Source organism: Pseudomonas sp. NPDC089743, assembly GCF_044748785.1.
GTDB classification, from domain to species: Bacteria; Pseudomonadota; Gammaproteobacteria; order Pseudomonadales; family Pseudomonadaceae; genus Aquipseudomonas; species Aquipseudomonas putida_X.
In genome coordinates, this window is record NZ_JBIVGS010000006.1 from 226,847 (window position 1) to 336,473 (window position 109,627).

The 109,627-nt window shown below is 61.4% G+C and carries 98 protein-coding genes and 1 other RNA gene (1 of these 99 only partly in view); 64 read left to right on the plus strand and 35 right to left on the minus strand.

Annotated elements, in window-relative coordinates; translation table 11 throughout:
* From fliE to flhB, 18 genes are all read left to right on the plus strand, one after another.
* Window positions 1–228: the 3' portion of a flagellar hook-basal body complex protein FliE gene (gene fliE, locus ACIPZC_RS13735; protein ID WP_012315525.1), read on the plus strand. The gene continues 105 nt to the left of window position 1, outside the view; the window shows 228 of its 333 coding nt (coding positions 106–333); the start codon falls outside the window, past its left edge; it ends in the stop codon at window positions 226–228.
* Between the two features lie 15 nt (window positions 229–243).
* Window positions 244–2,022 carry a flagellar basal-body MS-ring/collar protein FliF gene (gene fliF / locus ACIPZC_RS13740; protein WP_400627485.1) on the plus strand — a complete coding sequence of 593 codons (1,779 nt, stop codon included), beginning with the start codon at window positions 244–246 and terminating at the stop codon, window positions 2,020–2,022.
* Window positions 2,015–3,034, plus strand: coding sequence for a flagellar motor switch protein FliG (fliG, locus tag ACIPZC_RS13745; protein ID WP_012315523.1), 1,020 nt, complete (start codon window positions 2,015–2,017; stop codon window positions 3,032–3,034). The genes fliF and fliG overlap by 8 nt, the downstream gene beginning before the upstream one ends.
* Before the next feature lie 118 nt (window positions 3,035–3,152).
* Window positions 3,153–3,917 carry a flagellar assembly protein FliH gene (gene fliH, locus ACIPZC_RS13750; RefSeq protein WP_400627487.1) on the plus strand — a complete coding sequence of 255 codons (765 nt, stop codon included), beginning with the start codon at window positions 3,153–3,155 and terminating at the stop codon, window positions 3,915–3,917.
* Window positions 3,907–5,265 carry a flagellar protein export ATPase FliI gene (gene fliI, locus ACIPZC_RS13755; protein WP_267817709.1) on the plus strand — a complete coding sequence of 453 codons (1,359 nt, stop codon included), beginning with the start codon at window positions 3,907–3,909 and terminating at the stop codon, window positions 5,263–5,265. The genes fliH and fliI overlap by 11 nt, the downstream gene beginning before the upstream one ends.
* 6 nt (window positions 5,266–5,271) lie before the next feature.
* Entirely contained in the window at window positions 5,272–5,724 is a 453-nt protein-coding gene (fliJ, locus tag ACIPZC_RS13760) for a flagellar export protein FliJ (RefSeq protein ID WP_241804576.1), read from the plus strand.
* A gap of 140 nt (window positions 5,725–5,864) precedes the next feature.
* Window positions 5,865–6,170, plus strand: coding sequence for an STAS domain-containing protein (locus ACIPZC_RS13765; protein ID WP_012315519.1), 306 nt, complete (start codon window positions 5,865–5,867; stop codon window positions 6,168–6,170).
* A 5-nt stretch (window positions 6,171–6,175) separates the two neighbouring features.
* Window positions 6,176–7,870, plus strand: a complete 1,695-nt coding sequence (locus tag ACIPZC_RS13770) for a SpoIIE family protein phosphatase (RefSeq protein ID WP_400627490.1) — start codon at window positions 6,176–6,178, stop codon at window positions 7,868–7,870.
* Window positions 7,871–7,918: 48 nt separating this feature from the next.
* Entirely contained in the window at window positions 7,919–8,266 is a 348-nt protein-coding gene (locus ACIPZC_RS13775) for an Hpt domain-containing protein (RefSeq protein WP_241804574.1), read from the plus strand.
* Window positions 8,267–8,338: 72 nt separating this feature from the next.
* Window positions 8,339–9,646, plus strand: a complete 1,308-nt coding sequence (locus ACIPZC_RS13780) for a flagellar hook-length control protein FliK (RefSeq protein ID WP_400627492.1) — start codon at window positions 8,339–8,341, stop codon at window positions 9,644–9,646.
* Between the two features lie 130 nt (window positions 9,647–9,776).
* Window positions 9,777–10,274 carry a flagellar basal body-associated protein FliL gene (gene fliL, locus ACIPZC_RS13785; RefSeq protein ID WP_039601488.1) on the plus strand — a complete coding sequence of 166 codons (498 nt, stop codon included), beginning with the start codon at window positions 9,777–9,779 and terminating at the stop codon, window positions 10,272–10,274.
* 9 nt (window positions 10,275–10,283) lie between these two features.
* Window positions 10,284–11,252, plus strand: coding sequence for a flagellar motor switch protein FliM (fliM, locus tag ACIPZC_RS13790; RefSeq protein WP_012315514.1), 969 nt, complete (start codon window positions 10,284–10,286; stop codon window positions 11,250–11,252).
* 47 nt (window positions 11,253–11,299) lie between these two features.
* Window positions 11,300–11,764, plus strand: a complete 465-nt coding sequence (gene fliN, locus ACIPZC_RS13795; protein WP_241804571.1) for a flagellar motor switch protein FliN — start codon at window positions 11,300–11,302, stop codon at window positions 11,762–11,764.
* Complete coding sequence (gene fliO, locus ACIPZC_RS13800) at window positions 11,765–12,220, plus strand: flagellar biosynthetic protein FliO (RefSeq protein WP_241804570.1); 456 nt, start codon at window positions 11,765–11,767, stop codon at window positions 12,218–12,220.
* Window positions 12,220–12,987, plus strand: coding sequence for a flagellar type III secretion system pore protein FliP (gene fliP, locus ACIPZC_RS13805; protein WP_241804569.1), 768 nt, complete (start codon window positions 12,220–12,222; stop codon window positions 12,985–12,987). The genes fliO and fliP overlap by 1 nt, the downstream gene beginning before the upstream one ends.
* Window positions 12,988–13,008: 21 nt before the next feature.
* Entirely contained in the window at window positions 13,009–13,278 is a 270-nt protein-coding gene (fliQ, locus tag ACIPZC_RS13810) for a flagellar biosynthesis protein FliQ (RefSeq protein ID WP_012315510.1), read from the plus strand.
* Between the two features lie 7 nt (window positions 13,279–13,285).
* On the plus strand, window positions 13,286–14,062 hold the full coding sequence (gene fliR, locus ACIPZC_RS13815) for a flagellar biosynthetic protein FliR (RefSeq protein WP_241804568.1): 777 nt from the start codon (window positions 13,286–13,288) through the stop codon (window positions 14,060–14,062).
* 2 nt (window positions 14,063–14,064) lie between these two features.
* The gene (flhB, locus tag ACIPZC_RS13820; protein ID WP_267817694.1) at window positions 14,065–15,207 is read left to right on the plus strand and encodes a flagellar biosynthesis protein FlhB; all 1,143 of its coding nucleotides are present in this window, start codon (window positions 14,065–14,067) and stop codon (window positions 15,205–15,207) included.
* A gap of 157 nt (window positions 15,208–15,364) precedes the next feature.
* Here flhB and ACIPZC_RS13825 read toward each other — a convergent pair whose 3' ends face one another.
* The 5 genes from ACIPZC_RS13825 to ACIPZC_RS13845 are packed head-to-tail and all read right to left on the minus strand — an operon-like array spanning window position 15,365 to window position 21,164.
* Window positions 15,365–16,279, minus strand: coding sequence for a D-alanine--D-alanine ligase (locus ACIPZC_RS13825; protein ID WP_400627497.1), 915 nt, complete (start codon window positions 16,277–16,279; stop codon window positions 15,365–15,367).
* A gap of 1 nt (window position 16,280) precedes the next feature.
* Window positions 16,281–17,441, minus strand: coding sequence for a cysteine desulfurase family protein (locus tag ACIPZC_RS13830; RefSeq protein WP_400627499.1), 1,161 nt, complete (start codon window positions 17,439–17,441; stop codon window positions 16,281–16,283).
* A 10-nt stretch (window positions 17,442–17,451) separates the two neighbouring features.
* Window positions 17,452–18,330, minus strand: coding sequence for an LPD16 domain-containing protein (locus tag ACIPZC_RS13835; protein WP_400627501.1), 879 nt, complete (start codon window positions 18,328–18,330; stop codon window positions 17,452–17,454).
* A gap of 37 nt (window positions 18,331–18,367) precedes the next feature.
* Window positions 18,368–19,543 (minus strand): aminotransferase class I/II-fold pyridoxal phosphate-dependent enzyme, encoded by a 1,176-nt coding sequence (locus ACIPZC_RS13840; RefSeq protein WP_400627503.1) that lies wholly within the window; start codon window positions 19,541–19,543, stop codon window positions 18,368–18,370.
* The gene (locus tag ACIPZC_RS13845; protein ID WP_400627505.1) at window positions 19,536–21,164 is read right to left on the minus strand and encodes a B12-binding domain/radical SAM domain-containing protein; all 1,629 of its coding nucleotides are present in this window, start codon (window positions 21,162–21,164) and stop codon (window positions 19,536–19,538) included. Before ACIPZC_RS13845 ends, ACIPZC_RS13840 begins: the two co-directional genes overlap by 8 nt.
* A gap of 93 nt (window positions 21,165–21,257) precedes the next feature.
* Here ACIPZC_RS13845 and ACIPZC_RS13850 point away from each other — a divergent pair, with 93 nt between their 5' ends.
* Window positions 21,258–22,352, plus strand: a complete 1,095-nt coding sequence (locus tag ACIPZC_RS13850; RefSeq protein ID WP_400627507.1) for a D-alanine--D-alanine ligase family protein — start codon at window positions 21,258–21,260, stop codon at window positions 22,350–22,352.
* On the opposite strand, the gene ACIPZC_RS13855 is transcribed toward ACIPZC_RS13850, so the two are convergent.
* On the minus strand, window positions 22,312–23,007 hold the full coding sequence (locus ACIPZC_RS13855) for a GntR family transcriptional regulator (protein WP_400627593.1): 696 nt from the start codon (window positions 23,005–23,007) through the stop codon (window positions 22,312–22,314). The genes ACIPZC_RS13850 and ACIPZC_RS13855 overlap by 41 nt on opposite strands.
* 407 nt (window positions 23,008–23,414) lie before the next feature.
* Between ACIPZC_RS13855 and flhA the strand changes: the two genes are divergently transcribed.
* The 14 genes from flhA to ACIPZC_RS13925 all read left to right on the plus strand — a co-directional run bounded on the left by flhA (window position 23,415) and on the right by ACIPZC_RS13925 (window position 37,509).
* Window positions 23,415–25,544 carry a flagellar biosynthesis protein FlhA gene (gene flhA, locus ACIPZC_RS13860; protein ID WP_267817687.1) on the plus strand — a complete coding sequence of 710 codons (2,130 nt, stop codon included), beginning with the start codon at window positions 23,415–23,417 and terminating at the stop codon, window positions 25,542–25,544.
* An 11-nt stretch (window positions 25,545–25,555) separates the two neighbouring features.
* Window positions 25,556–26,863, plus strand: a complete 1,308-nt coding sequence (gene flhF / locus ACIPZC_RS13865; RefSeq protein ID WP_400627509.1) for a flagellar biosynthesis protein FlhF — start codon at window positions 25,556–25,558, stop codon at window positions 26,861–26,863.
* Window positions 26,864–26,956: 93 nt separating this feature from the next.
* Window positions 26,957–27,790: a flagellar synthesis regulator FleN gene (gene fleN / locus ACIPZC_RS13870; protein ID WP_011534890.1), complete on the plus strand. Its 834-nt coding sequence runs from the start codon at window positions 26,957–26,959 to the stop codon at window positions 27,788–27,790.
* Window positions 27,787–28,527: an RNA polymerase sigma factor FliA gene (gene fliA, locus ACIPZC_RS13875; RefSeq protein ID WP_012315498.1), complete on the plus strand. Its 741-nt coding sequence runs from the start codon at window positions 27,787–27,789 to the stop codon at window positions 28,525–28,527. The genes fleN and fliA overlap by 4 nt, the downstream gene beginning before the upstream one ends.
* Window positions 28,528–28,631: 104 nt before the next feature.
* The gene (locus tag ACIPZC_RS13880) at window positions 28,632–29,006 is read left to right on the plus strand and encodes a chemotaxis response regulator CheY (protein WP_133328372.1); all 375 of its coding nucleotides are present in this window, start codon (window positions 28,632–28,634) and stop codon (window positions 29,004–29,006) included.
* An 18-nt stretch (window positions 29,007–29,024) separates the two neighbouring features.
* Window positions 29,025–29,813 (plus strand): protein phosphatase CheZ, encoded by a 789-nt coding sequence (locus ACIPZC_RS13885; protein WP_267817681.1) that lies wholly within the window; start codon window positions 29,025–29,027, stop codon window positions 29,811–29,813.
* A gap of 12 nt (window positions 29,814–29,825) precedes the next feature.
* Window positions 29,826–32,057 (plus strand): chemotaxis protein CheA, encoded by a 2,232-nt coding sequence (locus tag ACIPZC_RS13890; RefSeq protein ID WP_400627512.1) that lies wholly within the window; start codon window positions 29,826–29,828, stop codon window positions 32,055–32,057.
* A 46-nt stretch (window positions 32,058–32,103) separates the two neighbouring features.
* Entirely contained in the window at window positions 32,104–33,234 is a 1,131-nt protein-coding gene (locus ACIPZC_RS13895) for a chemotaxis response regulator protein-glutamate methylesterase (protein WP_400627514.1), read from the plus strand.
* Window positions 33,234–33,974, plus strand: a complete 741-nt coding sequence (locus ACIPZC_RS13900) for a flagellar motor protein (RefSeq protein ID WP_241804562.1) — start codon at window positions 33,234–33,236, stop codon at window positions 33,972–33,974. The genes ACIPZC_RS13895 and ACIPZC_RS13900 overlap by 1 nt, the downstream gene beginning before the upstream one ends.
* A 3-nt stretch (window positions 33,975–33,977) precedes the next feature.
* On the plus strand, window positions 33,978–34,835 hold the full coding sequence (gene motD / locus ACIPZC_RS13905; RefSeq protein ID WP_400627516.1) for a flagellar motor protein MotD: 858 nt from the start codon (window positions 33,978–33,980) through the stop codon (window positions 34,833–34,835).
* Window positions 34,836–34,926: 91 nt separating this feature from the next.
* The gene (locus tag ACIPZC_RS13910) at window positions 34,927–35,718 is read left to right on the plus strand and encodes a ParA family protein (RefSeq protein WP_241804560.1); all 792 of its coding nucleotides are present in this window, start codon (window positions 34,927–34,929) and stop codon (window positions 35,716–35,718) included.
* Window positions 35,715–36,590: a CheW domain-containing protein gene (locus tag ACIPZC_RS13915; protein ID WP_400627518.1), complete on the plus strand. Its 876-nt coding sequence runs from the start codon at window positions 35,715–35,717 to the stop codon at window positions 36,588–36,590. The genes ACIPZC_RS13910 and ACIPZC_RS13915 overlap by 4 nt, the downstream gene beginning before the upstream one ends.
* Window positions 36,591–36,632: 42 nt before the next feature.
* Window positions 36,633–37,112, plus strand: coding sequence for a chemotaxis protein CheW (locus ACIPZC_RS13920; RefSeq protein ID WP_241804558.1), 480 nt, complete (start codon window positions 36,633–36,635; stop codon window positions 37,110–37,112).
* A 1-nt stretch (window position 37,113) separates the two neighbouring features.
* Complete coding sequence (locus ACIPZC_RS13925) at window positions 37,114–37,509, plus strand: DUF2802 domain-containing protein (protein WP_241804557.1); 396 nt, start codon at window positions 37,114–37,116, stop codon at window positions 37,507–37,509.
* A gap of 359 nt (window positions 37,510–37,868) precedes the next feature.
* Here ACIPZC_RS13925 and ACIPZC_RS13930 read toward each other — a convergent pair whose 3' ends face one another.
* The 4 genes from ACIPZC_RS13930 to ACIPZC_RS13945 form a co-directional block, all read right to left on the minus strand.
* A complete protein-coding gene (locus tag ACIPZC_RS13930) occupies window positions 37,869–40,664 on the minus strand; it encodes a dermonecrotic toxin domain-containing protein (RefSeq protein ID WP_400627521.1) in 2,796 nt (931 codons plus the stop codon).
* A 140-nt stretch (window positions 40,665–40,804) separates the two neighbouring features.
* On the minus strand, window positions 40,805–43,528 hold the full coding sequence (locus ACIPZC_RS13935) for a dermonecrotic toxin domain-containing protein (RefSeq protein ID WP_400627523.1): 2,724 nt from the start codon (window positions 43,526–43,528) through the stop codon (window positions 40,805–40,807).
* A gap of 59 nt (window positions 43,529–43,587) precedes the next feature.
* The gene (locus ACIPZC_RS13940; RefSeq protein WP_241804554.1) at window positions 43,588–43,932 is read right to left on the minus strand and encodes an EscU/YscU/HrcU family type III secretion system export apparatus switch protein; all 345 of its coding nucleotides are present in this window, start codon (window positions 43,930–43,932) and stop codon (window positions 43,588–43,590) included.
* Window positions 43,929–45,485: a flagellar hook-length control protein FliK gene (locus ACIPZC_RS13945; RefSeq protein WP_400627525.1), complete on the minus strand. Its 1,557-nt coding sequence runs from the start codon at window positions 45,483–45,485 to the stop codon at window positions 43,929–43,931. The genes ACIPZC_RS13940 and ACIPZC_RS13945 overlap by 4 nt, the downstream gene beginning before the upstream one ends.
* Window positions 45,486–45,688: 203 nt before the next feature.
* Between ACIPZC_RS13945 and ccmA the strand changes: the two genes are divergently transcribed.
* From ccmA to ACIPZC_RS14020, 15 genes are all read left to right on the plus strand, one after another.
* Window positions 45,689–46,321, plus strand: coding sequence for a cytochrome c biogenesis heme-transporting ATPase CcmA (gene ccmA, locus ACIPZC_RS13950; protein WP_400627527.1), 633 nt, complete (start codon window positions 45,689–45,691; stop codon window positions 46,319–46,321).
* Window positions 46,318–46,986, plus strand: a complete 669-nt coding sequence (ccmB, locus tag ACIPZC_RS13955) for a heme exporter protein CcmB (protein WP_241804551.1) — start codon at window positions 46,318–46,320, stop codon at window positions 46,984–46,986. The genes ccmA and ccmB overlap by 4 nt, the downstream gene beginning before the upstream one ends.
* A 46-nt stretch (window positions 46,987–47,032) precedes the next feature.
* Entirely contained in the window at window positions 47,033–47,800 is a 768-nt protein-coding gene (locus ACIPZC_RS13960) for a heme ABC transporter permease (RefSeq protein ID WP_241804550.1), read from the plus strand.
* Complete coding sequence (gene ccmD, locus ACIPZC_RS13965; RefSeq protein ID WP_012273475.1) at window positions 47,797–47,973, plus strand: heme exporter protein CcmD; 177 nt, start codon at window positions 47,797–47,799, stop codon at window positions 47,971–47,973. Before ACIPZC_RS13960 ends, ccmD begins: the two co-directional genes overlap by 4 nt.
* Window positions 47,970–48,425, plus strand: a complete 456-nt coding sequence (gene ccmE / locus ACIPZC_RS13970) for a cytochrome c maturation protein CcmE (RefSeq protein ID WP_241804549.1) — start codon at window positions 47,970–47,972, stop codon at window positions 48,423–48,425. The genes ccmD and ccmE overlap by 4 nt, the downstream gene beginning before the upstream one ends.
* 11 nt (window positions 48,426–48,436) lie before the next feature.
* Entirely contained in the window at window positions 48,437–50,410 is a 1,974-nt protein-coding gene (locus ACIPZC_RS13975) for a heme lyase CcmF/NrfE family subunit (RefSeq protein ID WP_400627595.1), read from the plus strand.
* Entirely contained in the window at window positions 50,407–50,943 is a 537-nt protein-coding gene (locus tag ACIPZC_RS13980) for a DsbE family thiol:disulfide interchange protein (RefSeq protein ID WP_267817660.1), read from the plus strand. Before ACIPZC_RS13975 ends, ACIPZC_RS13980 begins: the two co-directional genes overlap by 4 nt.
* Window positions 50,940–51,416 (plus strand): cytochrome c-type biogenesis protein CcmH, encoded by a 477-nt coding sequence (locus ACIPZC_RS13985; protein ID WP_400627531.1) that lies wholly within the window; start codon window positions 50,940–50,942, stop codon window positions 51,414–51,416. The genes ACIPZC_RS13980 and ACIPZC_RS13985 overlap by 4 nt, the downstream gene beginning before the upstream one ends.
* Window positions 51,409–52,599 (plus strand): c-type cytochrome biogenesis protein CcmI, encoded by a 1,191-nt coding sequence (gene ccmI / locus ACIPZC_RS13990; protein ID WP_400627533.1) that lies wholly within the window; start codon window positions 51,409–51,411, stop codon window positions 52,597–52,599. The genes ACIPZC_RS13985 and ccmI overlap by 8 nt, the downstream gene beginning before the upstream one ends.
* Before the next feature lie 11 nt (window positions 52,600–52,610).
* A complete protein-coding gene (locus ACIPZC_RS13995; RefSeq protein ID WP_267817654.1) occupies window positions 52,611–53,030 on the plus strand; it encodes a hypothetical protein in 420 nt (139 codons plus the stop codon).
* Window positions 53,031–53,180: 150 nt separating this feature from the next.
* A complete protein-coding gene (locus ACIPZC_RS14000; RefSeq protein ID WP_400627535.1) occupies window positions 53,181–54,119 on the plus strand; it encodes a 2-hydroxyacid dehydrogenase in 939 nt (312 codons plus the stop codon).
* Window positions 54,120–54,170: 51 nt separating this feature from the next.
* Entirely contained in the window at window positions 54,171–54,959 is a 789-nt protein-coding gene (locus ACIPZC_RS14005) for a PhzF family phenazine biosynthesis protein (protein ID WP_400627537.1), read from the plus strand.
* 76 nt (window positions 54,960–55,035) lie between these two features.
* Window positions 55,036–55,443: a GFA family protein gene (locus ACIPZC_RS14010; protein ID WP_400627539.1), complete on the plus strand. Its 408-nt coding sequence runs from the start codon at window positions 55,036–55,038 to the stop codon at window positions 55,441–55,443.
* Window positions 55,444–55,512: 69 nt separating this feature from the next.
* Window positions 55,513–55,851: an FKBP-type peptidyl-prolyl cis-trans isomerase gene (locus tag ACIPZC_RS14015; RefSeq protein WP_241804541.1), complete on the plus strand. Its 339-nt coding sequence runs from the start codon at window positions 55,513–55,515 to the stop codon at window positions 55,849–55,851.
* A gap of 210 nt (window positions 55,852–56,061) precedes the next feature.
* Window positions 56,062–56,724, plus strand: coding sequence for a histidine phosphatase family protein (locus tag ACIPZC_RS14020; protein ID WP_400627541.1), 663 nt, complete (start codon window positions 56,062–56,064; stop codon window positions 56,722–56,724).
* A gap of 502 nt (window positions 56,725–57,226) precedes the next feature.
* On the opposite strand, the gene ACIPZC_RS14025 is transcribed toward ACIPZC_RS14020, so the two are convergent.
* The 3 genes from ACIPZC_RS14025 to ACIPZC_RS14035 all read right to left on the minus strand — a co-directional run bounded on the left by ACIPZC_RS14025 (window position 57,227) and on the right by ACIPZC_RS14035 (window position 60,391).
* Window positions 57,227–57,955, minus strand: a complete 729-nt coding sequence (locus ACIPZC_RS14025) for an aspartate/glutamate racemase family protein (RefSeq protein ID WP_241804539.1) — start codon at window positions 57,953–57,955, stop codon at window positions 57,227–57,229.
* A gap of 16 nt (window positions 57,956–57,971) precedes the next feature.
* Window positions 57,972–59,504 carry an NCS1 family nucleobase:cation symporter-1 gene (locus tag ACIPZC_RS14030; protein WP_241804538.1) on the minus strand — a complete coding sequence of 511 codons (1,533 nt, stop codon included), beginning with the start codon at window positions 59,502–59,504 and terminating at the stop codon, window positions 57,972–57,974.
* 449 nt (window positions 59,505–59,953) lie between these two features.
* The gene (locus ACIPZC_RS14035; RefSeq protein WP_241804537.1) at window positions 59,954–60,391 is read right to left on the minus strand and encodes an Lrp/AsnC family transcriptional regulator; all 438 of its coding nucleotides are present in this window, start codon (window positions 60,389–60,391) and stop codon (window positions 59,954–59,956) included.
* Between the two features lie 133 nt (window positions 60,392–60,524).
* Between ACIPZC_RS14035 and ACIPZC_RS14040 the strand changes: the two genes are divergently transcribed.
* Window positions 60,525–61,424 carry a DMT family transporter gene (locus ACIPZC_RS14040; RefSeq protein WP_241804536.1) on the plus strand — a complete coding sequence of 300 codons (900 nt, stop codon included), beginning with the start codon at window positions 60,525–60,527 and terminating at the stop codon, window positions 61,422–61,424.
* A gap of 70 nt (window positions 61,425–61,494) precedes the next feature.
* A complete protein-coding gene (locus ACIPZC_RS14045) occupies window positions 61,495–62,430 on the plus strand; it encodes a class I SAM-dependent methyltransferase (protein ID WP_400627544.1) in 936 nt (311 codons plus the stop codon).
* A 59-nt stretch (window positions 62,431–62,489) separates the two neighbouring features.
* On the opposite strand, the gene ACIPZC_RS14050 is transcribed toward ACIPZC_RS14045, so the two are convergent.
* The gene (locus ACIPZC_RS14050; protein WP_400627546.1) at window positions 62,490–63,488 is read right to left on the minus strand and encodes a sulfate ABC transporter substrate-binding protein; all 999 of its coding nucleotides are present in this window, start codon (window positions 63,486–63,488) and stop codon (window positions 62,490–62,492) included.
* A 184-nt stretch (window positions 63,489–63,672) separates the two neighbouring features.
* On the opposite strand from ACIPZC_RS14050, the gene ACIPZC_RS14055 reads away from it, so the two are divergent.
* Window positions 63,673–68,160, plus strand: coding sequence for an NEL-type E3 ubiquitin ligase domain-containing protein (locus ACIPZC_RS14055; protein WP_400627548.1), 4,488 nt, complete (start codon window positions 63,673–63,675; stop codon window positions 68,158–68,160).
* Here ACIPZC_RS14055 and ACIPZC_RS14060 read toward each other — a convergent pair.
* The 7 genes from ACIPZC_RS14060 to gcl form a co-directional block, all read right to left on the minus strand.
* Window positions 68,133–68,957, minus strand: a complete 825-nt coding sequence (locus tag ACIPZC_RS14060) for an ion transporter (RefSeq protein ID WP_267817634.1) — start codon at window positions 68,955–68,957, stop codon at window positions 68,133–68,135. The genes ACIPZC_RS14055 and ACIPZC_RS14060 overlap by 28 nt on opposite strands.
* A gap of 45 nt (window positions 68,958–69,002) precedes the next feature.
* Window positions 69,003–69,872 (minus strand): urea transporter, encoded by an 870-nt coding sequence (locus tag ACIPZC_RS14065; protein ID WP_400627550.1) that lies wholly within the window; start codon window positions 69,870–69,872, stop codon window positions 69,003–69,005.
* Window positions 69,873–70,142: 270 nt separating this feature from the next.
* Complete coding sequence (pyk, locus tag ACIPZC_RS14070) at window positions 70,143–71,558, minus strand: pyruvate kinase (protein ID WP_241804530.1); 1,416 nt, start codon at window positions 71,556–71,558, stop codon at window positions 70,143–70,145.
* Window positions 71,555–72,829 carry a glycerate kinase gene (locus tag ACIPZC_RS14075; RefSeq protein WP_267817628.1) on the minus strand — a complete coding sequence of 425 codons (1,275 nt, stop codon included), beginning with the start codon at window positions 72,827–72,829 and terminating at the stop codon, window positions 71,555–71,557. The genes pyk and ACIPZC_RS14075 overlap by 4 nt, the downstream gene beginning before the upstream one ends.
* 166 nt (window positions 72,830–72,995) lie before the next feature.
* Window positions 72,996–73,889 carry a 2-hydroxy-3-oxopropionate reductase gene (locus ACIPZC_RS14080; protein WP_241804528.1) on the minus strand — a complete coding sequence of 298 codons (894 nt, stop codon included), beginning with the start codon at window positions 73,887–73,889 and terminating at the stop codon, window positions 72,996–72,998.
* Window positions 73,890–74,043: 154 nt separating this feature from the next.
* Complete coding sequence (gene hyi, locus ACIPZC_RS14085) at window positions 74,044–74,826, minus strand: hydroxypyruvate isomerase (protein WP_267817624.1); 783 nt, start codon at window positions 74,824–74,826, stop codon at window positions 74,044–74,046.
* 68 nt (window positions 74,827–74,894) lie between these two features.
* The gene (gene gcl / locus ACIPZC_RS14090) at window positions 74,895–76,670 is read right to left on the minus strand and encodes a glyoxylate carboligase (RefSeq protein ID WP_241804526.1); all 1,776 of its coding nucleotides are present in this window, start codon (window positions 76,668–76,670) and stop codon (window positions 74,895–74,897) included.
* 256 nt (window positions 76,671–76,926) lie between these two features.
* Here gcl and ACIPZC_RS14095 point away from each other — a divergent pair, with 256 nt between their 5' ends.
* Entirely contained in the window at window positions 76,927–77,367 is a 441-nt protein-coding gene (locus ACIPZC_RS14095) for a heme-binding protein (RefSeq protein WP_241804525.1), read from the plus strand.
* Window positions 77,368–77,547: 180 nt separating this feature from the next.
* Here ACIPZC_RS14095 and ACIPZC_RS14100 read toward each other — a convergent pair whose 3' ends face one another.
* A complete protein-coding gene (locus ACIPZC_RS14100) occupies window positions 77,548–78,159 on the minus strand; it encodes a TetR/AcrR family transcriptional regulator (RefSeq protein ID WP_039604598.1) in 612 nt (203 codons plus the stop codon).
* A 132-nt stretch (window positions 78,160–78,291) separates the two neighbouring features.
* Between ACIPZC_RS14100 and ACIPZC_RS14105 the strand changes: the two genes are divergently transcribed.
* Window positions 78,292–79,206, plus strand: a complete 915-nt coding sequence (locus ACIPZC_RS14105; RefSeq protein ID WP_400627554.1) for a DUF808 domain-containing protein — start codon at window positions 78,292–78,294, stop codon at window positions 79,204–79,206.
* A gap of 126 nt (window positions 79,207–79,332) precedes the next feature.
* On the opposite strand, the gene ACIPZC_RS14110 is transcribed toward ACIPZC_RS14105, so the two are convergent.
* The 7 genes from ACIPZC_RS14110 to puuE form a co-directional block, all read right to left on the minus strand.
* A complete protein-coding gene (locus ACIPZC_RS14110; RefSeq protein ID WP_012315450.1) occupies window positions 79,333–80,115 on the minus strand; it encodes an outer membrane protein OmpK in 783 nt (260 codons plus the stop codon).
* Between the two features lie 352 nt (window positions 80,116–80,467).
* Window positions 80,468–81,253, minus strand: a complete 786-nt coding sequence (locus ACIPZC_RS14115; RefSeq protein WP_267817614.1) for an outer membrane protein OmpK — start codon at window positions 81,251–81,253, stop codon at window positions 80,468–80,470.
* A 139-nt stretch (window positions 81,254–81,392) separates the two neighbouring features.
* Window positions 81,393–82,748 (minus strand): nucleobase:cation symporter-2 family protein, encoded by a 1,356-nt coding sequence (locus ACIPZC_RS14120; RefSeq protein ID WP_241804521.1) that lies wholly within the window; start codon window positions 82,746–82,748, stop codon window positions 81,393–81,395.
* Window positions 82,749–82,905: 157 nt separating this feature from the next.
* A complete protein-coding gene (locus ACIPZC_RS14125) occupies window positions 82,906–84,234 on the minus strand; it encodes a urate hydroxylase PuuD (RefSeq protein WP_349976138.1) in 1,329 nt (442 codons plus the stop codon).
* Window positions 84,235–84,277: 43 nt separating this feature from the next.
* Complete coding sequence (locus ACIPZC_RS14130; RefSeq protein WP_012315446.1) at window positions 84,278–84,781, minus strand: ureidoglycolate lyase; 504 nt, start codon at window positions 84,779–84,781, stop codon at window positions 84,278–84,280.
* 57 nt (window positions 84,782–84,838) lie between these two features.
* Window positions 84,839–85,354, minus strand: a complete 516-nt coding sequence (gene uraD / locus ACIPZC_RS14135; RefSeq protein WP_241804519.1) for a 2-oxo-4-hydroxy-4-carboxy-5-ureidoimidazoline decarboxylase — start codon at window positions 85,352–85,354, stop codon at window positions 84,839–84,841.
* Window positions 85,354–86,280, minus strand: coding sequence for an allantoinase PuuE (gene puuE, locus ACIPZC_RS14140; RefSeq protein WP_027592956.1), 927 nt, complete (start codon window positions 86,278–86,280; stop codon window positions 85,354–85,356). The genes uraD and puuE overlap by 1 nt, the downstream gene beginning before the upstream one ends.
* A gap of 377 nt (window positions 86,281–86,657) precedes the next feature.
* On the opposite strand from puuE, the gene uraH reads away from it, so the two are divergent.
* A complete protein-coding gene (gene uraH / locus ACIPZC_RS14145) occupies window positions 86,658–87,011 on the plus strand; it encodes a hydroxyisourate hydrolase (protein WP_012315443.1) in 354 nt (117 codons plus the stop codon).
* A gap of 374 nt (window positions 87,012–87,385) precedes the next feature.
* Here the strand turns inward: uraH and ACIPZC_RS14150 are convergent, their stop codons facing one another.
* Window positions 87,386–88,735 carry an NCS2 family permease gene (locus ACIPZC_RS14150; protein ID WP_372490345.1) on the minus strand — a complete coding sequence of 450 codons (1,350 nt, stop codon included), beginning with the start codon at window positions 88,733–88,735 and terminating at the stop codon, window positions 87,386–87,388.
* Window positions 88,736–89,019: 284 nt separating this feature from the next.
* On the opposite strand from ACIPZC_RS14150, the gene ACIPZC_RS14155 reads away from it, so the two are divergent.
* Together ACIPZC_RS14155 and aqpZ are read left to right on the plus strand one after the other, a co-directional pair.
* On the plus strand, window positions 89,020–89,775 hold the full coding sequence (locus ACIPZC_RS14155; RefSeq protein ID WP_400627559.1) for a GntR family transcriptional regulator: 756 nt from the start codon (window positions 89,020–89,022) through the stop codon (window positions 89,773–89,775).
* A gap of 217 nt (window positions 89,776–89,992) precedes the next feature.
* Window positions 89,993–90,691: an aquaporin Z gene (aqpZ, locus tag ACIPZC_RS14160; RefSeq protein WP_400627561.1), complete on the plus strand. Its 699-nt coding sequence runs from the start codon at window positions 89,993–89,995 to the stop codon at window positions 90,689–90,691.
* On the opposite strand, the gene guaD is transcribed toward aqpZ, so the two are convergent.
* The 4 genes from guaD to xdhA all read right to left on the minus strand — a co-directional run bounded on the left by guaD (window position 90,688) and on the right by xdhA (window position 96,811).
* On the minus strand, window positions 90,688–91,992 hold the full coding sequence (guaD, locus tag ACIPZC_RS14165) for a guanine deaminase (protein ID WP_400627563.1): 1,305 nt from the start codon (window positions 91,990–91,992) through the stop codon (window positions 90,688–90,690). The genes aqpZ and guaD overlap by 4 nt on opposite strands.
* Before the next feature lie 10 nt (window positions 91,993–92,002).
* Entirely contained in the window at window positions 92,003–92,848 is an 846-nt protein-coding gene (xdhC, locus tag ACIPZC_RS14170; protein WP_267817599.1) for a xanthine dehydrogenase accessory protein XdhC, read from the minus strand.
* Window positions 92,849–92,964: 116 nt separating this feature from the next.
* The gene (gene xdhB, locus ACIPZC_RS14175) at window positions 92,965–95,364 is read right to left on the minus strand and encodes a xanthine dehydrogenase molybdopterin binding subunit (RefSeq protein ID WP_400627566.1); all 2,400 of its coding nucleotides are present in this window, start codon (window positions 95,362–95,364) and stop codon (window positions 92,965–92,967) included.
* Window positions 95,357–96,811: a xanthine dehydrogenase small subunit gene (gene xdhA / locus ACIPZC_RS14180; RefSeq protein WP_241804513.1), complete on the minus strand. Its 1,455-nt coding sequence runs from the start codon at window positions 96,809–96,811 to the stop codon at window positions 95,357–95,359. The genes xdhB and xdhA overlap by 8 nt, the downstream gene beginning before the upstream one ends.
* 267 nt (window positions 96,812–97,078) lie before the next feature.
* On the opposite strand from xdhA, the gene ACIPZC_RS14185 reads away from it, so the two are divergent.
* The 8 genes from ACIPZC_RS14185 (at window position 97,079) to ACIPZC_RS14220 (ending at window position 108,644) form a co-directional block, all read left to right on the plus strand.
* Window positions 97,079–97,738, plus strand: a complete 660-nt coding sequence (locus ACIPZC_RS14185) for a GntR family transcriptional regulator (protein WP_267817593.1) — start codon at window positions 97,079–97,081, stop codon at window positions 97,736–97,738.
* A 3-nt stretch (window positions 97,739–97,741) separates the two neighbouring features.
* Window positions 97,742–101,230, plus strand: a complete 3,489-nt coding sequence (gene smc, locus ACIPZC_RS14190; RefSeq protein ID WP_400627569.1) for a chromosome segregation protein SMC — start codon at window positions 97,742–97,744, stop codon at window positions 101,228–101,230.
* Window positions 101,231–101,434: 204 nt separating this feature from the next.
* Window positions 101,435–102,319, plus strand: coding sequence for a cell division protein ZipA (zipA, locus tag ACIPZC_RS14195; protein WP_241804510.1), 885 nt, complete (start codon window positions 101,435–101,437; stop codon window positions 102,317–102,319).
* A 275-nt stretch (window positions 102,320–102,594) separates the two neighbouring features.
* The gene (gene ligA, locus ACIPZC_RS14200; protein WP_349976136.1) at window positions 102,595–104,925 is read left to right on the plus strand and encodes an NAD-dependent DNA ligase LigA; all 2,331 of its coding nucleotides are present in this window, start codon (window positions 102,595–102,597) and stop codon (window positions 104,923–104,925) included.
* 199 nt (window positions 104,926–105,124) lie between these two features.
* Window positions 105,125–105,221: signal recognition particle sRNA small type (ffs, locus tag ACIPZC_RS14205), an RNA gene on the plus strand.
* Between the two features lie 490 nt (window positions 105,222–105,711).
* Window positions 105,712–106,836 (plus strand): hypothetical protein, encoded by a 1,125-nt coding sequence (locus ACIPZC_RS14210; RefSeq protein ID WP_400627572.1) that lies wholly within the window; start codon window positions 105,712–105,714, stop codon window positions 106,834–106,836.
* Between the two features lie 9 nt (window positions 106,837–106,845).
* Entirely contained in the window at window positions 106,846–107,970 is a 1,125-nt protein-coding gene (locus tag ACIPZC_RS14215; RefSeq protein WP_400627574.1) for a DUF262 domain-containing protein, read from the plus strand.
* The gene (locus tag ACIPZC_RS14220; protein ID WP_400627576.1) at window positions 107,967–108,644 is read left to right on the plus strand and encodes an MAE_28990/MAE_18760 family HEPN-like nuclease; all 678 of its coding nucleotides are present in this window, start codon (window positions 107,967–107,969) and stop codon (window positions 108,642–108,644) included. The genes ACIPZC_RS14215 and ACIPZC_RS14220 overlap by 4 nt, the downstream gene beginning before the upstream one ends.
* Window positions 108,645–109,126: 482 nt before the next feature.
* On the opposite strand, the gene ACIPZC_RS14225 is transcribed toward ACIPZC_RS14220, so the two are convergent.
* Window positions 109,127–109,627: hypothetical protein (locus ACIPZC_RS14225; protein WP_400627578.1), on the minus strand; the 501-nt coding region annotated here is incomplete at its 5' end.

Genomic DNA, 109,627 nt, shown 5'->3' on the forward strand with positions numbered 1-109,627 from the left:
GGCCAGAGCAGCTTCGCCGACATGCTCGGCCAAGCCATCGGCAAAGTGCACCAGACCCAGCAGGCGTCGACCCAGCTCGCCAATGCATTCGAGATCGGCAAGAGCGGCGTCGACCTGACTGACGTGATGATCGCTTCGCAGAAAGCCAGCGTTTCCATGCAAGCGCTGACCCAGGTACGCAACAAGCTGGTCCAGGCGTACCAGGACATCATGCAGATGCCGGTTTGAGGACGGAAGTAAGTCATGGCTGAAGCAGTCGTCGATAACGTCCCCGCCAAAAGCGGCCCGTCAGCGTCCAAGCCGCCGCTGTTCGGCATGGCGTTTCTGGAAAACATCTCGCAGATGCCCATGCTGCGTCAGGTCGGCCTGCTGGTCGGGTTGGCGGCGAGCGTGGCGATCGGCTTCGCCGTGGTGCTGTGGTCGCAACAGCCCGATTACCGGCCGCTGTACGGCAGCCTTGCCGGTATGGACACCAAGCAGGTCATGGATACCCTGGCCGCTGCAGACATCCCCTACAACGTCGAGCCCAATTCCGGTGCTCTGCTGGTCAAGGCCGACGACCTCTCCCGTGCGCGCCTGAAACTGGCAGCCGCAGGCGTTGCGCCTAGCGACGGCAATGTCGGCTTCGAACTGCTCGACAAAGAGCAGGGCCTGGGTACCAGCCAGTTCATGGAAGCGACCCGTTACCGCCGCAGCCTGGAAGGCGAGTTGGCCCGTACGGTCTCCAGCCTGAACAACGTCAAGGCCGCACGCGTGCACCTGGCGATCCCGAAAAGCTCGGTGTTCGTGCGCGATGAGCGCAAGCCCAGCGCCTCGGTCCTGGTCGAACTGTACCCGGGCCGTTCCCTGGAAGCCGGCCAGGTGATGGCGATCGTCAACCTGGTCGCCACCAGCGTGCCCGAGCTGGACAAGTCGCAGGTCACCGTGGTCGACCAGAAGGGCAACCTGCTCTCCGACCAGCTGCAGGACACTGCATTGACCATGGCCGGCAAGCAGTTCGACTACAGCCGCCGTATGGAAGGCATGCTCACCCAACGTGTGCACAACATCCTGCAACCGGTACTGGGCAACGACCGCTACAAGGCCGAGGTCTCTGCCGACCTTGACTTCAGTGCAGTGGAATCCACGTCCGAGCAGTTCAACCCGGACCAGCCGGCGCTGCGCAGCGAGCAGTCGGTCAACGAGCAGCGTGCCAGCAGCTCGGGGCCGCAAGGTGTGCCTGGCGCGCTGAGCAACCAACCGCCGGCAGGTGCAGCAGCGCCTGAAAACGCCACCGCCGCAGCCCCTGCTGCCGGTGCGGTCCAGCCTGGCCAGCCGCTGGTGGATGCCAACGGCCAGCAGATCATGGACCCGGCCACCGGCCAGCCAATGCTCGCGCCATACCCGGCCGACAAGCGTCTGCAAACCACCAAGAACTTCGAGCTGGACCGCTCGATCAGCCACACCCGCCAGCAGCAGGGTCGCCTGACCCGCCTGTCGGTGGCGGTAGTGGTCGATGACCAGGTCAAGGTCGACGCCGCTGGTGAGACCACCCGCGCGCCGTGGGGCGCCGAGGACCTGGCGCGCTTCACCCGCCTGGTGCAGGACGCCGTGGGCTTCGATGCCAGCCGGGGCGACAGCGTCACGGTGATCAATGTGCCGTTCGCTGCCGACCGCGGCGAAGAAATCGCCGACATTGCGTTCTATCAACAGCCGTGGTTCTGGGACATCGTCAAGCAAGTGTTGGGCGTGGTGTTCATTCTGGTACTGGTGTTCGGCGTGCTGCGCCCGGTACTCAACAACATCACAGGCGGCGGCAAGCAGGCTGCTGCAACGGACAGCGACATGGAGCTGGGCGGCATGATCGGTCTGGATGGCGAACTGGCCAACGACCGCGTCAGCCTGGGTGGCCCGACAAGCATTCTGTTGCCAAGCCCGAGCGAGGGTTACGAGGCACAGCTCAACGCAATCAAAGGCCTGGTGGCCGAAGACCCGGGCCGTGTCGCCCAGGTCGTGAAAGAGTGGATCAACGCCGATGAGTGATAACCGAGCCGTTACCGCCAAGCTGAGCCGCACCGACAAAGCGGCAATCCTTTTGCTCTCGCTGGGTGAAACCGATGCCGCCCAGGTGCTGCGGCACATGGGCCCCAAAGAAGTCCAGCGGGTCGGTGTGGCCATGGCTCAGATGGGCAACGTGCACCGCGAGCAGGTCCAGCAGGTGATGAGCGAGTTCGTCGAGATCGTCGGCGACCAGACCAGCCTGGGCGTAGGGTCCGACGGTTATATCCGCAAGATGCTCAACCAGGCCCTGGGCGAGGACAAGGCCAACGGCCTGATCGACCGCATCCTGCTGGGCGGCAATACCAGCGGCCTGGACAGCCTCAAGTGGATGGAGCCGCGGGCGGTGGCGGATGTGATCCGCTTCGAGCACCCGCAGATCCAGGCCATCGTGGTCGCCTACCTCGACCCTGATCAGGCTGGCGAAGTGCTGAGCAACTTCGACCACAAGGTGCGCCTGGACATCATCCTGCGCGTGTCCTCGCTCAACACCGTTCAGCCAGCGGCGCTCAAGGAACTGAACCAGATTCTCGAGAAGCAGTTCTCGGGTAATTCCAATGCCGCACGCACCACCCTGGGTGGCATCAAGCGCGCCGCCGACATCATGAACTTCCTCGACAGCTCCGTGGAAGGTGCGCTGATGGACTCGATCCGCGAGGTCGACAACGACCTGTCGGAGCAGATCGAAGACCTGATGTTCGTCTTCAACAACCTGGCCGATGTCGATGATCGCGGCATCCAGGCGCTGCTGCGCGAAGTGTCCTCCGATGTGCTGGTGGTGTCGCTCAAGGGCGCCGACGAGCGGGTCAAGGACAAGATTTTCAAGAATATGTCCAAGCGTGCTTCGGAGCTGCTGCGCGACGACCTCGAGGCCAAGGGCCCGGTGCGCGTCAGCGACGTGGAAACGGCGCAGAAGGAAATCCTCACCATTGCCCGACGCATGGCCGAGGCCGGCGAGATCGTGCTCGGCGGCAAGGGCGCCGAGGAAATGATTTAAGCGGCAAGCCACACGCTGCAAGCGACAAGGGAAAGCCAGACGCTGCACAGCCTGCTTCTTCTTGCAGCTTGCAGCCCACAGCTTGCAGCTCATCCCGCTTTCAACACCAGGCATGCCAATGTCCAGCAAAGAACAGCACCCCAGCGACCTGATTCGCGCACGTGACCTGGAAGGCGTCGATGTGTGGGCACTGCCCAGCTTCGACCCTGAGCCGGAACCGGAGCCGGAACCGGAACCCGAAATCATCGAGGAAGAGGTCGAGGAAGTACCGCTGGAGGAAGTCCAGCCACTGACCCTTGAAGAGCTCGAAGCGATCCGGCAGGAGGCCTATAACGAAGGTTTCGCCACCGGCGAGCGCGAAGGTTTTCACAGTACCCAGTTGAAGGTGCGGCAGGAGGCCGAGGAGGCGCTCAATGCCCGGCTGGCCGACCTGGAACAGCTGATGACGCACCTGCTCGAGCCGATCGCCGAGCAGGACACACAGATCGAGAAGACCCTCGTTCACCTGGTGGCGCACATGGCGCAGCAGGTGATCGGTCGCGAACTGCGCAGTGACTCCAGCCAGATCACCCAGGTACTGCGCGAAGCGTTGAAGCTGCTGCCCATGGGCGCGGACACTATCCGCATTCACCTCAACCCCCAGGATTTCGAACTGGCCAAAGCCCTGCGCGAACGCCATGAGGAGAGCTGGAAGCTGTTTGAGGATGACGCCCTGTTGCCAGGGGGTTGCCGCATCGAGACCGCGCACAGCCGCATCGACGCAACCATGGAAACCCGCATCGAAAAGGCCGTGGCCCAGCTGTTCGATCAGTTGCACGACCAGGCCCTGCACCCGGCGGCGCCGGATGTATCGATCGAGTTGGGCGCCGACGATGCGCCTTGACCGCACCAGCTTCGGCAAACGCCTGGGTGGCTACGCCGAGGCGATCAAGCTGCCCGTGCAGCCGGTGGTCGAAGGCCGTCTTCTGCGCATGGTCGGCCTCACCCTGGAGGCTGAAGGCCTGCGCGCCGCAGTGGGCGCACGCTGCCTGGTGATCAATGACGACTCGTACCACCCGGTGCAGGTCGAAGCCGAAGTCATGGGGTTTGCTGGCAGCAAGGTCTTCCTCATGCCGGTCGGCAGCATCGCCGGTATCGCCCCCGGGGCGCGGGTGGTACCGCTGGACGACAGCGGTCGTTTGCCCATGGGCATGAGTATGCTTGGCCGGGTGCTCGATGGCGCCGGCCGAGCCCTGGACGGCAAGGGCGGGATGAAGGCTGAGGATTGGGTGCCGATGGACGGCCCGATCATCAACCCGCTCAACCGCGACCCGATCAGCCAGCCACTGGATGTGGGCATCCGCAGCATCAACAGCCTGCTGACCGTCGGCCGGGGCCAGCGCCTGGGCCTGTTCGCCGGTACCGGTGTCGGTAAATCGGTGTTGCTCGGCATGATGACTCGCTTCACCGAAGCCGACATCATCGTGGTCGGCCTGATTGGCGAACGGGGCCGCGAGGTGAAGGAGTTCATCGAGCATATTCTGGGTGAAGAGGGGCTCAAGCGATCGGTGGTGGTCGCGTCCCCGGCCGACGACGCGCCGTTGATGCGGTTGCGTGCGGCCATGTATTGCACACGCATCGCCGAGTACTTCCGCGACAAAGGCAAGAACGTCCTGTTGCTGATGGATTCGCTGACCCGTTTCGCCCAAGCCCAGCGTGAAATCGCCTTGGCCATCGGCGAGCCGCCGGCGACCCGTGGTTACCCGCCATCGGTGTTCGCCAAACTGCCCAAGCTGGTGGAGCGCGCCGGTAATGGTGAGCCCGGCGGTGGTTCGATCACGGCCTTCTATACCGTACTGTCCGAAGGCGACGACCAGCAGGATCCGATCGCCGACTCGGCGCGTGGCGTGCTCGATGGCCACTTCGTCTTGTCCCGCCGGCTGGCCGAGGAAGGCCATTACCCCGCGATCGATATCGAAGCCTCGATCAGCCGGGTGATGCCGCAGGTGGTCGATGCCGATCACCTGCGCCAGGCGCAGAAATTCAAGCAACTGTGGTCGCGCCTGTCGCAGAGCCGCGACCTGATCAGTGTCGGCGCCTATGTGGCAGGCGGCGACCCGGAAACCGACCTGGCCATTGCGCTGCAGCCGAAACTGGTGGACTTGCTGCGCCAAGGGCTGGATGAAAATGTCGGTATGGAGCAGAGCCGACAGCAGCTGGGGGCTATCTTCACGCCTCCGGCGAACGGTTGATAAGCCATGAGTACGCCTGGTCGTGCCGCGCGTCTGCTGCCAGTGGTGCAGATGGCCGAGGAAGCCGAGCGCAAGGCAGCCCAGCGGCTGGGGCATTTTCAGCAGTTGGTGGCCCAGGCCCAGGCCAAGCTGGCCGAACTTGAGTCGTTCCGTGAGGGCTATCAGGCGCAATGGATCGACCGCGGTGGCCAAGGCGTCAATGGCAGCTGGCTGGTCAACTACCAGCGCTTTCTAGGCCAGCTCGAAACGGCCATGACCCAGCAGCGCCAGAGCCTGACTTGGCACCAGAACAACCTGAAGAACGCCAGGGGCACCTGGCAGCAAGCCTATGCCCGGGTGGAGGGCCTGCGCAAACTGGTGCAGCGTTACCAGGAAGAGGCGCGCCGCGCCGAAGACAAGCGCGAGCAGCGCTTGCTGGATGAATTGTCCCAGCGATTGCCAAGGCAAGGTCACATCTAGCTTGCAGCTTGCAGCTTGCAGCTTGCAGCTTGCGGCTTGCGGCTTGCAGCTTGCAGCTTGCAGCTTGCAGCTTGCAGCTCTGCCCCCTGCCTGCTAAACCTTGAACTGTTGCATTCGCCATCATCGAAGGAATCGCTAGCATGGCAGTCGAGACCGATTTTTCGCAGGACGAGAAAAAGCTGACGATCAAGATCAAGGGTCGTTTCGATTTCGGTAAGCATCAGGAGTTTCGCGATGCTTACGAGCGTCAACCCAAGCGCCCGGACTCGGTTGTGGTCGACCTCAAAGACACAACCTACCTGGACAGCTCGGCCCTCGGCATGTTGCTGCTGCTGCGTGACCACGCCGGGGGCGATGAATCGGACGTGCGCGTGGTGCATGCCAGTTCAGACGTGCGCAAGATCCTTGCCATATCCAACTTCGACAAACTGTTCGCTATCAGTTGAGCGTCATGGCGCCGGCCGAACAGCCATTGACCGTGCTGGTGGCCGAAGACGGGGCCACGGACAGGCTGTTGCTGGCGCAGATCGTGCGGCGCCAGGGGCATCATGTCTATACCGCGGAAAACGGTCAGCAAGCTGTTGAGCTGTTCGCCGAAAAGCGTCCGCAACTGGTTTTGCTCGATGCCCTGATGCCGGTCATGGACGGTTTCGAAGCCGCGCGACAGATAAAGGTGCTGGCCGGCGAAGCCTTGGTGCCGATCATCTTTCTGACTTCGCTCAATGAGGAAGAGGCCCTGGTGCGTTGCCTGGAGGCGGGCGGTGACGACTTCATGGCCAAGCCCTACAGTGCGGTGATCCTTGGCGCCAAGATCCGCGCCATGGACCGCCTGCGCAGGCTGCAGGCCACGGTGCTCGAGCAGCGGGACCTGATTACCCGGCATCACCATCACCTGCTCAACGAGCAGCGGGTGGCCAAGGCGGTGTTCGACAAGGTTGCCCATTCTGGCTGCATCACGGCGCCGAACATTCGTTTCCTGCAGTCGCCTTACGCACTGTTCAATGGCGACTTGCTGCTGGCGGCGTTCACCCCGTCCGGCGACATGCATGTGCTGCTGGGTGACTTCACCGGGCATGGGCTGTCTGCCGCAATCGGTGCCATGCCCTTGGCGGAAGTGTTCTATGGCATGACAGCCAAAGGCTACGGCCTGGCGCACATGCTGCGTGAGATGAACGCCAAGCTCAAGCGCATCTTGCCGGTGGACATGTTCTGTTGCGCACAGCTGCTCAGCCTGAGCGTGCAACGCGGTTCGGTGGAGGTGTGGAACGGGGGCATGCCGGATGGCTACCGCCTGTCGCCTGGCGGTGAGGTGCTTTCCATGCTGGGTTCGCGCCACCTTCCGCTGGGCATCCTGGCGCCTGAACGCTTCGATGACAGTACCGAGGTGTTGCCGCTGGCGCCGGGGGAGCGGGTGTTGCTGCTCTCCGACGGCGTTGTGGATACAGCCGACGAAGCGCAGACGTTGTTCGGTGTCGAGCGCCTGCGCGCGGTGCTGGCGGCCAACCGTGATCCGGCGCGGCTTTTCGACGAGGTGATGGAGGCGCTGGAGCGCTTCGGCGGGCGCCCCAGGGATGACATCAGCCTGTGCGATATCCGAATGTTCACCGCCCAGGAGCGGGTGCCGGCGCCAACCATCTATTCTGATAGTGGGCGCTCCAGCCCGTTGGACTGGTCGCTAGGCTTCGAGTTGCGCGGTGAGAGCCTCAAACGGTTCAACCCGGTGCCGTACCTGGTGCAGTTGCTGCAGGAAATCCACGGTTTGCGGCCCCGCACCGGCGCCCTGCACAGCGTGCTCAGCGAGTTGTATTCCAATGCGCTGGAGCACGGTGTGCTGCGCCTGGATTCGCGGCTCAAGCGGGATGTGCATGGGTTTGCCGACTACTATCAGGAACGCGCCCGCAGGCTCGCTGCGTTGACCGAGGGCAGCGTGCGCATCGATTTGAAAGTGGAACCGATGGCCGAAGGTGGTCGTCTGATGATCGAAGTCCGTGACAGTGGTGCGGGGTTCGATGTGCAGCGGGTGCTGGCGCGTCCTGCCCGTGAGCACGGGTTGAGTGGTCGTGGGTTGCACCTGGTGCGGCGCCTTGGCAGCCGTGCCGGGTGGGGTGAAGGTGGCCGTTGCGCATGGGTGCAGTTCGATTGGTGAGCTGTTTGGCGCTTGAGGCATAATTCTGCTTGATCAGGGAGTGAGCAAGTGACTGACATACATATTGACCACAGGGTGCTCAGTGAGCTGCAGGAGGTCATGGAAGATGGCTACCTGCAGCTGGTTGAAACCTTTCTGGAAGATTCCGGGCGGCGTCTTGACGCACTTCACGGCGCCAGGAACGCCGATGAGCTTGGCGTGGCCGCGCACAGTTTCAAGGGCAGCAGCAGCAACATGGGCGCGGTCGGGCTGGCGCAGCTTTGCCATCAGCTGGAGGAGCGGGTCAAGCAGCGCTCGTTCAATGGCATAGAAGAACTGATCAACCGCATCGACCAGGAGTATCTGGAGGTGCAGCGTTTCTATCAGGGCGAACGCAAGCGTGTTTCCGCAGGCTGATCGGGCAGTTGGCTCGACTTTTGCCTGTATGTGCCTTAACGATACCTTTGTTTCTGGCGCGGAGACCCCTCAATGCCTGTCGCACCTAATCCTTTGTTGCAAACCAGTACGCTGAGCAAGCCGTCGCGTGCGGGTTCCTCGCAGGTGGACAAGCCGCTGCAGGCGGCGGGCGGGCAGGGCGGCGGCTTCGATCAGGTCATGGCCAGGCAGGGCAATGACAAAGCGCAGGTCCGTGATGACAAGGTCGCCCAGGCCAAGCCCAAGGACAAGAATGAGGTCGGCCAAGGCGGCAAGAAAGAGCCTGCCGACAAACCGGCGGCTGCCGATGACGGCAATAAATTGCCAGCGGACGATCAGGCGCAAGCCAGTACCGATAGCGCACCTGGCAGTGATTCGACCTCGCTGGATGCCAGCCTGGTGGCGGGCCAGGTGACCGATGCGCAGCCGGGGGCACAGTTGCTGCAAGCCCAGGCTGAAGCGGTGGCGCCGGTGCTTCAGGCGGCGGGCCAGCTACCGCAAGCTGCGATAACCGAAGCGCTGCCCGAGGATCCGGCAGCGCAAGCCTTCGACCCTGATGCCGACCCGTTGGCCAACTTGCCGACCCTGCGCCTGGCGCTGGAGCAAAGCGCTCACGCCAAGGGCACGACCTCGGCCCACGCCGCCGACCCCTCCCAGGCCAGTGCCGAGGATGGTCAGCCTGCCGTCAATCCCTTGGCGAACTTGATCGACAAGGTCGAGGCCGAGGCAGGGCAATCGGAAACCGGTGACAAGGCCTTTGGTGCGTTGCTCGACGATGGCCTCAAGGATACCAAGAGCGCTTCCAGCGACACCCGGATCGACGATTTCGCCAACCGCTTGGCGAGCCTGACCCAGGCTGCCACGGCCAAGACCGCCAATGCCGTGCCGGTGACCGGCAACCCGCTGCACCAGCCATTGTCGATGAACCAGAACGCCTGGGCTGAAGGGCTGGTCAACCGCGTCATGTACCTGTCCAGCCAGAACCTGAAGTCGGCGGACATCCAGTTGGAGCCGGCCGAGCTTGGCCGGCTGGATATCCGCGTCAACGTCGCTGCCGACCAGGCGACCCAGGTGACCTTCATCAGCGGCCATGCAGGCGTGCGTGATGCGCTGGACAGCCAGGTGCATCGCTTGCGCGAGCTGTTTGCCCAGCAGGGGCTGGCGCAGCCGGACGTCAACGTGGCTGACCAGTCGCGCGGGCAGCAACAGCAAGCGCAGCAGGACGGTTCACAGTTGTCCGGCGTTGCTGCACGGCGGGCTCAGAATGGCGGTGGTAGCGAGCAGGGTGAGCTCGCTGACGCCACCCGGCCGGTCGAGCATCAGGTCGTGGTCGGCGACAGTGCCGTCGACTTTTATGCGTGAGTTGCTGTTCTCTGCCATGGCCGGTCGCAGGCGATAGGGCCGGTCCCGGCAAAAATCCTCAATCTGGCATAACACTTGCTCAAGCCACGTCATCCTCATTTGAAACCCCGATGGACGACGGATTATTGGCATGGCGAAGAGCGACGCAGTGAAAGACCCCGCCACTAAAGGCAAACTCAAGCTGATCCTGCTGTTGGTGCTGGCCCTTCTGCTGGCGGTCGGCCTGTCGGTGGGCGCGACCTGGTTCTTCATGCACAAGAGCGAGTCGGCTCCAGCGGCCGATCCGGCAGCGGCCAACGTCAAGCCGGCGGCAATCTACGAGCCCCTGGCGCCGGCCTTCGTGGTCAACTTCAACCAGAACGGCCGCCAGCGCTACATGCAGGTGAGCATCACCCTGCAAGGGCGCAACCAGGCTGACCTGGATGCCCTGAAGGTGCACATGCCGGTGATCCGCAACAACCTGGTGATGATGTTCTCCGGGCAGGGCTTCGACACCTTGGCCGCCAGCTCCGTGGGCCAGGAGATGCTGCGCCAGAAAGCCACCGCAGTGGTTCAGGAAGTGGCGCAGAAGGAAGTCGGCAAGCCGGTGATAGACCAGCTGCTGTTCACCAATTTCGTATTGCAGTAGGAGTCCGCAATGGCCGTACAGGACCTGCTGTCCCAGGATGAGATCGACGCCCTGCTGCACGGCGTCGATGACGGGCTGGTACAGACCGAGAGCGCTGCCGAGCCTGGCAGCATCAAAAGCTACGACCTGACCAGCCAGGATCGGATCGTGCGCGGTCGCATGCCGACCCTTGAGATGATCAACGAACGTTTTGCCCGGTACACCCGTATCAGCATGTTCAACCTCCTGCGTCGCTCCGCCGACGTTGCGGTGGGGGGTGTGCAGGTGATGAAGTTCGGCGAGTACGTGCATTCGCTGTACGTGCCGACCAGCCTCAACCTGGTCAAGATCAAGCCGCTGCGCGGCACTTCGCTGTTCATTCTGGACGCCAAGCTGGTGTTCAAGCTGGTGGACAACTTCTTCGGGGGTGACGGTCGTCACGCCAAGATCGAAGGCCGCGAGTTCACCCCCACTGAACTGCGGGTGGTGCGCATGGTGCTGGACCAGTGCTTCATCGACCTCAAGGAAGCCTGGCAGGCGATCATGCCGGTCAACTTCGAGTACATGAACTCCGAAGTCAACCCGGCCATGGCCAACATCGTCGGGCCGAGCGAAGCCGTGGTGGTGTCGACCTTCCATATCGAACTGGACGGTGGCGGCGGCGACCTGCACGTGACCATGCCCTACTCGATGATCGAGCCGGTGCGCGAGATGCTCGATGCCGGTTTCCAGTCCGATCTGGACGACCAGGACGAGCGCTGGGTCAAGGCCCTGCGCGAAGACGTGCTGGACGTTTCGGTACCGCTCAGTGCCACGGTTGCCCGCCGTCAACTCAAATTGCGCGATGTGCTGCACATGCAACCGGGTGACGTGATCCCGGTGGAGCTGCCCGAGCACCTTGTGCTGCGTGCCAATGGCGTGCCGTCGTTCAAGGCGCGCCTGGGCTCGCACAAGGGCAACCTGGCGCTGCAGATCATCGACCCGATCGAACGCCGCTGACGGCGTGCCGGTCGCTCACTACGAATTGAATGCCTGTCGAGGACATCATGGCTAACGAAAACGAGATTACCTCCCCGGAAGAACAGGCCCTGGCCGATGAATGGGCTGCGGCGCTGGAAGAAACCGGTGATGCCGGCCAGGCTGACATCGACGCGCTGCTCGGCGGCGACGGCGGTAGCGCCGGTGCCGGCCGGTTGCCGATGGAGGAGTTCGCCAGCTCCCCCCGGCCCAAGGAAAACGTCAGCCTGGAAGGGCCGAACCTGGACGTGATCCTGGACATCCCGGTGAACATCTCCATGGAAGTGGGCAGCACCGAGATCAACATCCGCAACCTGCTGCAGCTCAACCAAGGCTCGGTGATCGAGCTCGACCGCCTGGCCGGCGAGCCGCTGGATGTGCTGGTCAACGGCACCCTGATCGCCCACGGCGAGGTGGTTGTGGTCAACGAGAAGTTCGGCATCCGCCTGACTGACGTGATCAGCCCCAGCGAACGCATCAAGAAGCTGCGCTGAGTGAAGGGCACGATACGGGCTGTCACGGCCCTTGCCGCGCTGCTCGCCAGTGAAGTGGTGATCGCCGCTGCCGCACCGGCCGTGGTGGCCACGCCGCCAGCCGCAGCGCCCGGCAGCCTGGGTGGGCAGCTGGCGCAAATGGTGCTGGGCCTGCTGCTGGTGGTGGGCCTGATCTTCTTTCTGGCCTGGCTGCTGCGCCGGATGCAGGGCGCAGCACCCAAGGGCGGCCAGGTGATCGAAGTGATCGGCAGCCGCGCCATTGGCCCGCGTGACCGGCTGTTGCTGGTGCAGGTGGGCAAGGAGCAGCTGCTCATCGGCCACACCCCAGGCAGCATCGAAGCACTGCATGTGCTGGCCGAGCCCGTGCAAGTGCCGGCCAGCGCCCGCCAGGCGACGCCGGAGTTTGCCCAGCGCCTCATGGAGCTGATGGGCAAGGATCATAAGGACAAGAAGTGATGAGCGGCGCGCTACGTACCCTGTCGGGCCTGTTGTTGATGCTGGTGCTGCTGTTGGCAGCGCCTTTGGCCCTGGCCGCCGACCCGCTGTCGATCCCGGCCATCACCCTGTCCAACGGCCCGGACGGGCAGCAGGAATACTCGGTCAGCCTGCAGATCCTGCTGATCATGACGGCGCTGAGTTTCATCCCTGCGTTCGTCATCCTGATGACCAGCTTCACCCGAATCATCATCGTGTTCTCGATCCTGCGCCAGGCCCTGGGTTTGCAGCAGACACCGTCGAACCAGGTGCTGACCGGCATGGCGCTGTTCCTGACGATGTTCATCATGGCCCCGGTGTTCGACCGGGTGAACCAGGATGCACTGCAGCCGTACCTCAACGAGCAGATGACCGCCCAGCAGGCGATCGACAAGGCCCAGGGGCCGCTCAAGGACTTCATGCTGGCGCAGACCCGGCAGAGCGACCTGGACCTGTTCATGCGCCTGTCCAAGCGCACCGACATTGCAGGGCCTGATCAGGTCCCGCTGACCATCCTGGTGCCGGCGTTCGTCACCTCGGAGCTCAAGACCGCGTTCCAGATCGGTTTCATGATTTTCATCCCGTTCCTGATCATCGACATGGTGGTCGCCAGTGTGCTGATGGCCATGGGTATGATGATGCTGTCGCCGTTGATCATCTCGTTGCCGTTCAAGATCATGCTGTTCGTTCTGGTCGATGGCTGGGCGCTGATCATGGGCACCCTGGCCGGCAGTTTCGGCGGCGTCTGACGCCGTCAAGGAGAGCCTTGCATGACCCCTGAAGTTGCCGTCGACCTGTTTCGCGACGCCCTGTGGCTTACCACGCTGATGGTGGCCATTCTGGTGGTGCCGAGCCTGCTGGTCGGCCTGGTGGTTGCGATGTTCCAGGCTGCCACGCAGATCAACGAACAGACCCTGAGCTTCCTGCCGCGCCTGCTGGTGATGCTGGTGACACTGATCGTCGCCGGCCCTTGGCTGACCCAGAAGTTCATGGAGTACATCACGGGCCTGTACACCAGCATCCCGCAGCTGATTGGTTGAGGCGGCCATGCTGGAGCTGACCGACGCACAGATCGGCACCTGGGTCGCCACCTTCATCCTGCCGCTGTTCCGGGTGACCGCAGTGCTGATGACCATGCCCATCTTCGGTACCCGCATGCTGCCGGCGCGCATACGCCTGTACGCAGCCGTGGCCATTACCGTGGTGATCGTGCCGGCGTTACCGCCGTTGCCGGAATTCGACCCGCTGAGCTTGCGTGGCATGTTGTTGTGCGGTGAGCAGATCATCGTCGGGGCATTGTTCGGTTTTTCGTTGCAGTTGCTGTTCCAGGCGTTCGTCATCGCCGGGCAGATCATCGCGATACAGATGGGTATGGCGTTCGCATCGATGGTCGACCCGGCCAACGGCGTCAACGTGGCGGTGGTCAGCCAGTTCATGACCATGCTGGTGAGCGTGCTGTTCCTGGTGATGAACGGCCACCTGGTGGTATTCGAAGTGCTGACCGAAAGCTTTACCACCTTGCCGGTCGGTCACGCGCTTGTGGTCAACCACTTCTGGGAAATCGCTGGCCGCCTGAGCTGGGTATTTGGTGCCGGTCTGCTGCTGATCCTGCCGGCAATCGCCGCGCTCCTGGTGGTGAACATCGCCTTTGGCGTGATGACCCGCGCTGCGCCGCAGTTGAACATCTTCTCTATCGGGTTCCCGCTGACCCTGGTGCTGGGTATCGGCATCTTCTGGGTGGGCCTTGCCGATATTCTTCCGCACTACCAGGCATTGGCCAGCGAAGCGCTGCAATGGCTGCGTGAACTGGCGAGGGCGCGCTGAGCATGGCTGAGAGCGAGAGTGGTCAGGACAAGACGGAAGACCCCACCGACAAACGCAAGCGCGATGCGCGCGAAAAAGGTGAGATCGCCCGTTCCAAGGAGTTGAACACCGTGGCGGTGACCCTGGGGGGCGCGGGTGGTCTGCTGGCGTTCGGCGGGCACCTGGCCGAGACGCTGCTGGAGATGATGCGCCTCAACTTCAGCCTGACCCGTGAAGTGATCGTCGACGAGGGTGCCATGGGCGCCTTCTTGCTGGCCTCGGGCAAGATGGCGATCTGGGCAGTGCAACCGGTGCTGATCCTGCTGTTCGTGGTGGCGTTCATTGCGCCCATCGCGCTGGGCGGTTTCCTGTTCTCCGGCAGCCTGCTGCAGCCAAAATTCAGCCGCATGAACCCGCTGTCGGGGATCAAGCGCATGTTCTCGATGAATGCCCTGACCGAGCTGCTCAAGGCCGTTGCCAAGTTCGTCGTCATCCTTGTGGTGGCGTTGGTGGTGCTGGCCAACGACCGCCAGGCGTTGCTGGCGATCGCCAACGAGCCGCTGGACCAGGCGATCATTCATAGCGTTCAGGTGGTGGGGTGGAGTGCATTGTGGATGTCGGCGGGGTTGTTGCTGGTGGCTGCGGCAGACGTGCCGTTCCAGCTTTGGCAGACGCACAAGAAGCTGAAGATGACCAAGCAGGAGGTCAAGGACGAGTACAAGGACAGCGAAGGCAAGCCTGAGGTCAAACAGCGGATTCGCCAGTTGCAGCGCGAGGTATCGCAGCGGCGGATGATGGCTGCCGTGCCCGATGCGGATGTGATCATCACCAACCCGACCCATTATGCCGTGGCGCTGCAGTATGACCCGGAGAAGGGTGGGGTGGCGCCGTTGCTGCTGGCCAAAGGTACGGATTTCATTGCCTTGAAAATCCGCGAGATTGGGGTCGAGCACAAGGTGCAGATTCTCGAGTCGCCTGCGCTGGCGCGTGCGATCTACTACTCCACCGAAATCGAACAGGAGATTCCCGCAGGGTTGTACCTGGCGGTGGCGCAGGTGCTGGCGTATGTGTTCCAGATCCGCCAGTACCGGTCCGGCAAGGGCAAACGGCCGGAGCCATTGAAGGAAGATTTGCCGATACCGCCGGATTTGCGGCGTGATAGCTGATGGCGGAGACGGTGCGCCATTGTGTGTTTGAACGTGTCGAGATCAAACGCCGCCTGCGCGGCGCTTAATCTTAACCGCGTGATTGATAGATGCCCACCGGAAACGATCACCTACAACATCCCGGGCCCTGACCGGGCGACGGTTTCTTAGTCTCACGTCAGCAGTATTGGCTCGGTTCCAGGTTGTTTAGGAGAAGTACTAACTTATCAAATCCGATGCCATGCTGCTGGCATGCCTTGGGAAAAAGGCTGTGGCTTGTCAGTCCGGGGAGCGTGTTAAGTTCAATAAGGTATGGCTCGGTATTATGGATGATGAAGTCCGCCCGAAAGTAATCAAGCTCAAGTGCGTCGGCGATAGCAGAGCAGCAGTTGTTGAGTTGTTGGTGGGTAGCCCTGTCCAGCGTGGTGAGGGTGGCAGTTGTCTTGCTGGATATGAATTTTGCTTCATAAGAAAAGAAGTCACTTTCGAAAGCAAGTGAATATATAGGTAGCGTGGTTTTTTTGAAATAGCACACAGATAGCTCCGGCCCATTTATGAATTCTTCTACTAGAACTCCGCTATGGAATTGTGCTGCTGTAGTGATCGCATCCTGGAGGTCTGTTTCAATGTCGCGGACCAGCGATACGCCGAAGCTACATCCCTCACGGTTCGGTTTGACAATGCAGGGTGTCCCTAGTTGTGCCTTGATTTTCTCAATGCAGAGGTCGTCCCCCCTTCTGGAATAGAGATAGTTTGCGACATTGATTCCTAGCCCCTTTGCAATATGTTTCGTTAGAAGCTTGTCCATACAGATTGCGCTGGTTTGTGGGGAGGGCCCATTATATGGGATGCCTTGCCCTTCTAAATATGCTTGTGCCATTCCATTTTCGCCGAAGCCGCCATGAAGCGCCAAGAAGACTCTAGTAAATTTGCCAAGGTCCAGACGAAGCAATTCTCTATAGTCCGATATGGTGAAGATCTCATGACGGATGTGAGAAATTTCTAACGACTGCGAGACGGCTTGGGAAGTTTGAAGGGAGACTTCCCGCTCTGAGGAGTCTCCGCCCGTTATAATTGCGATATGCTCATCCATTTCATTTTTTCCTATTGTCTAGTTGGGTAAGCTGCAGCACTGTTTGTGAAAGCGACTCTGCGCCATCTCGAACGGTTTTGATGTCCATGTCACTGGTGAAGGAAAAGCGGATCGCGCTGTTGGCCCTTATTGCGTCGTGCCCAATGCCAGTGATGACGTAAGAGGGGGCAAGATTGTGAGAGTTGCAGGCGGAGCCGGAAGAGATGCAAACGTTTCTCAAACAGCTGATCAAGGTTTCTGAGCGGATTCCGGTAATGGAAATATTCAGGATGTGGGGGATCGATACGGTGTCTGGAGAGTTGATTTCGTACGTGATCTCATGCTTGTTTAATGTTTCAAGGATTGCGTTTTTAAGTTGTTTCGCTGCAGTCCATGATGCAGGGTAATCCCTGTTATTTAATCGGCGTGCAGCCGCACCGAATCCGGCGATGAGTTGAGTGGGAAGTGTTCCGCTGCGGAGTGAAGATTGACCGCCGCCAAATGTGAGGGGGCGCAATCGAGACATACAAGATGAAGAAACATAGAGCGCGCCTATGCCCTTGGGGCCCTCAATTTTATGGGCTGAAATCGAAGCGCAATCCACACCGAGTTGTTTTACGTTTATAGGAAGCTTACCGAGGGCTTGGGCGGCATCGATATGAAACAGAGCATTTGATTTTTCTAATGCTTTTTTTATTTCTACAAGGTTTTGAAAGGTGCCTATTTCAGAGTTTACGTAGGAGATGGAAAGCAGTGATGTGTTCGCGTCCAACAGCTTGCGTAGATGAGGTAGATCGACACGGCCGTTTGAATCGACTTTCATTCGTCGAACTTCTACATTGCGTTTTTCTAATTCTTCGGCGGCTAAAAGGCTAGATTTGTGGTCAATGGGGCAGATGATTATATTGCTATTTGAGTCGGGTGGGGCGCTCCCAAGAATCACGATGTTGTTGCTTTCTGTCGCGCCTGATGTAAAAATTATTTCAGCTGGTGTGGAACCTATTAGCTCAGAAATATGCGAAGCGCTTTCAAGGATGGCACTCTGTGCAAGGCGGCCTAAGATGTGGGTCGAAGAAGGATTTCCGTAATTAGATTTACTGAATTTGAGCATTTCATCTATTACAACATCAGCGCACGGAGTAGTGGCTGCTGCATCTAAATAGATTAATGAGTCAGGTAGCATGACTGGCCTCTCAAGTTCTATAAGTGACGATGTGGATGCCTTTGCTATATATGTCATCAACCGTAAGTTCTCCACTACCTCCCAGATCTGCTACCAATACGCTTAGCGGTTCGAAGTCGTAAAGTGAAAGGGCTATTTCGACGCCTTTCCTTATGGGGGCGTGGCATTCATTGGGGGCGAGAAGAATCAAACTTCGAGCGCCTGCTCTGTAGGCTTCGGAAATCATCTCAGTTATTTCGCCTGCGCAACCAGTCATTCCGCAACTGACCAGCGGTAAAGAGGTGCCAGAAGGGTCAGTGAATGAGATTTCGGACATGTCTGGTTGCTCTGGAATATATCGTTTCGCGAGTTTCCCTTGCTTTACCAGCCGTGAAGCCTCATTTTGAAAACGGTTTTTCAACCAGGTCTCAGGGAAGCAGAGTGCATGCCTGCGGCTGCATGTAATATTTTGGATGGTTAGGGTTGAGGATAAGTTAAGATGCGCAAGGTAGCTTCTAGGGAGTTCCTTGAAGCCGTCGTAAAACTCGGTCCTGTAGTCGCAAGCCGAATCGTTGCTTGGGACGTATTGCCAATCGTTAATTAAAAGGAGCAGTTTTGCGTTTTTGTTGTTGTTGATTATGTGGTGTTCTGCGAACTCTATTGCTAATTTCCAAGAATAGGTGGGGAATATGCCCACCCGCTGCTTTACTTGTGATTTCAATGTGGGATCTTGTATGTCCTCGAAGATGCCGGGCGCTAGCCTATCGCTCTGCTTATCATAAAATAGCATGAAGTGACCGGCCATAATATGAACGGAACCTGAGGGGGAGGCGTTCATGAAGCTGCAAATGTTTTTTTTAAGCTCGTGTTCGCTGAATGCAAAGTTTTCATGTGTTGTTATTTTGTGCATGACTTTATCCTTGCAGGCGATGCCGCGGTTGAGATGGCTAGTGTTTGAATGCGTTAGACAGGTCGCGAATTAATTCATCCGGATCTTCAAGGCCAAGGTATATCCTCGCGCATTCACTGTTAATGCCTAGTCGTTTTGCTGATGGCATGTCGTGCGTGTCAACGAGATTAATGAGGCTTATTGCGCCGCCCCATCCGTAGCCAATCTTTATTATATTTAGTCGGTTCAGGCGACATATAAGTTCGTCACGAGAGCATGAAAACTCAGCGGTGAGTAGGCTGTTGAATCCAGAGATCATGGAGTTTTGTAGGTGAAGCTCAGTGTTCTGAAGAATGGGATGGATCACTTGTTTTAAAAGGGGCATTGGCTGAAGGCTTCGAAGCACCTTGCGAGTTGTGCTCATTTGGAACGATAGGCGAGCGCCCAGTGTGCTAATTGATCGAATAGCTGCTGAGCAGGCTTGTGAGCTCACATGATTACCTATTAGTGCGGAGGTGATTTTCAAATTCAAATGCAAATCTTTTCGCTTGGTTGTTAGTGCTCCGAGAGAGATGCCCTCTACCGCCCCGTGGTATTTGCTCAGTGATATCAAGCTAATATCCGCGCCGAGTGACAGAGGGTGGTGAAATACTGATCCCGCCCACGTGTTGTCGGCGACAATTAACGCTGGATGGTCGTGTCGTGATTTGACAATTGCGCGGATATCTATCAACTCATAGGTGAATGCACCAGGGTTTTCAAAGATGATTAACTTTGTCTTAGAGGTTAATTTGCTTTTTAGGGTTGCGGCTTCGTTGGGTGTGAAGTACTCAATTGTTACGCCTATCGTTTTAAAGTAACTCAGCAGCCATTGTGTGGAGTAAACGGTGGTGTCTCCAGCAAGTACGTGATCACCCGGTTTTAAAAATGTTGACAGGAGCAGGTTGAATGCGGATTGCCCGGAAGGTGTTAAAACTGTGAAGTTGCCTTTTTCAAGGTCGGCTACCCGCTGAGAGAGTTGGCGAGTGGTTGGAGTGTCGACGCCGCCATAGTACAGGCCGTTGAAAAGATCGTGGTCTGTATCCGCCAGGCTTTCCTTATTGATGGGCGGCAGCTGATCAAAAGTGTCAACTAAATAGCTGGTGCATTCCATGGCTGGCGTTTGCGTGGATAGAATTTTTCCTACAGGGAAGAGACCAGCCTGTGCCAGTTTGCTAAGCATCATCTCAGGCATCGGTTGCCTCGAACTCATTGAGGAGATGGATTATTTCCTTTACTTCGCTAGTCTGAGGTGGAGAGACATTGGGTAAAGGGTACTCGAGGGAGGCTTCGCCGAATCTGTGGAAACATTCCAGCAGTTCCCCTTCGGGAGTGCCCCAGCGTAGGTAATTTTCATTCTCGCTTTCGCGGCAACTCCGCAGGGGGTGCTGGACTGCCCAGTTTGCGCTTAGGGCAACAGGTTGTCCTGTCTCCCGCTTAAGCGCTATGAGACCATTCAGTAAATTTCGGCGGCTATTATGTGCTTCACCCAAGCCAAAAAGTAGTGCGCACCCACAAGCGATATGGTTTGCTGCCATAAAGTCCAGAGCTTCTAAGAATCGGTCTCTCCACGTTCGTTTTTTGCCGTCAACGTCTTTGCTCATACCTCCAATTTCTTGTGGTTCAAGCGTTTCGAGCCCGATGAAGATATACCTCAGGCCACATTTGGCTAGTCGTTTAATTATGTCTTTTTTCCTAAGAATCTGATCAATGGTGAATTGGCCTCCAAAAACGATTTCTAATGGGTCCTTCTCAAGCAATTGACATAGCTGGGCGATTGCGACTGGGCTACCACTAAGGAGTATAGAATCTTCGACGAATGCGCTTGCTCCCTTGTTGGGATGATCTTGTTTTACCGCGATAATTGTCTCTTTGAGTTGGTTGTACAGTCGTCGCGGGGCGCCTTGAATTTCTTGGATGTTTCCAGCAATGCTCCGGCGTTCACTGCAAAAATTGCAGTCATAGATGCACCCGGGACCAGTATCGCTGAAAACATGTGATGTCATGCGCCCCTGGAAAACATCAAATGAAGCGGTCACCCCAAACGTACCGACTACCGAGGGCAGGTCGTCGTGCTTCAGAGGGTTGCCATCACTTACAAGTGTTTTATCGATATGCGGGAAGTCAGCGATCCACCGCCCTTCAGTTTTCGTATTTAAATTTTCTGCAATGAACATTGTAGGGTTTTGATTGGAGCGACTAAAAAGCTCTCCGATCTCTGCAATCAATTTTTCCGCTTCGCCGGAAATTATGACGTCGAAAAGTGGGGGGATCTCAAGCTCTCTAATAAGGCGTCCGGGCGAGGCTCGATGGTGTTTGACAAGGGAAGGTGACCTTCTTCTTTCGTCAGAAAGGTAGATCGTTTCATTTATATGACGCCCACCCAGTATGATCAGTACTCTGCTGCCGAGCATCTTTCTTGCGAGTTTTGCACATTCAACTGCGCCAGGCATGCAGAGCGTCATGGCGCCAATGAACAGAATATTGGGAAGAGATACGTGTATTAAGTTTTCGAGACGATGCAAGTCGTCCAGTGAGTACATGAGCAAAAAGTGTTCTCTCAACTTTTTGTCAGGTCGCCCCCAATTGCTGTTTGCCCAAGCGCCTTTACTTTCTTGCGCAAGGCTTGCCGCGCAGCGGCATGCGTTGAATAGGCTGACAGGGTCAGTGCTGTTCAACGCCCTGCCTGATTTGCAGCCGCTGATGCACTCCGGTGCTGAGATCGCGATCGCTCGGATCCGGAGATCCGGCGCGGCGTCTAGGGGCACGCTAGAACGCTCGCCCCGGCTCCCCCCTTTGGTGATCTGTAAAGCCATGGTCTTCCTTTCCTGGAGATCGGCAAATGCCGTTGTTATTGTTGTTGGATATTGGATACAGTAGCCAAAATTTCCAGGCTGAGGTCTCTCGAAATGAAACAAAATGTGATTGCACTGGTTTTTGGGGGGAGGAGCTCAGAGCATTCAGTGGCGCTCCGCTCCGCTTCTACGATTCACGCGGCGCTAATGGCCCTCGGTCACCGTGTGCACTGTGTTGGGATAGATCGTGAGGGCAGCTGGAGATATCAGGGGGAGCCTGGCCAGTTTCCAGGCGAGGTTGATCTGTCGGCGCCTTTGATTTCGATACGTCCAGGTAATCCTTCGCTCTCATACACAACTCATGGGAGCGACACGGTGGAGATTGCGATCGATCTGCTCTTTCCGGCACTGCATGGTCGGTGGGGGGAGGATGGAACGATTCAAGGCTTGGCAGCGATGTGCGGTTTGCCTTGTGTGGGCTCCGGGGTGCTGGGTTCAGCAATGTCCATGGATAAGGACGTTACGAAGACGATGGTCCAGTCTTCTGGGCTGGTTGTGGGGCCTTGGAGGGCCATGAATTTCATGCGCCCGTGGGAAGAACTGGTTGAGTGCTTGGGTAGCAGCACGCTCTTCGTCAAGCCCGCCAATTCGGGGTCATCGATTGGTGTTTCTAAGGTATCCAATGCCTTGGAATATGCTGAGGCATTTGCTATTGCAGCGTGTCAGGACACAAAGGTGCTGGTGGAGGCGGAAATCTGTGGAAGAGAGATAGAGTGTGGAGTGCTCGAACTTGAGGGAGGTTTGATGGCCTCGGTAGTGGGTGAAATACTCAAAAAAGAAGGGCACGGATATTACGATTATCAGGCGAAATATGATTGCAACAGCGGAGCAGATCTTCGTGTGCCATGCCTACTGCCGCCGGACATTGTCGAGCGCATTCAGGCATTATCCGTTCAAGCATTCAGATGCCTTGATCTAAAGGGGTACGCCAGGGTGGATTTTTTCTTGACAGAGGGTGGTTCAATTATTCTCAATGAGGTCAACACGTTACCTGGATTTACAAGTTCCAGTATGTACCCGAAAATGTTTGAGTGCTCAGGTTATCCCCCTGTGAAGCTAGTAGGCGCGCTAGTGGAATATGCGCTCTCGTCGGCATCGAAGGACCGTATTACGGCACGTCCTGTCGTCGCCGTGTCTCAAGAAACGTAACGATCGAATCTCGGCCCTCGGCAAGGTGCTCGGCCAAATATTGCTTGGCGGCTTCGCGATCACCCTGAGCGCACGCGTTCACAATGCGTTTGTGGTCTTGTTGCGATTTCTTGTGGTAATCGAGATTTGTCAACAAAAAACGAAGATGGCGATCCACCGAGTCATGAAGGGACTTAATCAACGCAAGTAACCTGGGGCGATTGGCTTTTGAATACAGAAGGTGATGAAACTTTTCGTTAAGTTCGCTAAGCTGGTGCGGGTCTGTTGCATGCTCCATTGTAGACACGAGGTCATACATCTGCGCCAGATCATTCTCTACAATGTTGGCAAAACCAAAGTCCAGGGCTGTGCATTCTGCCATGATCCGCATGTCATAGATCTCGACAATATCTTCAATCGTCATGATCGCGACAGATGCGCCTTTATGGACTTCGTAGGTAACAAGCCCTTCGGCCTCCAATTGCCTTATGGCGTCCCTTACCGGCATTCGGCTCAAGCCAAATTTTGAGGCTAGCTCTTCTTGCCGCAAAGCCGTGCCTTCGGCTATTGCGCCAGAAAGTATGCCTTGGCGTAGCGACTCGACTACATAATCCATCGCGGTTTTATGGCGATGTTTGTCAGGAACGATAAAGCTATCGAGAGAGTTTGCCACCATATGCTCCGGGTCAAGCGATGCAGTCAAAACGCTGGCGAAGGTACCACAGACTCACGAGGGCTACCAATCGAGTCATTGGCTGATGTTCGAGGCTTTATAGCTGGCATTTGCCTCGTGCGTCGGTATAGAAACCACGCTTTTTGCATGAACATATCGGTGTGAGTTTTTCCATTGGGCAGCCTCTCTGTAGATTTTCAAGAGTGAAGCATTGCGTCATTGCCGTTGAAGCGGGTGGGGTAGGAGGTATTGTTGCTCTTGTTGATTGCCCACTGATGAGCCGCCAGCCAACGCAATTGGGCTCGGCTGGTTCACGTTTCGCGTGGGCTAGGTCAAAGTTGGAAAGCTTCTTGCAGAGCCACGCCCAAGCGCCCCTGGGGCGTCAAAGTTTTGCTTGAAGAGGGCTCTCGGTGGATCGCAGTCAGTTAATCAACAACGCACGCCACAACCTGGCCGGCCTGGGCCGGGGCAACCTGGGTGTGCCGCTGTTGCTGCTGGTGATGTTGGCAATGATGATGTTGCCGATACCGCCGTTCCTGCTCGACGTGTTCTTCACCTTCAACATCGCCCTGTCGATCGTGGTCCTGCTGGTCTGCGTGTATGCCTTGCGGCCACTCGACTTTGCCGCGTTCCCCACCATTTTGCTGGTGGCGACGCTGTTGCGGCTGGCCTTGAACGTCGCCTCCACGCGTGTGGTCATGCTCCACGGCCAGGAGGGCCATGGCGCTGCGGGCCAAGTGATCCAGGCTTTCGGTGACGTGGTGATCGGCGGCAACTACGTCGTCGGTGCAGTGGTGTTCGCCATCCTCATGATCATCAACTTCGTGGTGGTCACCAAAGGTGCCGGGCGCATCTCTGAAGTGAGCGCGCGTTTCACGCTGGACGCCATGCCCGGCAAGCAGATGGCGATCGACGCCGACCTCAATGCCGGCCTCATCGATCAGGCCCAGGCCAAGGCGCGACGCGCCGAAGTCGCCCAGGAGGCCGAGTTCTACGGTTCGATGGACGGTGCCAGCAAATTCGTGCGCGGTGACGCCATCGCCGGCCTGCTGATCCTGTTCATCAACCTCATCGGCGGCATGCTCATTGGCATGCTCCAGTACAACATGTCCTTCAGCGAGGCCGGCAAGGTCTATGCGCTGCTGACCATCGGTGACGGTTTGGTGGCGCAATTGCCATCATTGCTGCTGTCCACCGCTGCCGCGATCATGGTGACCCGTGCTTCCGGCTCCGAGGACATGGGCAAGCTGATCAACCGGCAAATGTTCGATTCGCCCAAAGCGCTGGCGGTATCGGCAGGCTTGATGATCGTCATGGGCCTGGTGCCAGGCATGCCGCACTTCGCTTTCCTCAGCCTTGGGCTGGTGGCCGGCGGTGGTGCCTACCTGGTCTGGAAGAAGCAGCAGAAGGCCAAGGTCGCCGCGCAGCAAGAGGCGCAGCGCCAGCAGGACCTGCTGCCGTCGCCGCAACGGGCCATGGAAACCAAAGAGCTTGGCTGGGATGACGTGACGCCGATCGACATGATCGGCCTGGAAGTCGGCTACCGCCTGATCCCGCTGGTCGATCGCAACCAGGGTGGGCAACTGCTGGCTCGGATCAAGGGGGTGCGCAAAAAGCTCTCCCAGGACCTGGGCTTCCTTATGCCCACCGTGCACATCCGCGACAACCTCGACCTGCAGCCCAGCGCCTATCGCCTGACGCTGATGGGCGTGATTCTGGCCGAGGCCGAGATCTACCCGGACCGCGAGCTTGCCATCAACCCTGGGCAGGTCTTCGGTACCCTCAACGGCATCGCCGCGCGTGACCCGGCCTTCGGCCTGGAAGCGGTATGGATCGATATCGGCCAGCGTGCCCAGGCGCAGTCGCTGGGCTACACCGTGGTCGACGCCAGTACCGTGGTTGCCACGCACCTCAACCAGATCCTGCAGAAGCATTGCCACGAACTGATCGGTCACGAGGAAGTGCAGCAATTGCTGCAGGTGCTGGGCAAGGCTTCGCCTAAACTTGCAGAGGAACTGGTGCCGGGTGTCATTTCCTTGTCGGGCCTGCTCAAGGTCCTGCAGGCATTGCTCGCCGAGCAGGTGCCGGTGCGTGACATCCGCAGCATTGCCGAGGCCATCGCCAATAATGCGGGTAAGAGTCAAGATACCGCCGCGCTGGTGGCGGCAGTGCGCGTCGGATTGTGTCGCGCCATCGTGCAAAGCATTGTCGGCGTTGAGTCCGAGCTGCCTGTGATCACGCTTGAGCCAAGGTTGGAACAGATTTTGCTCAATAGTCTGCAAAGGGCCGGGCAAGGTCAGGAAGACGGTGTTCTTCTGGAGCCGAGCATGGCCGAAAAGCTGCAGCGTTCGTTGATTGAAGCGGCCCAGCGTCAGGAGATGCAGGGCCAGCCGGCCATCCTTCTGGTTGCCGGCCCGATCCGTGCCATGCTGTCGCGCTTCGGCCGCCTGGCTGTACCGAATTTGCATGTTCTGGCGTATCAGGAAATACCGGATAACAAGCAAGTCACCATCGTTGCCACCGTGGGCCCCAACGGCTGAGGTAGTGGGTTATGCAAGTTAAGCGTTTTTTCGCCGCCGATATGCGCCAGGCCATGAAGCTGGTCCGTGATGAGCTGGGCTCCGACGCCGCCATCATCGGTAACCGGCGCATCGCTGGCGGTGTCGAACTGACGGCCGCGCTGGACTACAAACTGTCCGCGTTGGCCCCGCGCGTGCCCAATGCCGAGCTCGAGCAAGAGCTGCGCAAGACCCAGACGCGCATCGCCACGGCCCAGGCTGAGCTGGACAACCGCAGTGATGCCAGCGAAGGCAGCCGCCAATTGTTCGCCGGGCAGTCGCTGACCGCCTCGCAGCCATTGATCGAACCGCATGTGGACGTGCCGGCCCCTGCAGCACCTGCTGCGCCGGCAGCGGTCGACCCGCGCTTGTTCGATGCGATGCGCTCTGAGCTGTCGGGCCTGCGCGAGCTGCTGGAAGTGCAGCTCGGCTCGCTGGCCTGGAACCAGCTGCAAGGCAGCAAACCGGCGCAGGCCAACCTCTGGCGCCGGCTACAGCGGATCGGCCTGTCCGGGCCGATCGCCCGCGAGCTGCTGGACCTGACCGCCGAAATCGAGGAGCCACGCCAGGCCTGGCGCATGCTGCTGGCGCACCTGGCACGCATGATCGAAGTGCCGGAGATCGAGCCGATCGAAGAGGGTGGCGTGATCGCCATGGTCGGCCCCGCCGGCATGGGCAAGACCACCACGCTGGCCAAGCTGGCGGCGCGCTATGTCCTCAAGTACGGCCCGCAGAACGTGGCCCTGGTCAGCATGGACAGTTTTCGCATTGGTGCCCAGGAGCAGCTCAAGACCCTGGGGCGCATCCTCAACGTGCCGGTGACTTATGTAGACCCCGGCCAGTCGCTGGCGCAGGCGCTGGAGCCGCTGCTGCTCAAGCGCGTGGTGCTGATCGATACTGCCGGCCTGCAGGCCAGCGACCCGGCCCTGCGCATGCAGCTGGAAAGCCTGGCCAGCCGCGGCATCGCCGCGAAGAATTACCTGGTGCTGGCTACCACCAGCCAGAAGCAGGTGCTGACGGCCGCCTACCACAGCTACAAGCGCTGTGGCCTGGCCGGCTGTATCCTGACCAAACTGGATGAAACGGCGAGCCTCGGCGATGTGCTGAGCCTGGCCATCAGTCATGAACTGCCCGTTGCCTATCTTACCGATGGCCCGCGCATTCCTGACGACCTGCACTTGCCGCGGGCGCACCAACTGGTTAGCCGCGCGGTCAATGTGCAGTTGCAGGATGAGCCCAGCGAAGAGGCCATGGCCGACATGTTCGCTGATCTCTATCACAACCCAAGGAGAGCGGGTTGATGATCAAGCGTATGCAAAATACCTACACCAAGGGGACCGCTGTCATGCCCCACGTGTGGCTTGGGTCCAAGCGAGACAAGGTGAACAACGAACATGGGTAGCATGCATCCCGTACAGGTGATCGCCGTGACCGGTGGCAAAGGTGGCGTCGGCAAGACTAACGTTTCAGTGAACCTGTCCCTGGCACTGGCCGAACTCGGCCGCCGGGTCATGCTGCTTGACGCCGACCTGGGCCTTGCCAACGTCGACGTGTTGCTGGGCCTGACCCCCAAACACACCCTGGCCGATGTCATTGAAGGGCGCTGCGAGCTGCGCGACGTGCTGTTGCAGGGCCCGGGCGGTGTGCGCATCGTGCCGGCGGCCTCCGGCACCCAGAGCATGGTGCACCTGGCGCCGGCCCAGCATGCCGGGCTGATCCAGGCCTTCAGCGAGATCGGCGACAACCTCGACGTGCTGGTGATAGACACCGCTGCGGGGATTGGTGACTCGGTAGTCAGTTTCGTCCGTGCAGCCCAGGAAGTGCTGCTGGTGGTGTGCGACGAACCGACCTCGATCACTGACGCCTACGCGCTGATCAAGCTGCTCAATCGCGATTACGGGATGAACCGTTTCCGCGTGTTGGCCAACATGGCGCAAAGCCCGCAGGAAGGGCGCAACCTGTTCGCCAAGTTGACCAAGGTCACTGATCGCTTCCTTGACGTTGCCCTGCAATACGTCGGCGCCGTGCCGTATGACGAGTGTGTGCGCAAGGCGGTGCAGAAGCAGCGGGCAGTCTACGAAGCCTTCCCTCGTTCCAAGTGTGCGCTGGCCTTCAAGGCCATTGCCCAGAAGGTCGACAGCTGGCCGCTGCCGGCCAACCCGCGCGGGCATCTGGAGTTCTTCGTCGAACGCCTGGTGCAGCCAACCAGTGCAGGGCCGGTCCTATGAGTGCGAGCGGGTTCAAGATGTACAGCAAGGCGTCCAAAGACGCCCAGTACGATCTGGTTGAACGCTACGCGCCGCTGGTCAAGCGCATTGCCTACCACCTGCTGGCGCGCCTGCCTGCCAACGTGCAGGTGGAAGACCTGATCCAGGCCGGCATGATCGGCTTGCTTGAGGTCGCCAACAAATACGACGCCAGCAAGGGCGCCAGCTTTGAAACCTACGCCGGCATCCGCATCCGCGGCGCCATGCTCGACGAGGTACGCAAAGGTGATTGGGCACCGCGTTCGGTGCACCGCAACACGCGTATGGTCAGCGATGCGATGCGCGCTGTGGAAGCAAGAACCGGCCGCGACGCTAAAGATCATGAAGTTGCGGCCGAACTCAAGTTGAGTCTCGATGATTACTACGGGATTTTGAACGATACCCTGGGCAGCCGCCTGTTCAGCTTTGACGACCTGTTGCAGGACGGCGAGCACGAAGGGCTGCACGAGGAGGGCGCCAGTGGCCAGGTCGAGCCGTCGCGCGACCTGGAGGACGAGCGCTTCCAGGCCGCCCTGACCGATGCCATCGCCAACCTGCCGGAGCGCGAGCGGCTGGTACTGGCGCTGTACTATGACGAAGAGCTGAACCTCAAGGAAATCGGTGAGGTACTGGGGGTCAGCGAATCGCGTGTCAGCCAGCTGCACAGCCAGTGCGCCGCGCGTTTGCGCAGCCGTCTTGGGGAATGGCGGGCGCGTTGAGCCCGGGGTCGTTGCAGTCGTTTTCACGTTGTACCGAATTGATTGAATGCGCGCTCGGGGCCGAGCGCGTTTGAGACTGCTTGGAGGTCTAATTGAACAAAGACATGAAAATCCTCATCGTTGACGACTTTTCGACGATGCGGCGGATCATCAAGAACCTGTTGCGTGATCTGGGCTTCACCAATACCGACGAAGCTGACGACGGCACCACGGCGTTGCCGATGCTCGAAAGCGGCCATTACGACTTCCTGGTGACCGACTGGAACATGCCTGGCATGTCCGGTATCGACTTGCTGCGCAAGGTACGTGCCCACGAGCGCCTGAAGGGTATGCCGGTACTGATGGTGACGGCCGAAGCCAAGCGCGACCAGATCATCGAAGCGGCTCAGGCCGGTGTGAATGGGTATGTGGTCAAGCCGTTCACCGCCCAGGTGCTCAAAGAAAAGATCGAGAAGATCTTCGAACGCGTCAACGGCTGAACAAAGTCAGGGGGCGCCATGGAATCAACACAAACGTCTTTGGGGGAGTTTGAGTCAACCCTGAAGAAGCATGCTCAGGAACTGGTCGAAAGCCTGGAACGGGGCCGGTTCGGCGAGGCGGTGCAGCTGATTCATCAGCTCAACCAGACCCGCGACCGCGGCTTGTATCAGGAAGTCGGCAAGCTCACGCGCGAGCTGCACAGTGCGATCGTCAGCTTCCAGATCGACCCGCGCATGCCGCAGGCCGAGGAAGTCTCGCAGATCACCGATGCCACCGAACGTTTGTCCTATGTGGTCAAGCTGACTGAAGGCGCCGCCAACCGCACCATGGACCTGGTGGAGGAGAGCACGCCCGTGCTCAACGACCTGGCTGCAGAGGCGCAGAGCCTCAGTGTCGACTGGCAGCGTTTCATGCGCCGCGAAGTCGCTGCGCCGGAATTCCGCGAGTTGGTCAAGCGTGTCGACAGTTTCCTGACGCACAGCGCTGAAGGTAACCGCAAGGTATCCGGCCACCTCAATGACATTCTGCTGGCTCAGGACTATCAGGACCTGACCGGCCAGGTGATCAAGCGGGTGACTGCGCTTGTGACCGAAGTCGAAAGCAATCTGCTCAAGCTCGTGCTGATGGCCAGTCAGGTCGACCGTTTTGCCGGTATCGAACATGACCACCAACAGCTGCGCGCGGAAAAAGATGAAGAAAAATATCCGGCTCGGGGTGAAGGTCCGCAGATTCATGCCGATAAGCGTGAAGACGTCGTGTCCGGTCAGGACGATGTCGATGATCTGCTGTCCAGCCTGGGTTTTTGAGGAGCACGTTTAATGAGCTTCGGCGCCGATGAAGAAATCCTTCAGGATTTCCTGGTAGAAGCCGGCGAAATTCTTGAGCAACTGTCCGAGCAACTGGTCGAGCTGGAAAGCCGGCCCGATGATGCCGACCTGCTCAATGCGATCTTTCGCGGTTTCCACACTGTAAAAGGGGGCGCCGGCTTCCTCCAGCTCAATGAGCTGGTGGAGTGCTGCCATATCGCCGAGAACGTGTTCGACATCCTGCGCAAAGGTGAGCGCCGGGTCGACGCGGAACTGATGGACGTGGTGCTCGAAGCACTGGACACGGTCAACAGCATGTTTGGCCAGGTGCGCGAGCGCAGTGAAGTCACCCCGGCCACGCCCGAGTTGCTGGCGGCCTTGGCACGTCTGGCCGAGCCGGCTGGCCCTGAAGCGGCTGCGCCGGTGGTCGAGGCTGCGCCTGCGCCGGCCGAACCTGCCGCCGAGGCCGACATCACCGACACCGAATTCGAGCAGCTGCTCGACTCGCTCGATGCGGTCAAAGCCCAGGCAGCCGCTGCCGAACAGCAGCTGCAAGGCGAAACGCTGTCCGGATCGGGTGACGAGATCACCGACGACGAATTCGAATCGTTGCTCGACCAGTTGCACGGCAAGGGCCAGTTCTCGGCCGAAGGCGTTGCCTCAGAGCCTGCGGCCGCTTCTGCCAGCGCGCCAGCCAGCGACGAGATCACTGACGAAGAATTCGAGTCGCTGCTCGATCAGCTGCACGGCAAGGGCACGTTCCAGGCGGATGCGCTGCCTGCTGCCGTGGCTCCGGTGGCCAGTGAAGCGCCAGCTGCCGGTAGCAGCGATGAAATCAGCGAGCACGAGTTCGAGGCACTGCTCGATCAGTTGCATGGCAAAGGCAAGTTCACCGGCGATGCGGTTACCGCTGAAGCGCCCGCCGCCGTTGCCGCCCCTGCGGCCGCCAAGGCGCAAAGCCAGCCGGTGGCCAAGCCGGCACCTGCACCTGCACCTGCACCTGCTGCGGCGGCCAAGCCCGCCGCGCCGGCCCGCGCGCCTGCACCTGCTGCCGAGAAGCACGCGGTGAGCGAAGCGGAAACCACCGTGCGCGTCGATACGGCGCGCCTGGACGAGATCATGAACATGGTCGGCGAACTGGTGCTGGTGCGTAACCGCCTGGTGCGCCTGGGCCTGAACAGCGGTGACGAGGCCATGTCCAAGGCCGTGTCGAACCTGGACGTGGTCACTGCCGACCTGCAGACCGCGGTGATGAAAACGCGTATGCAGCCGATCAAGAAAGTCTTCGGCCGCTTCCCGCGCCTGGTCCGCGACCTGGCCCGCCAGTTGAAGAAAGAGATCAACCTGGAACTGGTCGGGGAAGAAACCGACCTGGACAAGAACCTTGTCGAGGCATTGGCCGACCCCCTGGTGCACTTGGTGCGCAACGCGGTCGACCACGGTGTGGAGATGCCTGACGAGCGTGAAGCCTCGGGCAAGGCGCGTACCGGCCACGTGGTATTGTCGGCCGAGCAGGAGGGTGACCACATCCTGCTGTCGATCTCCGATGACGGCAAAGGCATGGACCCTAACATTCTGCGCGCCAAGGCGGTGGAAAAGGGCCTGATGGACAAGGACGCCGCCGACCGTCTGAGCGAGTCGGACTGCTACAACCTGATCTTCGCCCCAGGCTTCTCGACCAAGACGGAAATCTCCGATGTGTCTGGCCGTGGTGTCGGTATGGACGTGGTCAAGACCAAGATTTCCCAGCTCAACGGCTCGATCAACATCTTCTCGGCCAAAGGCCAGGGTTCGAAGATCGTCATCAAGGTGCCGCTGACCCTGGCGATCATGCCGACCCTGATGGTGATGCTGGGCAACCAGGCGTTCGCCTTCCCGCTGGTCAACGTCAACGAAATCTTCCACCTGGACCTGTCGCGCACCAACGTGGTCGACGGCCAGGAGGTGGTGATCGTGCGCGACAAGGCGCTGCCGCTGTTCTACCTCAAGCGCTGGCTGGTCCAGGGCCAGGTGCACGAGGAGCAGCGCGAGGGCCATGTGGTGATTCTCTCTGTGGGCACCCAGCGCATCGGCTTCGTGGTCGACCAACTGGTGGGCCAGGAAGAGGTGGTGATCAAGCCGCTGGGCAAGATGCTGCAGGGCACCCCGGGCATGTCCGGCGCCACCATCACCGGTGACGGTCGCATTGCGCTGATCCTCGACGTACCGAGCATGCTCAAGCGTTACGCGGCGCGGCGTATTTGATTTCGGTGGCGCGCCCTGCGGGGCTGCGCCACCTAATGGAGTGTTTATGGCAGTCAAGGTCCTGGTGGTGGATGATTCGGGTTTCTTCCGCCGCCGCGTCTCGGAAATCCTCTCGGCGGACCCGACGATCCAGGTCGTCGGTACCGCGACCAACGGTAGGGAAGCGATCGACCAGGCGCTGGCGCTCAAGCCCGATGTCATCACCATGGACTACGAAATGCCCATGATGGATGGCATCACCGCCGTGCGGCACATCATGCAGCGCTGCCCGACACCGGTGTTGATGTTCTCCTCGCTGACCCACGAAGGCGCCCGTGTGACCCTCGATGCGCTGGATGCCGGTGCGGTGGATTACCTGCCGAAGAACTTCGAGGACATCTCGCGCAACCCGGAGAAGGTCAAGCAGATGCTGTGCGAGAAGGTGCACACCCTTTCGCGCAGCAACCGTCGTTTCGGTGGTTACCCAAGCACCGCCGCGGCGCCTGCGCCGGCACCTGCCAGCGTGGCGCACGCCCCCGCCAGCAGCCTGGCCAGCACGGCGCCAACACGCAGCGTGGCGCCTGCCCGGGCGGCGGCTGCACCGGCGTCAAGCCATTCGCCCGCGCCCAAGCGCAAGCCCTACAAACTGGTGGCTATCGGCACATCGACCGGTGGCCCGGTCGCGCTGCAACGGGTACTGACGCAATTGCCTGCCGGGTTCCCGGCTCCGATCGTGCTCATCCAGCACATGCCGGCGGCGTTCACCAAGGCGTTTGCCGAGCGCCTGGACAAGCTGTGCAAGATCAGCGTCAAGGAAGCCGAGGACGGCGACGTGCTGCGCCCAGGCCTGGCCCTGCTTGCCCCCGGTGGCAAGCAGATGATGATCGATGGCCGGGGTACGGTGAAGATCCTGCCCGGTGACGAGCGCTTGAACTACAAACCCTGCGTGGACATCACCTTCGGTTCGGCAGCCAAGTCGTACGGTGACAAGGTGCTGTCGGTGGTGCTGACCGGCATGGGCGCCGACGGCCGTGAAGGCGCGCGCCTGCTCAAGCAGGGCGGCAGCACCGTGTGGGCCCAGGATGAAGCCAGTTGCGTGATCTACGGCATGCCCATGGCCATCGTCAAAGCCAACCTGGCCGATGCGGTGTACAGCCTGGATGAGATCGGCAAGCACCTGGTCGAGGCATGTGTGTAATGGATGTCCTTAGCCTGATCGGACTGATCCTGGCCTTCGTCGCCATCGTCGGTGGCAACTTCCTCGAAGGTGGCCATGTCGGCGCGCTGCTCAATGGCCCGGCGGCCCTGATCGTACTGGGCGGTACCCTGGCGGCGGCGCTTTTGCAGTCACCGTTGTCATCGTTCAAGCGTGCCTTGCAGATCTTGCGCTGGATCATCTTCCCGCCGCGGGTCGATCTGGCTGGCGGTATCGACAAGGTGGTGAACTGGAGCCTGACCGCACGCAAGGAGGGCCTGCTTGGCCTGGAAGGTGTGGCCGATGGCGAGCCCGACCCGTATGCCCGCAAAGGCTTGCAGTTGCTGGTCGACGGCGCCGAGCCCGAGGCCATTCGCAGTATCCTCGAAGTCGATTTCCTGACCCAGGAAGGCCGCGACATCCAGGCTGCCAAGGTGTTTGAAAGCATGGGCGGCTACGCGCCGACCATCGGCATCATCGGTGCGGTGATGGGCCTGATCCACGTGATGGGCAACCTGGCCGACCCGTCTCAGCTGGGCAACGGCATCGCCGTGGCGTTCGTTGCCACCATTTATGGCGTGGCCAGTGCCAACCTGATTCTGTTGCCGGTCGCGAGCAAGCTCAAGGCCATCGTCATGCGCCAGTCGCGCTATCGCGAAATGCTGCTAGAAGGCCTGTTGTCGATTGCCGAGGGTGAGAACCCGCGTTCGATCGAACTGAAGCTGCAAGGCTTCATGGAGTAACCTATGCGTCGCCGTCGCCATACTGAAGAACATGAAAACCACGAGCGATGGCTGGTGTCGTACGCCGACTTCATTACCTTGCTGTTCGCCTTTTTCGTGGTCATGTACTCGATTTCCTCGATCAACGAGGGTAAGTACAAGGTCATTTCGCAAGCGCTGCTCGGGGTGTTCAACGACCCTGAGCGGAGCATGAAGCCAATCCCTATCGGCGATGAGCAACCGCTCAGCGTCAGGCCGGCCGAGCCGTTGATCAAGGACAGCGAGCAGACCGACGCTGGCCTTGCGCAGACCAGCGTCGACCCGCTCAAAGCCATCAGTGAAGACGTGCGCGACGCCTTCGGTGACCTGATCAGCTCCGACCAGATGACCATCCGCGCCAACGAGCTGTGGGTGGAGATCGAGCTGAATTCCTCGCTGCTGTTCGGCAGTGGCGATGCCATGCCCAGCGACCAGGCGTTCGACATCATCGAGAAGGTGGCGTACATCCTCAAACCGTTCGCCAACCCGGTGCACGTCGAGGGCTTTACCGACAACCTGCCGATCCGTACCGCGCAATACCCGACCAACTGGGAGCTGTCTTCGGCGCGGGCGGCGAGCATCGTCCGCCTGCTGGCGATGGAAGGCGTCAACCCGGCGCGCATGGCCTCGGTGGGCTATGGCGAATATCAGCCTGTGGCCAGCAATGACACTGCAGAGGGCCGGGCGCGAAACCGCCGGGTGGTGCTGGTGATCTCGCGCAACCTTGAAGTGCGCCGCAGCCTGACGGGCTCCGGCAGTGCCAACACCACCCCGGACGCCGCCCTGCGCCGCGCTGGCACACAAAGTGCACCGGCAACCCCAGCAGCGACGGCGGGGCAGTGACTCGTCAATTCTCTGTCACCGCGCCCCCTGTGGCGGCTGCAAAGCCGGATCGCACAGGGTTCAGCGGCCTCCATGAATCAAGAGTTGTCCTATGAGAGTCTGGGCAGTAGCCAATCAGAAAGGCGGGGTCGGCAAGACCACCACCACTATCGCCCTGGCCGGTTTGCTGGCCGAGGCGGGCAAGCGCGTGGTCGTCGTCGACCTTGACCCGCATGGTTCGATGACCAGCTATTTCGGGCACAACCCCGATGCGCTGGAGCACAGCTGTTACGACCTGTTCCTGCACAAAGGCCAGGTGCCGGATGGCTTGCCCGGGCAGCTGCTGCTGCCGACCAGCGACCAGCGTATCTCGCTGCTGCCTTCGAGTACCGCATTGGCGGTGCTGGAGCGGCAGTCTCCGGGGCAGAGTGGGCTGGGGCTGGTGATCGCCAAGAGTCTGGCGCAACTGTGGCAGGATTTCGACTTCGCCCTGATCGACAGCCCCCCGCTGCTCGGGGTGCTGATGGTCAACGCACTGGCCGCCAGCCAGCAGCTGGTGATCCCGGTGCAGACCGAGTTTCTCGCGGTCAAGGGCCTGGAGCGCATGATCGGTACGCTGGCCATGATCAACCGTTCGCGCAAGCAGGCCTTGCCTTACCAGATCGTGCCGACCCTGTTCGACCGCCGGACCCAGGCCTCGCTGGGTACGCTGAAAGTATTGCGTGATACCTATGAACATCAGGTGTGGCAGGGCTACATTCCGGTCGATACGCGCCTGCGCGATGCCAGCCGCAACGGCGTCACGCCGTCACAGTTCGATGGCAAGAGCCGCGGCGTGATCGCTTACCGGGCGCTGCTCAAGCACCTGCTCACCTACAAGGCTGCAGTACAGGTGGCGTCATGACGGTGAAGACGGGTACGCGGCCGCAACTGGCCTTGCAATCTTACCTGGACGGCCTGCTGCAGGAAGCCACCGAGGCTGAAGCCATTCTCGAGCTGCCGGCTGCGAGTGACGAATTTGCCGCCGCGGTGCGCGAAGAACAGGCCCGAGACGCGCAGCCACAGGCCCAGAAGCCTGCAGTGAGCGTCCCGGCAAGGCCTTTCGCCGAACCGCAGGCCGGGGTACTTGCGACTGTCTTGCCGGTCGAAGCGCCGGTGGTGGCGGTGGTCGAGGCCAAGGTGGTGGCCGAAGCCGCCATTCCAGTACTGACCCAGGTTCAGGCGCCCGAGCCCGTCGCGCCATTGGTTGAAGTCAACTTGCCCGCGCCGAGCGCGCCTGTGCCACCGGCCACGGTCGATGGTCGCCCGGCCTGGGCAGCCGAGCCCTTCGAGTGCCTGCTGTTCGACGTCGCCGGGCTGACGCTGGCAGTGCCGCTGGTGTGCCTGGGCTCGATCTACAGCCTGGAGGGCCAGGAACTGACGCCGCTGTTCGGCCAGCCGGACTGGTTCCTTGGCATCCTCACTTGCCAGGCGGGCAACCTGAAGGTGCTGGACACGGCGCGCTGGGTCATGCCAGATCGTTACCGGGACGATTTCCGTCAGGGCTTGCACTATGTCATTTCCGTTCAGGGCTACGAATGGGGGCTGGCGGTGCATCAGGTCAGCCGTTCCCTGCGCCTGGACCCGTCGGAGATCAAATGGCGCAGCCAGCGTGGTCAGCGACCGTGGTTGGCCGGCACGGTGATCGAACACATGTGTGCGCTGCTGGACGTGGCCGAACTGGCCGAGCTGATCGCCAGTGGCGCGGTCAAGCAGCTGCATACCAAACACAAATAACTGCGAACACACCGCCATTGGCGGATTTTGAGGGCTAGGGGAATGAAAAAGTCGTCTGCACAAGGTTCGGAAGATCCGATTCTGCAATGGGTAACCTTCCGTCTGGACAACGAGTCCTACGGCATCAATGTCATGCAGGTGCAGGAAGTCCTGCGCTACACCGAGATCGCCCCGGTTCCCGGCGCGCCGAGCTACGTGCTGGGGATCATCAACCTGCGCGGCAATGTCGTGACGGTGATCGACACCCGCCAGCGCTTTGGCCTGATGCCTACCGAGGTGACCGACAACACCCGCGTCGTCATCATCGAAGCTGACAAGCAAGTGGTCGGCATCCTGGTCGATAGCGTGGCCGAGGTGGTCTACCTGCGTCAGTCGGAGATCGAGACCGCGCCGAACGTGGGGAACGAAGAGTCGGCCAAGTTCATCCAGGGCGTGTGCAACAAGAATGGCGAACTGCTGATCCTGGTCGAGCTGGACAAGATGATGACCGAGGAAGAGTGGTCCGAGCTGGAGAACATCTGAGTTGATTTTCGAGGTTGCTGTCATCTTCCTGGCGCTGTTGTGGGCGCTGAGCCTGTGGTTTTTCCTCAACTACAGCAAGCGCCAGCGCGAGCTCGCCGCCCAGCAGGCCCAGGGCGATGCCGTGCGTGACCAGCGCATCAAGGACCTGGCCAAGCGCCTGGATGATTACCAGAACGGTACCGTGCGCATGGGTGAAGCCATCCATGAGCTGCGCGCGGTAGTGGCGACCTTGCCAGACCGGCTGGAGCGTCTGGAGCAACGTGACCCGAGCGATGTAACCTTCAGCCAGGCGGCGAAACTGGTAGGGATGGGGGCAAGTGTGTCGGAGTTGACCGAAAGCTGCGGTTTGACCCAGGCCGAGGCCGAGCTGATGAGCAAGTTGCATCGTGGCGAGTAGCGTGAAAAGGCGACCTGAGGTGAGTGCCAGTCGGTTGGCGTAATCAGGGCTGCTGCGCAGCCCATCGCCGGCAAGCCAGCTCCCACAGGTACGGCGCAGGCCTGAAGGACTGCGGCATTCCACCCTTTGGGAGATACGGCGCAGGCCTCAAGGACTGTCACAGTCCAACCCTGTGGTAGATGCAGCACAGACCTCAAGGATTGTCACAGTTCAACTCTGTGGGATATGCAGCACAGACCTCAAGGACTGTCACCACCCGGTGGGAGCCGGCTTGCCGGCGATGGGCCGCACAGCGGCCCCAAATCGCTTGCCTGGCTGGCATCGGACCTGAGGCAGCAGGTGCTTGCTGAGCCTGCCGCTCAGGGCCTGGCCCAAGAATTGTATCCGCCGATCCTGGCGATGCGGTTGAGTGGAAGCAGCTGCCGCTGCGCTGCCTCAAATTCCACGAGGCTGACGAACTGCCAGGAGTTGGTGCGGGGGAACGCATACAGGTTGATGATCTGACGCATCACGCCCAGCTCAGGCAACAGCCGGTCGACCACGTCGGTGAGCAACCTCGGCCCGGTGAGGCGGCTCAGCGTCTGAGCATAACCATAGAAAGCTTGCGGGTCGGTGTGCAGGGAGGGCCTGCTGTTGTAGAAGCCCGGCGCTTGCTCGAAGCGCGCCTGCATTTCCTCCAGGATTGCCCTGAGCGTCGGGTTATCTGCATGGCTGCCTACCAGGCTGCCGTTGTACAGGCAGTTCATGCCCAATCTTTCATTGGATACCGCCGGGTGCAGCAGCAGCCCATTTTCAGTGGTGGCGAGTACCACGTCATCCAAGTGCTCTCCCGGCGTGCCCCTGGGTACGCCGTCGATTGACACCGGGTATTCGCCAGGCGCCAGCAGGGTGTCGTCGACGTCCATGTACAGGCCACCTTCCTGATCCAGCAGGGCATAGCGCAAAACGTCCGATGCCGACGAAAAATTGCTCGCCACCCCACCATTGCCTTGAATCGCCGCCTGGTATTGGGCGAAGTTGGCACTCTCGCTGAAGCGTTTATAGAACGGCTGGTCCTCAAGCGGCATTACCTCCAACCCGGGCGCATGCGCCGTCAACAGCCGCAGGTTGGCCTGGAAGGCAGCCGGCTCGGCCCTGGAAAGATACAGGCGATGAACATACTGGGTGTTCTGCAGCGTGCGGGCGTTGCGGGCGATAGTGTCGATCAGGCTTTGCTCGATCACCTTGTCGCCCACCCAAAGGTTCATCACCTGTTTAGGGATGGGCCGCAGTGCTTCGGTGCGCAAGGCCGGCAGGGCCACGGGCAGGTGCAGATCGACGCCCAATGCACGCAGGGTCGCCATGCGCATCTGATCGGTAACCTGCCGCGTTCGGGCATCCACCTCGACCAGACTGAGCGAGCCTGGCGCTGCGATGTAGTAGGTGGGCTCAACCTCATTGAGGCCGCTCTCCAGGCCAAAGGCATCGGCCTGCATGTCGTAGAACATATGCTCATGATAACCGCCGATCATCGCCGTAAGCAGGTCGGCCGAACCGTCGTAGCGCGGGATCCTCACCACTGCACCGGCTACAGCGTCGTCGCCACCGGGCAGCGGTGCAATGGGGTCTGTGCTCTGGAGAAAATCCGCCACATCGGCCAGCGCCAGATGCGGTGGGTCGAGGGGGCTCAAGGGGTAGCCGATCTGTTCGTTGACCCTGCTGGGCACCACAAAGCCGTCACGCTTCAAGCGCAGCAGCACCGGTGCCCTGGACAGCCCGACAGTCACCAGCGGTGCTGCATTGAGCACCCCGAACACCGACATGCTGACGCCTTCGGCGCTTTGCTGGGCGGTCTTGGCGTGGATGGCCTGGTCCAACCCCAGGCCAAACTGGGCGATGCCGCCGAGGGCGAACAGCGGGGCGAGCTCGGGCACCACCAGGGCCAAGGGGGCCAGCAGGTTGATTGCCGAATTCAAGTAGCCGCGCCATTTGGCCTTGGTCACTTCGCTGTCGCTGGTGATGATGAAGTGTGCGTCTTGGTAACTGCGCTGCTTCTGGCGCCTGGCAAGGGAAAGGAACAGGTCGCCTTCGATCAGGGGGCTGTATTCCTTGGCCTTGTAGTTGATGTAGTCCTGGGGGGGCCAGATGCCTTGCACCGTGAAACCGGGGCGGTTGCTGTCGAGGTGATAGGGGGCTGGGTAGCTGCCCAGGCCGCATAGGGCGGTGTGAAGGCCGCTGTAACTCAAACCGTCTTCGCGATCGGCCAGGGCGAAGTGGTCCTGCAAGGCATCGCGCGTGCGAGGGTCGCGGCACTGGTGGGCAAACCAGTCCAGCATGGCTTGTTTGTCGCTGAATTCGTGCAGGGGCGAGGCATTACCCGGAATGTAGAGCAAGACCAGGCCGCTGACGGCGTCGTACAGGCACAGCAGGTCAGTGGCGCGGTAGCCATAGACGTTCAGCCACCGGGCGCGCAGCCTCGGTTTGCTGCTGGTTTTGCCGTCACTGGGCGCCGTCGGCGCTGAAGCCTGCACGCCGCACGCCTGCCAGGCCAGCTGTCTGCCGGCATCACTCAGGCTGCCCTCGGTGACTTGCTTGTTGCATGCGGCGATGAAGTTGATCTTGGCGCTGACACGGTAGCGGTCCAGGTTGGCATCCCAGTAGCGGTCGAGCATCGACTTGTACTGCACCTGCAGGTCCAGGCCCCAGACGAACGACTGGAATTGCTCGGCCGCCAGCGCTACATGCGTATCTGCGTTGTATAGCGGCTGGTCGCTGTGCCTGAACAGCCCGTTGTAGATGCTGTAGGGGGCATGGTAGTCGAACAGGCCGCGCTCGCGCAGCGTCTGGACGATGGTCAGTGGCCCTTCGGGCAGTTCGCCAGCCCATGGGGCATGGAGCGCCGCACCCAGCCAGTTGTTGGCCGACTCGCCCTGCCAGTTCGAGAGAACGGCCTGGGTCAGGGTCATCTTTTGCGCGACGATCGCAATCCAGCCGAGTTTGGGGTTGAACTGGTAGTGGAGGGTCACTGCGTCGACGCGGTCCGGGTCCAGGTCCATGGCGCGCTGGTGGGCCCACTGGCGTATGGCGTCGGCTGCCGCGCGGTCCGGGCGTGGAAAGCCGGCAAGGCTGTCACGCACGAATTGCGTGCCCTTGGCATTGATGTACTGGGTTGTCATGGCGGTCACCTTTGAGTCTGTAAGGGCTGGCCAAGGTGACCTGCGTGCAGCTAGGGATGGCGCTATTTATGTAGGTACATCGCAGGGTTCGCCTAACCTGGGCAAACCGGGCCGAGGCGGGCGAACCGCCAGTGGATCGCTCAGGTGTAGGCCCAGCTATGCTCGCGGCCAATGCGCGCAACCCTGTCGAGCGGAACGTGCTGCTGCAGCACTGCGTGGAACCGGCGCAGGTTGAGCGTTGCATGGATGTCGTAGACCGGGGACATCAGCAGATGGCAGATTTCCCGCAGCTGTTTGAGTAGCGGCAGCTGTTGGTCAACTACGTCATTGAGCACTGCTGGGCCGGTCAACTGACTCAGGCGCCGGGCATAGGCCTGGAACAACAGCGGCGCCAGGCGGGGGTGTGGGCGGCTGTTGTAGAAGTCGGGCTCCAGGCCGTAGCGGCGTAGGATTTCTTCAGAAATTGCGTCCAGCGTCGGGTTGCCCGGGTGGCTGCCAATCATGCTGCTGTTGAATTTGACGTACATGCCCAACTGGTCGTTCGACACCGGTGGCGAGAGCAGCAGGCCATCCTCCGTGGTCTGGAGTGTCAGGTTGGCCAGGGGAGGGCTGAACTGGCCGCTGCTGGCGTCCAGCAACCGATCGTCGGCATCCAGGTAAAGCCCGCCATAGTGCTTGAGCAACCGGTACCGCAAGATGTCGCAAGCGGAGGCAAGGTTGCGGCCGGGTCCGCCATTGCCGGCGATGGCGGCCAGGTATTGCGGGTAATAGGCTGAATGGGCGAATTCCCGGAAGAAGCCTTGCGTTTCCAGGGGCAGCAGCTGTGCGCCTACCGCGCGCGCGCGCAGCAGCAGCATGTTGCGCTGAAACACCTGGTGGTCGTTTTGCGAAAGCAGTATCTGGTAGCGGTAACCACTGATGCGGGCCACGCGCGTGTTGTGCACCAGGGCTTCGAGGAATTCGCCTTGCAACACACTGTCGCCCAACCAGACACTGCTGATCAGCCGGGGGATCGGCGTGCGTTGCAGTTGCTCATAAGGCGCGTAGTCGATGGGCACCTCCAGGTCGATGCCCAATGCCCGAAGGGTGGTGGTGCGCTGTCCGTCGGTGGCGATATGCCGCTGGGTGGACAGGGTCAGGGCTGTGTCCTGGCCGTCGGCGAGCCGCCAGCGCAGCGGAGCGATCATGTGCGTGTCTCGGGCGCGGACGAAGCTGTCGCTGGCAAACTCATACTCGACCCATTCACCGACCACGCCCTTGGGCGTCTGCAGCCATGCCATGAAGCGGTGCTCAAGGTTTTCGTCGACGCGCGTCACCACGGCCGCCAGGCTGCTGGAGGACATGATCGCCGGGGCCCGGAATGCCAGCTCCACCGAATCGCTCGCCTGGGCAACAGGCGCCGCGCCGACCGGGGCGCCCAGCAAATCCGCAACGCGGGCGGAGCCGAAGAACCCTGGACGGGAGTACCGAAACACCGCTGCCTCCCTGGCTAAGCCCTGCCCGGCCACGGGCAGGGCGTTGAACAAGCCGAACGTCTGGTCGGCGACACCCGCGTTCTTGCTCTCCAGGCTCTTGCCATTGATGGCCTGGTCGAGGCCCAGGCTGAACTGGCCCAGGCCACCGATCACCAGCAGCGGCGCAAGCTCGGGCAGGACGATGACCAGGGGCGCCAGCAGGGCGGTGACCAGCGTGAGGTAGTTGCCCCATCGGGACTTGTCGACCTCATGGTTGCTGGTGATCTGGCTGTCGGCATCGGCATAGGTGCGCTGCTTGCGCTGCAAGGTCAGGTGCTCGAAGAGGTCGCTGGTGATCGGAGGGGAATAGGTATCTGGGCGGAAATCGATGATTTGTTGCGGGTCCCAGTAGCCGCTGGTGGCAAAGCCAGGGTGATGGGCGCTGAAACGATGTGCGACGGGGTACAGGCCCAGCCCCGTCAACGCCGTGCGCAGGCCGCTGAAATCCAGGCCGTCGGGCCAGTCGGCGCGGGCGAAGTGGCCCAGCATCGCCCTGCGTTTGTCTGCAGCCTGGCACTGGCGGGCAAACCAGTGCTTCATGGCTTGGGCGTCGGGGAACGCATGAAAGGGCGATGAGTTGCCGGGGATGTACAGGACGGTCTCACGGCTGGTGCCCTGCTGGATGTACAGGATGTCGGTCGAGGTGTAACCGTAGACGTTGAGCAACGACACACTGAGGTCGCCGTAAGGCAGCAAGCCGCAGGCTCGCCAGACCAGACGGCGCTGGGCGTCGGACAGGCTTCCCTGCGCCACCTGGCGGTTGCAGGCGGCGATGAAGGCGATGTGAATGGCCCGCCGGTACTGGGCTTGCTGCTGCTCCCAGTAGGTGTCGAGTTGCTGTTTGAACAGGGTGTGGAAATTCAGCTTCCAGGCAGCGGTCTGAAAGTCCTCGGCGCGTATCGGCAAGCGCGTGTCCGGTGCGTATCGGGGAGGCTCGGTGCGCGTGTACAAGCCGTTGAACACTTGGTAAGGCGAGGCGTTGGAGAGCGGGTCGATTGGCTCGAGCCTGTCCACGATGGTCAACGGGTCCTGTGGCGGGAGGCCTGCCCAGTCGCCATAGTGAAAACCTCCGTAGCCTGCCGCGGATTCGCCCTGCCAGTTGGCGAGCAATGCTTCGACCAAGTTCATTTTCTGGGTGATGACCGCTTTGGTATAGGTACTGGCGCGGCCTTCACCCGCCGGTTCGGTCCGGTAATGGAGCGTGACCACGTCGATCAGCAATGGCGATTGCGCCACGCCCCGGGGGGTGAGCCAGTCGGTAAGTACCTGCTGGGCCAGCAGGTCGGGGCGCGGTACACCTTTCAACGCCTGGCGGATCAGGGCCGGGCTGGGGGAGGGGGCGGGCTGCATGGGGTTACCCTTCTGTCGAGGAAGGGGCACAGGGTGGTGGAGCGGGGCGGCAAACGGCGTCAGGTAACGCTACCACCCGTGGGCAGGCCCAGCGGCGTTGGCGTGACGTCACGGGGCGCTGCCGGGTCGTCGGCGAAGCCTGCCGGCACACGGCCGCGCAGTTGCCAGGCGAAGGCAATGATTTCGGCGATGGTCAGGTACAGCGCTTCAGGGATCTGTTCGCCCAGCTCAAGGCGAGCCAGCAGGCGCACAAGCTCGGCATTTTCGTAGATCGGTACCTCGTGCTCGCGGGCCAAAGCCAGGATGGCCTCGGCCAGCGCATCGTCACCCTTGGCGCTGAGGGTCGGGGCCTGCTGCCCGTCGTAGGTCAGGGCAATGGCCTGGCGTGTCGGTTTCTGTGTCATGCGTTTTCGTCTACCCAGCGTTGCTCCACCCGTGTGCGCGGGCCTTGAGGGGGGATGCCCGGGTGGCATTCCAGGTCACCGACGTCCAGGCCGCGTTCCAGCAGGCGACTGCGCAAGGCACCGAGCTGGCTGTCGATGAGCCTGGCTGTTGGTTCGCGCTCTGCCCACAGGTGCCCGCTCAGGCGGCCTTGGCTCAATTGTGCCTGTACTTGCAACGGGCCAAGGGGCGAGAGGTCGAACGCGAGCTCCAGGCGCCACAGGGCTTGCAGCGGGTCTTGCGATTCCTGTTGTTGTTCGGCCTGCTGTTGTGGGGTTTCCTCGCGCTGGATCTTGACCTGCAACGGGATGAACTCCTGGCCATGGCGGATAGGCACTTCTGTTTGCCAGGTGGTCTGCAGGTTGCCGTTTTCCAGCGTGCCGGTTTGTTGCAGGCTGCTCATGGCATGGTTTTGCAAGCGTGAAACGGCAGCTGCAGCCAGGCGCAGCAGTTGTTGCAGGTCACCTTCGTCTTCCAGGGCCTTGAGCAAGCGCGATGGCAACGGAAATGCCCCAGGCTGCGGCTTGGGGCTGACCCGTTCAAGCATGCCCAGGGCACTGCGCGCCAGCGCCGGCATGGTCACGGCCAGGCTGGAGGGTGCCAGGTTGGGGCTGCCCGCCGGCAGGACCGGGGCTTGGGCAACCAGGCGCAGCAGGTGTGCCTTGAGGTCTGTGGCGATGCTGGCGGGGAAGCCGCCGAGCAATTTCGCTTCAAGAAAGGCGCCACTGTTGTTCAGCGCCTGGGCCACGCCTTTGGCGTCGCTCAGTTGCCGGGCGTCCGGCAGGCCCGCCAACAGGCGTTCGGCACTGGCGCGCAGGCCGCCATCGGCGCTCGGATCGCGGGTCAGCTGTTGCAGGGCGTTGAGCAGGCCGGGCAGCGAGGCCTGGCGGTTTTGCTGGGTCAGCAGCTGCTGGGCAATGCTCAGTTGGTCCTGCCTGCCACTGAGCGGCACGAAACGCAGCGACTGGTCACCCTGCACCAGTGCGCTGAGCAGGCTGCCAATGGCCAGTGGGCGCGGGCTGTCGACGCTCAAGGTGGCGCCGGCCTGTGCACTGTTGAGCAGGCTGACCAGCGCCCGGTAGATCGGCGCTTGGCCAGGCGCCTGGGCCAGTGCCTGGTTGGTCAGGACTTTGCCCTGCAGCAGGGTCCCGACGGGTACTTTGCTGGGGTCCAGGCGAGTAAGGGTGGCGATCTGGCTGGCGTTGGCCTGCTGCAGCATGATTGCCAGGCGGTTGCTTTCGGGCTGGGTGACGGTGACCTGGCTGCCGGGGGGCAGGGGCTGGTTGGCATTGGCTTGCAATTGCGTCTGCACGCCGTTGGCCTGTATCAGGCGCAGCACCAACTGGAATTCCTGGCCTGCCTGGCGCATCGACACGACCTCGGCCTGCGCGGTCTCGCCGGGGGCCAGCAGGCCGGGCTGTGCCTGGATCAGACGCAGCAGTTCGCCGGTCATGCCTGCCTTCATGGCTTGGCTGTTGATCGCGGTTTGTGCGCCGAGACTATTGATTTCAGTCATGATTGTATACAACCTGTCGAGCCCGGCCTCTTGGCAGCGCGGCAGCGCGTGTAATAATGCCGCGCGCCGGTGGTTGCCAGTATAACGGCAGCGCGCGGGGCGACTTGAGACACAAGGGCTCTGGAGCGGTGTTGGCTGCCACGCGGGTTCACCCGTGTAGCAGCCAACACCGGCCCGAAGCCCGACAATGATAAGGCGAAACCGTGACCCTTCACCTTCAAGCCGCAGGCTTGGCCTGCGAGCGCGACTGGCGCCTGCTGTTCGAGCAGCTCGATTTCGAGCTGGGCGCTGGCGACATGTTGCAAATCAGCGGCCCCAATGGCAGCGGCAAGACCAGCTTGCTGCGCCTGCTGGCCGGCTTGATGCAGCCTACCGCCGGGCAGATTCTGCTGGGCGGCAAGCCACTGGCCGAACAGCGCCACGCTTTGGCCAGCATCCTGCTGTGGATCGGCCACGCTGCGGGCATCAAGGACCTGCTCAGCGCCGAGGAAAATCTCACCTGGCTGTGCGCGTTGCACCAGCCGGCCAGCGGCGAGGCGATCTGGGCGGCGCTGGAGGCGGTAGGGCTGCGCGGTTTCGAAGACGTACCCTGCCATACCCTGTCCGCTGGCCAGCAGCGCCGCGTGGCCCTGGCCCGGCTGCACCTGGCTTGCCCGCCGCTGTGGATTCTCGACGAACCGTTCACCGCTCTGGACAAGCAAGGCGTGGCTCAGTTGGAAGCGCACCTGGCGGCCCACTGCGAGCAGGGCGGTACGGTGGTGCTGACCACCCACCACACGCTGGAGCGCAAGCCCTACGGTTACCGTGAACTGAACCTGGGGCAATGGGCGGCATGAGCGTATTCATTTCGCTGTTGCGTCGCGAAGCGCGCCTGCTGTTCCGTCGCCCTGCCGAGCTGGCCAACCCCCTGGTGTTCTTTGCCATCGTCGTTGCGCTGTTTCCCTTGGCGGTTGGTCCGGAAAGCCAATTGTTGCAAACCTTGTCGCCTGGGCTGGTCTGGGTAGCGGCACTGTTGGCAGTGCTGCTGTCGCTGGACGGCTTGTTCCGCAGCGACTTCGAGGATGGCTCGCTGGAGCAGTGGGTGCTGTCGCCGCACCCGCTGGCGTTGCTGGTGCTGGCCAAGGTGCTGGCGCACTGGACCTTTTCCGGGCTGGCACTGGTATTGTTGGCGCCGCTGCTGGCGCTGATGCTGGGGCTGCCGAGCCATTGCCTGCCGGTGCTGCTCGGCTCCCTGCTGCTGGGCACGCCGGTATTGAGCCTGCTGGGTGCGGTGGGTGCGGCACTGACGGTCGGTCTGAAGCGCGGTGGTTTGTTACTGGCGTTGCTGATACTGCCGTTGTATATCCCTGTATTGATCCTGGGCAGTGGTGCGTTGCAAGCGGCATTGCAGAATATGCCGGCCACCGGCCACCTGCTCTGGCTCGCCAGCCTGACGGCCCTGGCTGTAACCCTGGCACCCTTTGCGATAGCGGCCGGCCTGAAGATCAGTGTCGGTGAATAACGAGTCTCGGGCTCTCAAGCCCGGCAAATACCCTGGATGTACCCTGATGAAAATAAGCTGGACGTGGTTCCACAAGCTGGGCTCCCCGAAATGGTTCTATGCCATCAGCGGCCGCATGCTGCCATGGCTGGCCGGCGCTGCCGTGCTTCTGCTGCTGGTCGGTATCACCTGGGGCCTGGCGTTCGCCCCGCAGGACTACCAGCAAGGCAACAGCTTCCGCATCATCTACATTCATGTGCCGGCGGCGATGCTGGCGCAGTCCTGCTACGTGCTGCTGGCAGTCGCCGGGGTAGTGGGGTTGGTGTGGAAGATGAAACTGGCCGACGTGGCCCTGCAATGTGCCGCGCCCATCGGCGCCTGGATGACCGCCGTGGCGCTGGTGACCGGCGCCATCTGGGGCAAGCCGACCTGGGGCAGCTGGTGGGTGTGGGACGCCCGCCTCACGTCCATGCTCATTCTGCTTTTCCTGTACTTCGGCATCATTGCGCTGGGCCAGGCGATCAGTAATCGTGACAGCTCGGCCAAGGCGTGCGCCGTGCTGGCAATCGTCGGCGTGGTCAACATCCCGATCATCAAGTACTCGGTGGAGTGGTGGAACACCCTGCACCAGGGCGCCACCTTCACCCTCACCGAAAAGCCGGCGATGCCCGCAGAAATGTGGCTGCCGTTGCTGTGCACGGTGTTGGGTTTCTACTGCTTCTTCGGTGCCGTGCTGTTGCTGCGCATGCGCCTTGAAGTGCTCAAGCGCGAGGCGCGCGCCAGTTGGGTCAAGGACGAAGTGTTGAACAGCCTGGGGCGGAGGGCCGCACAATGAGCTTTGCCACCTTCGGTGATTTTCTCGCCATGGGCCACCATGGCCTGTATGTGTGGTCGGCCTATGGCATCTGCCTGGCGGTGCTGGCGCTGAATGTCGCCGCGCCGCTGCTGGCCCGTCGTCGCTATCTGCAAGAAGAGGCGCGCCGTTTGCGCCGGGAGAACAACCAGTGAATCCGCAGCGCAAGAAACGCCTGTTGCTCATCGTCGGCCTGCTGGTCGGTGTCGGGGTTGCCGTCGGCTTTGCCTTGAGCGCACTGCAGCAGAACATCAACCTGTTCTACACGCCCACCCAGATCGCCAATGGCGAAGCGCCGCTGGACACCCGCATCCGTGCTGGCGGCATGGTCGAAAAAGGCTCGGTGCAGCGCTCGTCCGACTCGCTGGACGTGCGCTTTGTGGTCACCGACTTCAACAAGTCGGTGCCGATCACCTACCGCGGCATCCTGCCCGACCTGTTCCGCGAAGGGCAGGGCATCGTCGCCCTGGGCAAGGTCAACGCCGAAGGCGTGGTGGTGGCCGATGAAGTACTGGCCAAGCACGACGAGAAGTACATGCCGCCCGAGGTCACCAAGGCCCTGAAGGAAAGCGGCCAGGCCGCCACCGGTACGGAGGCCAGACCATGAACGCAGCGCTGGTGATCCCCGAACTTGGCCAATTGGCGATGATCCTGGCCATCTGCTTCGCCGCCGTGCAGGCCAGTGTGCCGCTGCTCGGCGCCTGGCGTGGCGACAGCCTGTGGATGAGCCTGGCGCGGCCGGCGGCCTGGGGGCAATTCGCTTTCCTGGCCTTTGCCTTCGCCTGTTTGACCCATGCCTTCATGACCGACAACTTCTCGGTCGCCTATGTGGCCAGCAACTCCAACAGCGCCTTGCCCTGGTACTACAAGTTCAGCGCCGTGTGGGGCGCGCACGAGGGTTCGCTGCTGCTCTGGGCGCTGATCCTGGGCGGCTGGACCTTTGCCGTGTCGGTGTTTTCGCGGCAGCTGCCGCAGGTGATGCTGGCCCGCGTGCTGGCGGTGATGGGCATGATCAGCGTCGGCTTCCTGAGCTTTTTGATCATCACGTCCAACCCGTTCCAGCGCCTGCTGCCGCAAGTGCCCACTGACGGCCGCGACCTCAACCCGCTGCTGCAGGACTTCGGCCTGATCGTCCACCCGCCCATGCTGTACATGGGCTATGTGGGCTTCTCGGTGGCCTTTGCCTTCGCCATTGCCGCTTTGCTCGGTGGCCGCCTGGACGCTGCCTGGGCGCGCTGGTCGCGGCCGTGGACCATCATCGCCTGGGCCTTCCTGGGTGTGGGTATCACCCTGGGCTCCTGGTGGGCCTACTACGAACTGGGCTGGGGCGGCTGGTGGTTCTGGGACCCGGTGGAAAACGCCTCTTTCATGCCCTGGCTGGTGGGCACGGCACTGATCCACTCGCTGGCAGTGACGGAGAAGCGTGGCGTGTTCAAGAGCTGGACCGTGCTGCTGGCGATCGCCGCGTTCTCGCTGAGCCTGCTGGGGACGTTCCTGGTGCGCTCCGGCGTGCTGACCTCGGTGCATGCCTTCGCCTCCGACCCGTCACGGGGTGTGTTCATCCTGATCTTCCTGCTGTTCGTGGTCGGTGGTTCGCTGACCCTGTTCGCCCTGCGTGCCCCGGTGGTCAAAAGCCAGGTGGGCTTTGCCCTGTGGTCACGCGAGACGCTGCTGCTGGCCAACAACCTGGTGCTGGTAGTGGCCGCTGCGATGATCCTGCTCGGCACCCTTTACCCGTTGGTGCTCGATGCCCTGACCGGGGCCAAGCTGTCGGTGGGCCCGCCCTATTTCGATGCCTTGTTCCTGCCGCTGATGGCACTGCTGATGGTGGTGCTCGGCGTCGGCGTGGTGGTGCGCTGGAAGGACACCCCTGGGAAGTGGCTGGCGAGCATGATGACGCCGGTACTGATCGCCAGCGCAGTGCTGGCGCCAGTGGCCGGTTTCATCGTCGACGACTTCGACTGGCCGACCCTGACCGCCTTTGCCCTGGCTGCCTGGGTGGTGCTCAGCGGGTTGCGCGACATTCTCGACAAGACCCGCCACAAGGGCCTGGCCAAAGGCGTACGTGGCCTGACGCGCAGCTACTGGGGCATGCAACTGGCGCATCTGGGGCTTGCGGTGTGCGCGCTTGGCGTGGTGCTGTCGAGCAACAACAGTGCCGAGCGTGACCTGCGCCTGGCGCCGGGTGAAAGCGTGGAGCTGGCGGGCTATCAGTTCCTGTTCCAGGGCGCCAAGCACTTCGAAGGGCCGAATTTCAGTTCCGACAAGGGCACCGTCGTGGTCAGCCGCGATGGCCGTGAAGTGACCACGCTGCACCCCGAGAAGCGCCTCTACACCGTGCAGCAGTCGATGATGACCGAGGCCGGCATCGATGCTGGTTTCACCCGCGACCTGTACGTCGCCTTGGGCGAGCCGCTGGACAACGGCGCCTGGGCCGTGCGCGTGCATATCAAGCCTTACGTCCGCTGGATCTGGCTGGGCGGTCTGTTGACCGGCCTGGGCGGTTTGCTGGCGGCCCTCGACCGGCGCTATCGCGTCAAGGTCAAGACCCGGGTGCGTGATGTCCTGGGCGTGTCTGGAGCAGCTGCATGAAGCGTTGGATCATGGTGGTGCCACTGGCGGTATTCCTGCTGGTGGCTGTTTTCCTCTACAAAGGCCTGTTCCTCAAGCCCGACGAGCTGCCCTCGGCAATGATCGGCAAACCGTTCCCGGCGTTTTCCCTGGCCTCGACCCAGGGTGATCGCACCCTGACCCAGGCCGATCTGCAAGGCCGCCCGGCGCTGGTCAACGTATGGGCCACCTGGTGCCCGTCGTGCAAGGTCGAGCACCCTTACCTGAACCAGCTTGCCGGGCAGGGCGTGGTGATCTACGGCATCAACTACAAGGACGACAATGCCGCCGCCCAGAAGTGGCTGGCCGACTTCCACAACCCCTACCAGCTGGATATTCGCGATGAACAGGGCAGCCTGGGCCTGGACCTGGGCGTTTATGGCGCGCCGGAGACGTTCCTGATCGACGCCAAGGGCATCATCCGCTACAAGCATGTGGGCGTCGTCGATGCCAGCGTGTGGCGCGAGCAACTGGCGCCGCTGTACCAGGGCCTGGTCGACGAGGCCAAACCATGAAGCGCTGGCTTGCGGCCGCAGTATTGGCTTTGAGCATGGCCGGCGTGGCCAAGGCGGCGATCGATACCTACCAGTTCCGCGACGACGCCGAGCGTGAGCGTTATCAGCAGCTGACCAAAGAGCTGCGCTGCCCCAAATGCCAGAATCAGGACATCGCCGACTCCAACGCACCGATTGCCGCCGACCTGCGTCGTGAGATTTTCCGCATGCTGGGTGAAGGCAAGAGCAACCAGCAGATCGTCGATTTCATGGTCGACCGCTATGGCGATTTTGTGCGCTACAAACCAGCCCTCACTGGGCGTACCTGGCTGCTCTGGTTCGGCCCGGGCATTCTGCTGGTCGGTGGCTTTGCGGTGCTGTTGGTGATTGTCCGCCGGCGCCGTGTGCCAGCTACCTTGGGCTCGCAGGAGCTGTCCGTCGAAGAACGCGAACGTCTCGCCAAACTGCTGGAAAAAGAACAGAACCATGACTGAATTCTGGCTTGGTGCGGGCCTGCTGCTGCTCGCCGCCCTCAGCTTTCTGCTGATCCCGATCCTGCGTGGCCGTCGCCAGCAGCAGGAAGAAGACCGTACTGCGCTGAACGTAGCGCTGTACCAGGAACGTGTCGCCGAACTGGCTGCCCAGCAGGCCGCCGGGGTGCTGGATGACGCGCAACTGGCCAGCGGCCGTGATGAGGCCGCCCGTGAACTGTTGGCCGACACCGAAGGCGCCGAAGCGCCGCGCCAGGGGCACCTGGGCAGGGTGCTGCCGCTGCTGGCCGCTGTGCTGGTGCCGTTGGTGGCGCTTGGTCTGTATCTGCACTTTGGTGCTGCGGACAAAGTGCAGTTGACCCAGGAGTTCGCCGCGGCGCCCAAGACGATGGAAGAAATGACCACGCGCCTGGAGCGCGCCGTCCAGGCTCAGCCGGATTCGGCCGAGGGCCTGTATTTCCTGGGCCGCGCCTACATGGCCGAGCAGCGCCCGGCAGATGCCGCCAAAGCCTACGAGCGCGCCGTGGCCCTGGCCGGCCGCCAGCCAGAATTGCTGGGCCAATGGGCCCAGGCCCTGTATTTCGCGGCCAACAAGCAGTGGAGCGCACAGGTGCAGGCGCTGACCGACGAGGCCCTCAAGGCCGACCCCAACGAAGTGACCAGCCTTGGCCTGCGCGGCATTGCGGCATTCGAAGGCGAGCGCTACCAGGAAGCCATCGACTACTGGAACCGCCTGCTGGCGCAACTGCCTGAAGGCGACGCCTCGCGCGCGGCCTTGCAAGGTGGCATCGACCGTGCGGCAGAGCGCCTGGGCGGCAACGCTGGCAAGCCTGCGACCCCGGTGGCAGCACGCCTGAAGGTCCGGGTCGAGCTGGCCCCGGCGCTCAAGGATGAGGTCCAGCCCGGCGATGCGGTGTTCATCTTCGCCCGGGCTAGCAACGGCCCGCCCATGCCGCTGGCGGCCAAGCGGGTGACCGTGGCCCAATTGCCGCTGGAGGTCGAATTGTCTGACGCCGATGCGATGATGCCGCAGATGAAACTGTCCGACTTTGCCGAAGTCCAACTGGTTGCAAGGGTATCGCGCGCTGGCCAGCCCACCCAGGGTGAGTGGATCGGCCAAGGCGCACCGCTGCCCAGCACCACCCAGGCCACCCAACTGCTGATCATCGACAGCCCCGACCGGTAAGAGAACCCGCCATGCGAAACGTCGTCCGCCTGACCCTGATCACTCTCGCCGTGGGTTTGTCTGCGTGTACGGTGCGCGAGCCGTACGAACAGCCGGCCCCACCGATCGAAACGGTGCCTGCGCAAAAGGGGCCGGTGGTCAAGCCGCTGCCGGGTAGCCAACCCTCCACGCAGCCGAGCAAACCGGCCGCGACACCCAAACCGATGCCGCGGACCTCAGCAAGCTTTGCCCCACCACCGGGGGGCGCCAGCCATTGGGATCCGAAGCTGGGTGTTTATGTGTTGGAGAAGAAACCCAATACGTTCTACCGGCAGCGCACCTATTACCGCTATGACAATGGCTGGAGCTGGTCTCTGAGCCCGGATGGCCCGTGGCAGGAGACCGACAGCAGTGGTGTACCCGGTGGGCTGGGCCGGGCGTTCGCTCAGTAATCGCGTTGTGTTTTCTGGCCGTGTCGTCGGCAAGCCGGCACGGCCAGTAGCAAGCAACCGATACAGTACAGTTTACCCGCGATTTACCGATTGACTGTACCGCCCGCCGACTCCGCATAATGCCCCTTCGAATTAGAGCCGGAGGGGTGCATGAGCAAGACAGTCCTGGTGTTGGTGGAAACCGTCGATGATTACCTGCCCCTGCTCGAACAGGCCGGCTACCGGCTGATTCGCGCACCGTCTGCGCAGCTGCGTGGCGACGCCATCCGCCGCCATGGCGCTGAAATCGATGCGGTGCTTACCCGCGGCCCGCTGGGCCTGACCGCTGCTGAAATCCAAGCGTTGCCCCACTTGCAGATCATCTGCGTGATCGGTGCCGGTTACGAACAGGTCGACCTGGCCGCCGCCGCTGCTCGTGGCATCACCGTCACCAATGGCGCTGGTGCCAATGCCGCCGCCGTGGCCGACCACACCCTGGCGATACTGTTGGCCCTGCTGCGCGACATTCCCCGCGCCGATGCCGGTATCCGCCTCGGTGCGTGGAACCGGGTCATCAGCCCCTCGGTAAGTGGCAAGCGCCTCGGCATCCTCGGCTTGGGCGCAGTTGGCCGGGCCATCGCCAAACGTGCCAGCCTGGGCTTCGACATGAGTATCTGCTATCACAGCCGCACGCCGCGCCAGGACGTGCCTTACACCTGGTACGACAGCCCGTTGCACCTGGCCGATGCCGTAGACATTCTGGTCGTAGCCACCCCGGGCGGTACCAATACCCATCACCTGGTCGATGCTCGGGTGCTTGAGGCATTGGGCCCCGAGGGCTACCTGGTGAACATCGCCCGTGCCAGCGTTGTGGATACCCCGGCGCTGATAAGTGCCCTGCAGCACGGGCAACTCGCAGGCGCAGCACTTGATGTGTTCGATGACGAACCGGCCGTGCCCGACGCCTTGAAGGCCCTCGGCAATACCGTGCTCACCCCGCATGTAGCCGGGCAATCCCCTGAAGCGGCGCGTGACACGGTGGCCTTGGTCCTGCGCAATCTACAGGCCTTCTTTGCCGGCGAACCGGTACTTACACCCGTCCATCTGTAACGTTCGTTTTTAATTCTGCCCGGCGCTGGCTGGGCCACAAGGAGTGTTCGCATGCAACTCGAGATCTTTCAGGTCGATGCCTTTAGCGCAGAACCGTTCGGTGGCAACCCGGCTGCAGTGATTGCGCTTGAAAGCTGGCTGCCTGATGACGTGCTTCAACGCATCGCCGAAGAGAACAACCTCTCCGAAACCGCCTATTTCGTGCGCAATGGGGAGACCTTTGACCTGCGCTGGTTCACCCCGGCGGTGGAGGTCGACCTGTGCGGCCATGCCACCTTGGCATCGGCCTATGTGCTGTTCGAGCAGTTGGGCGAGCAGGCTGAAGTACTGCGCTTCAACACCCGCAGCGGTGAATTGCGGGTAAGCCGAGGCGCCGACGGCTTGCTGGCCATGGACTTCCCGGCCAAGCAGCCGGCCGCCGTCGAGGCGCCCGCCGGTTTGCTCAAGGCACTGGGGCTGAGTGGGGCGAGTGCGGTGTATCGGTCCGACGACTATGTAGTGATGATCGATGACGCCTCGCTTCTGGACCCGCTGCAGCCGGACTTCGTCGCCTTGTCGGCGTTCGATGTGCGGGGTATCGCCGTGACCGCTCCCGGGCGCGGATACGATTTCGTCACGCGCTGGTTCGGCCCGCGAGTGGGTGTCAACGAAGACCCGGTCACAGGTTCTGCGCACACTTCGCTTGCGCCTTTGTGGGCGCAGCGGTTGGGCAAGAGCACCCTGACCTGTGAGCAGGGTGGTGCGCGCAAGGGCCAACTGCACTGTGAAGTGCCGGGCAATGGCCGAGTGATCATCAGCGGGCGGGCGGCGCTCTACCTACGCGGCAACGTGTTCGTCTGACCGGCCTGGTGGGGTTGCGAGCCATTGCGCGGGGGCGATCTATACTTGCCCTCCACCCAACGCAAGGAGCCTCACCATGACCCTGGAAAAGCACGGCAGCTGCCTTTGTGGGGAAACCCGGCTGCACGTCACCGTCGACACTACCCACATCAGCGCTTGCCATTGCAGCATGTGCCGCAAGTGGACCGGTGGGCCATTGCTGGTCGTTCACTGCAGCCAGCCACCGGTCATCGAAGGGCGTTCGCCCAGCGTCTACGATTCTTCCGATTGGGCCCAGCGCGGTTTTTGCGGGCGCTGCGGCACTCACCTGTATTACCGGCTCAAGGCCAACGATTTCTACGCGGTGCCGGTGGGCCTGCTGGACGGCGATGAGGCCTGGGATTTCGACCTGCAGATATTCGTCGAGCAGAAACCTGCCTGGTACTGTTTTGCCAACCAGACTACCGAGCTGACGGGCCAGCAAGCTTTCGAGCAATTGGGGTGAGTGGTGCTTGCCAATGCCGTGCATTCCTGAGAAAAGGGCGGCCTTGAATGTCACCCTTGGAGCATGCCCATGAACAGCGAACTGCAAATCACCGACCTCGTCGAAGGCGACGGTAAAGCTGCCGTCAAAGGCGCCCTGATCACCACCCAGTACACTGGCTGGCTGGCCGATGGCAGCGAGTTCGACTCGTCCCGGTCGCGCGGCAAACCGTTCCAGTGCGTGATTGGCACGGGCCGGGTGATCAAGGGCTGGGACCAAGGCCTGATGGGCATGCGCGTAGGGGGCAAACGCAAGCTGCAGGTGCCTGCGCACCTGGGTTATGGAGAGCGCAGCGTGGGTGCGATCCCACCGAATTCGGACCTGACGTTCGAGATCGAGTTGCTCGAAGTGTTGACGCGGGATGACTGAGCCTCGGGCGCGGCTGGCAGGCTTGGAATAATTTCGCAACATGTGTGGGTTACCGTAGGTCTTGCCCAGGGAGGAACCAAACGCGTTGAGGGCACTCTGACCCCTACTCGTTGGCCAGGGATGGCATTCACTACAAGGATGCCGGGCCTCTTGGGCCTCAGGGCAGTGTGGCGGGTCGACCCAAATTGTCTGCCACAAGAGCCTGCCTTCATGAAGTTGCCCACGTTTGTTCGCCGTCGTCGCCATCTGCTGCTGGGCCTCGCACTCGCTGCTGCGGCGGTGCCCTTGGCCCTGGAAGTGGTCGAAAACCGCGTTCAACCTGTCGACGGTACCCAGACCCTGGTGTTTCTGCGCCATGCCGAAAAACCCGGCGAAGGGTTGGGGCAGTTGAACTGTCAAGGCCTCAACCGCGCGCTGGACCTGGCCAGGCTGCTGCCTGAGCGCTTCGGCAAAGCCGATTTCGTCTTCGCCGCCAACCCGACACGAGAGGTCGAGGAAGGCGTCAATGACCAGCGTTACAGCTACATCCGCCCACTGATGACCATCACCCCGAGCGCGATACGTCTCGGCTTGCCGGTGAATATCGATTACGGTGCGAACGATACCGATGAGCTCGCGGATGAGTTGCTCAGCGGCAAATACCGCAACGCCACTGTCTACACTGCCTGGTCCCATGGTTACCTGCCGGAGCTGATCAATACCGTCGCCGGCAAGGCGCTGGGTGAGGACCGGGTGATCACCGAGGACTGGCAGGGCGACGATTTCGACACCCTGTATGTGCTGACCCTGACCTGGCGCGACGGCAAGGCCAGCCTGCTCAGCCGCAACGTACGCCAGGGCCTGGATGGCGGTGCGCACAGCTGCCCGACCTGATTCGTGGTCACTGTCCTGGCAACCAAGCTGAAGCATCAGGCAAGTGTTGGTGCTGCTGGGTTTGGAGCTGCTGGTCTATCGGCCTTGTGGGTGCTCGGCGTTTGGCCTGGATGACAAGGCGACTGCGCTGGCCCTATCGCCGGCAAGCCGGCACACCGCGACCGCGCAGTTCTTCAGGCCTGCGCTTCACCTGTGGAAGCAACCGTCTTGCTCAACTTCTAAAAGCCGGCGCAATCCGTGTGGGAGCCGGCTTGCCGGCGATTGGGCCGCATGGCGGCCCTGATGCAAAAGCGGATCAGACAGTCCAGATTTCCCCGCCGAGGGCTGCTGTGCAGCCCATCGCCGGCAAGCCGGCTCCCACCGCGACCGCGCAGTGCTTCAGTCCTGCGCTTTACCCGTGGAAGCAACCGACTTGCCCAATTTCTGAAAGCCGGCCCAATTGGACTGCCCCCAGGGGCCGACGGTGCTGCTGGTCTGTGGGGGCGGGAATGCGCCTTGGCGCTTACCGGCCGAATCGCATCGGCCAGCCCACGACTTTCTTCGCCCGCGGGGTGGCATAGGTCCGCACCTTGGAGGTGCTCAGCCCCATCCGCACCAACGACTCGGCAATGGTCACCGCCGCGCTCACGCCATCGACCACCGGCACCCCGGTGCGCTGACGAATCTGCTCATCCAGCCCGGCCATGCCGCCACAGCCCAGGCAGATCACCTCGGCCTTGTCATCGCGCACCGCCCGCTCGGCTTGTTCGACGATCGCCTGCACTGCACGCTGTGGGTCCTCCTCCAGTTCCAGCACGGCAAGGCCACTGGCGCGCACCGAGGCGCAGCGGTCGTACAACCCCGAAAGCCTCAGGCGGTCTTCGATCAGCGGCACGGTACGGTCCAGGGTGGTCACCACCGAGTAGGCGTGGCCCAGATACAGTGCCGTGCTGGCGGCGGCATCGGTGATGTCCACCACCGGCACGTTCAGCAGTTCCTGCAGGCCTTCGCGGCCATGTTCGCCGTAGCCGGCCTGGATCACGGCATCGTACGGCCCCTCATAAGCCAGCACGCGGTCCATGACGGCGATGGCAGCCAGGTAGCTCTCGAAATTGCCCTCCACCGACTCGGCACCGAACCAGGGGGTCAGGCCGATGATCTGCGTGTCGGGGCCCGCCACGCTACGGGCCTGCTCGGCGATGGCCTCTGTGATGGCTTCGGTGGTGTTGACGTTGGCGATCAGAATACGCATGAGCACTGCTCCTTGATCAGTGGCTGCTGTGGTCGACGGCGATGCATTCGCCGCTGACATCAGCGTATTGACGGTTGCGAGGGGCGATCAGCAGGTACAGCGCGGCGGCGATGCCGGCACCGATCAGCCAGGAAAACGGCGCGATGGCATGGAAGTTGGGCACCAGCGCCAGGACGATGGCCAGCAGCGCTGCCGGCAGGAACGCGGCGACGGCACGCAGGTTGATGCCCTTGCTGTAGTGGTAAGCCCCGGCCGGATGTTCGCTGTACAGCTCCGGCACGTTGATGCAGCCTTTGCGCAGCAGCCAGTAGTCGGCCATGATCACCCCGTACAGTGGGCCCAGCAGGGCGCCCAGGCCAGACAGGAAATAGACGATCACCAGCGGGCTGTTGTAGAGGTTCCATGGCAGGATCAACACGGCCACGGTGGCGCTGATCAGCCCTGCGCGGCGGAAGTTCAGGTGCCGCGGCGCCAGGTTGCTCAGCACGAAGGCCGGGGCGACGAAGTTGGCCATGATGTTCACCGCCACGGTGACGATCAGGAAGGCCAGGCAGCCGAGGACCAGGAAGGCCGTATTGGGGATGCTGGCAACGATCTGGGTCGGGCTGTCGATGATCTGGCCGTTGATCTGGAACTGTGCGCCGCACAGCACCACGGTGATCAGCGCGAAGACCACGATGTTCACCGGCAGGCCCCAGAAGTTGCCGACGCGGATGGTCTTGCGGCATGGCGAGGAACGGGCGAAATCGCAGAAGTTGAGCACCAGGGTGCCGTAGATCGCCAGCCACAGCGCGCCGCCGGCGAATATGTTGCGCCACATCTCGTACCCGGTCAGCGGCTCGGCCACCGACCAGGCGATACGCGCGTCGGCCTTGAAGTACATGAACACCGCCAGGCTGGCGACGGTCAGCAGGATCACCGGGCCGGCGAATGCCTCATAGCGGCGCACCATCTCCATGCCGTAGGCGAGGATCACCAACTGCACCAGCCAGATTGCCACGAAGCACACCCAGCCCAGGCTCGACAGGCCGAGGATGCTGTCTTGGTCATAACTGGCGAGTTGCGGCCACACCGCCGTGAGTAGCACGCGTAGCACCACTGAAGCCAGGTAGGTCTGGATGCCGAACCAGGCGATGGCGATCACAGCACGGATCAGCGCGGGAATTTGCGCGCCATGAATGCCGAAGGCAATGCGGCTGATTACCGGGAACGGCACGCCGGTCTTCTGCCCCATGTAGCCGGAAAGGTTCATGAAGAAGTACACCAGCGCGGCGCCGATCGCCAAGGACAGGAGAATCTGCCAGCCGCCGAGGCCAAGCGCGAACAAGCCCATGGCGAAGGAGTAGTTGGCAATGTTGTGCACATCGTTGGTCCACAGCGCGAAGATGCTGTAGCGCCCCCAGCGGCGGCCTTCGATACGCGTCGGCGCCAGGTCGCGGTTATGCAGGCGCGGGCTGAGTTCAAGTTGCGGCGCATGGCCGGCCAGGGAGGACGAGGGGTGGGTGCTGGCGACGGATAGTTCAGGGGCAAGGTCGAGGCTGGTACTCATTCCGGCAGGCTCCTGATGCACGTGGACTGCGATGAGCGGGCATGCGCACGGGCTCGCCATCTCGTCAGTGCAGCGTTGGCATCACTGGGTTCTGGGCGCGGCGGCCGGGTTGGGGCGGCGTCGCGGGTTCTTGTGTATTTATGTTTTGTTCAACTTGTATACAAAACACGAACACACAAAAGCGAGTTCCATGCCAGGCGGAGAACGTACTTCAAGTTGCGTTTACTTCAAAACTATCGCTTTGAAAGCTAAGTAGATGAATTGACGGCACTATAAATTGACCAATTGAACAGGTTTAATTTTATTCATGCATAATTAGTTGATCATTTGGTCAGATTTAGTTGCGCAGCGTATGTAACGTATTGGGGCATTGCTAGCACTTATGCACACAAAAATGGCACTTAAGGTGACGTTTGTGTGTACAGGCGTGGGTCAGGTTTTCCGGCGCTTCAATTCATCGGCGGCAAGCGCCGCTTCACCGGGCTTTTCTTGATGATCGCCGTGTTGGTTTCAGCGAGCACATTGATACGGTCGAGCAGGGTGTCGAGCTGTTCCATCGACCGCACATGCAGCCGGGCAATGAAGCAATCCTCGCCCGTTACCTTGTCGCACTCGGTGAACTCGGGAATCGCGATAATCTGCCGTTCCACTTCCTGCAGCTGCCCGGGCAGCGGGCGAATGCGTACGATGGCCTGCAATTGGTAACCAAAGCAGCGCGGATCGACATCCACGGTGTAACCGCGCAGTACGCCGCGCTCTTCCAGGCGGCGCAGGCGCTCGCTGACGCTGGGTGCAGACAGGCCACTGATGTGCGCCAGCGCTTTGAGTGAGCGGCGGGCGTCTTCCATCAGGGCGTTGATCAGGAGCTGGTCGATGGCATCGGTCATATACGCCTCATAAGGTTCAATTGCTGGTTTGCCTTGATAGTAAAGGCTGAGGAGGCATTTTTCCTTGGTTATCCGCTGGAGGGCCAACTGTGGGCCTCTGCATACTGTCCGTCATCGTCAAGGGAGGTGTGAGATGGACAGTTCGTTGCGCCGTGGCTCGCTGGAAATGGTCGCTGCCATGCTGATTTCCGGGACTATCGGCTGGTTCGTGCTGGTATCGGGGCAGCCGGTCCTGGAAGTGGTGTTCTGGCGGTGTGTGTTTGGCACCGGCACGTTGCTGCTGGTCTGTGCGGCGCTCGGCTTTCTCAAACCTGGTGTGATCAGCCGCACGGCCTTGCTCTTGGCAATCGCCAGCGGCGTGGCCATCGTCGGCAACTGGGTGTTGCTGTTCGCCTCCTATTCGCGGGCGTCGATCGCGATCGGCACCGCGGTGTACAACGTGCAGCCGTTCCTGCTGGTGGGGCTGGCGGCAGTGTTTCTGGGCGAGAAGATCACTGTGGCCAAGGTCACCTGGCTGAGCGTGGCGTTCCTCGGCATGCTGGCCATCGTCAGCGCCCATGGCGCAGGGCAGGGCAGCGGTGAAGAGTACCTGCTGGGCATTGCCCTGGCGCTGGGGGCGGCGTTTCTTTATGCCATTGCCGCGTTGATCATCAAGCGCCTGAACGGCACGCCACCGCATCTTATCGCCCTGATCCAGGTAGCGACCGGGGTGTTGCTGTTGGCGCCGTGGGTCAGGCCGGGCGGTCTGCCTGGCGAGCCCTCGGCCTTGGCCAGCCTGGTGATGCTGGGCGTGGTGCACACCGGGCTGATGTATGTGTTGCTGTACAGCGCCATCCAGCGCCTGCCCACGGCATTGACCGGCGCCCTTTCATTCATCTACCCGATCGCCGCGATCCTGGTCGACTGGGTGGCCTTTGGGCACCGCCTGGTGCCGTTGCAATGGCTTGGTGTGGCGTTGATCTTGCTGGCGGCGGCGGGCATGCAGCAGGGGTGGTGGTTCCGTTCGGCGCCGATCACTGCCAAAGGCCAGTGAGGCGCGGTTGCGCGCCCCACCAGCAGCCTCGCGGGGTAGAATGCTTCCTTTTATTTGCTTGCGACCCGCCATGACTTCGCCGATCCACACCCTCGAACAGCATCTGCTTACCGCCCTCGACCCCGCACCCCAGGAAACCCGTCGCCTGTTTCACGGCCGCGGCCGTTGCTGGCCGGGGCTGGAGCAGGTCACCGTCGACTGGTTGCAGGGCGTGCTGTCGGTAGCGCTGTTCCGTGAGCCAGCCGCAGGCCAGCTGGCCGAACTGCAGGCCATGCTGCGCACCCTCGCCGCGCGCCCGCAGTGGACCGGCCAAGCGATCCTCATCCAGCACCGTTACTTGCCGGACAGCCCGGGTGAGTGGTTGTGGGGCGAGCCGTGCCAGCAGCGCGAAGTGGTCGAAGATGGCCTGACCTATTTGCTCGACCTGGGCGTGCGGCAGAACAACGGTCTGTTCCTCGACATGCGTTACGGCCGCCGATGGGTACGTGAACAGTCGGCGGGCAAGCGTGTGCTCAACCTGTTCGCCTACACCTGCGGCTTTTCGGTCGCGGCGATCGCCGGTGGTGCCGAGCAGGTGGTCAATCTGGACATGGCCAAGTCGGCGCTTTCGCGTGGCCGCGACAACCACCGGCTCAATGGCCACGATGCATCACGGGTGGCGTATCTGGGGCATGAGTTGTTCAAGTCGTGGGGTAAGGTGCGCAAGTACGGCCCCTACGATTTGATCATCATCGACCCGCCCACCTTCCAGAAAGGCAGTTTCGTGCTGACCCAGGATTACGCGAAGATCCTGCGGCGCTTGCCAGAGTTGCTGACCAAGGGTGGCACTGTGCTGGCGTGCGTGAACGATCCGGGCATCGGGCCGCAGTTTCTGATCGACGGGATGGCGGAGCAGGCCCCAGCGTTGGCTTTCGTGGAGCGTTTGGATAACCCGCCGGAGTTTCCGGATGCCGATCCGGCGGGTGGCTTGAAGGCCTTGGTGTTTCGCGATGAATCACCAGCCTGATGTAGTCGGGAAGCTTCACTTGGGCGCAATGATGGCGCTCAGGTGAAGGCAGCACGCGATTACGGGTTGGTATAGATCTGGTCGAACACGCCACCATCGTTGAAGTGGGTCTTTTGCACGGTGCGCCAGTCACCGAAGGTTTTCTCCACCGACAGGAAATCGACCTTGGGGAAGCGGTCGGTGTACTTGGCCAGTACCGTTGCATCACGCGGACGCAGGTAATTCTGTGCGGCGATTTCCTGAGCTGCCGGCGACCACAGGTACTTGAGGTATTCCTCGGCCACGGCCTGGGTGCCCTTCTTGGCTACCACCTTGTCGACCACGCTGACCGGCGGTTCGGCTTCGGCCGATACGCTCGGGTAGACCACTTCGAACTGGTCGCGGCCGAATTCGCGGGCGATCATTTCGGCTTCGTTCTCGAAGGTCACCAGCACATCGCCGATCTGGTTGGTCATGAAGGTCGTGGTAGCAGCGCGACCGCCGGTATCCAGTACCGGCGCCTGCTTGAACAGCTTGCCGACGAAGTCACGGGCCTTGGCCTCGTCACCGCCTTGCTTGAGCACATAGCCCCAGGCCGACAGGTAGGTGTAGCGGCCGTTACCCGAGGTCTTGGGGTTGGGCACGATTACCTGCACGCCGTCCTTGAGCAGGTCGGGCCAGTCTTTCAGGGCTTTGGGGTTACCCTTGCGCACGATGAACACAGTGGCCGAGGTGAACGGCGCGCTGTTGTTGGGCAAACGGGTGACCCAATCGTCCGGCACCAGCTTGCCGATGTCGGCAAGCGCGTTGATGTCGGTGGCCATGTTCATGGTGATGACATCGGCCGGCAGGCCATCGATCACCGCGCGCGCCTGCTTGCTCGAGCCGCCGAACGACATCTGTAAGTTGACCTTCTCGTCATGCTCGGCTTCCCAGTGCTTCTGGAAGGCCGGGTTGTAGTCTTTGTAGAAGTCACGCATCACGTCGTAGGACACATTCAACAGGGTCGGGGCGGCGTGGGCCAAGTTGCCCAGCGCCAGGCCGGCCGCCAGCAGCGAGGCGGTGAATAGCTTTTTCACGAAGCATTCCTTGTTAGGGTTCAGAGGGTTGGCAGTGTGCCAGTGACTATAGCCGTTCGCTTCGCGGCGATTAAAGACCGAATGGCTCTTTGCTTATGCGCGCGCCCAGGCGGGTGTTAGGTATCTAACCACTTTCAGCCCTGGGCCATACCTAAGCTCGCGCCTCCCGAAGGAGGAGCGCGCCATGACTTACCAAACCGACCCGCAGCCCGATGGACTTGCCCTGGAACAGGCCTTCCAGGATCAATTGATTGCCGCACGCCTGCCCCAGTGGCTGCGAGCAGCCCGCGCCGAACATTTGCCGGGCCTGAGTGAGGCGTTGCGCCAGAGCCTGGCCTTGCGTCAGCAACTCAGTGCAGTGCTTGCGCGCCTGGAAGGTATCGACAGTTTCGCGAAAAGCCGTCTGGAGCAGGCCTTGGAAGGGCCCGATGGCGAGCCTTTCAACGTGCATCTCTGGTCCTTCATTGCCGGCCACCGTGAACCGGTGATCAATGCACAGCCTGTGGGCGTGCACCTTACCGAACTGGTGTATGACGACATGCCGCTGCTGGAAGCGGCGCTGCGCAATTTCACTGAAGATCAAGCCGAGGAGGGCGGCCAGCCGCGGGGTAACCGGCTGACCAGTGCACGTAAAGGCGCTGCCAAACCACCGTCGGCCGTGGCGTTTGCCAAGCTGTGTCGCAGCCTCGACCTGGGCGGTCAATATCAGGCTCACCTCAACAGCGTGCTGCTGGCGCCGACAGCCCAGGGCGCAAGCGTCGCGATGCTGTTGGGTAACGCCCAACGCCAGCAGATGCTGGTGGACGCCTACAAGGCCAGGCAGAGGGGGGTACTCGACGACGACGAACTGCAGATGATTGTGGGGTTATGCCGCGACGGCACGCCGCCGCGCCTGCAAGGCGATCCGGTGATGGCCAGGCAACTGAGCCTGGTGGGCTGTACCCTGGAGCAGATAGTGCTGCTGGACGTCATCGATGAGGGTTGGGTTCGCAACACCACCCGGCGTTTGCTGGCGTACGTGCCGGATGATCCCCATGGGTCGTGGTGTGTGTCCAGCAGCCTGCGGCATCTGGCCAATGACCTGGGCCGGCGGCTACGTACGCGTGACTACCAGCGGTTCTTCAGCCGCTTCGTGCGGCGTCGGGACAGTCAGGCATTTTTCTCTGTGATCATCCCGGCTTACGCTGATCTGGCGGATTGGGCCAACTACGACCTCGATGAGCACATGCAGGCCCTGCGCCTGCCATTGTTCGAAACCCTGGGCACGGCGCGTATCGCGCAGATCAAGGATGACGCGGCGATGATCGCCGCCCCAGTCGCCAGCATCGATCGGGCCGTGCAGCAGGCGCACGACCAACGCCTTGCCGCAGAGGGCTGGGCGCTGCTGAACCTGGCTGGCCTGTTCATTCCGGTGATCGGCACAGGTTTGCTGGCATTCACTGCATGGGGCTTGCTCAAGGAAGTGTTCCATGGCGTCGAGGCCTGGCATGAAGGCGACACCAGCGCGGCGCTCGATCACTTGACCCATGTCGCTACCGACCTTGCCGTGATGGGCGCCACTGCTGTCGGTGTGGGGGTGGCACTGCGTACCTGGCGGCGCTCGCTGAGGGTGGACAGCTTGCTGCCTGAGCAACTGGAAGACGGTAGTACCCGGCTGTGCCGTCCGGTATTGGCCGATTACCGCAGCGTGCCACCCCTGCAGGCGCACGTGGATGAAGAGGGCGTGCATCGGCTCGATGGCCGCGCCTGGGTCGAGATGGAGGGCCACTGCTACCCCGTGGTGCAGCATGGCGCACAGGGTGAGTGGCAACTACGCCCGCGTGACGGGTATGGCCCGCAGCTGCGCCACAACGGCGCGGGGGCGTGGCGCCTGTGGTTCGAGCAGCCGGCGCAGTGGGACGACCGCTATGGTTTGTTTCGCCGGCTTGGTGGACGCCTGCACGCGTTGGATGATGAGCGGATCGAGCAGATTCTGCTGATCCACGACCTGCACGCCGATCACCTGCGCGCCCTGCATGTCGAGGGCCAGGCCCCCGACGCTGTGCTGCTCGACAGCGCCGAACGCTTTGTGCTGGACCGGCGTATCAGCGTACTGATCGAGCGCCTGCGCGCCGGGCAGCCGGTGGATGATGCTGCGCTCTTGCAGCAAGCACGCGCATTGCCTGGTGGCCAGGGGCTGGGCGAGCAGGCGTTGGCCGAGCTGGCCGCCGCTCGCCGTCGGTTGCTCTTCCAGCAGGCCTACGCCGCTACCCAGCCTCCATCGAGTGCAGAAACCGCAGTGCTGCGTCGCGTCTTTCCAAGCCTGCATGAATCGGCGGCACGCGCTTTGTGGCGCACTGCTCACTTGGCAGACCGCGAGCGACTGGCCGACAGCGGGCGCGTGGCGTTGAGGCTTGCTGAGGCGGCGCGCGTGCATGTCCGGCGGATTCGTCAGGTCAGGGTGTTCGAAGCGTTCTACCTGGAAGTGGAGCAGCAGCTGGACCTTGCCCGGGTGGCGCTTGCCATGCTCAGGCACTTGCCAGCGGGCGGTGGCGTGCGCTGGGCCTTGTTCGATGGCGATGCCGGTGCCCCCTTGCTGGTCACCGGGGAAGGCGGCCCTGAATGTGCGATCCGCCATGAAGATGGCCAGTTTCGCCGCCTGGATGGCGCAGGCCAGCCGCTGGGCCAGGCTGGCGAGCTGTTCGAGGTCATGGCCTCTGCCTATGACGACCCCCTGCGCGATACGTTGGGGGTCGGCGAGCCATTCGCCCACAACTTGCGCGTACTGCTCAGCCGCCAGGCCGTAGCGCATCGCGCCGAGGTCACTCAGCTGTTGGGTGAACAACCCTCGCGCGGCTGGTTTCGCCTGCCGCAGCGCCAGCCCGATGGTCGTCTGGGCTACCCGCTGAGCGGGCGGCGTGGAAGGCCTGCACAAGGGTTGTTCGCCTCAGTGCGCAATTTGTACCCAGGCTTCTCCGACGAGCAGATACTGGCCTGGATCGAAGGCCTGCGCACCTCAGGCAGCGATGTCCATGGGGAAATCACCCGGCTGGGCAACGAGCTTGCGGCGTTGCGCGAACGGCTGCAGCAGTGGGAGCGTCAGGCAGCATCACGGGGCCTGCGAGAAGAGCGCCGTTATTTCCGGCGTTGCCTGATCGACTGCTGGCAGCGGCGGATCACTGCGGGGGTGAACGATATCCAGGCGCCGCAGAGTTTCCGCTTTGCCATGTTCGCTGCCATGCCCGGCCAGTTGCCAGAGCTGCCCTCCCACGTCAGGTTTTCCCATATTTTTGAACTGGCGTTGTTGGGGATGCAGCTAGAGGACATTCCCGTGGCATTCCTGGGCGCTTTTCCAGAGCTTCGCATCCTTGAGCTCAGTGGCAATCGCTTGAGCCGCGTGCCGGCGGCGATCGCCCAGATGCCCAGCCTGAACGAGCTGGACCTGTTCAACAACCGCATCGTGCTCGACCCGGAACAGGCGGGCATCCTCGCCCATTGCGAGTCCCTGGAGTACCTCAACCTGTCGTTCAACCCTTTGGGCCGCGGCTTTTCTCTGCGCGCGCTGCCTCGGTTACGACGGCTGTATTTGCGCAATACCGGCCAGACGGAGTTGCCGCCCGGGGTGCTGCGTTGCCCCGACCTGCTGCAAGCCGACTTGCGCGACAACCGTATCGCCACATTGCCTGCAAGCTATTATCGGGCACCGGTATGGAGCCGGCGCATGCTCATGCTCTGGGGCAACCCGTTGAACGATCACGACCTTGAGGGCCTGCAGACGTCGATGCCACACCTGGACATGGAAGCGCAACCGGGGACCACTTTCTTGCGTCAGCGCTGGCTGGACAGCGCCAACGTGCTGGCACGTGACGAACTGTCGGCGTGCTGGGAGGCGCTGGAGATGGAGCCCGGTGGCGACGACTTCTTCCGGTTGCTGGGCCGCTTGCTGGACACCGCAGAGTTCCGGCAGAACGGCGAAGCACTGGCGGAGCGGGTGTTCATCATGCTGCAGGCCATGCAGGAGCACGCCAGCCTGCGAGAGATGTTGTTCCATCAGGTCAACCAGCAACTCACTTGCCAGGACAGCGTGGCGTTGTGTTTCAGCAACCTGGAACTGAGCATGCTGGTCTGGCGTGCGCGTATCGAGGCCGGGAGTGGCGATCAGCAGGGCGCCTTGCTGCACCTGGGCCGACAACTCTGGCGGTTGGATGAGGTCGATCGCATCGTTGTGGAGGACATTCAAGCTCGCCGCGCCGCAGGCGCCGATCCGGATGAGATCGAAGTGGGCCTGGCCTATCGCGTGGCCTTGCGTGATGCACTCGATCTGCCCGCCCAACCTGGGAGCATGCTGTTTACCGCAGTGGCCGGCGTGGGGCCTGAACGCGTGGAGGCGGCGCGAGCGCGGGTGCAGGCAAACGAGACAGATGAGCAGATTGCCGTCTCACTGGCTCAGCGCGAATTCTGGCAGGAGCATCTGCAGCGCACGCAGGCAGCACGCCTGGAGGCGGCCGATGCGCCCTTCCACACGCGCATGCAAGCATTGCTGGAAAGCGCCGATTCGGTACCCGAGGCCGAATACCTGGCCAGGGTCGGGGTCGTCCACGCCGAGCGCCAGGCAGCGCGCAGCGACGTGCTGCTGGCGTTGACACGCGAGGCGCTGGCGCAGGATCAGTCGCGCTTGCCGAACAGTGCCTGACCACAGCGCGAGCAGAATGCCGCGTCGTGGCCATGCGTGCTTTTCTGGCAGTTTGGGCAGTCATGGTGCAACTGTTCGCCACGCATGGCATTGGCCAGTTCGGCAGTGAAAATCCCGGTGGGCACGGCGATGATCGAATAACCGGTGATCATCACCAGCGAAGACAGTACCTGCCCCAGCGGCGTCTTGGGCACGATGTCGCCGAAGCCCACGGTGGTGAGGGTGACGATCGCCCAATAGATGCCTTTGGGGATGCTGGTAAAACCGTGCTCCGGCCCCTCGATCACATACATCAAGGTGCCGAACACAGTCACCAGTGTCGATACGCTGAGCAGAAACACGATGATCTTCTGCTTGCTGCCGCGCAGTGCCGCCATCAGGTAATTGGCTTGGTTCAGGTACTGGCCAAGCTTGAGCACCCGGAAAATCCGCAGCATGCGGATTACCCGGATGATCAGCAGGTACTGCGCGTCGCTGTAGTACAGGGCGAGGATCCCGGGCACGATCGCCAGCAGGTCGACCAAGCCATAGAAGCTGAAGGCGTAGCGCATGGGCTTGGGCGAGCAGTAAAGGCGGGTGATGTACTCGGCCAGAAAAATCGCGGTAAAGCCCCATTCGATACCCGCCAACAGGCCTGCGTAGTTCTGGTGCACCTCATCGATACTGTCGAGGATGACGGTGACCAGGCTGGCCAGGATGATCAGCAGCAGCGTCTTGTCGAAGCGCCGGCCGGCGACGGTGTCGGTCTGGAAAACGATGACGTAGAGCCGTTCGCGCAGGCTCATAGGGTTATTCATGGGCTCGTTCCACAAAAGCAATGGGGTGAGCCTAGGGGTTGCGTTTCAGCTGTGCAAGCGGCTGGCATTGCGTTGCCTGGGTTGTGCCAGGTGGCTGCCCAAGTGCATCAGCCAACAGGCGGCGACGAACGGTGCGGTCAGGCCGGGAGCCGGTAGCAGCTTGAACAGCGATTGCAGCACTACCGCCAAGGCAATCGCCAGCACGGTCACCCAGGGCTTTTCACTCTGTCTGCTGAAGGCCAGCGCGGCCAGTGCGGCGTTGAAGCCGTGCAGACCCAGCCAGGCAGATTGCGCTTCGGCGAACAAGCCCACGCTGCCACCGATGGCCGAGCCGATGACAGCCCACATTGCGGCATAGGGATTGGCGACGAACATGCCGACAATGATCAGTACGCCGGCCAATGGCTGGTCGAGCAGAAAAATCTGACCTACTCCCCGCGCCAGGGCATACAGCGGGTCGGCTTCGACGAAGCCGCCGGGCGAGGGGCTGGCGAACAGCAGCATGGCCCAGCCCAGCAGCACGAACGGTGCGGTATAGGCAATCAGCAGCTTGCCGCCGCGCTTGCGCCACTGGTGGGTAATGATGCTGGACAGCCCGCCAGCCGCGATGATCAGTGGCGGCAGAATGGCCGACCAGGGCAGCACGGCGCTGATCAGCAGGCCGATGAGCACGCCGTTGTAGCTGTACAGCCCGGCCTGGCGGTCAGCGCGGTCGTAGCCGCGGGCCTGGGCGGTGAGCAGGCCGGCCAGGGCGCCGAGCAGGGCGCCGCCGACCAGGTTGGGCGCGGTCAGCAGAATGGCCAGCAGGCAGCACAGCCCGCACAGGGGGTTGCGCAGCAGCAGCACCTGGCTGAAGCCGTTGAGCAGCGCCGTGGCCCAGTCGGGGCACGGGTTGACGAAATTTTTGGTGTACATGGGCAGTCGGCAAGGTTGATGGAAGAGCGGTGGGCCTCTTTGGGCCTCGGTTTTCCGCGTGTCTGTCGTTGCAGTGCCAGGGGAGGGCGTTGCTTGAAGCCACTCAGTCAAGCGCTTTGCAGCCGCTTCACGGCCCGCCGCTGGCAAGCCAGCTTCCACCAGGGCCGCGCAGTTCTTGAGGCCTGCGCAGTACCTGTGGAGCTGGCTTGCCAGCGATGGGCTGCGTAGCAGCCCTGCTAGCGAAACTGGCGCAAAGCGCCCCCGACACCCTCAGATCAAGGTCTCGATCCGCAGGCTGTTGGTCGAGCCCGGCTTGCCGAACGGCACACCGGCAGTGATCAGCAAGGTGTCACCACGGCTTGCCATACCTTGCGCCTGGGCGATTTCCAGTGCGGTGGTGACCACTTCATCCACCTGGCGCAAACGGTCATTGACCACCGAGTGCACGCCCCAGGTCACGCTCAGGCGGCGGGCGGTGACCAGGTTCGGCGTCAGGTTGAGGATCGGCGCCCGTGGCCGCTCGCGTGCGGCGCGCAGGGTCGAGGCGCCCGACTCGCTGTAGTTGACCAGCACCGCCACCGGCAGGATGCCGCTGATGCGGCGGATCGCGCAGCTGATGGCGTCCGACACCGTAGCTTCAGCCTTGGGCCGGCCAACGTCGAGCTGGGCCTGGTAGTCCGGGCCGTTCTCCACCTGGCGGATGATCTTGCTCATCATCTGCACCGCTTCCAGTGGGTAATCACCCGAGGCGGTCTCAGCCGACAGCATCACCGCATCGGCGCCCTCGGCCACGGCATTGGCCACGTCGGTGACTTCGGCGCGGGTCGGGGCCGGCGAGAAACGCATGGATTCGAGCATCTGCGTGGCCACCACCACCGGTTTACCCAGCTGACGGCAGGTGCCGATGATGCGTTTCTGGATTTGCGGCACGCTTTCGGCCGGCACTTCCACGCCTAGGTCACCGCGGGCCACCATGATCGCGTCTGCCAGTTCGGCGATGGCTTGCAGCTGTTCGACTGCCGATGGCTTCTCGATCTTGGCCATCAAGTAGGCGCGATCGCCAATCAGCTGGCGTGCTTCGACGATGTCCTCAGGGCGCTGCACGAACGACAGGGCCACCCAGTCCACGCCCAGTTCCAGGCCAAAGGCCAGGTCGCGGCGGTCCTTTTCAGTCAGCGGGGAGAGGTCGAGTACTGCTTGCGGTACGTTGACGCCCTTGCGGTCGGACAGCTCGCCACCGTTGAGCACTTCAGTGTCGATGGCGTCGTCGTGCTTGGCGGTGACGCGCAGGCGCAGCTTGCCGTCGTCCAGCAACAGGTCCATGCCGGGCTCAAGGGCTGCGATGATTTCAGGGTGTGGCAGGTTGACCCGGCGGCTGTCGCCCGGGGTCTTGTCCAGGTCCAGGCGCAGGGCCTGGCCGCGTTGCAATTGCACCTTGCCCTCGGCGAAGCGGCCCACGCGCAGCTTCGGCCCCTGCAGGTCCATGAGGATACCCAGCGGGTAGTTCAGTTGCTGCTCGACTTCACGGATCCACTGGTAACGCAGGGCGTGGTCGGCGTGTTCGCCGTGGCTGAAGTTGAGGCGGAAGATGTTCACCCCGGCTTCCACCAGCTGGCGGATGTCGTCGATGCCGCTGATCGCAGGGCCCAGGGTGGCGAGGATTTTGACTTTCTTATCAGGCGTCATGATTGTGCAGTCTCAAGGATCAGGATGGCGCGGAAGTCGTTGACGTTGGTGCGGGTAGGCTCTGTGACGATCAGCGCATCGAGTGCCGCGAAATAGCCGTAGCCGTTGTTGTTGTCCAGCTCGTCGCTGGCCGACAGGCCCAGTGCCTCGGCGCGGGCGAAGCTGTCTGGCGTCATGAAGGCGCCGGCGTTTTCTTCCGAGCCGTCGATGCCGTCGGTGTCACCGGCCAGGGCATACACGCCCGGCAGGCCCTTGAGGCTTTCGGTGAGGCTGAGCAGGAACTCGGCATTGCGCCCGCCACGGCCATTACCGCGTACGGTGACAGTGGTTTCTCCGCCAGAAAGGATCACACAGGGCGCCTTCAGCGGCTGCCCGTGCTGGACGATCTGCCGGGTGATACCCGCGTGCACCTTGGCCACTTCGCGTGACTCGCCTTCCAGGTCGCCGAGGATCAGCGGGCTGAAGCCGGCCTGGCGGGCTTGTACTGCAGCGGCTTCAAGCGATTGCTGGGGTTTGGCGATCAGCTGGAAGTGGCTGCGGGCCAGGGCCGGGTCATCGGCCTTGACGGTTTCCGAGGCAGGGTCGTTGAGCCAGTCGATGACCGCTTTGGGTGCTTCGATGTTGTAGCGCTTGAGGATCGCCAGGGCATCGGCCGAGGTGCTTGGATCGGCCACGGTAGGGCCGGAAGCGATGACCGTGGCCAGGTCGCCAGGGACATCGGAGATTGCATAGGTGTAGACCGTGGCGGGCCAGCAAGCCTTGGCCAGGCGGCCGCCCTTGATCGCCGAGAGATGCTTGCGCACGCAGTTCATCTCGCCGATGGTGGCGCCGGATTTGAGCAGCGCCTTGTTGATGTGTTGCTTGTCGGCCAGGGTCAGGCCTTCGGCTGGCAGCGCCAGCAGGGCAGAACCACCGCCAGAGAGCAGGAAGATGACACGGTCGTCTTCGTTCAGGTTGCTGACCAGCTCCAGCACGCGTTTGGCCACAGCCAGGCCAGCGGCGTCGGGGACCGGGTGGGCGGCTTCGACCACTTCGATCTTCTGGCAGTTGGCGCCGTGGCCGTAACGTGTGACAACCAGCCCGGACACTTCGCCCTGCCAGCTCTTCTCGACCACTTCGGCCATGGCTGCAGCGGCTTTGCCGGCGCCGATGACGATGACCCGGCCGCTACGGTCGGCGGGCAGGTAGGGTTCGAGGACTTGACGGGGGTGGGCGGCAGCGATGGCTGTGTCGAACAGGTCGCGGAGAAGTTTTTGCGGATCGACCGACATGGCAGGCTCCCAATTATTGTTGTTCTGCAGAATCGAAAACGCCCCTGGAACTGCCTCCGTGCAGGCCGAACCAGGGGCGGTCCCCAGAGCTGCAAGCTTCAAGCTACAAGCCACAAGTAAAAGCAGACCTGCTTTTGCTTGCCGCTCGAGGCTTACAGCTTGAAGCTTATTTCTCGCCGCGGATCGAGAAGTTGGCCATGTGTTCCAGGCCTTTGATCAGCGCCGAGTGGTCCCAGTTGCCGCCGCCCAGTGCCACGCAGGTGCTGAACACTTGCTGGGCATTGGAGGTGTTGGGCAGGTTGATGCCCAGTTCCTTGGCGCCTTGCAGGGCCAGGTTCAGGTCCTTCTGGTGCAGGTTGATGCGGAAGCCTGGGTCGAAGGTGCCTTTGATCATGCGCTCGGCGTGCACTTCGAGGATTTTCGACGAGGCGAAACCGCCCATCAGTGCTTCACGCACCTTGGCTGGGTCCGCGCCGTTCTTGGCGGCGAACAGCAGGGCTTCACTGACGGCCTGGATATTCAGGGCGACGATGATCTGGTTGGCGACCTTGGCCGTCTGGCCGTCGCCATTGCCGCCGACGCGGGTGATGTTCTTGCCCATGGCCTCGAACAGCGGCAGGGCGCGCTCGAAGGCTTTCGGGCAGCCACCGACCATGATGCTCAGGGTCGCGGCCTTGGCACCGACCTCACCACCGGACACCGGGGCGTCCAGGTAGGCGGCACCGGTGGCCTTGATCTTCTCGGCAAAGGCCTTGGTGGCGGTCGGCGAGATCGAGCTCATGTCGATCACGACCTTGTTCGGGCCCACGCCTTCGGCGACGCCGTTCTGGTCGAACAGGACACTTTCGACCTGCGGGGTATCCGGCACCATGACGATGATGAACTCGGCTTCCTGGGCAACCTCTTTCGGGTTGGCCAGCGCCACGGCGCCAGCGGCGATCAGGTCAGCCGGTGCGGGCTCGTGGTGGGTGGAAACGAAAATGCTGTGACCTGCTTTTTGCAGGTTCTGAGCCATGGGCTTGCCCATGATGCCGGTGCCGAGGAATCCGATTTTAGCCATGAGAAATTACCTCTTTCATTGTTATGTGAGCAGGCGACCCGGGCCCGCCAGGAGTGGCCGGGTGTCGCGAAAGGGGCGCGCAGCGGCCCCTCGGTCTCAGTGGCGCAGGAACCTGCCGGGGCTGATCTGCAGCCCACAGGTTCTGCGAGCGTTCTTAGAGTGCGTTATGGGTTTTCAGCCAGCCCAGGCCCGCTTCGGTGGTGGTCAGCGGCTTGTACTCCGCGCCTACCCAGCCTTGGTAACCGATGCGGTCCAGGTGCTCGAACAGGAAGCGATAGTTGATCTCGCCGGTGCCCGGCTCGTTGCGGCCCGGGTTGTCGGCCAGCTGGATGTGGTTGATCAGGTTCAGGTTCGCCTGCATGGTGCGAGCCAGGTCACCTTCCATGATCTGCATGTGGTAGATGTCGTACTGCAGGAACAGGTTGTCGCTGCCCACTTCGGCCTGGATTTCCAGGGCCTGTTGGGTGGTGTTCAGGTAGAAGCCTGGGATGTCGCGGGTGTTGATCATTTCCATGACCAGGCGAATGCCAGCGGCTTTGAGCTTGTCGGCGGCGAATTTCAGGTTGTCGACGAATGTCTTGCGCACGTCGGCGCACTGCAGGCCTTGCGGGCGAATGCCGGCCAGGCAGTTGACCTGGGTGTTGCCCAGTACCTTGGCGTATTCGATGGCCTTGTCGACACCCGCGCGGAATTCTTCCACGCGGTCGGGGTGGCAGGCGATTCCGCGCTCACCTTTGCCCCAATCACCGGCCGGCAGGTTGAACAGCACCTGGGTCAGGCCGTGGGCGTCGAGCTGCTGCTTGATGTCGGCAGCGCTGAAGTCGTAGGGAAAGAGGTATTCGACGCCGCTGAAACCAGCATCGGCGGCAGCCTTGAAGCGGGCCAGGAAGTCCTGTTCGGTGAACAGCATGGACAGGTTGGCAGCGAAGCGAGGCATGATGTGTCTCCTTGCGATGAAGGCCCCCGGCGCCCTCGGTCAGGGCGCAGCGCGGGGGCGTCAGGCGATCAGTCCAGCATCGAGATGGCGGTTGGCGCGTCGTTGCCGACCAGGGCCAGGTCTTCGAACTCGTTGACCGCGTTGATCTCGGTGCCCATGGAAATGTTGGTCACGCGCTCGAGGATCACTTCCACCACGACCGGTACCCGGAACTCTTCGGCCATCTTCTGAGCCTTGAGCAGGGCCGGGGCAATTTCACCTGGCTCGAATACCCGGATGGCCTTGCAACCCAAGCCTTCGACCACGGCGACGTGATCGACACCATAGGTGGCGGCGTCGGTGGAGTTGATGTTCTCGAACGCCAGTTGTACACAGTAATCCATGTCGAAGCCACGCTGCGCCTGACGGATCAGGCCCAGGTAGGCGTTGTTCACCAGCACGTGTACGTACGGCAGGTTGAACTGCGCGCCCACGGCCAGCTCTTCGATCATGAATTGGAAGTCATAGTCGCCCGACAGTGCCACGACCTTGCGTTTCGGGTCGGCTTTGACCACGCCCAGTGCCGCCGGGATGGTCCAGCCGAGCGGGCCGGCCTGGCCACAGTTGATCCAGTGGCGTGGCTTGTACACGTGCAGGAACTGCGCGCCGGCAATCTGCGACAGGCCAATGGTGCTGACGTAGCAGGTGTCCTTGCCGAACACCTGGTTCATCTCTTCGTAAACGCGCTGCGGCTTGACCGGCACGTTGTCGAAGTGGGTCTTGCGCTGCAGGCTCGCCTTACGCTGCTGGCAGTCTTCCAGCCAGGCCTTGCGGCACTGCAGCTTACCGGCGGCTTTCCACTCGCGGGCTACTTCGATGAACACGTCCAGCGCCAGGCCGGCGTCGGAGACGATACCCAGGTCCGGGGTGAACACGCGGCCGATCTGGGTGGGCTCGATGTCGACGTGGACGAACTTGCGGCCTTCGGTATAGACGTCAACGGAACCGGTATGGCGGTTGGCCCAACGGTTGCCGATGCCGAACACCAGGTCGGACTTGAGCAGGGTGGCGTTACCGTAGCGGTGCGAGGTCTGCAGGCCGACCATGCCAACCATCTGGGCGTGGTCGTCCGGGATGGTGCCCCAACCCATGAGGGTAGGGATCACGGGCACGCCGGTCAGTTCGGCGAACTCTACCAGCTTGTCGCTGGCGTCGGCGTTGATGATGCCGCCACCGGCCACCAGCAGTGGGCGCTCGGCGTCGTTGAGCAGCGCCAGGGCTTTTTCAGCCTGCACGCGGGTGGCGCACGGCTTGTTGACGGCCAGCGGCTCGTAGGCGTCGATGTCGAATTCGATTTCGGCCATCTGCACGTCGAACGGCAAATCGATCAGCACCGGGCCTGGGCGGCCAGTGCGCATTTCGTAGAAGGCTTTCTGGAAGGCATAAGGCACTTGGCCTGGCTCCAGCACAGTGGTCGCCCACTTGGTGACGGGCTTGACAATGCTGGTGATGTCGACTGCCTGGAAGTCTTCCTTGTGCAGGCGGGCACGTGGCGCCTGGCCGGTGATGCACAGAATCGGGATGGAGTCGGCCGACGCGCTGTACAGGCCGGTGACCATATCGGTGCCGGCGGGGCCCGAGGTGCCGATGCACACGCCGATGTTGCCTGGGTTGGCGCGGGTGTAGCCCTCGGCCATGTGCGAGGCGCCTTCAACGTGACGAGCGAGGACGTGATCGATGCCACCGACTTTTTTCAGGGCCGAGTACAACGGGTTGATGGCAGCCCCTGGGATGCCGAACGCGGTATCTACACCTTCACGGCGCATGACCAGAACGGCTGCATCGATTGCTCTCATTTTGCTCATGGGTTGTGCCTCATCGATTTTGTAATTGTATACAACTTGCTTTGTGCCAGAGTGTATTCACGGCTGGCGGTTTAGGTCAATGGGTTTTCATCGGGGGAGGTTGCTTTCGTCCGAGCGCCCATGAAAACGGCGATTTGCGTCACCGCATACGATCGTTTCAATTTATTGTATACAAAAACAATCTTACTTGTGTTCTATTTGATGGATCGTTTTCCAAATGCCTACGGGCTTCTCACAACAAGAAGAGGACCTTTCCATGAACGCTTTGAACCTGAAAGTCGCTGTCAGCCTGGTGAACGCGGCGCTGGCGGCGGGCCGCAAGATCAATGCTGCGCCGTTGACGGTGGTGGTGCTGGATGCCGGTGGGCATGTGCTGGCGCTGCAGCGCGAAGATGGCGCCAGCCTGATTCGTCCTGGGGTGGCCACGGGCAAGGCCTGGGGTGCGATTGCCTTGGGCAAGGGTTCGCGCTTGCTGGCGCTGGATGCGCAGCAGCGGCCGGCGTTTTTTGCCGCGTTGAATGGTGTGGGTGAGCGGCCGGTGGTGCCGGCGCCAGGTGGCGTGCTGATCCGTGATCAGGATGGCAAGGTGCTGGGTGCGGTAGGGATCAGCGGCGATACGTCGGATATCGACGAGCAGTGTGCGATCAGTGCGATCGAAGAGGTGGGGTTGACGGCGGATGCCGGGGTAGCTGCCTGAATTTCTGTTGGCTGTACCGGCCTCATCGCCGGCAAGCCGGCTCCCACAGGTACTCCACGATCTGTTAACTGTGGTGTATCTGTGGCAGCAACCGTCTTGCCCAATTTGTTAAAGCCGGCGCAATCCATGTGGGAGCCGGCTTGCCGGCGATAGGGCTGCAGAGCAGCCCCTTGCGCCCTATCAGGCTGCCTCGGGCTCGCAGCCTTTGAGCACCAGCCGGATGATGGTCTCGGCTGCTGCTTCGTAATCACTGTCAGCCAACTTGGCCTTGCCGGTGATCACTGAAATCTGCCAATCGAAATCGGCATAGGTCTGAGTCGCTGCCCAGATGCTGAACATCAGGTGGTGCGCGTCGACCTTGGCAATCTGCCCGCGCTCGATCCAGCGCTCGATGCACTCGATGTTGTGGCGGGCCTGCTCGTTGAGCTGTTCTACCTGGTTGGGCGAGAGGTGCGGTGCACCGTGCATGATCTCGCTGGCGAACACCTTCGAAGCATGGGGCAGGTCGCGCGAAATGCGAATCTTCGAGCGGATGTAGGCACTGAGCACTTCTTTGGGGTCGCCGTCGGCATTGAACGGCGTGGAGGCCTGCATGATCGGCGCGATGATGCTCTCCAGGACCTCGCGGTAGAGGTTGTCCTTGGACTTGAAGTAGTAATACACGTTCGGCTTGGGCAGGCCGGCCTTGGCCGCGATATCGCTGGTCTTGGTGGCAGCGAAGCCCTTGTCGGCGAATTCCTCGCTGGCCGCGCGCAGGATCAGTTCCTTGTTGCGCTCGCGAATGGTGCTCATGGTCAGGGATCTTCCTCGTGTCTGGCCACCTCTAAGAGGGATCGAGCATGGTAGCACCGGGCTCGATGGGGGCTCAAGGCAGCGACTTTGGGCTAGACTGCGGCCCATTCATTTCACGGGAAACAGGCAGACATGGCAGGAAGCAGTTTACTGGTACTGATCGACGACATTGCCACGGTACTCGACGACGTCTCGCTGATGACCAAGGTCGCGGCGAAGAAAACCGCAGGTGTGCTGGGCGACGACCTGGCACTCAACGCGCAGCAGGTCACGGGTGTGCGCGCCGAGCGCGAGATCCCGGTGGTGTGGGCGGTGGCCAAAGGCTCGTTTGTCAATAAGGCGATCCTGGTGCCGGCGGCGCTGCTGATCAGCGCGTTCATTCCATGGGCGGTGACTCCGCTGCTGATGATCGGCGGCGCATACCTGTGTTTCGAAGGCTTCGAAAAGCTGGCGCACAAGTTCTTGCACAGCAAGGAAGAGGATGCTGCCGAGCACAGTGCGCGTAGCGAGGCCGTTGCCGATACCAATGTCGACCTGGTGGCGTTCGAGAAGAGCAAGATCAAAGGGGCGGTGCGCACCGACTTCATTCTCTCGGCAGAAATCATCGCCATCACCTTGGGCACCGTGGCCGATGCGCCGCTGACTCAGCAGATCATCGTGCTGTCGGGTATTGCGATCGTCATGACCGTGGGTGTCTATGGGTTGGTGGGCGGTATCGTCAAGCTCGATGACCTGGGCTTGTGGATGACTCACAAGGCCTCGAAAGCGGCCCAGGTGGTGGGCAACGGCATTCTGCGGGCGGCGCCCTACATGATGAAGAGCCTGTCGGTGATCGGGACTGCGGCAATGTTCCTGGTCGGTGGCGGGATTCTGGTACACGGTGTTGCGCCATTGCATCATGCCATCGAGGCCTTCAGCGAAGGGCGGGGCGGGGCGCTTACTGGCGCGTTGCTCAATGGTGGGGTGGGGATTGTGGCGGGTGCCGTTGTGCTCGCTGTCGTGGCGCTGGCGAGCAAGTTGTGGCGGGCGGTGAAGCCTGCCACCTGATGTGCCGGGCCGGGGCTAAGCCCCGGATCGCCGGCAAGCCGGCCCACCTTGTCCCCGCCTGTCTCAGGCGCGGCGCCATTTCTGTGGGACCGGCTTGCCGGCGCTGGGCTGCAGCGCAGCCCGCGGTCAGAAGTGGACCTTGACCAGGAAGCTTGCCGTGTTCTGGTCGGTGGTGAACCCGTCGGAATCCTTGATCCCGTACTTGTTCTTCCAGTAGTCGTACTCAAAGCCTACGTACAACTGCTTCTCACCCAGGTGCAACGCCTTGCCCAGGTCATATTTGACCTGAGGGTTGAAGTGCAGGTTGGCCTGGTAGGTGCCGCGGCGGTTCTCGTCGTTGTCGACCACCCAGTCCATGAAACCGTCGATGAGGATGTCGGAGGAGCCCACAGGAATGGTGTACGACCAAACCGGCGTGATCTGCCAGACATTGTCACCGGCCCGGCTGCCGTCGGTGGTGCGCTGGTAGAAGTTCAGCTGGAAGTAGTCGAAGCCTGGGATGTCCAGGTCGAAGCCAGGGCCGATCAGGTAGGACTCGGTATCACCCTCGCCGAACTCGTAGGTCATTGCCAGCAGCACGTCCTTGACCGGGCCGAACGCCAGCTTCTGGTCGAAGATCTTGCCGAACGACAGGCGTGGGCTGATCTCACCGTAGTAGGTGTTATCGCCGTTACCCGAGTCCTTCTTGCCGTTGTAGAAGATCTTGTCGACGAAGATGAAGTTGTCGCCGTACTTCCAGCCATCGGCGTGCTCGAACGTGACGGTTTGCTGGATCGCTGGGTTGACCTTGAAGTTCTTGCCCCACAGGTAGGTCAGGCTGTTGTTCTGCCACTGCAGCAGGTCATCGGCGTAGGTGGTGCCGCAGGCCAGCAGGCCGCCCGCGAGAATCAGGCTATTGATGGTACGCATTGCGAGTGTCGCTCCCTTGATTGGTCTGTTGTCAGCGCTCGGTATTGGCGCTTTTTTGTCTTTTGAGTCAGCTTTTTTCGATTGGCCACAGTTGTTTGGCAAGAGCTGCGCCAACTTTCCGGATTGGCTACAACCTGCCTGCTCGACTCGTTCTGAACGGCTGAAAATGGGTATTTCCGGCTGGCAACACGTTGGCCAACCGCCCGAATTCATTGACTGAGCGGTCAGTAAACGCGGGCAGAATCCCTCCTGCCCTGTTCGAGGGGGCGCGCAGATTACTGGCTTGCGCGCCTGGCCTCAAGTGCTCCTTCCTGGAGCAGTGTGTATCAAACTTGGGCGTTTGATCAGGTTTTCAGAAATGGACCTTGATCAGCGCGCTGGCGACACTCTGGTTGCTCTGAAGATTGCCGCGGCTGTCGATGCCGTACTTGTCCTTCCAGTAGCTGTACTCAAAGCCCACATACAGCTGTTTGGCGCCCAGGTTGAGGGCCTTGCCCAGGTCGTATTTGACCTGGGGGTTGAAGTGCAGGTTGGCGTGATAGGTGCCGCGGCGGTTCTGGTCGTTGTCGGGCACCCAGTCCATGTAGCCGTCGATCAGAATGTCCGACCTGCCCACGGGAATGGTGTAGGACCAACCGGGGGTGATTTGCCACACGTCGTCGCCAGGGCGGCCGCCTTCGGTGTTGCGCAGGTAGAAATTGAGGGTGAAATAATTGAAGCCGGGAATGTTCAGGTCAAAGCCCGGGCCGATCAGGTAGGCCTCGTTGTCACCTTCACCACGCTCGTAGGTCATGGCCAACAGCACGTCCTTGATCGGGCCGAAAGCGAGCTTCTGGTCGAAGATCTTGCCGAACGACAGGCGCGGGCTGAACTCACCGTAATAGGTGGTCACGCCTTTGCTGGCATCGGGCTTGCCGTTGTAGAAGATCTTGTCGACAAACAGGAAGGTGTCGCCGTACTTCCATTTGTTGGCGTGCTCGAACGTGATGGTCTGCTGGATGTCTGGGTTGACCTTGAAGTCCTTGCCATACAGATAGGTCAGGCTTTCGCCGTGCCACAGCAGCCATTCGCCTGCATGCGAGGGGAGGGTGGCCAGCAGACTGCTGCCCAGCAACAGGGTTGATGCGATGCGCTTCATGTTGTGATTCCCGGACTTATTGTTTTTGTTGGCGGATTGTTCGGCGCGCAGGCGCCCCGGGCGGCCCATTCCGGCGGGCCGACGGTGTGGCAGTTGCAACGGATAGGCGCGGGGCGACGCAGGCGCCGCCCCGCTTGGCTCAATGCTGGTGACAGGCGTCGTTGTGCGCTGCGCGGTCGGCACCACCGAGGATGTTGAACAGCACGTTCAGCACCAAGGCGCTGACCGTGGCCATGGCGATACCACTGTGGGTGATCGGTTCCATCCACTGCGGCATCTGGGCGAAGAACTCCGGACGCACCACCGGGATCAGGCCGAAGCCGACGCTGACCGCAACCAGCAGTTGATTGCGACGGTCGCCGATGTCTGCCTCCTGAAGGATCTTGATCCCGGTGGCGGTGACCATGCCGAACATGGCAATGGACGCACCACCCAGTACTGCAGGCGGGATCGAGGCGATCAGGTAAGCCGCCTTGGGCAGCAGGCTGAGCAGGATCAGCAACGCGCCGGCGACCACGGTGACATAGCGGCAGCGTACGCCGGTCATCTGCACCAGGCCGATGTTCTGGGCGAACGAGGAGTGGGTGAAGGTGTTGAAGAACCCGGCGATGAACGACGCGCCGGCATCGCACAGCAGGCCGCGGCGCAGCATCCCTGGCGTGACTTCACGATCGGTCACCTTGCCCAGGGCGAGGAACATGCCCGTGGACTCGACGAAGATGATCACCACCACAAGGCACATCGACAGGATCGGCGCCAGGCTGAAGGTCGGCATGCCGAAGTGCAGTGGCGTTACCACTTGCAGCCACGGTGCCTGGCTCAGGCCGGACAGGTCGACCATGCCGATGGAGCCGGCCAGGATGTAACCCAGGCCCATGCCTACCAGCACCGACACGTTGACCCAGAAGCCGCGCATGAAGCGGTTGATCAGCAGGATCACGGCCAGCACCAGGCCCGCGACCATCAGGTAGATCGGCGAGCCGAAGGCTTGTGCCTCATGGCCGCCACCGGCCCAGTTGACTGCGACCGGGAACAGCGAGAGCCCGATCGAGGTGATCACGGTACCTGTGACCAGCGGCGGGAAGAAGCGTACGACCTTGGACATGAACGGGGCAATGAGCATGCCGAAGAACCCGGCGGCGATGGTCGCACCGAATATCCCCTGCAGGCCAACGCCAGGCATGCCGGCCATGGCCACCATGCTACCGACGGCAGCGAAACTGGCCCCCATCATCACTGGCATGCGGATCCCCACCGGGCCGATACCGAACGACTGGATGATGGTGGCGACGCCGGCGACCAGCAGGTCGGCGTTGATCAGGAAAGCGACTTCTTCACGGGACAATCCGGCCGCCTGGCCGATGATCAAAGGCACGGCAATCGCGCCTCCGTACATCAGCAGAACGTGTTGCAGGCCTACCAGGATCAGTTGGAACAGGGGCAGAGGTTCTCGCGGTGGCGCCACAGGAATGTACGCCTTGCGTGACTCGGACATGCAGCACCTCGAGTTTTGTTTTTATTCTCGGATCCAAGCGGCAAGCCCCAGGCGGCAAGCTTCAGGAAGAAGCTTGGTGATCCGCGTGGAGCCTGACGCTCGATGCTTGCTTGTTACCTACGACTTACAGCTTGAGGCTTGAAGCGTGCGGCTTCGATCAGTTGACCTGGGCGCCTTTGGCGATCCAGTCACCGACGAGCTTGCGCTCTTCGACGGTCATCTGGGTGATGTTGCCCAGCGGCATGATCTGGCTGGCGACCGCTTGCGCCTGAATGCGCGCGGCCTGAGCCTGGATCTGCTGCGGGGTGTCGAACATCACGCCACCAGGGGCGGTGCTGAACAGCGGGCTGGTCGGTTTCGACGAGTGGCACACGGTGCAGCGTTCCTGGATGACCGTGTGGATCTTGTCGAAGGCGCCGCCGCCGGCCTGAGCAGTCGCCTGAGCTGGGGCTTGAGCCGGTGCGGCAGGGGCTTCGGCCGCCTTGGCAGCGTCCTCGGCGCGCTGCTCGGCAGCGGTCTTGCCACCCACTGCAGTCGCGGGCAGCGGCTGGTACTCGATCTTCGCCGCGGCCTGCTCTGGGTCAACGGCCATCGGTTTCGGGCCGGTGACGTAAGCCAGGCAGATCATCGCCAGGGCACCGGCTGGCAGGGTCCAGGCGTACTTGTTGCTGTCGTGGCGGGTGTTGAAGTAGTGGCGGATCAGTACCGCAGCTACCGCAATGCCGGCCAGGATCAGCCAGTTGTACTGGCTACCGTAGGTGCTCGGGAAGTGGTTGCTGATCATGATGAACAGCACCGGCAGGGTGAAGTAGTTGTTGTGACGCGAACGCAGCAGGCCTTTGGCCGGCAGGCGCGGGTCGGGGGTGGTGTTGTTCTCGATCGCAGCCACCAGCTGGCGCTGGGCCGGCATGATGATGCGGAACACGTTACCGACCATGATGGTGCCGATGATCGCACCCGTGTGCAGGTACGCGCCACGGCCGCTGAACACCAGGCTGAAGCCCCAGCAGGCGGCGATGATCAGGACGAACAGCACGGCGCCAAGCAGTGCCGGGCGTTTGCCCAGTGGCGAATCGCAGAGCAGGTCGTAGATGAACCAGCCGGCCACCAGCGAACCGATACCGATGGCCACACCCTCGGCACCGCTCAGGGTGCTGCCAGGGGCCAGCAGGTACAGGGTCGGGTTCCAGTAGAACACCACGCACAGCAGGGCGATACCAGACATCCAGGTGAAGTAGGCTTCCCATTTGAACCAGTGCAGGTTCTCGGGCATTTTCGGCGGCGCCAGCTTGTACTTCTCAAGGTGGTAGATACCACCGCCGTGGATGGCCCAAAGGTCACCCGACAGCCCGTCACGCGGATTGCTCCGGTTCAGGTTGTTTTCCAGCCAGACGAAGTAGAACGATGCACCGATCCAGGCCACGCCGGTGATCATGTGAACCCAGCGAATGCTCAGGTTCAGCCATTCGTGAAGGTGTGCTTCCACAGTATGTACCTCTGCCGATCACCGAACGATGATCGACCTTTTCTTATTGGTGGGGATTGAGGATCAGCATCTGTTCCTCGGTGAAGTAATGCTCATCGCAGTTGTTGCCGGAACCACTGCGATCAACCACCAGGAAATCATCCCGCTTTTCGATCGTAAGCACCGGGTGGTGCCAAACGCCGCGATGGTAATTGACGCCCTGCCTGCCATTACTACGGAAGGCACGGACCAAGCCTGATACAGGTGCATCGCCAACGGGCGCGACCACGATCAGAAAGGGGTTGCCGAGCAGCGGGATGAAAGCCTGGCTGCCCAGCGGATGGCGTTCCAGCATGCGCACGGTCAGCGGCATGTCCAGCGCGTCGGCGCGGAAGATGCTGATGATCGCTTTGTCTTCAGGCTCGGCGGTCTCGACCGTGGCGAGCTTGTGGAAGCGCATGGTCGAGCCGTTGTTGATCATGAAGTGGTCACTGCCGTCGGTTTCGATCACGTCACCGAAGGGGGCGAAGGCTTCTTTGGTCAGGGGCTCGATCATCAGGGTGCGCATGCGGTTATCTCTTCTATGTTCGTTGTTCTGGATAAAGCTGTGACGTTGCCGCGCCGGTTACAGCTGCAGCAGACGGAACAGGGCGATCAGGTTGATCTGCGCCAGGGCTTCCTTGAATTCGGCATCGCTGTCGTTGTGGATGCGTTTTTCGAAAGCGGCGAGGATCTGGTGCCGGTTGCTGCCCTTGACGGCCATGATGAACGGGAACTGGAACTTGGCCTTGTAGGCATCGTTCAGCTCGGTGAACCGGGCGAACTCTTCGGCGGTGCACTGGTGGATACCGGCGCCGGCCTGTTCGTTGGTGCTCGATTCGGTCAGCTCGCCCTGGATGGCGGCCTTGCCGGCCAGGTCCGGGTGAGCGTTGATCAGCGCCAACTGGTCGGCGTGGTTGGCACTGAGCAGGATGTCGCTCATGCGCTGGTGCAGCGCTTCGATCTCGTTCAGTTCCTCCAGCTGGCCCAGGTCGTAGGCTTTTTCGGCGACCCACGGCGAATGCTCGTAGATGTCGGCGAAGACCTTGACGAAGGTGTCACGGTCCAGGGTCGATGGCTTGAGGGTCTTGAAGGCGGTCATCAGGCGTTCTCTTTCTTGTACGGGTGGGTGGTGTGCCAGTGGCGGGCGATGTCCGCGCGACGGGCGAACCAGACCTGGTCATGGCTCTTGGCGTAGTCGACGAAACGCTTGAGCGCGGCCAGGCGCGCCGGGCGGCCGACCAGCCGGCAGTGCAGGCCGATGGACAGCATTTTCGGGGCTTCGGCGCCTTCGGCGTACAGCACATCGAAGGCGTCCTTGAGGTACTGGAAGAACTGCTCGCCGCAGTTGAAGCCCTGTACCTGGGTGAAGCGCATGTCATTGGTGTCCAGGGTGTAAGGGATCACCAGGTGCGGCTTGCCGGTCGGGTTGTTGGGTTCCCAGTAGGGCAGGTCGTCATCGTAGGTATCGCTGTCGTAGAGGAAGCCACCTTCCTCCATGACCAGGCGACGGGTATTGGGGCCGGTGCGGCCGGTGTACCAGCCAACCGGGCGCTCGCCGGTCAGTTCGGTGAGGATGCGGATGGCCTCGAGCATGTGCTCGCGCTCCTGGGCTTCATCCATGTTCTGGTAGTCGATCCAGCGGTAGCCGTGGCTGCAGATCTCGTGGCCGGCCTCGACCATGGCGCGGATCACGTCCGGGTGGCGCTGGGCGGCCATGGCCACGGCGAACACGGTCAGCGGTACACCGCTGTCCTTGAACAGCTTGAGCAGGCGCCATACGCCGGCACGGCTGCCGTATTCGTACAGCGACTCCATGCTCATGTTGCGCTGGCCCTGCAGTGGCTGGGCCGCGACCATTTCGGACAGGAAGGCTTCAGACTCTTTGTCGCCGTGCAGGATGTTGCGCTCGCCACCTTCTTCGTAGTTCAGGACGAAAGACAGCGCGATGCGAGCATTGCCCGGCCATTGCGGGTGAGGTGGGTTGTTGCCGTAACCGATCAGGTCGCGAGGGTAGTCAGCGCTCACTGCAGTCTTCCTTCTTGTGCGTTAGTGCGGGGTGTGGGCGGGCCGCGTCGGGATGTCGCACCACCGGATGGGCTGATTGTATACAACTTCTGAAATCATTTGTAAGCCTGTTTTTCCGCATTTCTTCCCATTTGTCGCCTGAGAATCTGTTGCAAGAAACCTGCCTGATTGGTCAGTTAATCAGATTGGCAACGGCACAGCGCTTGATTTTGCGACTATTGACCCGTTTGACCGGGCCTTGGCGGAAGGGCTCAAAAAATTGTGTACAATCTTTCGATGAAATGTCTTAATAACGCTATTCCCGCCCGTCGCAGGTTGTTTGCCGTGCGGATGGCTGTGTATTTTTTGCCCACAGATTGAACAAGAGGCGACAAGCAATGGGACGTTTGACTACACACGTACTGGATGCAGCTCACGGTTGCCCGGGCAGCGCGATCAAGGTCGAGCTGTACCGTGTCGAAGGCCAGCAGCTTGAGCTGGTCAACACCGCCCTGACCAACAGTGACGGCCGCGTGGACGCGCCGCTGCTGCAGGGTGACGATTACCGCACTGGCGTTTACCAGCTGCAGTTCAGTGCTGGCGCCTACTACCGTGCTCGCGGCGTACAACTGCCGGAGCCGGCGTTTCTGGATGTTGTCGTGCTGCGCTTTGGCATCGACGAGAAGCAGGAGCACTACCATGTGCCGCTGCTGATCTCGCCGTATAGCTATTCGACCTATCGTGGGAGCTAGTTGGTCGCTAGAAGAATCTTCGTAGGTCCTTGGCCCGCTCTCACACTGGCGGGCTTTTTTTCGTCTGCTGTTTTGTGTTTTCCCCTGCGCCCTCATCGCCGGCAAGCCGGCTCCCACCTGGATTGCGCCGACTTTTAGAAACGGGTAAGACCGTTGCTACCACAGGTAAAGCGCAGGCCTGAAGAACAGCGCGGTCGGGGTGGGAGCCGGCTTGCCGGCGATGGGCTGCGCAGCAGCCCCCTTAGCGGGCCTGTAATAGCCCGAGCGCGCTCGGCGGGGCCCGCGAGCATCTGGGTCCGCTTTGCGGCCGATCGCCGGCAAGCCGACAGCACAAAAAGGGCGCCGAAGCGCCCTGATCTGGTGCATGTGTCAATTCAGAGGAACACGAACTTGGCAATGAAGATCGCGCACAGCACCCACAGGCTGGCCGAGATCTCTTTGTACTTGCCAGTACCGGCCTTCAGCGCCACGTAGGTGATGAAACCCAGGGCAATACCGTCTGCGACCGAGAAGGTCAGCGGCATCATGATCACCGTGACGATCGCCGGAATGCTGTCGGTGGCTTCATCCCAATGGATGTGCGCCATGCTGCCCATCATCAGCATGGCCACGTAAATCAGCGCACCTGCAGTCGCGTAGGCTGGAATCATCCCGGCCAGCGGTGCGAAGAACATCGCCGCCACGAACAACAGGCCAACCACCACCGCGGTCAGGCCAGTACGGCCGCCTGCGGCAACGCCCGCGGCACTTTCCACATAGCTGGTTACCGGTGGCACGCCAACCACGGCACCGAACACGCTGGACGCGCTGTCCGCCTTCAAAGCCTTCGACAGGCCTTCGATGCGGCCGTCCGGCGCCACCAGGTTGGCCCGCTGGGCGACGCCCATCAAGGTACCGGCGGTGTCGAACATGTGCACGAAGAGGAACGCCAGCACCACGCTGATCATGCTCACGTTGAACACGCCGGCCACGTCCATGGCCATCCAGGTGGGTGCCAGGCTCGGCGGCATCGACATCACCCCGCCAAACTTCACCAGGCCCAGGCCCCAGCCGGCCAGGGTGACGCCGATGATGCTGATCAGGATGGCGCCGAACACGCGCTTGTAGCTGAGGATTGCAATCGACAGGAAGCACAGTGCCGCCAGCAAAGGGCCAGGCTCATGCAGCGAACCCAGCTTGATCAGCGTGGCGGGGCTGTCGACGATGATGCCTGCGGTCTTCAGGCCGATCAGCCCGAGAAACAATCCGACGCCGGCCCCCATGGCATGGCGCAGGCTGACCGGAATACTGTTCAGCAACCATTCGCGCACTTTCGACAAGGTCAGGAACATGAACAGCACGCCCGAGACGAACACCGCGCCCAGAGCCGTTTCCCAGTTGTAGCCCATGGTGCCGACCACGGTGTAGGTGAAGAAGGCGTTGAGCCCCATGCCTGGCGCCAGCCCCACTGGCCAGTTGGCATAAAGGCCCATCAGCAGGCAGCCCAGGGCCGCAGCGATGCAGGTGGCAACGAAGGCTGCGCCGTGATCGATGCCGGCGTCAGCCATGATGTTCGGGTTGACGAAGATGATGTACGCCATGGTGATGAAGGTGGTCACCCCGGCGATCATTTCGGTTTTGACAGTACTGCCGTGTTGCTTGAGTTTGAAAATCCGCTCCAGCCAGCTCGTTTCGAGCGGTGGAGCGAGATCCAGCGTAGGTGCGTCGGATTTGCGGCTTTCCACAGCGATACTCCTCAAGTCTTTCTTGTTGTTCTTGGAGCCAGTGACCTGCGCAATGCACTTGGCGGCTCCGCGAGGGATGGCAGACGTCTGACGCCGCTTTGTTGACTTACGGGTCAAGAAGTTGCCCGATGGATTATGCTTTTGTGTACAAAGAAAGCAAATAATGTTTTATTTTTTGTACGCATCATATGCCGCACATCAGCTATATAGATAAAACCCCACCTGCAGAAACGGCTCAGCTTGTGTACAATGCCGCCATACTTTCCTTCGTGCCTCGAGAGCCCATGAACGAACAGCTGCAACCTCTGAAGAAACCTGCGCGTGCCGGCAAGGCTGGCCGCAGCGGTACCCAGGACGATATCGTCTATGCGCACATCTTCGAGGCGATCCTCGAGCAGCGACTCGCACCGGGCACCAAGTTGAGCGAGGAAGCGCTGGGCGAGATATTCGGCGTCAGCCGCACCATCATCCGCCGTGCCCTGTCGCGCCTTGCCCACGAAAGCGTTGTGCTGCTGCGCCCCAACCGTGGTGCCGTGGTGGCCAGCCCGACGGTCGAAGAAGCCCGTCAGGTGTTCTTCTCGCGGCGCATGGTCGAACGCGCCATCACCGAACTGGCCGTGCAGCACGCCACCGTCGAGCAGCTCAACGAATTGCGGCACATGGTCCGTGAAGAGCGTGACAGCTTCTCGCGTGGTGATCGGGGTGCCGGCATCCGGCTGTCCGGGGAGTTTCACTTGAAGTTGGCCGAGGCGGCCGGCAATGCCCCGCTGGTCAGTTTTCAGCGCAGCCTGGTGTCGCAGACATCGCTGATCATTGCCCAATATGAGAGCGGCAACCGCTCGCACTGCTCTTATGACGAGCACACGCAACTGATCGATGCCATCGAGGCGCGTGATGCCGAGCAGGCGGTCAGCCTGATGATGCATCACATGGACCATATCGACAGCAAGCTCAACCTGGACGAGGAGAGCGCCTCGGACGACCTTCATGCGGTGTTTTCGCACCTGCTGAGAAAGCCCAAGGTCTCGCTGAAGGGTTGATCGTTTGCCTGGCTGAATGAGGGGCCGCTTCGCGGCCTGTCGCCGGCAATCCGGCTCCCGTGAGGTTGTGCGGGGGTCGCCTTGCCGGCGATGGGCGCCATGCGGCCCTCGTTGTTGCTGGTCATTGTTCAAAGGTCTGCTAAATTCTTGTGGGCAAACCTTCATCAAGCAGTTGGGCTTGCGCATCCGTTGCGTTCCACTTCTTGAGGAAAGGTCCATGACCATGTCTCTGGGTAAACGTATGGGTGCCGAGCTGATCGGCACCTTCTGGTTGGTACTCGGCGGCTGCGGCAGTGCGGTAATCGCAGCCAGCTCTCCCCTCGGCATCGGCGTTCTCGGTGTCGCCTTCGCTTTCGGTCTTACCGTCCTGACGATGGCATTCGCCATCGGCCACATCTCCGGTTGCCACCTGAACCCTTCTGTTTCCTTCGGGCTGGTAGTGGGCGGGCGTTTTCCGGCCAAAGAGTTGCTGCCATACGTCATCGCTCAGGTGATCGGTGCGATCATCGCGGCTGCGGTGATCTACTTCATCGCCAGCGGCAAGGCCGGCTTCGAATTGTCGGCGGGCCTGGCGTCCAATGGCTACGCCGACCACTCGCCAGGCGGTTACTCGCTGGGCGCGGGTTTTGTCAGTGAAGTGGTGATGACGGCGATGTTCCTGGTGGTGATCATGGGCGCAACTGACGCCCGGGCACCGGCGGGCTTTGCCCCCATCGCCATCGGCCTGGCCCTGACGCTGATCCACCTGATCTCGATCCCGGTGACCAACACCTCGGTCAACCCCGCGCGCAGCACGGGGCCGGCGCTGTTCGTCGGTGGCTGGGCCTTGCAGCAACTGTGGCTGTTCTGGCTGGCGCCGCTGATCGGGGCAGCGATCGGCGGCGCACTGTACCGGGGGTTGGCCAAAGCGCCTTAGCGCTGGTGCACGCAGCGGCCGGCGGCGTAGGTTTCGCGCACGGTGCGGTCGTCGCCCAGGGTGGCGAGCACGAACAAGGTCTCTTCGATGCTGCCCGACTGCTGGATACGGTAGTCGAGCAGCGGCGTGGCCTTGTAGTCGAGCACCACGAAGTCGGCATCGTTGCCGGGGCGCAGGCTGCCGATCCGGTCATCCAGGCGCAACGCACGGGCGCCGCCGAGGGTGGCCAGGTACAGCGATTTGTAGGGGTGCAGGCGCGCGCCCTGCAGCTGCATGACCTTGTACGCTTCGTTCAGGGTACTGAGCAGCGAGAAGCTGGTGCCGGCGCCGACGTCGGTGCCCAGGCCTACGTTTACCTTGAAGCGTTCGGCCTGGGGCAAGTTGAACAGGCCACTGCCCAGGAACAGGTTCGAGGTCGGGCAGAAGGCGATTGCCGAGCCGGTTTCGGACAGGCGTTGGCATTCGTCGTCGCACAGGTGCACGCCGTGGGCGAAAACGGAGCGCTCGCCGAGCAGTTCGAAGTGGTCGTAGACGTCCAGGTAACCTTTCTGCTCAGGGAACAGTTCCTTGACCCAGTCGATTTCCTTGAGGTTCTCGGACAGGTGCGTGTGCATGTAGACGCCCGGATGCTCCTTGAGCAACTGCCCGGCAAGCTTCAACTGCTGCGGGGTGCTGGTGGGGGCGAAGCGCGGGGTGACTGCGTAGTGCAGGCGGCCCTTGCCGTGCCAGCGCTCGATCAGCGCTTTGCTGTCGGTGTAGCTGGTTTCGGCGGTGTCGGTCAGGTAGTCGGGCGCGTTGCGGTCCATCATCACCTTGCCGGCGATCATCCGCAGGTCCAGGCGCTCGGCCTCCTCGAACAGTGCATTGACCGACTGCGGGTGCACACTGCCGAACACCAGGGCCGTGGTGGTGCCGTTGCGCAGCAGTTCCTTGAGGAAGATTTTCGCGACGTTGTCGGCGTGATCCTTGTCGGCGAACTGCCTTTCACAGGGGAAGGTATAGGTGTTGAGCCAGTCCAGCAGCTGTTCGCCGTAGGAACCGATCATGCCGGTCTGCGGGTAATGGATGTGGGTGTCGATGAAGCCAGGGGTAATCAGGGCGTCCTGGTAATGCACCACTTCGATGTCGGCATCCAGCGTCGGCAGCAGTTCGCTGGCATGGCCCAGTGCACTGATGCGGCCATCGTCGATCACCAGCAGGCCGTCCTCGTAGTACTCATGGGACGCGTCCAGGCCCACCTCGGCCGGGTCAGCGATGCTGTGCAGGATGGCGGCACGGTAGGCTTTGCGGGTAGCGGTCATAACTCACTCGTCAATTGGCTTGGCTGCGCCGGGACGGCGGCAGCAGTTGGGCGATGGGGCCCGCATTGACGCCAGCGTCATGCTGGCCAAAGCAGGCGTTGTAGGTGGCAATGATTTCGCCGGCGATGGACACGGCGATCTCGATCGGCAACTTGCCCTTGACCTCGGCCAGGCCCATCGGGCAGCGCATGCGCGCCATCACGGTCTCGTCGAAGCCGCGCTCGCGCAGGCGGTGCTCGAACTTGACCCGTTTGGTCTTCGAGCCGATCAGGCCGAACCAGGTGAAATCGTTGCGCTTGAGAATGGCGGCGGTCAGCTCCAGGTCGAGCTGATGGTTGTGGGTCATGACGATGCAGTAGCAACCAGGTGGCAGCTCGGCCACTTCGTCGACCGGCTCCTCGCTGACCACCTTGGTCACCCCGTTGGGGATGAGCTCGGGGAATTCCTGTTCTCGCGAATCGATCCAGCGCACCCGGCAGGGCAGGGCGGCGAGCAAGGGTACCAGAGCACGGCCGACATGGCCCGCGCCGAACACGGCGATTTGCGCCTGCACAGCGGTCATGGGCTCGAACAGCAGCACGGTGACGCCGCCACAGCACTGCCCGAGGCTGGCGCCGAGGCTGAAGCGCTCCAGGTGCGGCGTGCTGCGCTGCTCTTCAAGCATCTGCCGAGCGATGTGCAGGGCCTTGTATTCCAGGTGGCCGCCGCCGATGGTGTCGAACAGGCCGCTGGCACTGACGACCATTTTCGAGCCTGCGTTGCGCGGGGTCGAGCCGCGCTCCTCGATGATGGTCACCAGCACGCAGGCTTCGCCACGGGACTGGTGGTCGGCGAGGGCGTTGATCCATTGGTGCATGATGCAGTTCCTCATTCCAGGTGGCCTGTTCGAGCCTTGTCGCTGGCAAGCCTGGTGCCCGCAGGTACAGCGCAGGGCTTGCCGGCGATAGGGCCCGAACAGGCGCCCACCCAACCTCAGTGTGTGACGGTTTCCCGTTGCGGCTCTGCAGGCTCGGTGGCAGCCACCGCCTTGCGCATCTGCTCGCAGCCCCACAGCACCCGCTCCGGTGTCGCTGGTGCGTCGATGTTCGGTTGCAGGCGGTAACCGGCAATACTGGCCACGGCATCCTTGATCGCACACCAGGCGGCGATGCCGAGCATGAACGGTGGCTCGCCAACAGCCTTGGAGTGGAACACGGTGTCTTCCGGGTTCTTGCGGTTTTCCACCAGCTTTACCCGCAGGTCCAGCGGCATGTCGGCCACGGCCGGGATCTTGTAGCTGGCCGGGCCATTGGTCATCAGCTTGCCCTTGCTGTTCCACACCAGCTCTTCGGTGGTCAGCCAACCCATGCCCTGGATGAAGCCGCCTTCCACCTGGCCAATGTCGATGGCCGGGTTCAGCGAATCGCCGACGTCGTGCAGGATGTCGGCGCGCAGCATCTTGTACTCGCCGGTCAGGGTGTCGACGATCACTTCCACGCAGGCGGCGCCGAAGGCGAAGTAGTAGAACGGCCGGCCGCGTGCCTGGCTGCGGTCGTAGAAGATCTTGGGCGTGCGGTAGAAGCCGGTACTCGACAGGGAGACCTGGGCGAAGTACGCCTGCTGCACCAGTTGTTCGAAGCTGACGATCTGGTCACGCACGCGCACATGGCCGTTACGGAACTCGACGTCTTCCTCGGTGACCTGATAATGCCGCGCGGCAAACTCGGTCAGGCGCTTTTTGAGAATCTCGGCCGCATTCTGCGCCGCTTTGCCGTTCAGGTCGGCGCCGCTGGAGGCTGCGGTCGGCGAGGTGTTGGGCACCTTGTCGGTATTGGTGGCGGTAATCTGGATACGGCTGAAGTCAACCTGGAAAATCTGCGCCACGACCTGGGCCACCTTGGTGTTCAGGCCCTGGCCCATCTCGGTGCCGCCGTGGTTCAGGTGGATGCTGCCATCGGTGTAGATGTGAATCAGCGCACCGGCCTGGTTGAGGAAGGTGGCGGTGAACGAGATGCCGAACTTGACCGGGGTCAGCGCCAGGCCCTTCTTGAGGACCGGGCTGTTGGCGTTGAACCGGCGGATCGACTCGCGGCGTTCTGCGTAGTCGCTGCTGGCTTCCAGCTCGGCGGTCATCTCCTCGAGCATGTTGTGCTCGACGGTCTGGTAATAGTGGGTGACGTTGCGCTCGGTCTTGCCGTAGTAGTTGGCCTTGCGCACGGCCAGCGGGTCGCGCCCCAGATGGCGGGCGATATGGTCCATCACCTGCTCGATGGCAACCATGCCCTGTGGGCCGCCGAAGCCGCGGTAGGCGGTGTTGGAGGCAGTGTTGGTCTTGCAGCGGTGGCCGTGCACGGTGGCATCGCCCAGGTAGTAGGCATTGTCGGAATGGAACATGGCACGGTCGACGATCGAACCGGAAAGGTCGGGCGAGTAGCCGCAGTTGCCGGCCAGGTCCATGTTGATGCCTTGCAGGCGCCCTTCGTCATCGAAGCCGACGTCGTACTCGACATAGAAGGGGTGGCGTTTGCCGGTCATCATCATGTCTTCGACGCGCGGCAGGCGCATCTTGGTCGGCTGGCCGGTCAGGCGTGCGACCACGGCGCACAGGCAGGCCGGGCTGGCGGCCTGGGTTTCCTTGCCGCCGAAACCGCCGCCCATGCGGCGCATGTCGAGCACCACCTTGTTCATCGGCACGTCCAGCACTTCGGCGACGAGCTTCTGCACTTCGGTAGGGTTTTGCGTGGAGCAGAAGACGATCATGCCGCCGTCTTCGGTGGGCATCACCGAAGAAATCTGCGTCTCCAGGTAGAAATGCTCCTGGCCACCGATATGCAGGGTGCCCTGCAGGCGGTGCGGGGCGCTGGCCAGGGCAGTGGCCGAATCACCACGCTGGTGAGTGTGGCTGTCGAGTACGAAGTGCTTCTTGCGCAGCGCCTCGACCACGTCCAGTACCGGCTCCAGGTCTTCGTATTCGATGATCGCCGCCATGGCGGCACGGCGCGCGGTGTCCAGGTCGCGCGCGGCCACGGCGAGCACCGGCTGGCCGAAGAACTCGACCTTGTCGATGGCCAGCAGCGGGTCACCGGCCACCACCGGGCCAATGTCCTTGAGGCCTGGAATGTCTTCATGGGTGATGGCGATGCGTACCCCTTCGAAGGCATAGCACGGCGTGGTGTCGATGCGCAGGATGCGGGCGTGGGCACGGTCGGCGGTGCGCGCATAGACGTGCAACTGGTTGGGGAATTCCAGGCGGTCGTCGATGTACACCGCTTCGCCTGCCACATGCTTGTCGGCGCTGTCGTGCTTGACGCTGCGGCCGACTCCGGTGGTCAGGTCCTGGCTGAACAGTTCGGCCATCTCGGCCTGGCTCTTGACGGCGTGATGGTTAGACATAGTCGGTCACCCGGGTTTCGATGTGCGGCGTTTGCTGTTCGATGAAGTACTTGCGCAGCAGGTTCTGCGCGGTCAGCAGGCGGTATTCCTTGCTGGCGCGGAAGTCGCTGAGCGGGGTGAAGTCCTCGGCCAGGGCCTGGCAGGCGCGCTCCAGGCTCGCCTGGTTCCACGGCTTGCCGCGCAGGGCAGCTTCACAGGCGCGGGCACGTTTGGGGATCGCGGCCATGCCACCGAAGGCGATGCGTACCCCGCTGACCACGCCGTCTTCGATGCTCAGGTTGAAGGCGCCACACACAGCCGAGATGTCGTCATCCAGGCGCTTGGAGACTTTATAGGCGCGGAAGGCCCAGTCATTGCTGGCGCGCGGTACGATGATCTTCTCGATGAATTCGCTGTCCTGGCGGGCGGTGATGCGGTAGTCGATGAAGTAGTCCTCCAGCGGCATCGTGCGCTGGCGGTCGCCCTGGCGCAGCACGATCTGCGCATCGAGGGCGATCAGCAAGGGCGGTGAGTCGCCAATCGGTGAGGCGTTGCCGATGTTGCCGCCCAGGGTGCCCTGGTTGCGGATCTGCAGCGATGCAAAGCGGTGCAGCAAGTCGCCGAAATCAGGGTATTCCTCGTTGAGCGCGCCATAGCAATCGGTCAGCGGTGTGGCAGCGCCGATTTCCAGGTGGCTGGCGGTCTTGTCGATGCGTTTGAGTTCGGCCACGTGGCCGACGTAGATCATCACCGGCAAAGTCTTGTGGAACTGGGTGACCTCCAGCGCCAGGTCGGTGCCACCGGCCAGCAACCGCGCTTCGGGGTGCGAGCTGTAGAGGTCGGCCAGATCGGCTACGGTCAGCGGCACCAGGCAGCGTTTGTCGCCGCTGTTAAGCTCGCCGGTCTGGGTCGGCTCGATAGCTTTGAGGCGGCTGATGGTCTGGGCCTTCTGCGCGTCGAACTGATCGCGGCACGGCTGGCGGCAGCTCTGTTCGGCGGCATCGAGAATCGGCCGGTAGCCAGTGCAGCGGCACAGGTTGCCCGCCAGCGCTTCCTGGGCCTGATGCAGGTCGTGGCCCTGGCTGTTCTTCTGCAGGGCGAACAACGACATGACGAAGCCTGGGGTACAGAAGCCGCATTGCGAACCATGGCAGTCGGCCATGGCTTGTTGCACGCTGTGCAGTTCGCCCTGGTGCTTGAGGCCCTCGACGCTGATCAGCTGCTTGCCATGCAGCGACGAAACGAAGGTCAGGCAGGAGTTGAGGCTGCGGTAGCGCAGGCTGTCCTGGCCTTGATCATCCTGGGTCAGCTCGCCGACCACCACGGTGCAGGCGCCACAGTCGCCGCTGGCGCAGCCTTCTTTGGTGCCGGGTTTGCCCAGGTGCTCACGCAGGTACTGCAGCACCGTCATGTTCGGGTCCAGGGCGTGCTCGCTGCGCAGCTCCTGGTTGACGAGAAACTGGATCACGGGGATGGCCTCGCAATGGTTTTATTGTTGTTGAGCGGACAATAAGCAGAGCTGACACGCTGGTCAATAATTTTCTGACTTAAGGGTCAAGAAATTCTCCGCACGAAGGTCTGGCCGCCCAGCCTGCCGATATATAAAGCATAGATCGGGCCGCCTTTACCGTTGCCTGGCAGCACAAATAAAGGCTGTCGCTCCTCTGCGCGACGGCTGGCCAATTGCGCTACAATCGCCCACTTGTGCCCAGTTCAATGATTTCGAAGGAAAACCATGACGTTCAAGGCGCCGGACAGCCTCTCCGAGCAGATCGCCGACTACCTGGCCGAACGCATCATCCGCGGCGAGCTCGCGCCGGGTGAGCGCATCCAGGAGCAGAAGGTCACCCAGGCGCTGAATGTCAGCCGCGGCTCGGTGCGTGAAGCGTTGTTGATCCTCGAACGTCGCCATCTGGTTGCGATCCTGCCGCGCCGCGGCGCTCATGTGACCCGGCTCGACGAACGCAGTGTGCGCAGCCTGTGTGCCCTCATGGGCGAGTTCTACATTCTGCTGGGTAATGCCGTTGCCCAGAAATGGCGCCTCGATGCAGACCTGCGCCCGTTTCTGGACATCCAGCAACGCCTGCAGCAGGCCCGTGAACGGGGTGACATCAAAGCCTTCGTCGCCGACAGTTTTGCTGTAATGCGCGCCGCCTATCCGTTCGCCGACAATCCTTACCTGCAGGAAACCGTCGAAAACCTGCAGCCGGCCATGAGCCGAGCCTATTATCTGGCCCTCGATCAGCGCCAAGCCAACATGCTCGATTACCTTGACCTGTTCGCCCACCTGCTAGACGCCGTGGTGGCCCGTGAACTGCCGCGCATCCGCGAGGTACTCACCGCCTATTGCCAGCGCAGTTGCGAGCTGGTGCTGGCGGCGCTGGCCCGAGGCTGACCGATGCGCCTGAAGTGCATTCGCCTGGCTGGGTTCAAGTCGTTCGTTGACCCGACCACCGTCAATTTCCCCAGCAACATGGCCGCCGTGGTCGGCCCCAATGGTTGCGGCAAGTCCAATATCATCGATGCGGTGCGCTGGGTGATGGGCGAAAGCTCGGCGAAGAACCTGCGCGGTGAGTCGATGACCGATGTCATCTTCAATGGCTCCACCAGCCGCAAGCCGGTCAGCCAGGCCAGCATCGAGCTGGTCTTCGACAACAGCGAGACCACGCTGCTGGGCGAATATGCCGCCTACGCGGAAATCTCCATCCGCCGCAAGGTCACCCGTGACGGGCAGAACACCTATTACCTGAACGGCACCAAATGCCGCCGCCGCGACATCACCGACATCTTCCTCGGCACTGGCCTGGGCCCGCGCAGCTACTCGATCATCGAACAGGGCATGATCTCCAAGCTGATCGAGGCCAAGCCCGAGGAGCTGCGCAACTTCATCGAGGAGGCGGCGGGCATCTCCAAGTACAAGGAGCGCCGCCGCGAAACCGAAAGCCGCATCCGCCGCACCCAGGAGAACCTGGCGCGCCTGACCGACCTGCGCGATGAGCTTGAGCGCCAGCTCGAACGCCTGCACCGCCAGGCGCAGGCCGCTGAGAAATACCGTGAGTACAAGGCGCAGGAGCGTCAGCTCAAAGCGCGTCTGGCGGCGCTGCGCTGGCGTGATCTGGATGAGCGCGTGCGCCAGCGCGAGTCGGTGATCGGCGATCAGGATGTGGCGCATGAGGCGCTGGTGGCCGAACAGCGCAACGCCGATGCGAGCATCGAGCGGCTGCGTGACGGCCATCATGAGCTGTCCGAGCGCTTCAACCAGGTGCAGGGCCGCTTCTATTCGGTGGCCGGCGACATCGCCCGGGTCGAGCAGAGCATTCAGCACGGTCAGCAGCGCCTGCGCCAATTGCAGGATGACCTGAAGGAAGCCGAGCGCACGCGCCAGGAAACCGAGTCGCACCTTGGGCATGACCGCACCCTGCTGGCGACCCTCGGTGAAGAGCTGGCGATGCTCGAACCGGAGCAGGAAATGACCCTGGCCGCAGCCGAAGAGGCTGCCGCCACCCTCGAAGAGGCCGAGCTGGGCATGCACGGCTGGCAGGAGCAGTGGGACAGCTTCAACACCCGCTCTGCCGAGCCGCGGCGCCAGGCCGAAGTGCAGCAGTCGCGCCTGCAGCAACTGGAAGCCAGCCTGGAGCGCTTGGCCGAGCGCCAGCGCAAGTTGGGTGAGGAACGCGACCAGTTGGGCGCTGACCCGCAGGAAAGCGCCATGCTGGAGCTGTCCGAGCAGTTGGCTGCCAGCGAGATGCTGCTTGAAGAGCTGCAATTGTCTGAAGAACAGGTGGTCGAGCGCCTGGAGGGCCTGCGCGCGCAATTGCAGGAGGCGACCCAGGCTCAGCAGCAACAGCAAGGCGACTTGCAGCGCCTGGGCGGCCGCCTGGCATCCCTGGAGGCGTTGCAACAGGCTGCGCTCGAACCCGGTGCAGGAGCTGCGGACTGGTTGCGCGAGCAAGGGCTGGAGCAGCGGCCACGCCTGGCGCAAGGGTTGCGTGTGGAGACGGGTTGGGAGCTGGCGGTGGAAACCGTATTGGGCGCTGACCTGCAAGCGGTGCTGGTGGACGGCTTCAACGGCTTGGATTTTGCCGGGCTGGAGCAAGGCGAGTTGCGTCTGTTGGTGGCGGGGCATGAAGGTGCGCGCCGGCCCGGCAGCTTGCTCGACAAGGTCGAGGGGGCCACCGACCTGGCCCCTTGGCTGGCCCAGGTGCGGCCAGTCGAAGACCTGGCTCAAGCCCTCGCTGAGCGCGCCGGCCTTGGCGAAGGCCAGAGCGTGGTCAGCCGCGACGGCTTTTGGGTTGGTCGGCATTTTCTGCGCGTCAGCCGCGGCAGCGAAGCCCAGGGTGGGGTACTGGCGCGGGCGCAGGAAATCGAGCGCCTCGGCCAGGAACAGCTGGAGCTGGAAGCTACGCTGGAACAGACGGAGCAGCAGCTGCAAGCCTTGCGTGAGCAGCAACTGGGCCTGGAAGAGCAGCGCGAGCAGCTGCGCCGGCGCACCCAGGAAGAAAGCCGCCAGCATGGCGAGTTCAAGGCCAGCCTTTCGGCAGGCCGGGCCCGTGCCGAACAGGTCGAGCTGCGTCGGCGCCGGCTGCAGGAAGAATTGAGCGAACTTCAGGAGCAGCGCGCCCTGGAGCAAGAGCAACTGGGCGAAGCCCGCCTGGTGCTGCAGGAGGCTCTGGATCTGATGGCCCAGGACACCGAGCAACGCGAACAGTTGATGGCCCGCCGCGATACCTTGCGCGAAGGCCTTGACCGGGTCCGCCAGGAAGCTCGCCAGCACAAGGATCATGCCCACCAGTTGGCTGTGCGCCTGGGTTCGCTGCGCGCCCAGCACGACTCGACCCGCCAGGCACTGGAGCGCCTGGAGCTACAGGCGGCCCGCCTGAGTGAGCGGCAGGAGCAGTTGAGCCTGAACCTGGAAGAGGGCGAGGCGCCGCTGGAAGAGCTGCGCCTGAAGCTGGAAGAACTGCTTGAGCGGCGCATGAGCGTCGACGAAGAAATGCGCCAGGCGCGCCTGCACATGGACGACGCCGATCGCGCCCTGCGCGACGCCGAAAAGCGCCGCACCCAGGCCGAGCAGCAGGCGCAGTTGCTGCGCGGCCAGCTCGAGCAGCTGCGCCTGGAGTGCCAGGGGCTGGATGTGCGGCGCAAGACCTTGCAGGAGCAATTGTTGGCCGACGGCTACGACCTGCAGGGTGTGCTTGCCACTGTCGAGGCCGAGGCCAGCGAACAGGGCACCGAGCAGGAACTGGAGCAGATCGACGCCCGTATTCAGCGCCTGGGCGCGATCAACCTGGCTGCGATCGAGGAGTACGAACAGCAATCCGAGCGCAAGCGCTACCTGGATGCCCAGGACGCCGATCTGGTCGAGGCGCTTGAGACGCTGGAAAACGTCATCCGCAAGATCGACAAGGAAACCCGCACCCGCTTCAAGGATACCTTTGATCAGATAAATGCCGGATTACAGGCACTTTTCCCAAAAGTTTTCGGTGGTGGCAGCGCTTATCTGGAACTGACGGGCGAAGATTTACTCGATACAGGGGTGACGATCATGGCGCGCCCGCCGGGCAAGAAGAACAGCACCATCCATCTGCTGTCCGGCGGCGAGAAGGCACTGACCGCATTGGCGCTGGTGTTTGCCATTTTCAAGCTGAACCCCGCACCGTTCTGCATGCTCGACGAGGTCGATGCGCCGCTGGACGATGCCAACGTCGGCCGGTATGCCCGGTTGGTCAAGGAGATGAGTGAAAGCGTGCAGTTCATCTACATCACGCACAACAAGATTGCCATGGAGATGGCGGATCAATTGATGGGGGTGACCATGCACGAGCCTGGGTGTTCACGTCTCGTTGCAGTGGATGTGGAGGAGGCACTGGCCATGGTCGACGCCTGATGAGCCAAGAGAAGGCGGAATGTGCAGGTAAATGCCCCCGCCATGTGCGACAGACGGTGTAAAGTTGTCTTTGGTCGTGCTAGCTTAATGTCACTCGTTTTATGCGTGGGTAAAACGCCTGTCAGAACATAGAGTTGGCGCCACGTGTTAAAGGGCTTTGAAGCCTTTGTTTTCAAGCATATTTTTATAGAGGCACGGGATTACATGGAAATCGGTCTGCGCGAGTGGCTGATCCTCATCGGCATCATTGTCATCGCCGGTATTCTTTTCGACGGCTGGCGCCGCATGCGCGGCGGAAAAGGCAAGTTGAAATTCCGTCTGGATCGCAGTTATTCCAACCTCCCGGACGAGGAAGGCAGCGCTGAGGTGCTGGGCCCGTCGCGTGTGCTCGATACCCAGAAGGAGCCGGAGCTGGATGAAAGCGACCTGCCGTCGCTCAGTGCGCCGGCGCGTGAGCGTGAGCGCGAGCAGAAACCGGCCAAGGCCAGCAAGCGTGGCAAGCGTGCCGCTGAAGTGCAGCCGCAGGGCGACCTGGACCTGGTGGCCGAGCCGCGCGAGCCCGACTTGTTCGCCGATGCCGACGATGATTTCGCTGCCGATAACAACCGCAACGGTGGTTTTGCTGCCGCGGGCAGTGCTGCCAAGGAGCTGCCACCGGTCGAAGAGGTGCTGGTGATCAGCGTCATCTCGCGTGATGAAGGTGGCTTCAAGGGCCCGGCGCTGCTGCAGAACATTCTTGAAAGTGGTTTGCGCTTCGGCGAGATGGACATCTTCCATCGCCATGAAAGCATGGCCGGTCACGGCGAAGTCCTGTTCTCCATGGCCAACGCTGTCAAGCCCGGCATCTTTGACTTGGACGACATCGATCACTTCAGCACGCGCGCGGTCAGCTTCTTCCTCGGGCTGCCAGGCCCGCGCCATCCGAAGCAGGCCTTCGATGTGATGGTCGCCGCAGCGCGCAAGCTGGCCCACGAGCTCAATGGTGAGCTCAAGGATGACCAGCGCAGCGTGCTGACCGCCCAGACCATCGAGCATTACCGCCAGCGCATCGTCGAGTTCGAGCGCCGCGCGCTGACCCAGAAACGCTGATGTCATCGAGCGAGCGGACCATGCCCTGGTCTTGCTCGCTTCGTTTCAAGCGCAAGAGCAGCCTAGGGCTGATGCCAATCAGTGAGTGCGAGCAGGGCTGTTCTGCAGCCCATCGCCGCCAAGCCAGCCCCACAGCCGCAGCGCAGGCCTCTGGCGCTGCGCCATCTCTGTGGGAGCTGGCTTGTCGGCGATGGGCCGCAGAGCGGCCCCAAACCGCTTGCCTGACTGGCGTTGAGCCAAGGGCTGCTCTTGTGCTTCGCAAGAGAACCTGAAGAATGAACGCCGAATCCCGAATCCACGCGCTGCGCGCCGAGCTCGACCAGCACAACTACCGCTACTACGTACTCGACGAGCCCAGCGTACCGGACGCCGAATACGACCGCTTGTTCAACGAACTCAAGGCGCTCGAAGCCGAACACCCGCACCTGGTCACCCCCGACTCGCCCACTCAACGCGTCGGCGGTACCGCCCTGGCCGCGTTCAGCCAGGTGCGCCACGAAGTGCCGATGCTCAGCTTGGGCAACGCCTTCGAGGAAGCCGACCTGCGTGAATTCGGCCGCCGTGTGGTGGAGGGTCTCGACCAGCCGGGCGCGGTCGATTACAGCTGCGAGCCCAAGCTCGACGGCCTGGCGGTCAGCCTGCTCTACCGCGATGGCCAGCTGGTGCAGGGTGCGACCCGGGGGGACGGCACCACCGGCGAAGACATCAGCGCCAATGTGCGTACCGTGCGCAACATCCCGCTCAAGCTGCAGGGCGAAGGCTGGCCGGCGGTGCTCGAAGTGCGTGGTGAAGTGTTCATGAGCAAGGCGGGTTTCGACCGCCTCAACGCGGCCCAGGCTGAGGCCGGTGGCAAGACCTTTGCCAACCCGCGCAACGCCGCTGCCGGCAGCCTGCGCCAGTTGGACTCGAAAATCACCGCCAGCCGCCCGCTGGAGTTCTGCTGCTATGGCGTTGGTCAGGTATCGGCAAGCATTGGCGAGAGCCATATTGGTATCCTCGAACAGCTCAAAGCATGGGGCCTGCCGATCAGTCGTGAGCTCAGGCATGCGGCCGGTATCGAGGAGTGCCTGGCTTACTACCGCGACATCGGCGAACGGCGCAACAGCCTGCCGTACGAAATCGATGGGGTGGTGTTCAAGGTCAACAGCCTGGCCTCCCAGCGCGAGCTGGGTTTTCGCGCCCGCGAGCCGCGTTGGGCCATCGCCCACAAGTTCCCGGCCATGGAAGAGCTCACCGAGGTACTGGATGTCGAATTCCAGGTCGGGCGTACGGGGGCGGTCACGCCGGTCGCACGCCTCAGGCCGGTCAAGGTGGCTGGCGTGACCGTGTCCAACGCCACCTTGCACAACATGGATGAGATTGCCCGCCTGGGCCTGCGCATCGGCGATACGGTGATTATCCGCCGTGCGGGTGACGTGATCCCGCAAGTCATGCAGGTGGTGCTTGACCGCCGTCCTGAAGACGCCCGCCCGGTGCAGGTGCCAAGCGCGTGCCCGGTGTGCGGTTCCCAGGTCGAGCGCACCCAGTTGGTCAAGCGCAGCAAAGGCAAGGAAACCACCAGCGAAGGCGCGGTGTACCGTTGTGTCGGCCGTCTGGCCTGTGGCGCCCAGCTCAAGCAGGCGATCATTCACTATGTTTCGCGGCGCGCCATGGATATCGACGGCCTGGGCGAGAAGAGCGTCGAGCAGTTGGTGGACGAAGGCCTGATCGGTTCGCCGGCGGACCTCTACAAACTGCAGTTCGAGCAGATCGTCGGTCTGGAAGGTTTCGCCGAAGTCTCCAGCAAGAAGCTGCTGGATGCCATCGAGGCCAGCAAGCGCCCGAGCCTGGCGCGCTTCATCTATGCCCTGGGCATTCCGGACGTGGGCGAGGAGACCGCCAAGGTGCTGGCCCGCTCGCTGGGCAGCCTGGCGCGGGTGCAGCAGGCGTTGCCGCAGGTGCTGACGTACCTGCCGGACATTGGTCTGGAAGTGGCCTACGAGATCCACAACTTCTTTGAAGACGAACACAACTGCAAGGTCATCGAGCAGTTGCTCGCTTGCGGTATGCAGTTGCAGGACGAAGGCGAGTTGGCGGCAGAGTTCGCTGCGAGCACCACCCTGGCCGGGATGATCGCCAAGCTCGACATCCCTTCGGTCGGGCCAACCGGCGCGCAGAAGCTGGTAGCCAAGCTGGACAGCCTGGAAAAGATCATCGCCGCCGATGGCATCGACCTGCGCCAGGCACTGGCGGCGAAACAGGCCGAAGCCGTGCGCGAATTCTTCAAGGAGGAGGCCAACCAAAAGCTGGCCAGAGACATCGAAGCTCAGTTGCTGGCGTTCGGCATGCACTGGACCAGCCAGAAGAAGGTCGCCGAGGGCTTGCCCCTGGCTGGCCAGACCTGGGTGCTGACCGGCACGCTGGAGCGTATGAGCCGCGATATCGCCAAGGAGAAGCTGGAAAGTCTGGGTGCCAAGGTGGCCGGTTCGGTGTCGGGCAAGACACACTGCGTGGTCGCTGGCCCAGGCGCGGGCTCCAAATTGGCCAAGGCCAGTGAACTCGGGGTCAAGGTACTGGATGAGGACGCGTTCGTCGTGTTTCTGGGCGAGCAGGGCATTGCCATCTGATCGTCCAGGCCTCATCGCCCCCAGGCTCGGCGCAGCCCCTGTGGAAGCCGGCTTGCCGGCGATGAGGCCAGGCCAGGCCCCTTGATCTGGACAAGTCATTGAGAAATGATGACTTTTTCTCCGGTTAAAGGTTGTAACTTCGCCCCAGACCGGTACAATGGCGCGGCTCGCTACTTGGCGAGCCGCGTAGTGGTGGCCCCATCGGTCCCCCCGCATTGATTACCCGTTAACCTGGTCAGGCCCGGAAGGGAGCAGCCATAGCGGGAACATCGAGTGCCGGGGTGTGGCTGGTGGGGCCGCCTCCATTACGCAAGTCCTTGAATTCTCAGGGATTTCTCGCTCAAAAATCTCAAAGTGTGACAACGTTTAGGTACACCTAGGTGGTGCACTGTGCTTGCCATTTTAGATCCTTTCCGTTTGGGCTACTACCCTCTGTTGTGTACTGTTCTGCCGCTTTATGGCATAGGCGCACAAGATTCTCCTTTGTGATCATCGAAAAAAAAGTACCAGAGCATTGGATTTCCGGTCCAGCAGCGTATAGTTGTGTCCAGTAAAGACAGGTTGCCGGGATGGATTTGTAGCATCGAAAGTCATGCAGGAGTTTCGAGATTACTGATGCGTAACGGAGAAGGTTGAATCCGAGTTGAATAGAATTTGTTAGTAATCAATCCAAAAAGAGTTAACGAAGAGATTCAGGACAAGCCGCATTGGTATAACTATTATGCGGGGTACTCTCATTCGTTCGCTATGAATGTCATCCAGGGGGCTGGGCTCACTGACTCATCCGTGATCCTGGATCCATGGAATGGTGCTGGCACGACTTCACTGATGGCGTCAATAGCGGGTTATGATTCTATCGGTGTTGACTTAAATCCTGTGATGAAAGTCATAGCCAGAGCAAAGCAGTCCACGAGTAGCGACGTTCAGAAGATTGAACAGAAGCTTGCTAAGATTTCGACTGTCCGTATAGGCGGCGTAAGTGAGGCCGATCCTCTCAGGCAGTGGTTTTTACATGCTGGTGTGCGTGCTATACGAAAAGTCGAGCGCCTAATTCTTGATGGTGCGGTGCATAAAAGTGTTGCAGATAAAGTCAATTCGCTATCTGCAAGTGATTGTGTTCTCTATACAGCTCTATTCAATTGCGTGCGTGGATATCTGAAGGACTTTATTCCGTCTAATCCGACTTGGATAAAGAAACCCAAGAGTGAATGCGATAAGGTTGATGTGAATTGGAAGAAATTCAAATCGCGCTTTTTGACTATCGTAAATGAAATGATAAATGGGCTGCACCTCAATGAGCATGACTGGGATGAGAGGCGTGCTTCGCTTCTCATTGCGTCGTCTGAGCAACTGCCTTTGCCGGATATGAGCGTTGACTTAGTGCTCACTTCGCCCCCGTACTGCACGAGAATTGACTATGGCGTAGCTACTATGCCGGAGTTGGCAATTGTGTCCGGATTGATCATTGATGAGTCCGATAAAATCAGGCGGGCTTTGATGGGAACCACTACGGTTCCGAAAATGGCCGATAGTCTATGTCATGAGCAGTTCGGTTGTGTGTGTGCTAAGTTTTTGGATGCCGTGAAATCCCATTCTTCGAAAGCATCTGCCACATATTACTATAAGAATTTTGTACAGTACTTTACAGCGCTTGCCAAGTCTTTGCTCGAAGTGAGTAGGGTGATGAAGCGTGGAGCTTCGTTTGTTTGTGTTGTTCAGGACTCATTTTACAAAGACCTGCACTGCGACTTGCCTGGGATCATTATCGAGTTGGGGCAATTATATGGATTGGAATTGCAGCAGCGGCATGACTTTGAAAGTAAGCAAAATATGGTCAATATAAACGGTCGAAGTAAGAGCTACAGAAAGCAGAGTACCGCTTATGAAAGTGTACTGGTATTGGCTAAGTGAGGAAACAGAATGGCTCAGGATGATTTGATACTCGCGTTGGAGTCCAAGGTCGAAAAGGTTCATACCCAAAGCCTTGACCTGTCCTTCAATGAGTTGTTAGATATGCATGCGGACGGCGAACTAGATATTAACCCAGACTACCAGCGGTTGTTCCGGTGGAGCCAGGGTGCACAGTCCCGCTTCATTGAGTCATTGCTGCTCGAAATGCCCGTTCCACCGATCTATGTTGTCGAAGACGACAATGGTAAGTATCAGTTAATTGATGGGCTTCAGCGTTTCTCTTCCTATCTTCATCTTCGGGGGAAGCTTGATGCTCCCCACCTTCTTGAGCCGATTCGCAAGGGTGACAATCTTAAGCTCCAAGAGTGTGATATTGTTGAGGACCTGAACGGTCTCACGTATGAAGCGTTGCCAACAGCGTTGAAGATACGCCTAAAGCGAGCGTTTGTGCGCGTCGAGGTGGTTCGTAAGGGTAGCGACAACAAATTTCGCTATCATATGTTCAAGCGTTTAAATACTGGTGGTGAAGCATTAACAAGCCAGCAGTTGCGTAATTGTACTATTCGAATGCTTGACTCGACCTTCATTGATTTTATTATAAAGTTGAGCAAGAAGAATGATTTTGTAGTCTGCACCAAGAGGATTTCTGAGCAGCAAAAGCTTGGTGCTTTCGATCAGGAATTGGTTTTGAGGTACTTTGCCCTAAAAAATTATAAGAGCAAATTTGTCCATGATGTTTCTGATTTTCTAACGGAGTACATGGAGAAGGTATCTGATCCAGAGTCGGATGTCGATTTCGATTATGCTGCGGAAGAAGCCGGGTTCGACACGGTATTTTCCCTGCTACAACAGACTCTGGGTGAGAAAAGCTTCGGGCGGTCGGGCAAGACCGGAATTCAATCTAACTTTGCAGTTTACCATTTTGAGGCCATCTGTACCGGCTTGCAGCCCTATCTCCCGAAAATCGATTTGGGTAATGCTCTTCAGCTAGCGGCCATCAATGCTAAGTTGATGGAGATTAAGTGCGATGACGAATTTATTGCTCAAACCACAGGTGGCGGAAAAAACTCACCTGGTCAACTGGCGAGCAGAATTGGCATAGTTGAAAAAAAATTGGCTGAGTTGAAATTATGACTCTGGCAATATTTCAAGAACAAATCGAGATGGAGCGAGACTGGCGTGAGTCAGAAATAAGGTTTCTCCATAACGTTCAAGAGACGATGGGCTTGACGGACCGACAAAGAGTGCGTCGCTCTATCGTTTGTTTGCTCTATGCTCATGTGGAGGGATTTGTAAAGTTTGCCTTCTCGCTTTACGTTGATCAAATAAATAACCAGTTCTTGAAATGCAAGGATGTCAGTTCTGCTATCGCCGCTGCTGCTTTTTCTAAAGAATTTAAAGCTCTTAAGGATGTCAATAAAAAAAGTGCATTCTTTATAAATAGCTTGCCGGAAGACAAGCATCTGCATAGCTTTGCTCGTGAAATGGATTTTGTTTCAAGTATTGAGAATTTTTACGAACACCCGGTTTTTATTGGTGAGGACTACATCAATACAGAAAACAACGTTGGGCGAGAGGTTATTGAAAAAATGCTTTTTCAAGTTGGGCTTGCGTATACTGATCTTCGCGAAGTGTATGCACCGCTCAATAGACTTCTAAATGTACGTAACGATATTGCTCATGGAAAGCGGAAGCAAGGTATTGAAGATGCAGACTATCAAGTGTTTTTAGAGTGCTGTCGATCAGTAATTGAGGGGGTTTCCCGGCGACTGACCACAGCTTTTGGAAATGAGCAATTCCGCAGGTAGGTGTGTCAGAAGCGTGAACTGTAAGAGCTGATTTTTATGGCCGAGTCTATGAAGCGTGTTTTAGTGTGGGGCGTAGAGCACGCACGCAATCTCGCGCTTGCCTGATCTTCTATTGGTAGCCTCGATGCGGGGCTGTGGTTAACGCTTCTGGCTGGCCCATAGCGAGCTGTACAGCACGATTTCAGAATATCTGATGGGACAGGGCAGCACGACACGGAGCGACGACGATCGCCCCGTACGAAAACCCAAGCGCTGTGAACTGCTAGTGGCGAATGACAGCTCAAGACGGGCCATTAGGCGGGATACGGTCATAGGTTGAAATGCACTGCCCCGAGCCGTGGTAACACCCTTTGAGTTGAGGCACTGAGCGATGGCAGCAAGCGAAGTGCAGCCATCGTACAGGCACGCCTTGATGTGGTGAGCGACAGCATCAGCTCGATTGTCAGCATTCACCTTCTTAGCCTCCACTGCGGCTCCATTGCCTACGGCCCAAGCTCTCGCACGGGCAGCATCGCGACGGGCAATCTTTTCCGTAAGCGCTCCATGAACCCCACATTCAAAGCGCTTACCTGATCCCCGATGCTGTGCTCCCTATTTCTTTCTGGGGCTCGCCGACCATGATGCGACCCGACGCCATAGTCGAAATAGTGTACCTCTACCCCAAGCCCGTCGACTTTCGAAAATCCATCGATGGCCTGGCCGCGCTGGTCGAAACTCGATATCAAGGTGGCGGTGTTCGACCCAGTGCTTTTCGTCTTCCTCAACAAGCCGCGCAACCGCGTGAAGATCCTGTATTGGGGTGTGTCACTAACGCAGGCGTAAGGTAAGCGTTCCATAAACCCCACATTCAAAGCGCTCAGCTGATTACCGATGCTGTGCTCCCGATTTCTTTGTAAGTGCTCCATGAACCCCACATTCAAAGCGCTTACCTGATGCCCGATGCTGTGCTCCCGATTTCCTTCTGGAGCCAGCCCTGCATGATG

Coding starts and splice junctions, on each gene's coding strand:
- fliF (WP_400627485.1), top strand. CDS start 244: ATGGCTGAAGCAGTCGTCGATAACGTCCCCGCCAAAAGCGGCCCGTCA.
- fliG (WP_012315523.1), top strand. CDS start 2,015: ATGAGTGATAACCGAGCCGTTACCGCCAAGCTGAGCCGCACCGACAAA.
- fliH (WP_400627487.1), top strand. CDS start 3,153: ATGTCCAGCAAAGAACAGCACCCCAGCGACCTGATTCGCGCACGTGAC.
- fliI (WP_267817709.1), top strand. CDS start 3,907: ATGCGCCTTGACCGCACCAGCTTCGGCAAACGCCTGGGTGGCTACGCC.
- fliJ (WP_241804576.1), top strand. CDS start 5,272: ATGAGTACGCCTGGTCGTGCCGCGCGTCTGCTGCCAGTGGTGCAGATG.
- ACIPZC_RS13765 (WP_012315519.1), top strand. CDS start 5,865: ATGGCAGTCGAGACCGATTTTTCGCAGGACGAGAAAAAGCTGACGATC.
- ACIPZC_RS13770 (WP_400627490.1), top strand. CDS start 6,176: ATGGCGCCGGCCGAACAGCCATTGACCGTGCTGGTGGCCGAAGACGGG.
- ACIPZC_RS13780 (WP_400627492.1), top strand. CDS start 8,339: ATGCCTGTCGCACCTAATCCTTTGTTGCAAACCAGTACGCTGAGCAAG.
- fliL (WP_039601488.1), top strand. CDS start 9,777: ATGGCGAAGAGCGACGCAGTGAAAGACCCCGCCACTAAAGGCAAACTC.
- fliM (WP_012315514.1), top strand. CDS start 10,284: ATGGCCGTACAGGACCTGCTGTCCCAGGATGAGATCGACGCCCTGCTG.
- fliN (WP_241804571.1), top strand. CDS start 11,300: ATGGCTAACGAAAACGAGATTACCTCCCCGGAAGAACAGGCCCTGGCC.
- fliP (WP_241804569.1), top strand. CDS start 12,220: ATGAGCGGCGCGCTACGTACCCTGTCGGGCCTGTTGTTGATGCTGGTG.
- fliQ (WP_012315510.1), top strand. CDS start 13,009: ATGACCCCTGAAGTTGCCGTCGACCTGTTTCGCGACGCCCTGTGGCTT.
- fliR (WP_241804568.1), top strand. CDS start 13,286: ATGCTGGAGCTGACCGACGCACAGATCGGCACCTGGGTCGCCACCTTC.
- flhB (WP_267817694.1), top strand. CDS start 14,065: ATGGCTGAGAGCGAGAGTGGTCAGGACAAGACGGAAGACCCCACCGAC.
- ACIPZC_RS13825 (WP_400627497.1), bottom strand. CDS start 16,279: ATGGATGAGCATATCGCAATTATAACGGGCGGAGACTCCTCAGAGCGG.
- ACIPZC_RS13830 (WP_400627499.1), bottom strand. CDS start 17,441: ATGCTACCTGACTCATTAATCTATTTAGATGCAGCAGCCACTACTCCG.
- ACIPZC_RS13835 (WP_400627501.1), bottom strand. CDS start 18,330: ATGCACAAAATAACAACACATGAAAACTTTGCATTCAGCGAACACGAG.
- ACIPZC_RS13840 (WP_400627503.1), bottom strand. CDS start 19,543: ATGCCTGAGATGATGCTTAGCAAACTGGCACAGGCTGGTCTCTTCCCT.
- ACIPZC_RS13845 (WP_400627505.1), bottom strand. CDS start 21,164: ATGGCTTTACAGATCACCAAAGGGGGGAGCCGGGGCGAGCGTTCTAGC.
- ACIPZC_RS13850 (WP_400627507.1), top strand. CDS start 21,258: ATGAAACAAAATGTGATTGCACTGGTTTTTGGGGGGAGGAGCTCAGAG.
- ACIPZC_RS13855 (WP_400627593.1), bottom strand. CDS start 23,007: ATGGTGGCAAACTCTCTCGATAGCTTTATCGTTCCTGACAAACATCGC.
- flhF (WP_400627509.1), top strand. CDS start 25,556: ATGCAAGTTAAGCGTTTTTTCGCCGCCGATATGCGCCAGGCCATGAAG.
- fleN (WP_011534890.1), top strand. CDS start 26,957: ATGGGTAGCATGCATCCCGTACAGGTGATCGCCGTGACCGGTGGCAAA.
- fliA (WP_012315498.1), top strand. CDS start 27,787: ATGAGTGCGAGCGGGTTCAAGATGTACAGCAAGGCGTCCAAAGACGCC.
- ACIPZC_RS13880 (WP_133328372.1), top strand. CDS start 28,632: ATGAAAATCCTCATCGTTGACGACTTTTCGACGATGCGGCGGATCATC.
- ACIPZC_RS13885 (WP_267817681.1), top strand. CDS start 29,025: ATGGAATCAACACAAACGTCTTTGGGGGAGTTTGAGTCAACCCTGAAG.
- ACIPZC_RS13890 (WP_400627512.1), top strand. CDS start 29,826: ATGAGCTTCGGCGCCGATGAAGAAATCCTTCAGGATTTCCTGGTAGAA.
- ACIPZC_RS13895 (WP_400627514.1), top strand. CDS start 32,104: ATGGCAGTCAAGGTCCTGGTGGTGGATGATTCGGGTTTCTTCCGCCGC.
- ACIPZC_RS13900 (WP_241804562.1), top strand. CDS start 33,234: ATGGATGTCCTTAGCCTGATCGGACTGATCCTGGCCTTCGTCGCCATC.
- motD (WP_400627516.1), top strand. CDS start 33,978: ATGCGTCGCCGTCGCCATACTGAAGAACATGAAAACCACGAGCGATGG.
- ACIPZC_RS13910 (WP_241804560.1), top strand. CDS start 34,927: ATGAGAGTCTGGGCAGTAGCCAATCAGAAAGGCGGGGTCGGCAAGACC.
- ACIPZC_RS13915 (WP_400627518.1), top strand. CDS start 35,715: ATGACGGTGAAGACGGGTACGCGGCCGCAACTGGCCTTGCAATCTTAC.
- ACIPZC_RS13920 (WP_241804558.1), top strand. CDS start 36,633: ATGAAAAAGTCGTCTGCACAAGGTTCGGAAGATCCGATTCTGCAATGG.
- ACIPZC_RS13930 (WP_400627521.1), bottom strand. CDS start 40,664: ATGACAACCCAGTACATCAATGCCAAGGGCACGCAATTCGTGCGTGAC.
- ACIPZC_RS13935 (WP_400627523.1), bottom strand. CDS start 43,528: ATGCAGCCCGCCCCCTCCCCCAGCCCGGCCCTGATCCGCCAGGCGTTG.
- ACIPZC_RS13940 (WP_241804554.1), bottom strand. CDS start 43,932: ATGACACAGAAACCGACACGCCAGGCCATTGCCCTGACCTACGACGGG.
- ACIPZC_RS13945 (WP_400627525.1), bottom strand. CDS start 45,485: ATGACTGAAATCAATAGTCTCGGCGCACAAACCGCGATCAACAGCCAA.
- ccmB (WP_241804551.1), top strand. CDS start 46,318: ATGAGCGTATTCATTTCGCTGTTGCGTCGCGAAGCGCGCCTGCTGTTC.
- ACIPZC_RS13960 (WP_241804550.1), top strand. CDS start 47,033: ATGAAAATAAGCTGGACGTGGTTCCACAAGCTGGGCTCCCCGAAATGG.
- ccmD (WP_012273475.1), top strand. CDS start 47,797: ATGAGCTTTGCCACCTTCGGTGATTTTCTCGCCATGGGCCACCATGGC.
- ACIPZC_RS13980 (WP_267817660.1), top strand. CDS start 50,407: ATGAAGCGTTGGATCATGGTGGTGCCACTGGCGGTATTCCTGCTGGTG.
- ACIPZC_RS13985 (WP_400627531.1), top strand. CDS start 50,940: ATGAAGCGCTGGCTTGCGGCCGCAGTATTGGCTTTGAGCATGGCCGGC.
- ccmI (WP_400627533.1), top strand. CDS start 51,409: ATGACTGAATTCTGGCTTGGTGCGGGCCTGCTGCTGCTCGCCGCCCTC.
- ACIPZC_RS13995 (WP_267817654.1), top strand. CDS start 52,611: ATGCGAAACGTCGTCCGCCTGACCCTGATCACTCTCGCCGTGGGTTTG.
- ACIPZC_RS14000 (WP_400627535.1), top strand. CDS start 53,181: ATGAGCAAGACAGTCCTGGTGTTGGTGGAAACCGTCGATGATTACCTG.
- ACIPZC_RS14005 (WP_400627537.1), top strand. CDS start 54,171: ATGCAACTCGAGATCTTTCAGGTCGATGCCTTTAGCGCAGAACCGTTC.
- ACIPZC_RS14010 (WP_400627539.1), top strand. CDS start 55,036: ATGACCCTGGAAAAGCACGGCAGCTGCCTTTGTGGGGAAACCCGGCTG.
- ACIPZC_RS14015 (WP_241804541.1), top strand. CDS start 55,513: ATGAACAGCGAACTGCAAATCACCGACCTCGTCGAAGGCGACGGTAAA.
- ACIPZC_RS14020 (WP_400627541.1), top strand. CDS start 56,062: ATGAAGTTGCCCACGTTTGTTCGCCGTCGTCGCCATCTGCTGCTGGGC.
- ACIPZC_RS14025 (WP_241804539.1), bottom strand. CDS start 57,955: ATGCGTATTCTGATCGCCAACGTCAACACCACCGAAGCCATCACAGAG.
- ACIPZC_RS14030 (WP_241804538.1), bottom strand. CDS start 59,504: ATGAGTACCAGCCTCGACCTTGCCCCTGAACTATCCGTCGCCAGCACC.
- ACIPZC_RS14035 (WP_241804537.1), bottom strand. CDS start 60,391: ATGACCGATGCCATCGACCAGCTCCTGATCAACGCCCTGATGGAAGAC.
- ACIPZC_RS14040 (WP_241804536.1), top strand. CDS start 60,525: ATGGACAGTTCGTTGCGCCGTGGCTCGCTGGAAATGGTCGCTGCCATG.
- ACIPZC_RS14045 (WP_400627544.1), top strand. CDS start 61,495: ATGACTTCGCCGATCCACACCCTCGAACAGCATCTGCTTACCGCCCTC.
- ACIPZC_RS14055 (WP_400627548.1), top strand. CDS start 63,673: ATGACTTACCAAACCGACCCGCAGCCCGATGGACTTGCCCTGGAACAG.
- ACIPZC_RS14060 (WP_267817634.1), bottom strand. CDS start 68,957: ATGAATAACCCTATGAGCCTGCGCGAACGGCTCTACGTCATCGTTTTC.
- ACIPZC_RS14065 (WP_400627550.1), bottom strand. CDS start 69,872: ATGTACACCAAAAATTTCGTCAACCCGTGCCCCGACTGGGCCACGGCG.
- pyk (WP_241804530.1), bottom strand. CDS start 71,558: ATGACGCCTGATAAGAAAGTCAAAATCCTCGCCACCCTGGGCCCTGCG.
- ACIPZC_RS14075 (WP_267817628.1), bottom strand. CDS start 72,829: ATGTCGGTCGATCCGCAAAAACTTCTCCGCGACCTGTTCGACACAGCC.
- ACIPZC_RS14080 (WP_241804528.1), bottom strand. CDS start 73,889: ATGGCTAAAATCGGATTCCTCGGCACCGGCATCATGGGCAAGCCCATG.
- hyi (WP_267817624.1), bottom strand. CDS start 74,826: ATGCCTCGCTTCGCTGCCAACCTGTCCATGCTGTTCACCGAACAGGAC.
- gcl (WP_241804526.1), bottom strand. CDS start 76,670: ATGAGCAAAATGAGAGCAATCGATGCAGCCGTTCTGGTCATGCGCCGT.
- ACIPZC_RS14095 (WP_241804525.1), top strand. CDS start 76,927: ATGAACGCTTTGAACCTGAAAGTCGCTGTCAGCCTGGTGAACGCGGCG.
- ACIPZC_RS14100 (WP_039604598.1), bottom strand. CDS start 78,159: ATGAGCACCATTCGCGAGCGCAACAAGGAACTGATCCTGCGCGCGGCC.
- ACIPZC_RS14105 (WP_400627554.1), top strand. CDS start 78,292: ATGGCAGGAAGCAGTTTACTGGTACTGATCGACGACATTGCCACGGTA.
- ACIPZC_RS14110 (WP_012315450.1), bottom strand. CDS start 80,115: ATGCGTACCATCAATAGCCTGATTCTCGCGGGCGGCCTGCTGGCCTGC.
- ACIPZC_RS14115 (WP_267817614.1), bottom strand. CDS start 81,253: ATGAAGCGCATCGCATCAACCCTGTTGCTGGGCAGCAGTCTGCTGGCC.
- ACIPZC_RS14120 (WP_241804521.1), bottom strand. CDS start 82,748: ATGTCCGAGTCACGCAAGGCGTACATTCCTGTGGCGCCACCGCGAGAA.
- ACIPZC_RS14130 (WP_012315446.1), bottom strand. CDS start 84,781: ATGCGCACCCTGATGATCGAGCCCCTGACCAAAGAAGCCTTCGCCCCC.
- uraD (WP_241804519.1), bottom strand. CDS start 85,354: ATGACCGCCTTCAAGACCCTCAAGCCATCGACCCTGGACCGTGACACC.
- uraH (WP_012315443.1), top strand. CDS start 86,658: ATGGGACGTTTGACTACACACGTACTGGATGCAGCTCACGGTTGCCCG.
- ACIPZC_RS14155 (WP_400627559.1), top strand. CDS start 89,020: ATGAACGAACAGCTGCAACCTCTGAAGAAACCTGCGCGTGCCGGCAAG.
- aqpZ (WP_400627561.1), top strand. CDS start 89,993: ATGACCATGTCTCTGGGTAAACGTATGGGTGCCGAGCTGATCGGCACC.
- guaD (WP_400627563.1), bottom strand. CDS start 91,992: ATGACCGCTACCCGCAAAGCCTACCGTGCCGCCATCCTGCACAGCATC.
- xdhC (WP_267817599.1), bottom strand. CDS start 92,848: ATGCACCAATGGATCAACGCCCTCGCCGACCACCAGTCCCGTGGCGAA.
- xdhB (WP_400627566.1), bottom strand. CDS start 95,364: ATGTCTAACCATCACGCCGTCAAGAGCCAGGCCGAGATGGCCGAACTG.
- ACIPZC_RS14185 (WP_267817593.1), top strand. CDS start 97,079: ATGACGTTCAAGGCGCCGGACAGCCTCTCCGAGCAGATCGCCGACTAC.
- smc (WP_400627569.1), top strand. CDS start 97,742: ATGCGCCTGAAGTGCATTCGCCTGGCTGGGTTCAAGTCGTTCGTTGAC.
- zipA (WP_241804510.1), top strand. CDS start 101,435: ATGGAAATCGGTCTGCGCGAGTGGCTGATCCTCATCGGCATCATTGTC.
- ligA (WP_349976136.1), top strand. CDS start 102,595: ATGAACGCCGAATCCCGAATCCACGCGCTGCGCGCCGAGCTCGACCAG.
- ACIPZC_RS14215 (WP_400627574.1), top strand. CDS start 106,846: ATGGCTCAGGATGATTTGATACTCGCGTTGGAGTCCAAGGTCGAAAAG.
- ACIPZC_RS14220 (WP_400627576.1), top strand. CDS start 107,967: ATGACTCTGGCAATATTTCAAGAACAAATCGAGATGGAGCGAGACTGG.